This is a genomic window from Herbaspirillum sp. ST 5-3 (genome assembly GCF_004804275.1).
Taxonomy (GTDB): Bacteria; Pseudomonadota; Gammaproteobacteria; order Burkholderiales; family Burkholderiaceae_D; genus Noviherbaspirillum.
This window is the reverse complement of sequence record NZ_STGI01000009.1, coordinates 57,403-168,119: the sequence shown is the minus strand read 5'-3', so window position 1 is coordinate 168,119 and position 110,717 is coordinate 57,403. Positions and strand designations below refer to the sequence as shown.

The following is a 110,717-nucleotide window of genomic DNA, read 5'->3' as shown; positions in this document are numbered from 1 at the left end:
CATTTGAATGGGGACGCAAGGAGCGTTTGCAGGAACTGCTCGGCAACAGTTTTGATCTGCGCTTCGAATCAGGCACATCGGTTCTGTACGCGCAAAGCGGACAGGCGGTGTGGGATCTGTTTTCCACCGGATTCGGGCCGATCAAGATGCTGGCGACGACGCTCGATCCGGGGCAGGCGGAAAAACTGAAGCAGGACTTCATTGCTTTCCATGAACGCTTCAGAACCGAGATCGGCATCGCCATGCCTCGCGAATACCTGGTCACCATCGGCATTCGCAAGTAGGGCGGATGCGCCTGGATGCGCCTATTTGCCTTGCTGGCGCAGCAGTTCTTCGGTGACTTCGACGATCGTTCTCGGACGGGGATCGCGTCGCATCACACGCTGTTCGCTGGCCGGGACGACGGTCTGGTAGCCGGCGAGTTTTTTGATGAGGCGAATCACTGCGTTTGCCTCATTCATGTTGTTGCTGTCGTTATCTTGCATGTGGCCTCCAAAGACAGCTTAGTTTCCTCTTTTAAAGTTTGGTTCTCAAGAGCAATAAATAAATTTGGAGGTCACGCCGTTTGCATGCCGCAATGACATGCCGCGAAGGATCCGGCACCGTTCAAGCGGGGTGCGATTTTTGCCATGACACCGTCATGACGATGACGAGCGCCGCAATGAACACTGCGAGTGCAATCTTGATTGCAAGCGTGGTGGTGTCGATCCATCCATCCATGGGAGCGACGCTCAGGGTCCATGTTGCGTTCGGTACCTGGACCGTGCGTTCCACCGGTTTGCGTAGTTCTTCACTGGATGATGCGTCGATGATGTGCTTTTTCCCGGTATCGGGATGCACGCGCCAGATCTGGTAGTTGTAACCGCTCTCCACCAGCTCCGAGAGCCGCGCCGGCGCGAGCGTTTCCGGAAAGCGGATCAATACGACGACGAATCCCCAGAACTGCGTGCCGCCTTTCTCGTCAGGAAGGAAGACCGGCAGGCGCCCGGCGGCGCCCAGTCCACCCTGCAGAAGCTGGAACGGTCCTGCGAGGGTTAATTTGCGCGAAGTCCTTGCGAGGAAGGCTTCCTTTTCTCTTAGAGGGTCGGTCAACAAGTTGTGGCCGATGGCTTTTTCGTTTCCCGCAAGCGGGGCGATGCGCTGGATGACGCCGCCCGGCGCCAGTTCCAGCGCCGAAATGCCGGGATAAAACATGCGCAGCGTGTTCGCAAGCCGGTCGAATTCCTTCAGATCGCCCTTGGTCAGTTCCACCATGCTTCCAAGTGCATAGGCCGAGGACATTGCCTGTTCGATGTTGGATTGGATCGCGATGGCGCGTTCGCCGGCCAGATACGAGACGCGAGCGCGCTCATGCTCGATGCGTACCTTTTCGGAATACCAGATCAGTGCCGTCGCCAGTACGACATACAGCAGAAAGACAATTGTTACGCCGAGACGCGAGCGTCGTGTTGCCAGGTTCTTCTCATTTCCCATGAAAACTCGGTCGAAGTGCATTCTATTTAAATGCCATTATCTGAAATTTCCCTCATTGTAAATATGGTTATTAAGGCTTATTGCGATGAATGTCGTATTTTGGTAACACTGATCAACGTGCAGCCGTTGGGACGAGCACCTCAGAGGGGGGGCACCGGGCTACTTGATCAATATTTTACGAGTGCCGGCCATGCTCCTGGTCGCAATAGCAGAACTAAGTGCCTGCTCATGAAAAACTGTGAGATGGATGTGGTCCATGTCGGATGCGATGCAAGGCGCCTGACCCGACGCAGTGCGAGCACTGCCAGGGGCGGGCAACGCAGTAGCGCGCCGACTTGGGCCACAGACACTCACAGTTTTTCATGAGCAGGTACTTAGTACCATCGTAGGGAGGGAGAAATCCACGGCGCGGCCAAATCCGGTTACGTTTCTTTACAGCAATGTTGATGGAACTACGTTAATTTGGTGACTAATTGCAACTTTTCGTGCATATTTTCGATCGCAAGCGTCCATGTGGTGAGCGGCCATGTTATGCAAACGACCTATTCCTGCTTTCATCGCGGTATGCGTTCTCGGCGCGTGGCCGGGCGCCTTGCTTTTTGCCTCCGATCTGACGATCGCGCCGACCTCGCATCCGGTAATGACTCCGTCCAGACTCTCCGCCAAACCACAGCATCCGCCCAAGCCTGTCCCGGCCGCCAGGAAGCATGCGCTTGCAAAGAGTGACAAAGACAGGCGCAGCAAGAAGGAACGGCAGCGAAGGATTCTGACCTATAACCTGTTTCGCGACCCCGTTCTCAAGCTGGGCGGCGCCGTGAGCGACAAGCGTCATTTCGGACTGGGGGATGGCAGGAGCGTTTCGGGTGGCAGTTTCGGCACAGCGACCACGCTCGATCCAATCTTGCGCACACGTGATCGTGCCGCCTCCGATCCCGGTTCGCCACTCAAGATGGCTCCGGTGGATGGCGAAGGCATCGCATTTGATTGCCAGGACAAACCCTTCGCCGCCATACCAAGGCGGAGCAGCTTTACAGCCTGCTTCAAGCAAAAACTGGACAGGTCGTGGAAGACGCAAACCTATGTGTCGGGTGCGCGTGCCGACGGCAGCCTGAACTGGGGCGGCGGCATGGCATTCGGTTACGACTACTGATTCGCTTCCGGCAGATCGGGCGGCATGAGTTGCGGCAGCCGCGACGGTTCATAGGCCGCGAGCAGTTTCTGTTCTTCGGCACTGAAGCGCGCATCGCGCAGTTGCTGCAATGCCGCTTGCTGCGCGTCCCCGCCAAACAAGGCGTTTCTCTCCGCAAGATAGGCATCGACGCGCGCCTGCCACATCGACTCCGCACGTTCCATGTCGGCGAGGCGGGCAGCCGTTTCCGCTGACAGGGCTTCGGCGCGCATCCGGTAAATCTCGTCATCGCTGGCCCCCTTCGCACGCAATTCCCGCGCAGCCTGCTGCGCGTCGGCCAGCTGGCGCAAGCTTGACGGCTGCGCCTGTGCCTGGCCGGGCAGGTTGTCGCGCGGGGAATCGTGGCGCATCGTCTCGTGCGCGGTCGTGCCGCGGTTTTCATCGGGGCTGTCGGGGACCATGCCGTTGGTGGCTTTCAGAAAGGGGAAAAGGTCGGGCTCGACAGCGGCCTTCGGCGTCTCCGGCCGGTCACGCATCATCCATGACGCACCGGCAAGAAGGATGGCGGCGGCTGCCATCCACACAAGAGGTCTTCGCATTCCCATCATCATCTCTTCCCGAAGCTGTTGCAGGTTGCGGTTGAGGCGATGCGGAGCCGCCGCAGCGACCCCGCATCGTTTCGAACTTGCGGTATTACAGGCCGTACAGGATGCTCGTCAGATAGTGGTAGATCGGATAGACCTCACTGGTCGAACGCAGCCAGCCGATCACATCGAAGTGATCATACTGATTGTAGTACCCGAGGTAATTCCATGCGCCGCGCACCGGGGTGCCGTCGAAGTTGCGCAGGTTCTGTCCTTTCGGGCCGCGCATGCTGATGGTATTTACCACGCCGTCATTGGGGAACCAGCTGCTGTCGATCAGCACGCGGCTCGGATCGGTTTGCGTGTAGGAGCCCATGCCGCGCGTGAACAACGAGGGCACGACCCATTCGCCGGCGGTGTTCTTGGTGAAGAAGATCATGTCGTCGCGCGCATACTGGTAGCTGCTGCTCTGGAACGGTGCGATCAGCCGGTCGGTGCCGTTGCAGCAGAAGCTGCCTTGTTCGGTGGCCTTGCTGCCCACCGAGAAGTAATACACATTCGGCGAAGTTTTCACCCAGCTGTTGAGCTGCTTGGCGCCATCCGGACCGAGATCCCATTGCGCGGCATCGTGATTGCTCAACGACCAGAAGGGCGCACCTTTGGTGCGATCGATAAAATCACCCAGGCTCTCGGAAGGACCTTGCGCCAGGCCATACTGCTCCAGGTCGAAGCCATAGAGTGCGCTGCTGCCGCCCAGGCCGGCTACCTCGACGATCTTGCCCGCCCATTCCGCCACATGGGGCACGTAATCGATCACCACCTCGCGCAGCGTCGTGCCGTCATGCGGCGTGGAGATGGTGGTTGCGCTCTTGACCCAGCCGATCTTGCCGCCGGTGTACAGTGCGCCGCCGCCTTCATCGCCATTGGGCGACCCGTTCTCCAGCAACTGGATCAGCGTGCGTACCGTTTGACCGCCCTGGCTGTGTGCTACGAAATGGACAGGATGGGTTGCATCCCACCTCGGATACAAGGCGAGCGGATAGTGGTTCGGGTTGTTGTTCGGATCCGCCGCCCAGCATTTTCCCGCCGGCTTCTGGATCTTGCCGTAGGCGGCGAACTGCGCGGTGCGCTTGGCGCCGTAGTCGGCGCAACCGCCCTTGATCTGATAGTACAACTCGACTGCTCGGTCCCAGTTGGAACTGACCGGCCCGACCGAGGCGGTGTACACCTCGTGCGTGCCGTTGTAGCTCCTCATATGGCCCTGGATATCGTTGAAGCCGCCCCAGTATTTGAAATTGGTCCCCTGCAGTTCATTGGGGCCGAATCCCAAAAATCCGTGCACCAGTACGATCGGATCGTTATTGGCCGCAACCGCCGCACTGCCCGCGAGTAACGCGGACAACGCGACTGTCGCCCTTGCCAGGAATTGTGCTGTCTGCTTCCATGCCTTTCGTGCAAACGCCATCATGGTCTCCTTGGTTTGTATGAATATTCGCTGTTGCGTGATATGACAAAAGTCCTATCCCGTCAGGGACCGGGACGGTCGCGACATGGCGACGTCGCGCAAGGAGGCGCGACACAGGTTGGCGTCAGGGAAAGCGATGCGCGCGATCCCCGGCGGGATAGGCTCTTGCTGAATCTCAGCGCGCTTGCGCGCGTTCTGCCGGAGGGAAAGGCGGGGCTGGCAAAGGAATGCGAAGTCGAACGGGCAACATGGTTTGTCTCCAATATGGTTGAACTTGTGTTCTTTGTTTTTTATGTGCTCTCTTTGCGTGTGCCGTGCTGTGCAAAAGAGGCGGGATTGATTTCACCATAGTTGACGCGAATGCTCGGTCTAACCGGTTGTCCTGCGAAGCCAAGGCATTGACATCGGAAGCCAAATGAAGACATGGGACAACAAACGTGCAGAAAATTGTGCTACAAGAAAGAAAAACAGGGCTGTCGCGCAACCCCGCGCAATCGCGCCCCGACACCTTCCTGCCGCGGATGACGAAGAACAGTCGGCCGCGTCGATCGACCTCGCATTTCTCCCGTACGCACCTATCCTGAATGTGGGATGCAGCCATGCGCCCATCATGACGACACGCATCCCGATCAACACCAACAACATAAGGAGATCGCGATGCGTGCATCATTCATCTTGTGTGCCGTAGTTGTGTTGCTCACCGGTTGCGGCACCGCGCAGGAAAGAGCGGCTTACCGCGAAGATCCGGTGCTGGCGATGTCGCAGGAGTACGGACCGCCGTGCGTCGAACACGGTTTTGCGCAGGGAAGTGAATCATGGCGCCAATGCATCATCCGCTCCAGCACGCGGGCTGATCTGATGCAGCAGGGCTTGTATTTTGATCGATACATGCAGTGGTACTGGCTGCGTTGACCACGGATACCGGCGCATGCGCGTTCTCCCGTGCGCCAATTGCGCTATCGAAAAATCTGATCTTGCTGAATACCATGGATATGGTATGCGGGGCAGGCCGCTTTCCTGTCTAATTGCCCCCTGGAATTACAGGATTCCGAGGTGATTCGGCGCGCCACACCGCCGAACAGGGAGAAAAACAAGATGTTCATAACAAAGAAGGCCATCACGGGGATCGTGATTGCAGGTATGTCGATGCTGAGCGGATGCGCTTCCATCGTCAATGGTCAGAACCAGGTGTTGTCAGTGGAAACCCGCTACAAAGGGGAAGCGGTCGCCGGCGCCAACTGCCAGCTCGACAACGGCAAAGGCAAGTTCTATGTCACCACGCCGGGCACCATCACCGTGCATCGTGCCTATGACGACTTGAACGTGAAGTGCGAGAAGGAAGGTCTCAAGCCGGGCATGGCTGCCGTCAAGTCCAGCACCAAGCCCATGGCCTTCGGCAATATTCTTTTTGGTGGCGTGATCGGCGCCGCAGTCGATGCGGGATCGGGCGCGGCATATGACTATCCGACCTTGATTACCGTCATCATGGAAGAATCGGTCGTCCAGGCGGCACCGGTTGCCTCCGCCGAGGCCGCTCCGGCAACTTCAGCGGCAGGCACCGCCCCGGTCGCGCAGAAATAAGGGCACGCGCGTTCGCGCATTGCGCCCCAAGATGCTCCCCCCGGCGCGGGGGAGCATTTCTCATCAGCTGTTTTCCAGGAAGGTCTTCAAGCGGTCTGCGCGGGACGGATGACGCAGCTTGTTCATTGCCTTCGATTCGATCTGACGGATGCGTTCGCGGGTCACGTCGAATTGCTTGCCGACTTCTTCCAGCGTCAGATCATTGCCGGTATCGATGCCATAGCGCATGCGCAGCACCTTGGCCTCGCGCGGCGGCAGCGAGTCGAGCACATCCTTGATCACGTTGCGCATCGAAGCCAGCGCAGCGGCGTCGGCCGGCGCGAGGGTCATGCTGTCCTCGATGAAATCGCCGAGATGGGAATCGCCATCGTCGCCCATCGGCGTGTCCATCGACACCGGTTCCTTCGCGATCTTGAGGATTTCGCGGATTTTCTTTTCCGGCATGTCCATTTTCATCGCGAGCGTGGCCGGGTCGGGTTCCGAACCGGTTTCCATCAGGATCTGGCGGCTGATGCGGTTGATCTTGTTGATCGACTCGATCATGTGCACCGGCACCCGGATGGTGCGCGCCTGGTCGGCGATCGCGCGCGTGATCGCCTGGCGGATCCACCATGTCGCGTAGGTTGAAAACTTGTAGCCGCGACGGTATTCGAACTTGTCAACCGCCTTCAGCAAACCGATATTGCCTTCCTGGATCAGGTCGAGGAACTGCAGGCCGCGATTGACGTACTTCTTCGCAATCGAGATCACGAGACGCAGGTTTGCTTCGGTCATTTCACGCTTGGCCTGGCGCGTGCGCGACTCGCCGGTCGTCATCTGCTTGTTGATCTTGCGCAGCTCTGGCAGCGGCAGTCCGACGCGTGTCTGCAGGTCGATCAGCTTTTGCTGCAACTCGTGTATCGCGGGAATGTAGCGGCGCAATGCGGCGCCGTACGCCTGCCCGCTCTGCGACTCGGCATCGGCCCAGTCGAGGCGCGTTTCATTGCCCGGGAATGTGCGAATGAAATGCTCGCGCGGCATGCCGCACTTGTTCACCGCGATGTCGAGGATCTGCCGTTCGTTGGTGCGGACCTCGGCCATCTGGGCGCGCACGGTATCGCACAGTTTCTCCACCAGCTTGGCGGCAACCCGCACGCCGAGCAGCTCGGCGGAAATCGCCTGTTGCGCTACGCGATAGGCGCCGGAACCATGACCGTCGCTTTCGGCGGCGGTGCGCATCTTGTCGAACTGCGCGGCAATCACGGCAAATTTTTCCAGCGCCTTCTTCTGCAACTGGTCGAGTTGTTCATCCGCGATGCGCACCGCGCTGCCTTCCTCGGCGGCGTCTTCTTCATCCGCCAGGTCGTCGTCCAGGCCTTCCTCGTCGGCCTCGTCCGCGTCGGCGGCGACGATCACGCTGTCCTCCGCGGCATCCGCGTCCACCAGCCCGTCGACCACCTCGTCGATCTTGATCTCGTCTTTCCTGACGCGTTCAACCTGCACCAGCAGCTCTTCCACTGCAATCGGGCAGGCGGAAATCGCCTGCATCATGTCCTTGAAGCCGGCTTCAATGCGCCGCGCGATATCGATTTCGCCCTGACGCGTCAGCAAGGGAACGGTCGCCATTTCCCGCATGTACATGCGCACCGGATCGGTGGAGCGGCCGTAATCGCCATCCACGCTGGTGAGCGCGGTCACGACGGCGGCTTCCGTGTCATCGTCGTTGGTGACGGTGGTAACGTTTTCGGACAGCAGCAGCGTTTCCTCATCCGGCGCCTGCTCGTAGACCGCGATACCCATGTCGCCGAGGCTGAGGATCAGGCCCTCGATGGCCTCCTGGCCGGTGGAATCGTCGGGCAGGTGGTCGTGGATCTCCGCGTGCGTCAGGAAGCCGCGCTCCTTGCCGATACGGATCAGCGAGGCCATTTGCTTGCGGCGCTGTTCCAGCTCTTCCTCGCTCAGGGAGGCTTCGGCCGCAAATGCGCCGGGCCGCTTGCCTTGCTTGAGTGAACGTGCAGCGGCATTCAGCTCGGCGCGCTCGACCGCGTTCAGCGCCGCGATCTCATCGTTCTCCTGGCCGAATTCCGACGGCCGGCGTCCGCGCCGGCCCGGCGTTTTCTGTTCCGGCAAGACGTAGGCGCTGGTGTCGATTTCAGCCGGTGCCGGTGCGGCGACTCCGGCGGTCGGGTGCGTCGCCTTGATTTCCGGAGCCGGTTTGGCCTCTGCCTGAGCGGCCGGCGCGACAGAGATCGCGGCGGCGGGAGCGGGCACGGGTGTGACAACGGGTTGTTGCAGCTTGCTGACTGTCGGTTTGCCGAGAACCTTCGATACGACCTTGCGAACGACGACTGGCTCTTTCGGCGCCGCCGGCTCGGCCGCTGGCGGCGAGGGCGGGACGGCACCGGCATTGTGTTCCGCCGCGCCGATGGTGCCCGGCGCCAGGCGCCGCGGCTTCGTGACAACCGTCACCTTGTTCGCTTCCTGGAGCGGATCGACCGGATGGCTCACGGTGCGAACAGACGGTGCCGTTGTCGGGCGCGGTGCTTTGGAAGTCAATGTCAGAGTTTTAGTCGGTTTTGTCATTGCGTAAATAATGTTTACAAGACTAGGCGCGTTTAGACGTGGCGGAGGCCGCGAGGTTGCATGATTTCTGCGGCAAACGGCCGGCAGGCAAAATCTCGGCATGAGAGCGGCGAATCGTCGCCGCGAGGTCTCTCGCGCGCATGAGTGAATTCTTCGGGATAAAAATCTTGGTTAATTCGGAAAACTGTCAGCAGCGGCTGCGCGAGAAGGAAGGCTTGGGCTTTCACGTTCCCGGCGCAGCGAATAGAGCAGGGCGCCGTATTATAGGTGGGTTTGAAAAAAATATCATGCGCTTAGAGCAACTTGTGTGTTCATAGATACACTGGAATTGCGCGCCGATGTCACTGAAATAATTGACGCCGCGCCACAAAACGCTTTCATAAGCAATTATCATACGGGCTGCGTTGCTCCCGCCTTACCCAGGCGGAGTGCAGGCACGGCAGGCCCGGCCCATTCGGCTGCGCCTCTCATTCCACACCCAGAAGACATGAGGTCATTCATGCTTGCAGCACACGATCAGGCTCGCCTCGACGCGCTCTACGAGTCGATGCGGGACGCCACACGGGACTCCCTCGGTTACCCGGTGGCGCGGGATTTCGATTACGCGCCGCTCTACCGGTTCCTGCAATTCCCTTCCAATAACATCGGCGACCCGTTCCAGGCCAGCACGTATCGCGTCTGCACGCGCGAGATGGAGCGCGAGGTGATCGATTTTTTCGCTGCACTGTTCCAGGCGCCGAAAGACGATTACTGGGGTTATGTCACCAATGGCGGTACGGAAGGCAATCTCTACGGCCTCTATCTGGCGCGTGAACTGTATCCGAGCGGGATCGTGTATTTTTCCGAGGACACGCATTACAGTGTGGCCAAGAACGTGCACTTCCTCGGGCTGCGGCACATCATGATCCGCTCGCAGAAGAACGGCGAGATCGATTATGAAGACCTGAAGGAAAGCATTCGACTGCACCGTGACGTGCCTGCCATCATCTTTGCCAACATTGGCACGACGATGAAGGAGGCCAGGGACGACATCCGGCGGATACAGGACATCCTGAAGGATCTCGTCGTGCATGAGCATTACATCCACAGCGATGCGGCCTTCTGCGGCCCGTTCGCGCAATTCCTCGATCCCAAGCCGGCCTTCGATTTCGCCGATGGCGCGGATTCGATTGCGCTGAGCGGCCACAAGTTCATCGGCGCGCCGATGCCATGCGGCGTGGTCATCGCCAGGAAGCGCAATGTCGACCGCATCGGCCGCAGCATCGGCTACATCGGCAGCATGGACACCACCATCACCGGTTCGCGCAATGCATTCACGCCGCTCTTGCTGTGGTACGCGGTCAAGGTGATGGGCGAGCAGGGTTTGCGCAAACGCCTGGCGCGTTGCCAGGAACTTGCGCAGTATGCGGTGGACGAAATGAACCGCAGGGGCATTCCCGCCTGGCGCAATGCGAATGCGCTGACCGTGGTCTTCCCGAAAGTCAGCGAGACCATCAAGAACCGCTGGCAGCTGGCGACGCAGGACGTCAGCCACCTGATTGTCGCGCCCGGCACCGAGATGGCGCTGATCGATGCGCTGATCGCCGATATCGTGAAGGAACAAGCATGAAATCGATCAAACTGATTGTGGAAGACCGCCCCGGCGTGATGGCCGACATCGCCGACCTGCTGGCGCAAAAGCAGATCAACATCCAGAAGATCGAGGGCGAGACGGTGGACAGTTCCGCCGTGCTGGAACTCGTCGTCGATCGTCCCGACGATGCCATGCGCCTGCTGCATCAGCTGGGCCTGCATGCCGTCTCCGACGACCTGATCACGATCCGCATTGCCGACCAGCCGGGCGCGCTTGCGCGCGTGACGCGCGAGCTGAAGGATGCGAAGTTGTCGCTGCGCGGCATCAGCACGCTGCAGCGGCAGGACGGGTTTTGCTTTGTCGCGCTCAGCACCGACAACGATACGGTGGCGCGCAAGCTGTTGCAGGACGTATTGATCTGAGGCGCGTGAAGCGGAAGGCCTGTTTCTGCAGGGACGAGGCGCATTGCCTTTTCCCTTCGGAGCTGCCTTTCGTCGATTGAATAAGTGTTGCGCAAGGTCATGGACCGGGACAGGTCGATCACGTATTTTGTACCCGTTGTGCCTCGTCAACATTTCAGTTCGATCCATGGCGGCGTGTCCACTTATTGCACCAGGCAAAGGGCGCGTGGCGACGTGAATGTCTCGTCGGAGAATGCGCGAACCGCGCTGAACCAGTTGGGCGGTTTAAGGACTAATCCGATAAATGCGTCGTCATCGCCAGGATTGAATAGGAAAGGCAGGTTTCCCATGTCCCCCGAACAAGTTTCCATGCTGAATTCTCTGTCGCCCAGGCCCGGCCTGTTCGGCTCGCGGCCGGAGGATATGTCGAGACAGATTTCTGCTGCGCCACCAACGACACCGACGGCGAGTACGGAAAAGACGACGAGCCTGCTCGGCGAGCATGGCGGGAAACTGGCAGTCGGCGCTGCGGCGATGCTCGGGCTGGCGATCTTTTACAAGTGGCGCGAGAGCCAGCTTGCCAAGAACGACCCCGAGGAGTACGCGCGTCTGCAGCGTCTGAAGGCCGTTATCGCAAACGGCAAGGCCAGGTCGACGAAAAAGACACGGTCGCAGCAAGCCGCGCGCAATGAGTCGCAATGAGTCGCAATGAGTAAGCGGCTGAAAATCGATTTTGTTTCAGATGTTTCCTGTCCCTGGTGCGCAATCGGCCTGCAGTCGCTCGACCAAGCGCTGCAGCGTCTCGGCGAGGAAGTGAGCGCCGACCTGCACTTCCAGCCATTCGAACTCAATCCGGCCATGCCGCCCGAGGGCCAGGATGTGGTCGAGCACCTGACCGAAAAATACGGCGCTTCCCCCGAACAGATGGAAAGCAATCAGGAAGCGATCCGGGCGCGCGGGGAGTCGCTGGGCTTCACTTTCCGCATGGACAAGCGCCGGCGTATCTACAACACCTTCGATGCGCATCGGCTGCTTTACTGGGCGCAGCTCGAAGGGCGGCAATTGCCGCTTCAGCGTGCCTTGTTCAAAGCCTATTTTACGGATGGCGAAAATCCCGGCGACCATGAAGTGCTGGTGCGCCTGGCGGAAAAATCCGGGCTGGACCCGGAGCGGGCGCGCGCCATTCTCGCCGGCGGCGAGTACACCGACGAGACGCGGGAGCAGGAACAGTTCTATCTCGATCAAGGAATCCATTCCGTGCCCGCGGTCATCATCAATGACCGCTTCCTGATCCGCGGCGGGCAACCTGTCGAAGTATTCGAGCAGGGATTGCGACAGGCGGCCGACGCAGCCTGAACTGCCTGTATCGCCCTACACCTTCGCGCACATCAAGCGAAACCCGCCTCCGACGCGCAATCCATCCTTTCGTTCGGTGAAGTAGCGCGCATTCAGATCGTCGGGCCCGAGATCCTGCAGACTCTTGAACCCAAGGCCGCGTAGCGTTTCCTGCAGCGCCGCCGGATCGAATGAAGATTTCCATGGTTCGCCCTGCGCGCTGACATAGCGTGCAAGACGCTCGCCGATTGCGCGTTGCATGGGATCGAGCATCGATGGCTGGACGCGATAATCGAACACGATCGCGCTACCCGCCGGCAGGCCGCCGACAAATTTCAGCGTGTCGACAACCGCCTCGGGCAGCAAATAGACCGTCACACCCAGCCATGCAAAGAAGGCCGGCTGATCGGGACGGAAGCCGGCGTTCTGCAGGCGTGAGCTCAGGGCATCACGCTCGAAGTCGACGCCCACGAAACGCATCGACGCCGGCTGAGGGATGGCCGCTGCTTCCAGCATGGCGCGCTTCCAGCGCTGGGTGGATGGATGATCGACTTCGAACATCTGCAGTCCGTCGGCAGTGTCGGCATGGCGCAGTGTGGAGGTGTCCAGCCCGGCGCCCAGCACCACGTACTGCCTGACCCCGCCCTGGATCGCGCGCGAGAGCTCGTCTTCGGCCAGCCGGCTGCGCGCAACGAGGGAGGCACGCACGCCGAGTGAAAACGGGTCGTTGAACTGAAACGGGTTTTCGCGCAAGCGCGCCTCAGCCTCCGCGCCAAGAATGCTCAGCGACAGCCGGTCATCGAAGATAACCGGCTCGTCGAGCAATTGATGGGCGGCGCGCAGGGTGGCGACTCCCAGGGCCGTCTGGCTCGGCTGGCCGGAATGGATCAGGTTTTCTGGTGTCGTTTCCAATCGTGTTCTCCTTTTGCTGACGGTATGCAAAAGATAAAGCCTGACGTCACGTAAGAGTCAAGCCTTGTGCATCTTCTTCTGATATTCACAAGATCCATATTGGTTATGAAGAATATGAAGTGGATAAATGTTGCGGGAAGCGGGAAGATGATTTCCAGTGAAATTGCGCGTCAGTCGCAGCGAAGAAAGGACGGCATCGCATCATGTTCCGGCAAGCACAACAAGACATTCCACTGGCGGAGTGGCATTTCCGTCACGTCTTGTCCATCCGGATCGCGACCATCATTGTTGTCTTTTTCACGATCGCATGGTGCCTGCTTCAGTGGATGCTCCAGAGCGAGCAGCAATTCATGATGGAAGGACTGAAGCGCCAGTTCGTGCAGCTTGAGGCAGCACTGTGCGCGGTCATTGCCGCATGCGCGTTCCTGCATCTGATCGCAAGTGGCGTTGCCTGGCTGGCGACGCGCCTGCAAATGCGCCGTCATGACAGGCATGCGCCGCATTTCGGCCATGGCCTGCCTTCGCGTTAAACAGGATCGTCGCAACCGGCTTTTGCATTCCCGATACACCACCGCAGTATTCCCTCCCGCGTTTCCCCCGAGCGATCACAGGTTCATATAACACCTGCTTTCCGTGCTGCCAATGGCATGTTACTTGCAACTCTGCTTGTCTGTTTTTCATTTCTTCGTGGAGGAAACATGAAGGCTCTCGCATCGGCAACGCTTCTCGTTGCATTGCTGACAGCCGCCGGCGTCGTCTCATCCCAATCGTCTTCATCGCGTGATGCAGCGACAGGCACCGGCAGTGCCGGTAGCACGGCGGCACGGAATGCACCGCGCGCCGCAACCGGCAACTCTTCCGGAAGCAATCTTGGCAGTTCCTCGGCCGGCGTGCCGGATTCCACGGGCGGCTCGCGCACGCCCGGGACCTCGGCATCCGGCGAGAAGGCTGATTGCCCCTCGGCGATTGCACGCAGTGCGGACAGAAATCGGGGCAGCTCCGGCACCGGCAGCGGCTACGCCATATTCAAGTCACCGGATCGGTCCGTCGATGATTGCGCCTCCGTCAGTTCAGGCGCGTCATCGGGCAGCGGCTCGGGCGAGACCCCGCACGGCAGCAAGTAAAAGGCAGGTAAAAAAGACACGGGATTGTGAAGATTCCAATGTGCATTCGGGAGATGTGAAATCGACAATGTCGAAGCAATCCAGGCAATTGCGCCTGAAGCTTTCATGCCGGCATGTCCGGGCGGATCGACCGCGCGTGATGTGCATCGCGTCACAGGGTGGAGGGACTGAGAGTGAGCCTGAGCTGGATCGGTGGCAACAAGTTTTCTTTGCTGGAAAATGGCGAGCATTTCTTCCCGCGTGTCTTCGAGTCGATCGCTGCCGCCCGGCAGGAAGTGCTGATCGAAACCTTCATCCTGTATGAGGACAAGGTCGGCAAGGCCTTGCACGCGGCCTTGCTTGCCGCGGCATCACACGGCGTACAGGTCGACATCACCATCGATGGATTCGGCTCGCCCGCCTTGTCGGAGGAATTTGTTTCGACGCTGACGGCAGCCGGGGTGCGCTTGCATGTTTTCGATCCCGCGCCGCGTCCGTTTTTACGGGTCAATTATTTTCGCCGTCTGCACCGCAAGCTGGTGGTGGTGGACGGCAAGCGTGCATTTGCCGGCGGCATCAACTATTCCGCCGATCATCTCGCCGATTTCGGCCCCGAAGCCAAGCAGGACTACGCGGTCGAAATGGAAGGCCCGATCGTGGCCCACATTCATGCCTTCATGCTCGCTGCACTGGTGCAGGGCAAGGCGCGACGGCGCTGGTTCTGGCGTCGCCAGGTGCAACCCGCCGTCGCTGCACTGCCGGCCGCCGGTCATGCAGACGCGGTTTTTGTCTGGCGCGACAACGGCGAACACCGAAACGACATCGAACGCCAGTACCGGCTGGCGATCCGGCTGGCGCGACGGCGCGTCGTGATCGCCAACGCCTACTTTTTTCCCGGCTATGCCTTCCTCCGGGATCTGCGCAAGGCGGCGCGGCGCGGGGTCGAAGTATCGCTGATCCTGCAGGGCAAACCCGACATGCCCATCGTGCAGACCGCCGCCGCAATGTTGTACCGCCACCTGCTGCGTGGCGGCGTGCGGATCTACGAATACTGCGAACGGCCATTGCATGGCAAGGTGGCGCTGGTCGACGACGAATGGTCGACAGTCGGTTCCAGCAATCTCGATCCGTTCAGCCTGGCGCTCAATCTGGAGGCCAATGTCATGATCCGCGACCGCGACTTCAACAGCCAGCTCAACGGTGCGCTGGAACGCTTGATGGCGACCAGTTGCAAGCAGGTCAAAGCCGAGGACCTGCAGGAACCGAGCGCATGGACCAAGTTGCGCAGCTTCGTTCTGTTTCATCTGCTGCGCCGTTACCCAGCGTGGGCCGGACGTCTGCCCGCGCATGCGCCGAAACTGACTTCCTTGCCGCCCGCCAAGCTTCCCGACGGCGCCGAACACCTGAACGAGACTGCGCATCTATGAGCGGCCAGGCGCAAGCGGAGAATCGGTCGTTTGCGGCAAGGCCCTGGTGGCGCTGGCTGACCCGCGTGCTGACGCTGGCCTTCTTCTTGCTCGTCGGCTATCTGCTGCTGAACCAGGTCCGTTCCGTCGAATGGGACGAAGTCGTCGGCGCCATGCGCAGCCGTCCATCTTCGGAACTATGGCTCGCATTGCTGCTGTCCGCAGCCAGTTTCGCGCTTTACAGTTGCTTCGATCTGCTGGGCCGTCATGCCACCGGCCATGGCTTGCCGGTGCTCAAGGTGATGATGGTCAACTTCGTCAGCTACGCATTCAATCTGAATATCGGCTCGATCGTCGGCGGTGTTGCCTTTCGCTATCGACTCTATTCGCGCTTCGGCCTCGATGCCGACGTTATCACCCGCGTGGTAGTGATGAGCATGTTCACCAACTGGATCGGATATGTCCTCCTGTCCGGTGCGGTATTCGCACGGCCGCCATTCGCGCTGCCCGACGAATGGCGACTCGGCGCCGCAGGCTTGCAGGCGCTCGGCATCGTACTCCTTGCCGTCACGGCCTCGTATGTATTGTTGTGCACGTTCGCGCGGCGGCGAACCTGGGAGTTCTGGGGAAAAGAGCTGAACTTGCCATCGCTGCCGCTGGCGCTCTTGCAATTGTGCATGTCGTGCGTCAACTGGCTCCTGATCGCGGCGATATTGTTCTTCTTGCTGCGGCAGCAGATCGCCTTCCCCGTGGTGCTGGGCACCTTGCTGGTGGCTGCCATTGCAGGCGTGCTCGCCCATATTCCTGCCGGGCTGGGCGTGTTGGAGACCGTCTTCGTCGCGCTGCTGTCCGACCGCCATCCCAAGAGCGATCTGCTGGCGGCCTTGCTCACTTACCGCGCCGTCTACTATCTGCTTCCGCTGGCGATGGCGGCATTGATTTATCTGATTGTAGAACTGCGCGCAAAAAAAGATGGTCGAAGGATGACGAAGCAGACATGATCCATTGGAGGATGTGCGCAGGCGGTGTGCGAGATGCATCGCGCTTGATGTAGATCACAGTTTCTTCGGGCGGCAAAGCGATCTTGTTTGTGTCGTTGGTGTCCTTAAGTGATGCAGAGGACAAAGGCTGCAAAGCGAATGCCCGCCGCGGTATATCACACTGCGGCGGCTTGATGCGAACGACGCGCATCGAGGCTTGCCGTGAAGAGCAACGCACGAAGAAGTCGGCGGCCTGATCAGGAAGGGAGTATTTCAAACCCGGATGGCAAGGAGCAAATGATGGGAAAAGCACTCGAATCGAGGATCGGCGAGATGAGCATTATGGATGCGTCTGGCCATAAGGAACTGAAGTGGAAGATGGGCGATCCGAAAGAAATCGCGGCCGCGCAGGAGACATTCGACCGCTTGCTCGAAAAAGGTTATTCCGCTTTCGGCTCCGAACAGAAGGCGGAAACGAAACATGTGGTCAAGGAGTTTGATCCGACGCTGGAAGAGCTGGTCATGGTGCCGAGGACGGTAGGGGGCTGAGATGCCCGCACCGAACAGAGGATGGCAGATGCTCGGCAGCGTGGGGCGCGTCGTCGACCGCGTCATGTCCTGGATGCGAAAAGCGCAACGGGACAGCGACCGCACCCGTCGCGACGTGATACGGTGCGAGCGGCGCGCGAACCGCAGGTCGCTCACACTGTTGCTGAAGCAGTTGAATCCGGAGCAACGCCGGGAATTCCGGCATTACAAGCATTTTCATGTCATCGGCGGCAGTACCGGCGAACGTTACCGCATTCGCGTGGACCTGATCGGCAACATCGACGTGCTGCGCTATGACGGCAAGGTGAAGTATCGCTTGTGCGTGCGCCCGGCCGGCGAGATTCCGGTGTATGACGTAATGGCGGCGCAATTGCTGCACCTGCAGGACGCGGAAACCGAGCAGCGCTTTCTGCAACGCGGCAATGTCCTTTCCGCCCTGCCGGAAGATCATATCTGTCTCCGCTCGACCTGGGCTTCCTGAGGACAGCCACAGCGCTATCCGGGTAACGCTGCCGTTGCCTGAAACCTGAAGCCCGACGTGTTACCGGCTCCCGCACTCGGCAAGCGCCGTGCGGGTTTGCTCGACAACGGCCGTCTCCTTGCGGTGAGACGGCCGTTGTGCTGATCGGATCATTAGTTGTCGACTCCGCCGTCATACCGTGTTTAAATGATGCATGACGGCAACGCCGGCGCCGCCCCGGCGGTACAACACGACAACTTTTCGACCGCAATGATCGACTGGATCCGACGTCTCTTCTCCGATTCTGGCAAACAGGCTGCCGCGCCGCAAGCAGCGGCCATCGCTGTTCCGGCGGTGAAAAAACGGACCGTCCGTTTCGCCGCGGACGATGTGACGTCCATGCAGCGCTACCAGGTTGATTTCATGTTTTCGAGCTGGCTCTTCGAATCCGAAGACCAGACTGAAATCTTCACCAACCGCAATGAGGATACGATCCTCGCCGCACTCCAGGAGGTGGTGAATTCGAAGGATTCCGGCGCCCACATGGTGCATCGCATGCCGGGCGTGATTCCGCAATTGCTGCAAAGCCTGCGCAATCCCGAATTCGACGGTGTCGACCTGGCGCGCAGGATCTCGCACGATGTCGTCCTGGTCGCGGAAGTACTTCGCCTGGCCAACAGCGTCGCCTTCCGTCCCGGCACGCCGATCGACGGTATCGACCATGCGATCCTGGTGCTCGGCCAGAACGGGCTGCGCCAGCTGATCTCCGGCGTCGCGTTCCGGCCCATCATCAATCTCAATTCCGGCGCATTCACGAAAAATCTCGCGCCGCGCCTGTGGGCGCAATCCGAGCAGTGCGCATTCGCCTGCAACATGCTGGCGCAGGACGAGTCCGCCGATCCGCTTGACGCCTTCCTCGCCGGACTGGTGCAGAACGTCGGCCTGACCGTTTCGCTGCGCATCATCGACAAGATATCGGACCTCAGGCAGCCGATCGGATCGCCGACCTTCTGCAACGAGCTTGCCGCGCAGGGCCGCATACTCACCGGCAACATCGGGCGCGAATGGCATTTCCCCGACGCCGTCATGACCGCCATCCGAGAACAGGAGGCCGACGAAAAACTCGCAAGGCTGTCGCCGGTCGGGAAAATTCTCTGGATGGGCGATTACCTCAGCAAGATCGACATCCTGGCCCGGCGCGGCCGTCTCGACATCGAGGACCCCAAGGTGCTGGAAGGATTGTCGGACAAGGAAATCGATTGCCTCAGGAAGCTTGCGGAGGTGGATGAGCGCGACTGGTTGTCGGCGGCCGTGGCGGCGAAGTCACGCTAGGCTCAAAACAGATTCCGCTGGCTCGCGAAGGCAAGTAGTTGTCCTCCAGGGGCAGCCCGGCCGCCTCGTAGACGGCTTAACATGCGCATTCATGCCTGCACGGCATGCACTGACACACAGTCATGGGAATAATCCGATGGATGCATTGATCCGTACAACTTGCGACGCGCCCCCCGGCGCCATGCCGTTCTCGCGTCGAAGCGACTTTGTGACCGCTGAAGTGGTCGAGAAGGGCATCGCGCTGCAGGAAGTCCTCGGAACGAAAGCCGCAGCCGATTTCCTGCGCCGCAAGATGATTGACATGGAGGTCGCGAGCCGCGTCCTGTTGCGGCCAGCGGAACGTCGCGGCTAGCCGAACTGCCGCCGGAAGCGCCACACGCACATGCCAAACAAGGCACCGCCCAAACCGATCAGCGCCAGCACCGAAGGCCACAATACATCGAGCCCTGCGCCGCGAAAAATAATGCCGTAGGAGCATTCGATGAAGTGATGCAGCGGTGACCAGTTCACCAGCTCGGCCAGCCAGGGCGGCATCGATTCCGGCGCGGTCCAGGTACCCGACAGCATGGTCATCGGCGCCGAGATCAGGATGGTGAGCATGCCGACCTGCGCCTGGTTGCGCACGAAGGTGGCCATCAGCAAACCCAATCCGGAAATATTGAACACGTACAGCGCGTTGAGCGCAAAGAACAGCAGTGCGTCGCCGCGGAAGGGCACGCCGATCAGCGGTTGCATGATCGCGTACATGCTGGCGGCGGAACCGAGCAGGACCAGCAGCGTGGTTGCAATCACTTTCGACAGCATCACCTGGAACGGCGTCACCGGCGAGACCAGCAATTGCTCGATGGTGCCGCGTTCCTTCTCGCGGACGAAGGCCGCCGCCGGCAGCAATACCGCCACCACCGTCATCATGGTGAGCCATTGCCCGACTGCGTTGAACCAGTGGCCATTGAGATTGGTATTGAAGAAGACGCGCGTGCGGTTGTCGATCGACGCGATCGCCGGCGGTGGATCGCCCGAGGAGATCGGCGACATCCGCACGCGCTGCGCGTAGTCCTGCGAGAAATACCCGATGATGCGCTCGACATAGGACGGCGCCAGATAGCCGAGCGCCACATTGCTGGCATCGACCTGCAATTGCAGGCGCGCGGTTTCCTGGCCGCTGCGCAGTGTCTCGTCGAAGCGCGCCGGGATATCGAGCACCATCATGGTCTTGCCGCGGTCCAGCAAGTCCAGCCCATGCGCGGGACGCGCGACTTCACCTGCGAAATCGAAATACGGCAGCATGAAACGATAGCTCAGCTCCCGCGAAGACTGGCTGTGGTCGGCATCATGCACGGTCAGTTTTGCATTCAGCAGATCGCCGGTCATGCCGACGCCCGCGACGTAGATGTCGAGCGTGAACACATAGACGACAAAAATCAGCAGCGGGATATCGCGCAGCAACTGCTTCAGATCCTTTTGCGTCAGCACCGCCACGCGCCGTATCCACAGCGTGAGCGGGCGGCGGGCCGCGGCGCTTCGATCGCTCATGATGGCGTGCGCTTTCTGAAGACCGCGTAGGAGGCGATCAGCAAGCCGGCCGCGTAGGCCGCGAGGAACAGCACATCGGTCCACAGCATTGCCCAGCCGGTTCCCTTCAGGAAGGCGCCTTGCACAATGTTGTTGTAATACACCGGCGGGAAGAGGTGCGCCAGCACGCGCGAACTGGTGGGCAGGAAAGCCACCGGCGTAAACATGCCGGAGAACTGTACCGCCGGGACGATCGCGAGGATGACCGTGATCAGGAGCGCCGAGCCTTGCGTGCGCACCAGCGTCGATACCAGGAAGCCGATGCTGCAGGTGCAGGACACGTAGACCACCGAGGCGAGGAAGAAGAACAGGATGCTGCCCTTGAAGGGTGCGCCGAAATGCAGCGTCGCGATGAGCCAGAGCACTACGGCGTTCACGGTGGAAATCAGGATGTTCGGCAGCAGCTTGCCGAGCAGGTATTCCGCGCGGGTGACGGTGGATGCGTAGATGTTGTAAATCGAACCGGTTTCCTTTTCGCGCACGACCGACAGCGAGGTCAGTACCGCGGGTGCGACCATCATGGTGAACATGATCAGCGAGGGCGCAACCGACCAGATGCTGTGCAATGCCTGGTTGAACAGGTAGCGCACTTCGAGATGGACAGGTTGCACCATCACCTGCGCGCGCGCCGGCGGCATGCCGAAGCGATCGCTCAGTTGCTGTACCTGCAAGGCGTTGTTGGCGTCGCGGTTGATCGCATCCACATAGCCGGCGATGCCGCGCACGCGATAGGCAAAGGTGCCGTCGAGGATGGTCTGGATCGCCACTGATTTCCTGCCCTTCAGGTCTTGCTCGAAGCGCGGCGGGAGAACGATCACCACGCGCAGCTTGCCGGCCCTCAGCAAGCGGTCGCCTTCATGCAGATCGCGCAGATAGCCCTTGAACGAGAAATAGCGCGAGTCGATGAAGTGGTTCGCATATTCGCGGCTCATGGCGGATTGGTCCTGGTCGAGCACCGCGAAAGGCACATTCACCGTGTCCATGTTCATGCCGTAGCCGAACACGACCATCCATGCGACCGGCATGATGAAGGCGAGCAGGAAGAACACCTTGTCGCGCACGATCTCGCGCCACTCCTTGATGAACAGAGTGCTGACGCGCTGGACGTTCATGCCGTCTCCTCCGGCCGCGCGCCGTTGTCGCCTTGCTCCAGACGCGTGATGCGATGCACGAAGACATCCTCGATGGACAGGGGCTGCGCTTCGATTGCCGGATGTTCGTCCAGTGCGGCCAGCAGCGCGCGAATGCGCCCGCTGTCTTCTCCGGGATTGCGGGAGAACACATGGATGTACTTGCCATGCAGCGTCGCCCTGGCGAATCCGGCTTCGTTCAGCAGCGACAAGGCGCGCTGCAAAGGGCGGGCGGAAATTTCCAGCAGGACGCCTGCCTGCGCTTCCGTCTCGCGCTTCAATTCGGCGGGAGCGGCATCGGCGATCACGCGCCCGCCGTGCATCAATGCCAGCCGGTCACAGTATTCGGCCTCCGACATGTGATGTGTGGTGATAAGGATGGCCACGCCTTCCTGCCGCGCGAGATCGAACAGGATGTTCCAGAAACGCCGTCGCCCGATCGGATCGACGCCGGATGTCGGCTCGTCGAGAAACAGTACTTGCGGCCGATGCAGCAGCGCGCAGCCGAGCGCCAGCCGCTGCCGCAAGCCCATCGGCAGGCTGGCCGCCGGCGTATCGCGATTGCCGCCCAGCCCGGCCATCTCCATCACCCATTCCATGCGCGCGGCAGCCTGCTTTCGGTCGAGGCCGTAGATGCCGGCGTACAGGCGGATGTTCTCGACCACGCTCAGGTCGGTGTACAGAGAAAACGCCTGCGACATGTAGCCGATGCGTTCCTTGATGCCTTGCGACGCGGAACGCATGTTGACGCCGGCGACATAGCCGGTGCCGCTGGTCGGGCGCAGGATGCCGGTGAGCATTTTGATGACGGTGGTCTTGCCGGCGCCGTTGGCACCCAGCAGGCCGAAGATCTCGCCCGGCGCGACGGAAAAATTCGCGTGATCGACGGCGCGAAAGTCGCCGAAATCGCAGGTGAGATCGTTTGCTTCGATGGCTTTGATGCCGGCGGCTTCCTTTTGCGGCGCGGCGGCCGATGTGGTTGCCGGCAGGGTGGAATCTTTGCCTATCAGCGCAACGAACACCTCTTCCAGCGGCGCGTCGGGCGAGAGTCTTCCCTGCGGCAGTTGTTCGTGCAAGGCATCCGGTTCGCCAGTGGCGAGAATCCTGCCCTCATGCATCAACGCAACGCGATGGAAGCGGCTTGCTTCATCCATGTATGCCGTCGAGATCAAGGCCGTGATGCCTTGCTCCTGCACCAGCTTCGACAGGATCGTCCAGAAGTCGCGGCGCGACACCGGATCGACGCCGGTGGTGGGTTCGTCGAGAATGATCAGATCCGGCTCGTGCATCAGCGTGCATACCAGCCCGAGCTTTTGCTTCATGCCGCCCGAGAGGTTTTTCATCGGACGGTCCCGGAAGCGCGTCAGGCGCGTCATCGCGAGCAGGGTGGCCTTGCGCTCGGCCAGCACGCGTTCGTCGACCAGCCGCAGGCGTGCAAAGAAATCGATGTTCTCCTCGACGCTCAGCTCGCCGTACAGGTTCTGCCCCAGCCCCTGCGGCATCAGGCCGATGCGGTCCTTGATCTTCTCGCACGCGGCTTCGGATTCGAGGCTCACGCCCAGCACCGTGACCGTGCCGGCGTCGAAGGTCTGCACGCCGGCAATCGCCTTGATGAGGCTCGATTTGCCTGCGCCGTCCGAGCCGATCAGTCCGAACAATTCGCCGCGCCGCACATGCAGCCTGATGCCGTCGGCGGCCCTGGTCTTGCCGTAGGTCTTGGAAAAGCCTTCGACGTCGACGACGTCTACCAGCGCGGCCGGGTCCACTCCACACCTTCCTTCCATCGTATGACTGCATCGGCGGGCAGCCCCGGCGTGAGACGATGATCCGGATTCTTGTCGAGGTACAGTCTTACCGCGTAGGTGAGTTTGGTGCGTTCGTCCTGCGTCTGCACTTCCTTGGGCGTGAACTCGGCGCGCGACGAGATCGTCTTGACCGTTGCCGCGAAAGGCGTGTCGGGAAAGGTGTCGGTGTAGAGGCGTGCGGGCAGGTTCAGTCGCACTTTGCCGATCAGGGTTTCCGGCACGTAGACGTTGAGGTAGAGCTTGTCGAGGTCGACAATGTCGAAGATAGGGCTGCCCGCGCCGAGCACTTCCCCCTTGTCGCGAAAGCGGGTCAATACAACGCCGGCGGACGGCGCCTTGATCGCCAGATCGTCGAGTACGCTGTGCGCTTCTTCCAGCGCTGCCTGCGCCTGCGCCAGCTGTGCTTCCAGCGCGGCGATCTCGGCGGCTTTCGCCTGCAGCCTGTCCCATCCCAGCCGCGCATCCGCCAGTTGCTTGTCCGCTTGCCGGACCGCGTCCTGCGCCGAGTGCTCGTCCGACCGGGCTGCAGTCAGGGCGAGGTCGGCTTGCTCCGCGCGTTGCGCATCGATGAAGTGGCGCTCGACCAGCATGCGCACGCGCTCCGATTCGCGCGCCGCCTGCTGCGCCGAGGCTTGCGCCTTTGCCGCGCTATGGCGTGCGCGCGACAGGTTGGCTCCGGCAATATCGATCGCATTCGGCACTTCCTTCTTCAGCACGGCGTAGGCGCTTTTCGCCGCGTCCACCTGGGCGCGCGCGGCATGGACTGCCGATTCCAGTTGCTTCACCCGTGCATTCGCCTGCGAGTCGTCAAGCATGGCAAGTATCTGTCCTGCAACCACCGTGTCGCCTTCGCGTACGCGCAGATCGGCAATGCGGTTGGCAATTTTCGGGGAAACGATGACATGGTCGCCTTCGATGCGACCGTTGGCCTGGATCAGGCCGTCGGGAAGCGTGCGCTTGCTGGATTGCGCATAGAAAAAATAGGCCATTCCGGCGAGCACGGCTACTGCCAGAAAAATCGCGATAGATCGTTTGTTGGCCCACATGCTGGGATAGTAAGCACCGGCAGGCGCGGGTTTCGTTGACGCAAGTCAAAGCCGTTCGAATGGCCGGACTGAAGGGCTCGATAAACGTGAGCACAGACAATTTTTTGCCAAGAAGTAAGCCCTCGGCCACAAACCGCGCAGCCGGAACATCATCAACTGCTCAGCGCGTGCATCTCGCTGTAAAGGTTCGCCTTGCCCTCAAACCCGATGCCCACCAGCTCCGGCATCGTGACATAACCGTTCACCACCTCGACACCATCGGGAAAGCCGCCGAAGGGCTGGAACAGGTCGGGATAGGATTCATTGCCGCCCAGCCCGAGGCCGGCAGCGATGTTGAGCGACATCTGATGCCCGCCATGCGGAATGCAGCGCAGCGGCGACCAGCCGTGCTGGCGCAGCATCTCGAGCGTGCGCAGGTATTCGACCAGGCCATAGCTCAAGGCGCAATCGAATTGCAGCCAGTCGCGGTCCGGGCGCATGCCGCCGTAGCGGATCAGGTTGCGCGCATCCTGCATCGAGAACAGGTCTTCGCCGGTGGCCATCGGCTTGTCGTAGTAATTGCGCAGCACCGCCTGCAATTCGAAGTCGAGCGGATCGCCCGCTTCCTCGTACCAGAACAGGTCGTATTGCGACATCGCCTTCGCATAGGCGATCGCGGTATCCATGTCGAAGCGGCCGTTGGCATCGACGCACAGTTTCTGCCCGTCCTGCAGCACCGACAGCGCGGCGTCGATGCGACGCAGGTCTTCATCGAGCGAGGCGCCGCCGATTTTCATCTTCACTACGTTGTAACCGCGGTCGAGGTAGCTGCGCATCTCGTCCTTCAGCGCGTCGTCGTTCTTGCCCGGATAGTAGTAACCGCCCGCAGCATAGACAAAGATGTCCTTGTCCACCGTGCCGTCGCCGTAGCGCTCGGCCAGCAGGCGGAACAGCGGCTTGTTCTCGATCTTCGCGACCGCATCCCAGACCGCCATGTCGATGGTGCCGATCGCCACCGAGCGCTCGCCGTGGCCGCCGGGCTTCTCGTTCGTGAACATGCAATTCCAGATCTTGTGCGGATCAAGGTTGTTGCCCTGCTCGTTCAGCAGCGATTCCGGCTTTGCGGCGAGAATGCGCGGAATGAAGCGCTCGCGCATCAGGCTGCCCTGGCCGTAGCGGCCGTTCGAGTTGAAGCCGTAGCCGACCACCGGCTTGCCGTCGCGCAGCACGTCGGTGATGACGGCGACCAGGCTCAGCGTCATCTTGCTGAAGTCGATGTAGGCATTGCGGATGGGCGAACTGATGGGAATGGTCTTTTCGCGGATTTCAACGATTTTCACGGTCGTCTCCTTGCATGAGGAAAGATGGAGATCGTTACGATACGCCGCCGCGACGGCTCTATAATTCACTTCAATTCACACCATTATTGAATTGAAGTGAAAGCCGACACCGCTTCCGAACTCGTCTTCTTCGTGTTGCTTGCCAAAAAAGCCAGCCTGTCCGCCACTGCGCGCGAACTCGACATCACGCCGCCCGCCGCGACCAAGCGCCTGGCCCAGATGGAAAAGCGGCTCGGCGTGCGTCTGGTCAATCGCACGACGCGCACCCTGAGCCTGACTGCCGAAGGCGAGCTGTATCTGGCGCACGCAACGAAGATCCTCGGCGAGATTCGCGAGATGGAAGAGCAGGTGGCTGGCGGCCGCAGCGCGCCGAAGGGCTTGCTGCGCGTGAACGCCACCCTCGGCTTCGGCCGCACCACGGTTGCGCCCATCATCTCTGCCTTCGCGCAGCGCTTTCCCGATGTCGAGGTGCAACTGCAACTGACCGATCGCCCCATCAATCTGGTGGAGGAAGCCTTCGACCTCGGCATCCGTTTCGGCGAGCTGCCGGATGCACGGCTGGCCGCGCGCAAGCTCATGTCGAATCGCCGCTTCCTGTGCGCCGCGCCGTCCTACCTGAAGAAAAACGGCACGCCGCGCACGCCCGAAGAGCTTGCACGGCACCGCTGCATCATCCACCGACAGAACGATGAAGCGCACGGCATCTGGCGACTGACGCGCGGCCGCAAGACCGATTCCGTCAAGGTTGGCGGCACCCTGTCGAGCAATGACGGCGACGTGGTGCTGAACTGGGCGCTCGACGGGCACGGCATCCTGCTGCGTTCGGAATGGGATGCGGCCAAGTACCTGCAAAGCGGCCGTCTCCAGCTCGTCCTGGAGGAATACAAGCCGGCGCCGGCCGACCTGTTCGTGTTCTATCCGACCCAACGCAACCTGCCTGCGCGGGTACGCGCCTTCATCGATTTCTTCGTCACCGCCCTCAACAAGCCGTAAGCCTGATCGGCAGGTCCACAAATTCACCTTGCGCTTTCAGCCAGGCAATATCGATTCAGCATTCTTGCTTTTTTGGCATTAAAAAACACGTAAATCCGCGCTTGACAGGGTGACTCAAGCGCCTATACTCCATCCATATGGATGGTAAATGGATGGTAAATGGATGGTACAAGGATGGAATCGGAGAGAAAATGACCCGCGAAATAGCAACCCAGGATGTCCGGCAAAAGGTACCGGAGACAGAAAAGATCACGATCAATCTCGGTCCGATCGACCTGGGGCAAATCGACCTGCTGGTGCAGGAAGGCTTCTATTCCAACCGTACCGACCTGATCCGCACAGCCATCCGCAATCAGCTGCAGACACACGGCGACGTCATCAGGCAAACCGTCGCACGCAAGAGCCTGGTGCTCGGCCTGCAGCATTACTCGCGTGCGGATCTGGAGGCCGTGCGCGCCGCAGGACAGAAATTGCAAATACAGGTGTTGGGCCTGGCCAGCATCGGTGCGGATGTCCCGCCCGAACTGGCGCTGGCAACCATCGACTCTGTGACCGTGCTGGGTGCCTTGCATGCCAGCGCCGCCGTCAAGGCCGCTTTGGCCGGACGGATTTTTTAAGGAACGATTTCCATGAAACTCAATGAAGGCTTTCTCGCGCAAATGCGCGAAGCGACCGAACTATTACGAAGCTCCGGCCCGATGGCTGCAACCGCCGCCATCCAGCGCGCGCTGCATGGCGCTGCACCAGACGCCACCGCGCAGCAGGCGGACTGGACCGCTTTCCTGCCGCAGCAGCCGGAACTGCGCGACATCAATCCCGCGCCCGCCCAGCCGGATCCGGCCTCGAATCCGGCCGCAGACGTCCTGACACGCTTGCGCAAAATGGGGCAGGGCAAGTGGAAAGGCATGTCGGCCCTGCAACCTGTCCAGGACATCGATCCTGACATCGACCTCGCCGGCAAGGGACGCTACCTGTCCGGATCGTGCAGCAATCGCGCCGGCACGCGTGCCTACAAGCTCTATGTCCCCAGCAGCTACCGGGAACAGGGCGGCGAGGCCTTGCCGCTGATTGTCATGCTGCACGGCTGCAAACAGCATCCGGACGATTTTGCGGTCGGCACCGGAATGAATACGGTGGCTGAAGAGAACAACTGCTTCGTCGTCTATCCGGCGCAAATGCAGGGTGCCAACGGATCCAATTGCTGGAACTGGTTCAAACCGGAAGACCAGCGGCGCGACGGCGGCGAACCCTCCATCATTGCCGACATGACGCGCGAGATCATCCGCACCTACAACATCGATCCCGCTCGCGTTTATGTCGCCGGCCTGTCCGCGGGCGGTGCGATGGCCGCCATCATGGGCGCCACCTATCCGGAACTGTATGCCGCAGTCGGCGTTCACTCCGGTTTGCCTTACAGAGCGGCGCACGATCTGCCATCCGCGTTTGCAAGCATGCGAGGCGGCAAGGGCAAAGCGGGACCGCAAGGCATCAGCGCCACAGTCCCGCCACCGCTGGAACAGTCGATTCCCATCATCGTGTTCCATGGCGACCGTGATACGACGGTGCATCCCGGCAATGGCGACCAGGTGCTGGTGCAGTGCACCGCACCATCCTGCGCACCGCATCAGGCCGAACACAAGGTGGAAAAAGGTGCAGCGCCCAATGGACGCACGTACACAAGAAGCATACGCCTCGACCGCGAGGGCAGGGCAGTTGCTGAACATTGGGTCGTGCACGGAGCCGGACACGCGTGGTCAGGCGGAAGCAGCAAGGGTTCATACACTGACCCGAAGGGCCCGGATGCTTCGCGCGAAATGCTGCGCTTCTTCCGAAGCCATTCGCGAGGCGCGACGCGAGGCTGAAGCATTGTCGCTGTGGCGAGCAGCAGCGCGATGGTAACGTCGATGGAGCCCGGTGCCTGAAGCGGCATCGGGCGCAGGGCGTCAGCATCGAAGCAACTGATCCCTATCGTACGAAATAGCCAACACCCTTTGCCGGCGAATGCCCGGTGCTTGGCTGATAGTGGACGGGCTTGGCAATGTTCACGGCTTCTGCGTGCGGCCAATTTCGACCATACAGCTATCCCGTGAAATGGATATTGCTTTGATAATTCCTCCATGGCACGATAGGCCAATTAATGTCTGATATCGCCGGGCAGCCGACTGACGTATTCCACATTTATTTAGCACTGTGCTTATAAATAGTGTCCATGCAAACCAAGCGCTGGTGCGCCCTTCGGCGAAGCGACGTGATGTACTTATCAGCCCCGTACTGTGTTTATTGGACAGTCGTTACCGTATAACCAGTTAGCTCTCATGAGACCAGCCTGTCCAAAATGTCACGCAGTTGTAGAGTGTCTCGAACACGGCGGGTTGTTTTCGTTCCGATGCCGCGTATGCGGCTGGCATGAAGAGGGAACAGTCAATCGGCCACTATTTCCATCAATAGAGCCGAGCCCCGCTCTGGTCGCAAAGGCGGTTGAGCCAATCTCAGCTGCAGCGTTGAAGCCAATTCGGGAAGAATGCAAAGAAGCCGCTGCCATATCGCTGGAGACGCTGCGCAAGGATCTGACCTCTGATGCTGGCCTTTGGCTGGGAAATTTTCCAGAATATAGAATCAAAAATCTTAAAGAGAAGCTTTCATCTGTTGGCATTTCGGTGGAAGAGCCGCCGCATGAGGGGAGCTAACATGTCGCTGCACACTGTCACCTGCGGTGCAGGTGAGCTTACGCGTTAGAACTCAGGAGACCGCAGTGCTTATCCTGCAAGTTGCCTTTGGCATAGTCCTGGCAGTCATCATTCTCCGGCTCCTGCCCGCAATCGTCGCTGGTGCCCTGATAATCGGCCTAGCCGCACTTCTCGCAATTACGGCTGGTCTCGTGTGGCTTAACCTTAAGACAGTTGCCATTTACATTGCAGCATTTGGTGCCGTCGGCCTACTGTATGGCATTCCCTTCTGGCTTAAGGGGTTCGTTGTAAGGAAATATCCGGACTTTCACGTACTCATCAAAGGCGAGCCGCCATATGACGCCACGGCAAAGCAGCCACTTCGTATCGTCGTAATGGCTTGCTTCTCTGTTGCTGTCGCTTCGGTTGGCATAGGCGCATTGCTAGGGGCAGTGTATTCCGTCGATCTCATCAGCCAAGTAGTCGGCAAATGAGTTCTCACTCTGCGTTCGAGGCGGCCTGCGCGAAAAGCTGCGCAGACCGCCTCAACTCCACGTTATGCCGCTACGCCCCGAATGACGCCTAGAGTGCACGAGAAAGGGGAGCATCCATGCACCTGATTCGAACCCTACTGCTTTTTTTCGGCATTCTGTTTTCCTGGTCAGCGATCGCTCGCGATTTCAGCCCCATTCCCACCGCATCACGCATGACAGACGTCGACAAAGCGGAAGTCCCGTTCAATCTGACCACGCTCAAGCACAACTGGAAGCAGCGCATCGCGGCGATGCGAGCACAGGGTGTGATGCCGATCATCGATATCGAATCGAACCTGGGCGAAGACCTGGATATGCAGAGTTTCGCGCATCGCATGGATGATGAAGGCGTCGCGCTTATCGCATTTTCTGGCGTGGCCAAGGGGCGTGGCTGGAGCGATGCTGCCCGGTACGCGGTGGCAGCCGATCCGTGGCGCTATGTTCCGACGGGGGATGGCGGGTTGCCGCCGGACTGGAAGCGAGATCCCATGAGATTCGCGCAGACTACCAAGGAGCGCATCGCTATTGATGGCTATCCGCTGATGGGGGAATACGAGTTCCGCCACTATCCCTCGCCCGATCAGATTGAACGCGGCAATCTTGCGCGCGACGAGGATTTTCCAATCGATAGCCCAGCCGGGCATGCACTCTTCCGTTTTTCGGCGGAAAGCGGGATCCCATTCCAGATTCACCTTGAGATCGAGGACGCCTTGCTGCCGCCATTGGAGAAAATGCTCGCGCAGTATCCCAAGGCCAAGGTGATCTGGTGTCATCTTGCGCAAATGCGCTATCAGGATCGCAACACGATTTACGGGCCGGACTATGTCCGCAAGCTGATCAAACAATATCCCAATCTCTACTTTGACTTGTTCTCCGGCCCGCCGGACCACGTTTATCCATCAAGCAGGGAATACCCAGGGAAATACTGGGACCGTTCCACTCGCAAGCTCAAGCAGGAGTGGGCGAAGTTGATTGCCGATTATCCCTGGCGCTTCATGACCGCGCTCGATCTCAACCCGTTCATTATGAGGAGCTTCTCGAACAAGGTGGGCATGCAGCGCGCTGTGCTGGACAGCTTGCCCGAGTCAGTGAGGGAGATCGTCGCATACAGGGCTACGTGGAAGCTGTTGTTCAACGAAGACCTATGAGCTCAAGCGAGGCATGGGAAGGAGGCGCCTTGTCATCAACCGCCTTCGGGCTTTATTCATGCGGTAGCAGCGCGTGAGTTATTTTGCCTGCAGCGGCATGCTGTCGAACTTCACGCCGGCCCAGCCGGTTTTCATGAAATTGCGGATATTCTGGTGATCGGTCCCGGCCGGATTGTTCAGCACATCGTCGCGGTAGTAGGCGCCGAAACATGCAAGCGTCTGCGCTTCCGACAGGTGATGGAGCATGGCGAAAGCAAACAGCTTGCATGAACCGGAATTCTGCCCGGCTTCGTTCCTGAGTTCGCCGTTGGTGAATGTCGCCGGCGTGAAATCATAGGCCGCGTTGATCGCTGCCATCGTCTCGTCGAAGGTGACGGAAGATGGATCGTCCTGGAGTTTTCCGAGAAAGCTATCGAGGTTCATGGTGTGTATAGCGCAGGTGGAGAAACGCAGCATTCTAGCGCCAATTTCCTTGCCGGTTCGAAACGCACTCCCAGACATCAGTTCTTGCCCGCGTGAACCCGGCCGCGCCTGACGATGTCAACATTCACGGAGCCGCCAGAACGTCGCATCGATTTATGCCGATCCCGGAAATTGCCATCAAGACGATAGGAGATCTTTCGCGCGAAGTGCGAGCCCTCGCGCCTATCGAGAAATGGTTGTTCCGCGGACAGACCGATGCCTGCTGGGATCTTGCGCCGAGCGTGCATCGCGGCTACACAGCGCAACAGGAGCGCTACCTGACCAATGAATTCCGCGTGCGCGCACGCAGCCGGCATTTCTCCTGTCCGTCGAGCGACGATTATCCTGGATGGCTTGCGTTGATGCAGCATTACGGCTTGCCGACGCGTTTGCTGGACTGGACCTACTCTCCCCTGACCGCCGCCTTCTTTTCCGTGCATCCGGATTATGTCCCGCCGAGGCAGAGCATCGATCGCGATGCCTGCATATGGGCATTGGATGGACGCAAGCTGAATGAGTCGCAAGGTTTCGAGCCCTTGATCTTTCCCCTGGACGCGTCGTCGTACGAGCCGCTCGTCGTGCCGGCGTTCAAGAACCGTGACGAGCTCGATACCGTCGGCGTCGCAATGGCGATCGAACACGATCCTCGCATTCAACTACAGCAAGGCGCGTTCACTATCCATTCCAGCCGGACGCCTATCAACCTGATCAAGGGTGCCGATGAATGGCTGCGAAGATTGATTGTCAGAAGCGAAGATATCCAGTGCTTCTTTGAAGAACTGACTGCGCTTGGGATCAGGAAATTCACGCTGTTCCCCGATCTTTCGGCGCTGACCTCCGAACTGAGGTCCATGCATCGGCCGAGCGACGGATGCTATTAAGCCTTGGCTATCAGCCTCATCTGTCGCGCTCCGTTCGCGGCAGCAACTTGCAGCGGAGCAGCTTGACCAATCCCTTGTGCTGCGCGTGTTTTGTTTGCTATTGCGGCAAATCGCGTGCACTATCGACCAAGAAATTGTAAGGAGTCAAACTTATGTCCCATACCACAACAGAACCCATGCTCACCAGCGCCGGCGTTGCCTTCACCGTGTGCGTCGACTCGATCAAACGTGCCTGCGTGATCTCCAATGATGCACTTGCGAAGTTAAGCAAACTCAAGAGCATCGATAGTGATCCGATGACCACCTTCCGCGCCTTCGAGGCCACCATCACCGGCGTCGCGCGCCGCCTTGTCGCCGCCAACGTACCAGGCACGCCGCTCCTGATCCTGCCGCAGTTCTTCCGCTGATCGCTCGTCGCAAGCAAAAAGACAGACGCAAAAAAGCCCGCCGAAGCGGGCTTCCATTCAACACAAGGTTCAACTCGCCGAGCGCCCATGCTATCTGCATGGTGCCCGCGGCTTTAGAAGAATTTTCCTGCGATTACCGGGCGCTGCATGGCGGCGGCCCGATAACATGTGAATTCTGATGCTGCGTGATCTGAACTGATCAGACCGGGCGGATGTTGCTCGCCTTTTCGCCCTTGGGGCCGGTGCTGCGTTCGAACGACACGCGCTGGTTTTCGGCCAGGCTCTTGAAGCCGCTAGACTGGATGTCCTGGAAGTGTGCGAACAGATCCGCGCCACCGCCGTCCGGCGTAATGAAGCCGAAGCCCTTGGAATCGTTAAACCATTTTACTGTGCCAGTAAGAGTACTCATGTATTACCTCTAAAAAAATAAGGGACGAAGCCCATAAGGGCACGAAGCCCGATAAGCACTTGCGACCAAGAGATGCAACTGAGGTATTCAAACAGGAATGGCTCTGAGGCAGAGCAAGACGGGAAAGAGGACCAGAAGGAACGACAACTTGATGAAGTGCAGGACTCAATATACAGGGCTTGGCGCGATTCACCTAATCTTATTTTCGATTTCGCGAAAATAATTCAAAGCATCAGGACGGGTTCGTGTGCCGGGCCTGATGCCTGCGCAGTATTGCTGTGACAGCAAGGATGCAAAGCGATCAACGCGATGTCATCTTTGCCTTGCCGGATCAATACCGGCGATGTTGCGGGCGGGACGGGCCGCTGCCGCGATTCTCGATGTGACGGAAGGTGATGCGTCCCTTGCTCAGATCGTACGGAGACAATTCGAGCGAGACCTTGTCGCCCGCCAGGATGCGGATGTGATTCTTGCGCATCTTGCCGGAGGTATAGGCGACCAGCTGGTGCCCGTTATCCAGATTGACGCGAAAACGCGAATCCGGGAGGACTTCAACGACGCTTCCACTCATTTCAATCAGTTCTTCTTTAGCCATGTGTAATTCCCATTCAAAGTTGGTGCGGCGGCCGAATCATCAGTCGGCAGCGGGCTGAGTCTTGACCGTGCGCGTGCGCACAGCGCAGGAGAGAGCGGCCTGCGCGCAGATTCATGCGATTTCTCTCTTGCGGCGCGCCCGGACTGCGGGCGGGCTTGATGCGTGTCAGTGATGCGGTCTTTGCACAAGGGCGCGGCCGCAGACTTGAACGATTGTCGACATGCCTGAGTTGCCAGGCCAGATGCCAACGGTGGGTTGACGGGGTTCCGGGTACGAATGTGATCCCGGAAAGTAGTTTGTTGCGTTGAGATACCACATTGTACTCCACATGGGGGCCACGCGACGGGACATTTACCCAATCGACGCTGACGCGCGTGTGCAGATGCCATTCATGCATCAAAGAGACCGCATCGACTGCATCGGCTGGGGAATTCATTTGAGCGCTCTCAACAAGAGCGGATCTGGTGTGAATTCGACGGCCCGTGACGAACCCAAATTCCTGACCGCGTGCTCAAGAGGCGCGGCACGGTATCTCCTTGTCCCATTCATCCGGGTTTTTTGCGGGTCGCGGATGCCGGCATGTCGATGTATTCGGCAACCGCTCATTATTCAGAATGAGAGAAAACCATGCACTCGGAAAACACGAGCATCGCGCTGTACCAGAACCCCATTCCACCCCACGTCGAATCGGACATGGAGGAGCTGTATCAACACCGATATGCGTCCTACCTGCAACTCAGGGTTTATGGGCACATTACCGAAAACACAAGAACCTATGTGGCAAGCAGAAACGGCAAGACTTCGGTCGCGCTGATATTCCGCCTCGAGGCGGACAGGGCCTGCGTTCTCAACGAGCAGATGTGGATAGCCGAGGAGGAGATCGAACGCTTCGTGCGTCACATCTTTGATGCCTTTCCGAACGTGAACGTGGTCTCCTTTCCTGTCATCCGCACCGACATCCGGCGACTCTCGTTTCCCCATCAGCAGTTTCACTCCACGCAGGATATCGTCCTCGGCCTGCCGCAGTCGATCGAGGAATACATGGCGCGCCTGGGAAAATCGACGCGCAATTATCTCAAGCGGTATCTCAACAAGTTCAAGCGCGACTATCCGTCGTTCCGGTTCCAGGTCTTTGTCGGCGAGGAGATCCAGGAGGCTGATGTGCGCGCCATCATCGCCTTGAACAAGGCAAGGATGCACGGCAGGAACAAGACCTCGTACATCGACGACGAAGAAGAGCGCCGCATGCTTACACTGCTGAAACTGCGCGGCTTCGTCGGCGCCGTCACCGCCAACGGCCGGGTCTGTGCCGGCACCATCAATTATCGGTTCGGGAACAATTATTTCCTGCAGGTGCTGTCCCATGACCCTTGCTATGACGAGTACGGACTCGGCACCCTGTGCTGCTACCTGACGATCTGCGAATGCATCGCGCGCCAGGGCAACGAATACCATTTCCTCTGGGGCCAATACGAGTACAAGTACCGGCTGCTCGGCGTACAGCGCGACCTCGACCACCTCGCGGTTTATCGCACGCGCATGCAGATGCTTCGCCATCTGCCGATGGTGCTGCGGATTGCTCGCGAGGGATACAACTACTCGGCCAGAAGCTGGCTCCTGAACAAGGCGCGGCGCAAGGACGACACGAGCATCGCCTCCACCCTGGCATTCCATCTCGTGAACGGCATGCGGGATGCCAAGCATGCCGCAGCACGCGTGCTGCACCGCGAGCATGGGATCGGCGACAGCCTGCCACGGCAGTAGCGCAGTCCGCCGCATGCGGCGCTCGACGCAGGAATAGCCCCGCTTCAACCATCGTTGCCCGGGAAAGAGAGGTCGTCATTCATGAATACGCTCAGCAGTGCTCCATCCATCGGCAAGAAAACCGATGAACGTTTTCCGGGGCAGCAGGCACGGCCCGAGGAATTCAGCATCGCCTGTTACGACAAGGAAGTGCCGCCATTTGCCAGCGCCGAGATAGTGCGCCTGCATGGCCATCTCTACTGCCTGCCCTCGTACCTCGCAATGACAGGGCAGCTCGATGGCGCAAGTACCTATGTCGCCAGCAAGGATGGCGCACCAGTTACCGTTCTCCTGTTCCGGGTGGAGGGCAATGCAGTTACCGTCATCAGCGAATTCGTGCAACTCGATGAAGAGGAAATCCGGCGCTTTGCGGCATACATGTTCGGTACGTTCAGGTCGGTCAAACGGGTCACCTTCAACCGGGTGCGGACCGTGCTCCGAAGCCTGACTTATCCATGGCATGCGGTGAACCATACCGAGGACATGATCGTCAACTTGCCGTCCACGCCGCAGGACTACGATGCCCGCATCGGCAAGAACATGCGGCGCAACATCAAGCGCTACACCAGTGCCTTGCAACGCGATTTCCCGACCTATGCCTACCGCATTTGCGTTGCAGAAGACATCGGCGAACAGGACATCCGCGACGTCATCCGCCTGGGTTGCATCAGAATGGAGAGCAAGAACATCGAACCACGCTATACCGAAGAGGAAACGCGATGGATCGTGCAGCTGGCGAAACAGTGCGGCCTCATTGGCCTCGCTACCATCGAAGGGGAGGTGTGTGCCGGCGCAATCGGTTTTCGTATCGGTGAAAATTACTTCATGCACGTGATCGCGCACGATCCGCGGTACAACGATTACAGCCTCGGCATCCTCTGCTACTACCACACGATTTGCGAAGGCATTGCGCGGGGAGGCAAGCGCTTCCATTTACTGCAAGGCAGGTATGGCTACAAGTACCGGCTGCTGGCGGAGCGCCACGATATTCAACACCTCGACATCTACCGCAATCTGGTACACGCAATCGCCCATGGCAAGCGCATCGTCAGGAAGGCGATCGACGGACGCGTTCTCGCGATCAAGCAGTGGCTGCTGCATGATGCGGAGCGCTCCGACGCACCGGGTGCGCGCTTCATCGCGCAAGTCGTGAACCGGCTGCGGCAGCGCAAGAGATCGTCCGGCGATGTCGTTCGACCGCCTCAGGAATCCACCACCACCCATCCCTCCGGAAAGAAATCCTCCGGATGATTCAGGTGATCCAGCGCATTCATGCGCCGCGTCCTGACCACGATCTTGTCCGGATTCTTGTTGAGGTACGCGGCCCACCAGCTGAACGAGCTGAATCCGGCCGTCACATTGTGCTTGCACCGGCTCATCAGGTGCAGGTCCTCGTAGCCGCGCTCCGGGCCGTTATGGTCGACGTAGCTGACCTTGCCGCGTATCGGAAGATTCGCTTTAGCCCATTCGATTTCATCGGAAAAGACAAAGAAGTGGGGATGCGCCAGTTTTTCCTCGAAGTAGGCAATCGCATTCCGGTAATACTGATCGGTGACCACGCCCTCGTACCAGCTCCTGTATTCCGGGTTGGTGACCACGTCGCCGCGACGCACATGCAGGCTGACCGATTCGCACGCCAGAATGCGTTCTTCAACGATCCTGCTCTGCGACGACAAAGGCTCTTTCAGCTTCAATTCGTCCACAATCTGATCGCGCAGCGAATCGAAATATCGATATGAAAGAAAGCAGCCTCGCAGGATCGTCTCATCGGGCAATTCGAAAAAATGCGGCTTGTAATGCCAATCGCCGCGCGCTTCCATGAACATGCGCTTGTGAGTGCCGGATAGTCTCATTGCCAGCTTCGACAGGTCCACGCCCTGATCGCGCAGCAGTCTTACCGCGCTTTTGAGAATCTTGATGTCGCGCAGGCGGCTCTTGATGGCACTATAGGCGCCGATGCCCGACGCCTGTCCGGCTGGCACGGCTGCGGACATGTCCGGGTAATCGGCCTTGATATCGAATTTGTCGAGCTGAAATGAATGTCCGACATATTCGCCGAAGTTGCGTCCCTCCCTGCAATCGGTATCGACATCCAGGTAGAGGGAGGTATTGTGCTTGTGCGCCAGGGCGCGCGCTGCGGCGTACATGAACAACTGGTTGCCGAGGCCGCTGTGAATTTGTACGACGATCATCCGATTTTCCTCCTCGTTGCAAGCGGCTCAATCGAGAGGAGTGATTGCGCTCTGCGCGATCCGTTCAGTCCTTGCGACGATCCGTTGAGACGGCCCAAGGATGTGTCCTTGAGGCTCGTGTTCACGGCTTGAATTGCCCTCATCGCATTGCGCTTTGAGGGCGGCTCGCCATACTGGAGGGAACGTCTGGCCGGCCCGCATTTTTCACAGGAGCAGCTTATGAAATCCGTTTCGATTCTTGTCGCAACACTCGTGCTACCCGCATCCCTTGCACTTGCGCAGACGCCCGCACCGACCACCGGCAGTACCAGTTCGATTCCCTACATCCCCTTGATCGGATCGTCCGGTTCCTCGATTGCCTCCAACACACCCACGGCCACGGCATGGTTCATTGATACGGCGAGCAAGCTGGTTGTGTTCTGTGCACAGTCGAGCACGGCGACCACCAGTGGAGCGCCGAACTTCGCCTGCACCGCGCAGCCGGTGCCGACCACGGCAACCGGCGCAGCGCCGCCGGCTACAACGCAGTAAGCAGGAAAATCTTCCGCAGTCGGAAAGGCGGCCGAAAGAGATTCGCCGGTCAGACGCGGCCGCTGAACGATTTTGCAAGCATGGAATCACAATAGGGTGAACTTCTTCTGCTTGCGAAGACGATGCCTGCCATCCACCAGCCAGTCAGAAAACGCGTCCGGCGTGTACCGCCGCAAGACGCAACGCGCATAGCCCCCGATGCCGATACCTTGCAGGAAGTGCGTGAAGCCGCGAAGCACTGCAGGGACTGCCCCTTGTGGGCGAATGCAACCCAGACCGTATTCGGCGAAGGGCCGGCGCACGCGCCCATCATGCTGGTCGGCGAGCAGCCCGGCGATCAGGAAGACCGCATCGGCCATCCCTTTGTCGGACCGGCGGGAAAGTTGCTCGATCGTGCGCTGGAAGATGCAGGCATACGCCGCGATCAGGTGTACGTCACCAATGCAGTGAAACATTTCAAATGGGAACCCCGCGGCAAGCGACGCCTGCACAAAAAGCCGGGCGACAGCGAAATCGCCGCTTGCCATCAATGGCTGGAACGTGAACTTGAACTTGTCGCGCCGGCACTCGTGGTCGCCATGGGCGCCACCGCCGCCCGCGCCTTGCTGGGACGAGCCACGCCGATCGAAGTCAATCGCGGCAGGCTGAATGCGTTCAGCGGTGCAATGCACATCCTCATCACCGTGCACCCATCCTACCTGTTGCGCGTGCCGCCCGAGGCTCGGGATGGTGCGTATGCGCGCTTTGTGCAGGACCTGCGGCTCGCCATGCCCTTCGCGCAACATGCTTCCGGTCCGCCCGGCGAGGCATCATGAGGGCGAGCTGCGAAAAGGATTGACGCGAAGCATCGGCTTTTCAGGGTGAAAGAGCAAGGCCGTCACGACAAGATCAAAGCGATCTTCCGCAAGTTGCGAGATAATGCGCCCCCCGATACCTTTTTGCGCCCACGTCACGAATGGCGAGGCACATGCATATCAGTAACTTTTCTTGAGGCACATTACATTGGTCACATCACGAAGCAAACGCTGGAACGGCAACTTTGACACCCTTCCGGTCGAATATCTCAAAGGCGTCCTGGAGAAAATGGGCGAATACGGCGATCGCGTTCAGTTTTCGCTCATCAGCGGCGGTTCCGAGCCGAGCTATCAGGTCGTGAATACCTTTGACAAGACAATGGCCTTCGACCGCAACCATCACCTGTTCCGCGTCGAGGGCGATGAATTCACCGGCGTCAACGCCACGCCGATCTTCACCGTGGATCAGATCAAGGCTGCCATTTCCGGGATCGGTGCCAGTTCGCGCCCCGCGTCGCGCACGTCGCGCGTCGTTCGCGCCGGCAGCGGCGGGACGCGCACCAGTGCGGCCAAGCTGGAGGAACAATTCGCCGCGCAGCGCTATGAATACTTCAAGAATAACCGGCAATCGCTGCCGCCGAGAATCTCCGAATACACTGAAGAGATCACCCAGCTGATGAAGCAGGGCAAGTCCGTCGAAGATGCATTCGGCGAGGTCGTCAAGAAATACTTCTGAATTCCGGTGTGAATCCTGGAGCCGGCACGCACGCGTGGCCCGGTCAGGGTTCTAGCCGGGCGGCGAGGGAGGGGCTTGTGGCTCGTTCATCTCGCCCAAGCCCTTCAAACCAAGCCTGAGCTTCAAGGTCTCCTCGTCGATATTCATCAGCCTGGCGATCGCACGGAAATCATCCGGCAGCGCCGGATCGTCCCAGCCCTGGGACGAATGGCGCGCCAGGTCGACGGCGAGCTTGACGTTCTTGACCCGCGGCCGCTCGCTGTGCGCATCGTCCATCAGGCTCAACAACAGTTCAGGCAGTTCCCAGGCCCGGCAGAGCGATTCCTGCAAGCCATGCAGCGAAAACCGCAGCACGCTTTGCTGCGCGTCGGCGCTGCGCATTGCGGGATGTGTCCTGCGCAGCTCGGCAATCTCCATCGCCTGCTGCGGCGCGAAGCACCAGAGCAGCATCTCGGCCAGGTCGTGCAGCAGGGCGGCAACCGCCACTTCCTCGCTGTTCAGATCGCAGCGCCACATTGCCCAATCCGCAGCGTAACGCGCCGCCCGCTGCGCGCGTCGAATGACATGCAGCAGGCCGAGCAGTGCCTTCGGATGCTGCGCGAGACGTTCCTCGGCGATGTCGAATTGCGAGAAGTGGTGAAAGAAGGGTTCGACGCCCAGCATCATCACTGCGTGCTCGACGGTCGAGATGTCCTGCAGCTGGCGCCGCCCGCGATTGCGCGCGCTGAAGCGCAGCAGGCGCACTGTCATCAGCGGATCATGCAAAACGATGTCGGCAATTTCGCGGATATTGATGCGGTCGGCGCGCTCGTGTGCTTGCGCGATGGAATGCGCGGTCTGGCGCAGGACCGGGACTTCCTTGGCGCTCAGGAATTCCGTCCAGGGCGCGATGCCGGAGGGGAGTGTTGTCATGCCGACTACTGTGCGAAAGCAGCTTGAGGAATTTCATTGTACGTCGTGTCGCAGCACGCGTGGGCTGGTCGCGGAAAATCTTGTGCCGGCCGAGGCGGCAAGAGTGTTTGAGGAAAATGAGGCGCTGAGCGGCCCGGGGGAGGCCGGCAATGCCGGGCGAGGTGGCCGCCTGGCTGAAGTTCGCAGCCGCCCTGCAGGCGCAAGGCCGTCATCCGCGACGAGTTCGAGCTGTATCGAGGAAGCAGTACGTCTGACAGGGCGAAAAAGCACATCGCTTCTTCGCCATCAGTCTCGGACAAGCATCGCCTTGCGGTGCAAGCTTACTTGGCGCCCTTGGTCTTGGGAGGGATGTCCGCGCATTCCAGGTTCTTGTTGAGCTCGCCAGCCTTGGCTGCTTGCGCAGTTTCGGCCTTGACCTCGGCACGGGTCCTGGTGCCCTTGGTTCGAGGCACATCGGGGCACTCAATGTTCTTGTTCAGTTCGCCGGTCTTGGCGGCTTTTGCGGTTTCAGCCTTGACTTCGGCGCGCGTTTTTCCCGCGTCGCAGCGAGGAGAGTCCGTGCACTCGGTGTTCTTGTTCAGTTCACCGGCCTTGGCGGCTTTTGCGGTTTCCGCCTTGACCTCAGCGCGAGTCTTCGGCTTGGCGGTGTCTTGTGCGAGGACGGGATAGGAAATCAGTGCGCTGATGACGAGGGCGAGGATGGGTGTTCCCTGTTTCATGCTAGCTTCTCCTTATGTTATTCGTCGTATTGGATTGACCCGGAGGGCCCGGACCTGTGCAGAACGAAGAAGGCCGTTTTCAGAGTACCTCTAACGCAATTCATGCGACTGAGGAATATCAAACTGTTATTGGATTTCAACAGAATGGCACTCCGCCTTATCCGGGGAGTGCGCCCGGCTCAAGCTTGACGAAATCCGTCAACTATTCGCAAGAAGGCAGGGGCGATACGCGAGCGGCAAGGGAACGGAGATCACGGACCGATCGGGTCAGAGGGCATCAGTGATGGCGCTTGCGACGACTTGAACAGACAGGTGCAGTTGCGTCCCTTGTTTTTCGCTTCGTACATCGCAAGGTCCGCGTCGTGGATCAGTGACTCTTCTTCGGAAGCGCTGTCCGCTACAACCGAATTGACGCCGATGCTCACCGTGACAGCGATGATGTGCGCCTCGAACCTGACCTCGACGCGCGCGACTTCTTGCCGTATGCGTTCGGCCACGTGGAACGCCCCTTGGGGATCGGTCCCGGGCAGCAGTACGACGAATTCCTCGCCGCCGAGGCGGAACACGCCATCTGCCGGGCGCTGCAGCACGGCGCGTATGGCGTTCGCAACCTGTTTCAGGCACATGTCGCCGGCCAGATGGCCGTAGGTGTCGTTGACCTTCTTGAAGTGATCGATGTCGAGCAGGAGCAGGCTGACCGGCTCGCCGGCGCGTAGCGAACGCCGCCATTCATTGCACAGGACCTGGTTGAAGTAGGCGCGATTGCCGACGCCGGTGAGACCGTCGATATGGCTTAACTCGGTCAGCTTGCGGTTGGCGTCGGCCAGGTTGTTCAGTGCCTGATCAAGTTCGGATGTCCGTTCGCGGACACGTCGCTCGAGCGTTTCCGTGATGCCGCGCTGAATGCTCTCATTCTCCAGCCGCAGCAATCGCAAGCGGTGTGCCAGCGCATAGGACAGCAGGATGGTTTCCAGCGCTGCGCCGATCTGCAGTCCGTATTCCGTGATGAATACGTGCGGCAGTATGCCGAAGGTCTTCAGGGTGTAGACAAAGACAAACACCAGCAGGACCGTCCACGCCAGCATGAAGTATTTGGCGTGGAGTACGCCGTTCTTCAGGCACAGCGAACCGGTGAAAAAGAGGAGCACCGTGGCAATCATCGTCAGGAAGGTCGCCATCTTGATCGCCACGGTGTAGTTCAACGCAAAGGAGACCAGCATCACCATGACGAAGAGCCACAGGAAGACCTTGAACACCTTATCCATCCGCGGCAGGTTTTTTCGCAACTGAAGAAACTCGCGCGAAAACTGCATGATCGCGGTGTACACCAGGCCGATGGAAAAAGGCGTCGAGACATTTCCCCACCATGGATTGTCCGGCCACAGGTATTCGAACGCGAGGCCGTTGAGCGTGCTTTGGAACAGCAGGATGCTGGCGAGATAGCCGACATAGAACAGATAGTTGATGTCGCGTATCGACAGATAGATCATCAGGTTGAACAGCAGCATCGCGATCAGGATGCCGTAGTAGGCGCCTTGCACCAGATGCTCTTTCTGGTCTCGTTCGAGCAGGGCGTGCGGGCGCCACAAGGTCATCGGCACCTGCATCGAACTGTCGGTGCGCACGCGCATCAGCAGGCTCACCGCTTCGCCTGCCTTCATGGGCACCTTGAACACCATGTTGTGATGTTTTACCTGCCGTTGCGAGAACGGAAGCCTGTCGCCGCCGCGATACGACACGACGCGCTTGTCCGGCCCCGCGTAGATCAAATGGACGTCGACATAGTCGAGCAGGGGATACTGCAATTCCAGCAGCCATTCCGACGCGATGGTTTCGCGGTTGAGCAGGTCGATCCTGAACCAGTAGGAGGAATCGGTAAAACCGAAATTGGGCGAATCGCTCCGGTTATGCGCGAAGCCTTGATCGAATCTGCCCGACAAAAGATCCTGCAGGGTCAGGGCGCCCGAAGGGTCTTCCAGAAACTGGAGATGGCGGCCAAGCGGATATTCGTCGACCGATGCGGACAGCTCGGCCACGTCGCTCGCCAGGGCAGTGGGTGCGGCCCCCAGGATCAGCGCATGCAGCACGCACAAGGCCATTGCACGCGCCGCGGATCTCACCCAGCCGCCAGCCATCAATAAACAGCCCAAACGCGCCATGTCTCCGATTCCCTGTGCTCGCGTGCCCGTCTGCGGAAACTGCTGCGGGCGATTCACTTCTCGTGGTTTTTTCCCATGCCATTTCCGTCTGGAAAGCATGGTGTGACATTTTACCCACAGTCAGGGAGAATTGCCCGGCGCTGAAAACGCGTGTCCTTAGCGCTTATACGGCCGCACATCGACCGCATTGCCCTCCGCATCGTACTTCATGGCGAGCGACACCGACTTCACGCCGATCGTCGTCAGCGCATCGCAGGCATCCTCGACTTCGCTCATCCAGTCACCCGCCGTGCCGATCGCTTTTTCCGATGAAACGAGCAGCGCATCGTCCGCGTTCGCATGCAGGTTCACGCGCACGAACATTTCGCCATCGATGTCGGTCGGGCCGACGACCGCGTGGGCATGCTCCGGATCGATGCCGTGATCATCCAGGCCATGATGCAGCTCGGCCATCATTTGCAGCGTGTCGTATTCGGCGAATCCGCGCGCGGTCCCGCCATGGAAAAGATCCTGATAGAGGAAGTCGATCTCGACATCGCGTCCGTCGGTGACCAGGCAACGCTTGACCAGCGGCGCGACCTGCTGCGCCCATTGCTGGAAGCGTTTCGCGCGCGTCTCGAAATACGCATCGGCCGCTGCTTCTTTTTTGGGCACCTGGTAAAACGGATCATCCATCCGCTTCAACGTGAAGCCAAGCAGGAATCGCAGTTCGACCGCCACGTCGTCCGGCGCGAAATGACTTTCCGGCCAGCCGCTCATGCTTTGCTCGATGGCCGGCGCCGCAACCGCCTTCTTGCGCGTCATGGAGTCGTAGGCTTCCCGCACCATGGCATTGATCTGGCTGTAGGTAATCCCGCGAATCTCGTCGGGATGGTAGGCATGGCTGACCAGCACCACGCTGGCATCGCGGCTTTCAAGTTGCGCTTCCAGAAAACTCGTGCGCAGCAAATCGAATGCTTCCTCGTCCTGAAAGCATTGCTCCGCGCGCAGGCCGCCGCCGGAGCGCGCGAACAGCGGAACGACGAAGGCATTGACCTCCAGCTCGCGGCCATCCTCGCGCCGGAACACCACGTTTTCCGAGGCTTCCTCGATGTTCTCGCGCAGAAGCCGGCAGGCGTCTCGATCGCTTTCTTCCGCGATATCGATTGCTTCCTGCAAGGCTTCGTCCTTTTTTTGTTGCAGGCACTTCCGGATGAGCCGATGAAAATCGGCCTCGTCGTTTTTCGAGTTATCGGTTTTTGCAACGCGATCCTTGCGCGCGTCGAGTTCGATCGCCAGCGAGGCCAGCTTGTGCGCCAGCGCATCATCCTGATTTTCTTCAACGGTTTTTTTCAGGGCAGGGCGTTTGCTTTTGTGCATGATTTTCTATTGTCAGGTAAGGCTAGCTTGCTTGGTGTAGGCTAGAACTCATTTCATAAATAGGAGGGTTCGCGTTCGCACCAGAATCGGTGCTGGCAAGGCGTGCGACGCGTCGAATAGCGGTGCCTATTCGCAAGGAGCACAACGCAGTCCAACGCCGATTCTGGTGCGAACCCTCCGGGAAGGTGGTCTGGACGGCGCATTGCGGCGTAAGAGGGGACGCCGAGTCCGCTAGCGCAGGGGGCCACCCTGCGCGTCGCGCCGCGTCTTGCACTGCATCCGTCCAGACCGCCTTCGCGAGCCCTCCTATTTGTGAAACGAGTTCTAATATGGACAGTGAAAACCTCATTCAACTCAGCGGGCCATTCAGCGTCACCGATTCATCGGGCCGCGCCTGGGACCTCCATGGTATCCGGATCTTCGATGAAGGCTATGCAATTATCGACGTCTACGTCGATTTCGTCTCGTCAATGGAAGACGAACCTCTGTACGAGGACGCGCTTCTGATCAAGCAGATCATGTCACGGCTGCGCTTCCTCGGCTACGTCGGCCCGGACTTCGGCGCAGGCGATCTCGGCCTGCAGGACGACAAGCTGATCGTGCTCGAGGCGCCGGAAGAATTCGGCCGCTTTGCCGCCAGCAAAGGCTGGAAAAATCTTGCAGAAGCGTATGCCGACGACGATCCGGCCGCCGCGTCCGGCGACATCATAAGCGATTCCGTGTCGCGCACCGTCTTTTCCGACCTGATGCGAAGATTGAAGGTAAGGTGATCGCAGGTTTGTTGCAGAGCGAGGAGTCGATAGATGAAGAAAACCCTGGGATGGTTGTTTGCCGTCATCGTGCTTGGCGTGGCAGGATTTTCGGTTTACCTCTGGCGACAAGGACCGACCTATCAGCCGCCGCCCATCGCGCCCGCCGAACCGCCGGCTGCAGCGCCGGCCCCGCCCGTTGCAAGCGCTGCGCCCGCGATCAAGTATCCGGTTCCTGAAAAGGCCGAGAAGCCGCTTCCCGCGCTCGCGCAGAGCGACCCGGCGGCCTTGAACGCGCTCACCGAAGTATTCGGCAAGAAGGCGCGCCAGTTCTTCCAGCCTGAGGAAGTGATACGGCGCGTCGTGGTGACCATCGACAATCTTCCGCGCAAGGTGGTCTCCGCGCAGTTGATGCCGACCAAGCCGATCGGCGGCAAGCTGCGCACGGCGGGCGAGGGCGAAACGCTCACCATGTCCCCGGAGAATTTTGCGCGCTACATACCCTTCATTCGCCTCGCCGAGATGGTGGATGCCAGGACTTTCGTCGCCGCCTACACAAGGTTGTATCCGCTCTTTCAGCAAACCTATCGTGACCTCGGTTATCCCGACGGCTACTTTAACGATCGTCTCGTCGCCGTCATCGACCATCTGCTGGATGCGCCGCAAAGCGAAGGTCCGATCGCGCTGGTTCAGCCGCATGTTTTTTACAAGTTTGCAGATCCCGCACTGGAATCGCTGTCGGCGGGCCACAAGTTGATGCTGCGCATCGGCAATGACAACGCAGCGAGAATCAAAAAGAAGCTGCGCGAAATCCGCAAGGAACTGGTCAGCATCCCGCCCTCGGGTTGACTTGCGTGAGGGCGGGAATTCCGCTTACTCGCGATAGAAGTACAAGCCCGCGCACAAGGCAACGCCGACCAGATAAAGCATCCATGTCTGCGATACCGCATAGGGATAGAGCATCAGCCCGACGCCGATCCACTTGGTGGTGCCGCGCGAGGTTTTCTTGCCATAGCGATACGCGGCGAAACCGATGATGCCAAAAAGGATGGCACCGATCAGGTAGGCCGGCGAAGGAAGTGTCAGGCCCAGCGAGCCGAGTGTATCCAGGTTTTCCATGCAGGGTCAACAGTCTGTTGCTGAATAAGGGTTCCGGGAGGATGCCAGTGGAAGTATAACGAGCTCTGGCCGCCGCCTTGCTTCGTTCGTCATTCGCCGGCTTCCAGAAGTTGCGCCACCAGTTCCTCGACCAGGTAGCGGCGATGTGGTGGCAAGGCATGAATTTTTTGCGCGAGCAGGAGCGCATCGGGCGCGGGTTTTCCCGCGTTCTTCGCCGCCGTGGACGACTTGCCGGTCCGCGGCGCTTCATATTCCGCCGGGTCTTCCCTCACACTCAATGTTCCATCGCTTGGCGGCCCATAGTGCAGCCAGTGTTCGCTGACCTGCAGCCATGCGGCCAGGGTTGCCAGCTTTTCCTTGGTCGGTATCGCTCTTCCGGTCAGCCACTTGTGCGCGGTCTGCGCAGAGACTGCGCTTCCCAGGTGCCGTAGATTGAAGCGCAATGCAAGTTCGGTCGCGCCGCGCACGGCTTCCGGACTGCGGCGCAAAGCGAGCTTCAGCCGCTTGGAGAATGCTGTTTTTTCTTCACTGGTAGGCATGGCGCCCATTGTGCGACATGCTTTTTCAGGAGCATCAACCGCACGAGATAAGTTTAACCCATGTAGTTTAAAATGCACCTGTCCGGGATAAAATTTCAGCGATGCCAGCGGAAGTGCCGCACTGGCCGCTGTGACAGAGGAGAAAAAATGCAGCTGGATGAGACCTATGCCAATACGCTTGAACTGGCCGTTCGAATCGCCGATGACGCAGCACGCGCCGACATCGAAACAAGCTGTCCGAGCTTTACCGGCGACGGCCGCGAACCCATGACCGCCGAGGAAATCCGCTCGGCCTGGTATGACGTTGCAGGCGCGGGCACGGAATCCCGTGGCGTGGTCGAGATCGCGCTTCACTACCTCACCTTGCGCGGAAAGATCATTCATCACCCTTCACGGAACACCTGGGTGCGGCTGACATCCGGCTGTGCAGGCGATCCACTGGATGCTTCGCTCGCTTGTACATGCAAATTTGATATGCCAAGCAGCCAACTTCGGTAGCATCGTCACAACGAATCACCATCGGAAGTTGAAGCTTTCATATCGTATCGTGGTAATTGATTTCCCTCGGGCAAGCAAAGACGCTATGCTCGTACTGAACGCCTGCCTTGCATGCCCGGCTTCACGCGCACGCAAGACAACTCAGTAATCGTCCCGATATGGGCAAACCCGTTGAAAAGCGGGGACGCAAAGCTTCTGGTCTAAGGGTGCTGAACCTAAGACAGCAGGGCTGCCAGAACGAATGACACGGGGGATGCTTTCTTCCCGAGCGCGATCGCCGATCGCCGCCGTCTTCCTGCTGCACGCCGCTTTCCGCCCTCACCGCCGCTTCTCTCGCTTGCACATGGTCGGGATTCCATGCCGCGTCCGCGTGGCACAGCGGTGAGGGAAACATGTCTGCCAATCATCTACATCAACGACGGATCGCCAACGACGGTCGCTCGCTTGCGCGAAAGAAGGTATCCGCCGCCGCTGCATGCCATGTGAAAAGTGTTGTCCTTGCCGCATCCGCCGCACTCTTGCTCTGCGCCTGCGCAGGCACACCGGATTTCCTTGCCGCGCATACCGAACAACAAGCTGTCACACACACGGCGTATGTCAGTACCGCCCCGGCGAAACATCGCCGCATGCGCGTCACCAGTCGCGACATCCTGCTGGAATGGACCACCTTCGGCATTGACCCGCTGCCGCGCAAACACAAGCGCGTTGCCAGTGCATCGCCCTTGAACGATATGCTCGATGAACCGGATTACATCCTGACCATCGAGCAGATCATGGCGAACGCCGCGTGCAACGCCTGTGAAGAAAAGCCTTATCACCAGATGGTGCTGAACGCCTCCAGCCAGTACGGCGTACCGGCCAGCCTGATTCATGCGGTGATTCAAAAAGAGTCGGGATACAACCCGGGCGCGCGATCGGTCAAGCATGCGCGCGGACTGATGCAGATCACGCCGGAAACCGCGAGGTTCGTCGGGGTGCACAACAGCAAGCGTCTGTACGATCCGCAAACCAATATCAATGCGGGAACCGCCTACCTGAAATACCTGATCGCCAATCACGCGACCGTCGACGAAGCACTCGCCGCATACAACTCGGGGCCGGGCAATGTGCGCAAGTACAAGGGCGTGCCGCCGTTCAGGGAAACGCGGCGTTATGTGCGCGATGTGAAGAAGCTGTACAAGGTGACGGTGAAATAGAAGGAAGCCTTTCTACAGCTTCGCATCCTTCTTCAACTGCTTGAGCGCGGTCACCAGACCGACGAAGGCCTTGGCGCAGGGCGTGCCGCTGGCCAGCATGGCTTCGGCCTGCTCATACTCGCCAAGATTGATCTGCCGCACCACCTTTTCCACTTCCGCGTGAAAGGCGGCGTGCGCATCGACGCAAGGGCGATAGCTCTTCACGAACGGAAACTTGCGCTCCGCCTCGCCATGCAGCCAATTGCCGAGCATGCAGACGTCAAGCTTTGCGACGGCTTTGGCGTCGAGCTGATACTTGCCGGCGATCGCCGCAAGAAGCTTCGCACGCATCTCGCCGTCTTTGACCAGCGCTTCTTCGATATTCATGGCGTCCCTCTTGTCCTCATGAAAAACTCCGGTTTGGGCAGCGGCCGGAGTCCGTGATGAACCGCTCTTGCAGTGATGTTGCTCGCAAGAAATTCATCATATCAGGCCCAAATCGGGATGCCAAATCAAGATGTGAAGGCGTGGCGCGTTTGCCGCAGATGCTTTCAGTCTCTCAGCACGGTGACTACGACGCGGCGCATTTGCGCGCCGGTGCGATGTTCCCAAAGATAGATCCCTTGCCATGTCCCCAGCAGCAGACGGCCGGCGCCGACGGGAATCGTCAGGCCGGAATCGGTAAGCACGCTGCGCGCATGGGCAGCCATGTCGTCGTCGCCTTCGAGATCATGGCGATAGGCGGGATCGCCATCGGGCGCGAGACGCGCAAGAATGGTTTCAAGATCGCGCCGCACATCGGGATCGGCATTTTCCGTGATCGTCAGCGAGCAACTGGTGTGCTGCACGAAGACTTGTGCGAGGCCGGTCCGGATGCCGGACTCCGCCACCACTTTCGCCACGGCTTCCGTGATGTTGCGGGTGCCGCGGCCGGACATGGAGAACTGGAGAATGGATTGATGCGTCATCAGGTTTCCCCGACATGTTAGTGATGCAGTGCTGAAGAGGAAGGATGAAGGCAGGACGATCGCCTGCCTGCGTTGCAACCTCAAGTCTTGGGTTTGCGCCCCATCGCCTCGCCCATGCGAATTGCCCGGCCCGGTCCCCATTCGGGATTGAACTCCACCACGTCGCGCGGAAACAGCAGCACAACGGTGGAACCAAGCAGGAATCGGCCCATCTCCTCGCCTTTCTTCAACACGATTTCCTGATCCGTGTAATGCCACTCCCGCACCTTGCGCGAGCGTGGCGGATTCACCACGCCGTGCCACACGGTCGCCATGCTGCCCACAATGGTTGCGCCGACCAGCACCAGCACGAAGGGGCCGAAGGCCGAGTCGAACACGCACACCACGCGCTCGTTGCGCGCGAACAATCCGGGCACGCCGCGCGCGGTCGTCGGGTTCACCGAAAACAGCGATCCCGGCACATAAATCATGCGTGTCAGCCGGCCGTCGCAGGGCATGTGAATGCGGTGGTAATCGCGCGGGCTGAGGTAGAGCGTAGCGAAGCTGCCATGGTCGAACCGCTCGGCCAGCTTGCCGTCGCCGCCCACCAGCGCGGTGGTCGAATAGCGATGGCCTTTGGCCTGGATGATCTGGTCGTGCTCGATCGCGCCGCACTGGCTGATCGCGCCATCGACCGGACAGACGAAATCCGTATCGGCCAGAGGACGCGCACCGTCGCGCAGTGCGCGCGTGAAAAACGCATTGAAGCTCGTGTAGCTCGCCAGGTCCGGGTTGAGCGCTTCCGCCATGTTCACGTCGTAGCGTTTGGCGAACCAGCGAATCAGTTGCGGCGTGAAGCGCTCGTCTTGCGAACGCGCAACGCGCCCGGCGAGCGAGGTCAGCGCCTGCTTGGGCAGAAGATATTGGTGTAACACGGAAAAACGCTTGGGCACGGCCTACCTCGTGGAAAAGAGTTGGCCTGATTATAGCTTCATGCGTCAGTCCATTTACAGCACGCGCAAGCGCCGATTCCCGGCATCAAAGCGGAAATCCGGACTCGAGGGTGCCCGAGGCGCCGACGGCTGCCTCCAGCGCGCGGCGTCCGGCGGGGCTGACAATCGAAATCAGTGCCTGGCCGGGCTCGATACGCGCAGTCGGGCCGGGATTGAAGACCCACTTGTCGCCGGTACGGATCGCGACCAGCATCCAGTCCGGATTTGGTCCAAGCTCCGCAATCGTGCATGGCCGGAAGTCGTTCGGAACGACCACTTCCTCGACGCGAAGATTGTTCTCGGTACGCAGCATCATGTCCATGAAGCTCACCGCATGCGGTCGCAGCATGGCCGAGGCCAGGCGCATGCCGCCGGTAAAATCCGGCGACACGATTTCGTCTGCGCCTGCACGGCGCGTCTTGTCCGCATTGCGCGGATCATGCACGCGGGCCACGATGCGTACTGCCGGATTGAGCTGACGCGCGGACAGGCTGATCACCAGATTCTTGCTGTCATCGCCGGATACGGCAAACACGCCGCGGCAACGCTCCACGCCGGCACGCAACAGAACATCGTCATCCGAGGCGTCGCCGGTCAGATAGATCTGGTGTCCAGTCCGTTCGCAATGGGCCTCCACCGTCTTCTCGTTGACATCGACCACGACAAAACTGCGTTCGGTCTTGAGCAGTTCATCGGCAATATAGCTGCCAACGCGGCCCACGCCGCAGACGATGTAGTGTCCGCTCAGCGCGGCGATCGTGCGTTCCATGCGCAATCTCCTGTAGGCATGATTGATGTTGGTTTCGAGTACGAAGGCGGTAATCGCCGAAAAAAGATAGGTCAGCGTGCCGATACCGGTAAAACCGACGATCATCGTGAATACCCGGCCGGCGGGGCTGTTCGACATGTCGATCACTTCCGAGTACCCGATAGTCGCGACGGTGATGAAAACCATGTAGAGCGCATCGAGGACGGATGCCTTGCCGCCACTGATGGCGAGGTAGCCGATAGTTCCAAGGACGTGTACCGCGAACATCAGCAGAAGCGCGTTTCGCAGCCGCTGGTAGTAGAGGCTGTCGCGGAAAATCTTGTACACCGTGAACAAGTAAATGAGCATGCGGGTTACGCGGCCATTGTTGCGCTTGAAGCGGGGGGCGACGTGATTTTACCGTAGGGAAAGCTGCCTGCTAAGAGATACTCCATAACTTGTCGGATGTTTTTGTAATGTCCGTCTGCCTCACGCGACTCAGTTCTATCGTCAGCAATGCTTTGGAGGCGCCATGAAATCCCTGTTCCTCGCGGCCCTGTGCGCCGCGCCGCTGTCCGCTCTCGCCATCGCCCCCGGTTGCAGCAAGCAAAGCCCGCTCCACACCATCGCGCTGCTTGAACTCTATACCTCGGAGGGATGCAGCAGCTGCCCGCCGGCCGATCGCTTCGTGAGCGGATTGCGCAGCAGCATGACGCCCGAGCAGGTTGTGCCGCTTTCCCTGCACGTCGATTATTGGGACTATATCGGCTGGAAGGATGCCTTCGCGCGGAGCGCCTTCAGCGAGCGGCAGCGTTGGCTGTCGGCGCAAGCCGGTAGCCGCATCATCTACACGCCGGAGATTTTTGTCGCCGGCCACGAGAGCCGCGGTTGGCAGCGCGGCGTGCAGGATGCGGTGAGAGGAATCAACGCGCAGCGAGCGCAGGCCGATATCCACATTGCACTCGGCAGGCCGAGCCAAGGCAAGCTGCCGGTCGAAGTGCAGGCGAAATCCGGGCGGGCATCGACCCTCTTCGTTGCGCTGTACGAGAACGGATTGCAGACCCAGGTGAAGGCTGGCGAGAACGGCGGCGTGACGCTGCGACATGATTACGTCGTGCGTGAATGGCTCGGACCGGTGTCCGTGCCGCCGGCGGGCGAGGGCGTTGCACTTATGCGCACGATTGCCTTGCCCCTGAATGCCTCGCTGAAAAATCTTGGTGTTGCCGCCTTTGTGCAGGACGATCGCGGCGATGTGTTGCAGGCGTTGTCCCTGCCGCTGTGTGAATGAAGCGCGCGGAGCGTCCCTACGGCTTCCCGCTCTGCCTCGAATCGATATCCGCCAGCGACTCTCGCCCGCGTTCGGTCAGCGTGAACCCGTCCGCCGCATTCGGCGCGATCAATCCCTTCCTGCTCAGGAAAGTGGCGACATCCGCATCGAGCGTTGCCGGTGCGGCGGCCACCGCCGCGGCATTCGCTACGGAGCGAAGTCCATCGATGCAGCGCTTGACGAACAAGGTTTGCTGACCTTGTTCCGTGAGCGTATACGTGCCGTCCTTTCCGCCCGAGACATATTTCAAGCCGATGAGCCGTTTGGCATTTCTTGCCACGCAGGCGCTCACCCGTTCGCCCTTTTTTGCCCGTCGAATCTGCGCAAGCGCTTCAAATTCATCCTTCGTCAAACTGTCGTCCATGTCATGTTCCTGAGAAATCTCGTTTAGCGATACGCCCATGCGACAGGGGAAGGCTCGTTCGCTTCCTGCAAGCGGCGCAGCCGTTCCTCTTCCTCCTTGCGGGCAAGTGCGATCTCCCGCATCACGGCACCCACGTCCGCCGGCCGGTCGTCGGCCGCAACGCGACCGGTCAGCACGGCCTCCGGCGTCAGCAAGCCGGCGCCATAGAGGGCCCAGATTTCCTTGCCGTACTGCGTCGTCGCGAGCTGCGGCGCAAACCGGCTGAAATAGGTGGCGAGGTTGGCGACATCGCGCTCGAGCATGGGGCCGGCTTCGGTGTTGCCGGCCGCATCCACCGCCTGCGGCAGATCGATGATGACCGGACCGTCGGCGTCGACCAGGATGTTGTATTCGGACAGGTCGCCGTGAATGACGCCGGCGCACAGCATCAGGACCACTTGCCGCAGCAGGTACGCGTGGCAGGAGAGCGCGAGCTCTTCCGTCATTTCAACATCATTGAGACGCGGCGCCACATGGCCGCCGGCATCCGTCACCAGGTCCATCAACAGCACGCCTTCAAAGCAGATATGCGGCCTGGGAACCCGCACCCCGGCCGCGGCAAGGCGATACAAGGCGTCCACCTCGGCGTTCTGCCACACCTCTTCCTGCATCTTGCGTCCGTAGCGCGTGCCTTTCTCCATCGCACGTGCCTGCCGGCTGTTCCGCACCTTGCGGCCTTCCTGATAGGAGGCTGCCTGACGGAAGCTGCGCTGGCTGGCCTCCTTGTAGACCTTTGCACAACGGATCTCGTCGCCGCAGCGCACCACATACACGGTGGCTTCCTTGCCGCTCATGAGCTGACGGATGACCTCGTCGACCAGCCCCTCGTCAACGAGCGGCTGGAGTCTTTTCGGGGTTTTCATGGGATGGCGTGGCTCGGAGAAAGGAAGGGTGGGGCGAACAGGAAGCCTGCCGCGGTTCGTGTGGGTACCGGAGTGTATCAAGATCCCGTCCGGTCAGGGCGAAAGCAGGCCCGACAGGCGTCTGCATTGCGTGATTCGAGGTCATGCGGACAACATTATTTTCGCGCAGCGCTTGCGCAAGCTTCCCGGCGCGGCATGCAAGCCTATAATGAATTGCAGTTCTGAATGGCGAGACGGTTTTCGTTTTTTATCACCCGGGAGCAAACATCATGAGCAAGAGCCACGACACCAAGAAGACGACCAAGAAAGAACCCGCCAAGACGCCCAAGGAGAAAAAGGACGCCAAGAAGCTGAAGAAAGAGGCGTTGAAACGTCAGTGATTCGTCCCGCCGGGGCGTGAACCTTCTCTCCAGGCGCCCCGCCACCGTCTGTCATTTCCTGCGCTTGCCCGAATGCTTGGGCGGCGTATGGGGACGCGACTTGTTTTTTTGTTCGAAGATGGTTTTCGCATCCTGCACCGCGCGCTCCTGCGTGCGCATCTCCGGCAGGTCATCGTGGAGGGTAAAGAAATCCGCCGCCTGCGCGCGCATCACATGCTTGATCGCGTCTTCGTCGCTCATGTCGAACATCTCCGTCAGGAGCGTGGTGACTTCATCCAGATATTGTTCGTAGGTCATTGGCATGGTGTGCTGCGGCGTGCCGCTTGAAGAGGAAACAGCTTCGCAGTATATCCGCTGGCGCCAAAACAGCGCGCCCGGCGCCTGCTTGCGTTTCTGCTACGTCGAGGCCGCACCATGAAAGAGGTAAAATAATTCCCCTTCGGCAAGAGCGCATCCTGCCATTCACTGATCGCCAGATCGTAGGAAGAAGTTATTTTGGAAGCAGACATCACGCCGCGCGAACGCCTGTTGCGGCTCTCCACACGTATTGCGGGCTATTTCAAATCGGTCGTCGACCCCACGCTGAGCTGGCCCGCCAGAGTTGGCGCTTTGGCAAAATCGGCCATCGCGAGCGGCGCGATCGGCGTCGTTCTGCTGCTTATTTACACGATCATCCTGATTCCGTTCACGCCCGGCATTGCCGACCTGCGCAAGGCCAAGGCAGAAACGCCGAGCATCCTGATGTCCGCCGATGGCAAGGAACTGGCCGTGTTCAAGCGCATGAACCGCGAGTGGGTCGAACTGGATGAAATTTCCCCGCACGTGGTCGATGCACTGATCGCAACCGAAGACCACCGATTCTACGAACACCACGGCGTCGACCTGAAGCGCACCGCCGCCGGCATCCTGCGCACTCTGCAGGGACGGCCGGAAGGCGGTTCCACGCTCACGCAGCAGCTCGCGCGCAACCTCTATCCGGAAGAGATCGGACGCGAGCGCTCCATCACGCGCAAGCTCAAGGAGCTGATCACCGCGCTGAAAATCGAATACGCCTATTCGAAAAAGGAAATCCTGCTCACCTACCTGAACACGATGCCTTTCCTGTACAACGCCTTCGGTATCGAAATGGGTGCGCGCACCTACTTCGACAAGTCCGCCGCGGACCTGAACGTGCTCGAAAGCGCGACCCTGGTCGGCATGCTGAAGGGCACCAGCTACTACAACCCGGTGCTCCGGCCCGAACGTGCGCTTGAGCGCCGCAACGTCGTCCTGGCGCAGATGGCCCGGCGCGGCGCGTTGAGCCAGACCGAATTCGAAAAGCTGAAAAAGCGCCCGATCCGCCTCGACTTCGCGCGCCAGCCTGAGCCGGTCGGCGCCGCTCCCCATCTTGCCGCGCAGGTGCGCAAGTGGCTGATCGACTGGGCCGATCGCCATGACTACAACCTGTATTCCGACGGCCTGGTGGTGGTGTCGACGGTCGATTCGCGCATGCAGTCCTATGCGGAACAGGCAGTGGCTCGCCAGTTGCAAGTGCTGCAGTCGGTGTCCGATGCCGAATGGGGAGTGGGCCCTGCGCGCCAGGTGGCGACCGGTCCCGCAGGTGCGCCGCGCATGCGCCGGCAGGTCTACCCGTCCGGTTACCTCTGGCGAACAAGAAGCGATCTGCTGGATGCCTTCGTGCGTGAATCGAATGCCTATCGCAAGGCGGTCGAAGAGGGAACGGCGCCCGAACGCGCGCTGAAACAGCTCAAGGCCGATTCCGCTTTCATGGCCGAGCTGTGCGCGGACAAGATGCGGCTGGAAACCGGTTTCGTCGCGCTCGATCCGTCCAATGGCCATGTGAAGGCCTATGTCGGCAGCCGCGATTTCGCCATCGATCAGTACGACCACGTCGCGCAGGCCAAGCGCCAGCCGGGTTCGACCTTCAAGCCCTTCGTGTACGGTGCTGCACTCGAAGCAGGCATGACACCCGACACACGCTTTGCCGATACCGAGGTTGAAATCGACTTGGGCAAGGGCAGCGTATGGCGGCCCACCGACATGACCGGACCGAGCGGCCGGGAAATGACACTGCGCGAAGGTCTTGCCTACTCGAAGAACACCATCACCGCGCAGGTCATGCAGAAGGTCGGCCCCGCCCGCGTCGCCGGCTTTGCGCGCAGGCTGGGCGTCGATCAAAGTCCGCTCGATCCGGTGCCTGCGCTGGCGCTGGGCACCAGCCCGGTCAGCTTGCTCGAAATGGCAACCGCCTACGGCACCATCGCCAGCGGCGGAGAACTGCGCAAACCGATTCTGGTCAGCCGCATCGTCGACAAGGACGGCAAGGTGCTCGATACCTTCAGCAGCGACAGCAAGCGCGTCCTGTCGGGAAAGACGGCTCACGACCTGACCGATATGCTGCGCGCCGTGATCGACCAGGGCACCGGTCGCGCCATTCGATGGCAGCTCGGTTCGCGGCCCGACCTCGCCGGCAAGACCGGCACCACGCAAAACAATACGGACGGCTGGTTCATGCTGATGCACCCGCGCCTCGTGACCGGTGCATGGGTCGGCTTCAACGACGCCCGCGTCACCATCCGCAGCAACCGCTGGGGGCAGGGCGCGCATACGGCATTACCGATCGTCGGCGACTTCGCGCGGCATGCGCTGAGCGCGAAACTGATCGATTCCAGCGCACGCTTCCCGACGCCGCCGGACTCCTTCTTTGGCTCACTGAAGGAAAAAGTGTACGAGCTGTTCGGCTGGGAAAAGCCCCAGCCTGAACCTGCTCCGCCGAGGCATGCGCCACCACCGCGCACGTCGGCGCCGCAGGACGTGCCGAATACGTCGAATCCGCCAGACACGCCGGATATGCCCGACTCTCGATTGGATGAAATGGAGCGGATCACGGAGCAGGCAAGCGACGCGGCGCAAGGTAACGAGGACACCACCAGCACCGGTCAGGTCGCGCCGGAAGGGCAGGCGAAGCAAGTGGACGGAAGCAGCCAGGAAATCGCGCCGGTCGGCGGCGGCAAAGAAAGCGCCGGCACTCCTGGAAAATGACCTGTACGGCGCCTGGCCGCGCGGGTTCGGGCTTCAGCGCTCTTGAGGACGACAGGCGGCATCCGCCTGTTTTGGAGCGGCCGCCTTGTTCTTTTTGGCCGCATACATGGCATTGTCGGCGTGCTTCAGGAGTTCCTCTCCCCGATTGCCATGATCGGGATAGAGCGCGATTCCCACGCTCGGCACCATCCGCAGAACCTTTCCGGCGATGCTTGCCGGCTGACCGAGAACAGCACGTATCTTTTCCGCAATCGACTCTGCGTCTTCCGGCAACTGAATTTTCTCCAGCAGCACAACGAACTCGTCTCCGCCCAGACGCGTAACGGTATCTTCCTCGCGCACGCACTGTTTCAGCCGCCGTGCGACTTCCTGCAGCACCAGGTCGCCGGCCGCATGTCCGAGCGAGTCGTTGATCTGCTTGAAGTCATCCATGTCGAGATAGAGCACAGCCGCCCGGCCGCGCTCGCGCCGCTTCCGCGCGAGGACATGTTCCAGGCGATCGTAAAATACGCGCCGGTTGGGCAGGCCGGTCAGGTCATCGTACTGCGCCAATCTCAGCAATTCATCATGCAATTGCCTGCGTTCGATGGCTGTCACCACTTGCGTCGAGACAAACTGCAGTAGCTCCTTGTCTTTTTCCGTGTAGAACGTGCCCAGGTGGCTCTTGACGATCAAAACACCCATGACATTTTTCTGGGTGACAAGCGGTACCCCCAGCCAGGATTCGCCGTTGTCATGCGACGCGGCGTCGCTGGCACGGGAACCCGGCCTGGCTTCGGGCAGCAGCGCCGGTTGCCTGCCGTGAATGACGTCGGCACAAAGCCGGCGCGCGACAGGGTCCTGTACAAGCGCCGAGTCGCCTTGTATGTCCAGTTGGTAAGGGAAGCTGAGCCGGCCGGTCGCTTCATCCCACATCGCGACGGCAAAACTCGTCACGGGCACCAGCTTGGCGATGATCCGGTGAACTTCGCGGTACAGCCCGACGAGATCGCCGGCCGTGTGAGCCGCTTCGGAAATGGCATAGGTTGCCGTTTGCAGGGCTTCGGCGCGTTTTCTGTCGGTGACGTCGCGAGCGACGCCAATCCTCAATTGATCGTCCTTGGACCAACGGGCGGACCACATGATGCTGGCGATGCTGCCATCCTTGCGCACATAGCGGTTTTCAAAGCCTATCCTCGGGCGCCCGGCCATGACCAGCATTGCTTCTTCCCAGGTTCTCACACGGTCTTCCGGCAAGACGAAATCGATCAATGTCTTGCCGATCATCTCTGCCGGCGTGTAGCCGAAGATGCGTTCACACGCGGCATTGACATAGACAACGCGCCCACGGACATCCACCATGAATACGGCGTCGAGCAGAAGACCTGCAAAGTCTGGCAGTGTGTCGGGTGGTTTCATGTCCATGTCGAAAGCATCCAGTCGATCGTCAGAAATGCGGGAGTCTTGCCCTCGTTCACTCTTGACGAGTGACGCGTGGGCGTGCCGGGTTTTATCTGTGGAAATTACCTTCATGATGACATGGATTTGCGGGAGCTGTCTTGCGACGCTTCACTTTGCCCAGCGGCATTCATGAGTATAGTTGCGAACGGGAAAGATTTGCCTTCGCTGCCGGTGGCAACGTTCTTTCAAGGCGCGATCAAATATGTCTCGTGGAAAAAAGCTACATGCCAATTTTAAATTGTGTACAATTAAATTGTTATAAATCGAAAACGGATTTTTTGATTTTGGGTAGATTCGACAGACCTATTGACTAAGCGGAGAAGAACAATGAACGAAAATTGGGCAGGCAAGGGATCGATCATGCGGAGCCTATGCTGTGCGGCCATGGCGCTGGCGGCAATCGGCCCGGCGAATGCGCTTGACACCACAACAAACGCGATCAAGATCGACGACGGCAGTTTTAAGTGCATCCGGCAAATGACGCCGGTGCGGCATTTTTACGTGGACAATCTGCGCGGCAATATCGACGCCACGCTCGCTGCCGCCAACGCGCCCAAGGGCGCCATCTATCCGGAGGGATCGGTGATTCAGCTGGTGCCGACCGAGGCGATGGTGAAGCGGGAAAAGGGATTCAGCCCGGCGACCGGCGACTGGGAATTCTTTGAACTCGACGTGTCGAAGAACGGATCGCGCATTCACAAGCGCGGCTTTGCCGAGGTCAACAACCGCTTCGGCAAGAACTGCTTTGCCTGCCACGCGCCGGCGCGCCAGCCCTGGGATTTCGTCTGCGAGAGCGGCCATGGCTGTGCACCGATCCCGATCGACCACACCATGACCGGCGCCCTGCAGCGCTCCGACCCCCGCTGCGGTGCGGAAGCCTTGCAGCCTGGCGACACGACCGCGCTCTGGAAGCTGAAGGCCATGGTCGTGATCGGCAGTGTCGTCAACTGGGCCAAGAGCCTTTTTTGAGATGGCCTGAAGCGCGGGGTGCAGCGATCGGATGGGATGTGTGCTGCGCTGCACACATGAATCGCAAGGGCCGCATGCCTGAATTTTTTTCACATCTTCGACGTCCTTGACCATCTACCATCAGGGCTGGCTGTCAATCCTGATGGTTTTCTGCTGACGAAGGAGATGGGCATGTGGATAAAGCACTGCTGCGTGGCGCTGATGTGTCTGTTCGCTCAGGCGGTCCAGGCCTCGGAGATCGTCGTGGCACAGATCGCCGACTATTCCGCTTCGCGCGCGCCGCTCGGCGCGGCCCTCAAGGCGGGCGCGGAAATGGTGTTTGCAAAGGTGAACGCGGCCGGCGGTGTCGGCGGCCGCAAGATCCGTTTCGTGACCCGTGACGACCAGTACAAGCCGGAGGAAACGGTTCGCCTGCTGGAGAAGGTGCTTGCCGAGCAAAAGCCTGCCCTCATCCTTGGCGTGCTGGGAACGGCGAATACCGGCGCGGTGCTCAAGGCCGGCATCCTGGAACGCGCCCATGTGCCGTTGATCGCGCCATACACCGGCGCCGACTCCCTGCGTACGCCGGTGAACCCGTGGGTCTTCCATGTCCGCGCCAGCTATGCGGAGGAAGTCGAGCGCATCGTCAAGCACTATGCAACGCTGGGACTGACCAAGCTGGCCATCCTCCATGAAGACGACCCCTTCGGCCAGTTCATTTATTCCGCCTTTGACAAGGCCGCCGCGAAATATCCCTTCGCATCGACGACAAGGTTGACGATCGCGCGCGGAAGCACCGACATGACGGCGGCGATCGCCGAACTCAAGCAAGCCAACGTGCAAGGCATCGTCATCGGCACCGCAGGCCAGCCCACTGCGGCTTTTATCAGGCAACTCGGTCTCGCCAAGCTGAGTGCCTTCCGTTACGCGCTTTCCGTGAACGATACCGCGAGCATCATTGCGGCCGCCGGTCTCGCGCATGCGCACGGCTTCGGGCAGGTACAAGTGATGCCGGACCCGACCAGCGGCTGCAAGTTGCAGATTTGCAGGACTTTCCTGGCCGATTACCAGCACTATGGCGACAAGGCCGTGCCTCCTTCGCCCAGCATGATGGAAGGCTATGTCGCGGCGCGGCTGGCCGTGGCCGCACTCGAACGCACCGCGGGATCGCCGGACGGCCAGGCTGTGCAAGAGTCGATCTCGCGCACCGGCCGTTTTGAATTCGGCGGTTTCGAACTCGATTTTTCCAACGGCAAGCGGGCAGGATCGCAATACACGGACCTCGGCATGATCAGTCGCAGCGGACGGATGATGTATTAGGCGGGTTAGCGCCATGTACCGTGCGTCGTCAGCAAGCTTGTGCCATATCATCCCTGTCCTCTCGAATGGCCGCTACGCTAGTTCAGCTCAGCGTAGAGGGAGGACAGGAAAATGCCCTGGTCATCAGAATACTATCCAAAATCGATGTCCCGCCTTCCCGACAATGTGCGCATCAAGGCAGTCGAGATCGCCAACGCCCTGCTCGCGGCGGGCATGGACGAAGACAAGGCAATCCGGATCGCCATCGCGAAAGCAAAACAGTGGGCCAGCCATCATCATGATTGGCTGGCGGAATGACCCGACCGGGTGTGCCTTGTGCACCCTGACTTCACCCTGAATCCCCGCTGAACCTTTCCTACCGGCCGCGGCCTATCTGACTGCGGCCGCTTCCCATGCCGATTGCAGGCGGCCGCAACGAACAGGGCACCGACGTGCCAAACCCGCCGGCATGCGCCCTCCATCGTGCACGCGATCCAGTGAGGAAAGGAACAGGCTTATGGCGATGAACAAGATTTCCCAAGGTGCATCAGAAGACGTGCTTCAACTGCAACGAAAAATCCAGCGCGAGATCGACGACATCGACAGCAGGAATACTTCCAGCCAACAACGCAGTGCGGAAGGTGCCATCCAGGCCGGCGCGGTCAGGCAACCCGAGCCGCCTTTTCCCAGGCAACATCTGCAAAAGCCCGGCATGGAATCGGAACTCGATCCCGCACCGCGCTTCATGGCAGAACAATACAAGGGCAGCGGCAAGTTGCAGGACATGGTCGCTATCGTGACCGGCGCCGATTCCGGCATCGGCCGCGCAGTGGCAGTGCTCTTTGCACGCGAAGGCGCCGACGTCGCCGTGCTGTATCTGAACGAGCACGATGATGCGAAGGAAACCGAGCGCTGCATTGAAAATGAAGGGCGGCGTTGCCTCCGGATCGCCGGCGACGTGCGCGACTCGGGCTTTTGCAACGGCGCGGTCAGACACACCATCGACACTTTCGGCAAACTCGATGTCCTGGTCAACAACGCGGCCTTCCAGGAACACGCGAAGTCGCTCGAAGACATCACCGACGAGCATTTCGACATGACGATCCGCACCAACCTGTACGGCTATTTCCATATGGCGCGGGCAGCGCTGCCGCACCTGAAAAACGGCTCCGCGATCATCAACACCGGCTCCGAAACCGGGCTGTTCGGGCATGAGATGCTGCTCGATTATGCGGCCACCAAGGGCGCGATCCACGCTTTCACGAAATCACTGGCGAGCAATCTGGCCCCGCGCGGCATCCGCGTCAATGCGGTGGCGCCGGGGCCGGTGTGGACGCCGCTAAACCCGGCCGACCAGCCGCCGGAAAAGATCGCTCAGTTCGGCGCCAGCACCGACATGAAGCGTCCCGCGCAGCCGGAAGAAGTATCGCCCGCCTATGTATTCCTGGCATCGCCGGTATGCTCCGCGTACATTACCGGCATCGTACTGCCAGTAATGGGCGGGGTTACGGGCAGCATAGGCTGATCGCGCGTGCGGCAGGCTTCGCGATCTTACATCGCGCAGAGCCGACGCCCGAACGCTTCCACCGCGTCCCAGTCGGTAAACTCGACCACGGCATTCGGGTCGGTCGGGCCTTTCGTCATCCACATGATGAGCCGGATGATCTGCCGGTCCCGGAAGCCGTATTTCGGATAATCGATCTTGCCCGCGAAAACACCCAGTGCCGCGGGGCGCCACGATGATTTCTTGTGGAACTGCCTGATATAGGGATTGGTTTCCGGTGTGTTCTTCGCCGGCTTGCGTGCAACCACATTGACCGAAAAAAAGGCGCTGGGTCGGCTTTCCAGAATTGAACGGTTGCGATTGATGAAATCGTATACCTGCGGACGATGCTTGCCGTAGCGGATGCTCGCGCCGATCACGATCTTGTCGAATCGTTTCAGATCCGCATCCTGCGCCTCGTCGACGGAGACCAGCTTGGCGCAATGTGCCTGCTGTTCGACAAGATGCTGCAGCCGCTGGCAGATTTTCAGGGTCTGACCATCAACGGTCGAGTACAGGATAAGGACGCTTGCCATGCTTTGCTCTTGGGTTGCGTCACATGCGCTTGCGCCGTTCAGCAGGGCGCTGTCATGTGTACAGCATCAATAAAACCACGAAACGCAGCAAGCGCATAGAGCCGACGTGTCATCTCTGCTACGCAACATCGGAAAACCTTGACCAGGGTCAGGGGAGAGCGTGCAGCGGGCCTGCAGCAGCGAAGTGGGCGCTCGCAATTCGGCAAGGCAGAAGACTGCGCACATACCTTCGTATAGGTTCCATTCGGGAATCGCAGCGATAGTATTCACGTCAAGCATCAACAGGATCACCGTTTCTACCTCGCGCGATTGAGCCGCGCCGGATGGCGTGGAAGCAAGTCGCGCTCACATAAATAATATCGAACAGGGGGGACTATCATGCTTGACGCAATGTTGAATCTGTTTCGCGACAAGGACGGCGAATCGCCAAGGCATGGCACATCGCAACTCCTGCCGTCTTCCCCCGCAGCGCCGCCAGCCACGATCAGACCGATCATTGCGAACCCGCAGCAAAGCGCTCCTGCGCCATCGGACAAGTTCCAGATCCAGTACGATCCCATCCTGATTGCCAAGCTCGAGGAGGAGCACCAGCACATGCTGGCGATCTACGGACGAATCGACGGCGCCGTCGCGGCAGAGCAATGGGGCAGGATCCCCGAGCTTCTGTTGCAGTTCCGCAGTGCCTTGACGGACCATCTGCTCAAGGAGGGTGTGAAGCTCTACGCCTATCTGAACAAGGCGCTGCACAGCGAGGAAGAACTGGCGTTCGTGTTCCTGAGCTTCAAAAAGGAAATGGGCGGCATCGGCAAGGTCGTGTTCAGCTTCTTCGACAAATACGCCGCCGAGAAAGCGCTGCTTGAATTGGAACAGCGCGCCGCCTTCATCAAGGAACTCAAGGCCATCGGCCCCGTGCTCGTCTCGCGCATACAAAGGGAAGAAGAGCAGTTGTATGCGATATACAAGAACCTCGAATGAATCCCCGCGCCGGTATGCCGGCGCGCAATGATTGAACAGAGGGGGAGTGCTTTGCAGGGCGGAAGACGTTCAGGATTTCCGCCCTGCGCTTTCTGCAATCAATGCAGCGGAGCGGCTTCCTCACCCGCGCCGGCCGTCGAGGTCATGCCCGCCGGCATGTAGGCATCGCGGGTGGCTGCCGTGTCGAAGAATTGTTCGAACCTCGTCACTTTCCCGTCGCGGAGAGTAAAGAGATGCACCCACGGGTATTCGTAACTCTTCCCGGTGGCCCGCACATTCCATTTTGCATAACCGGTGACAACGACCCTGTCGCCTTCGGCAATCATTTCGCGCGGCTCGAAGCGCTGTGCTTCCTGTGCCTGGTTCAACTGCGCGAAGAACTGCGCCACGTCCTGCTTGCCGTGGTAGTCGCGCGAAAACGGCACATTATCGATATCGTTGCCCATCCATTCGATGTCGTCTGCAAACAGTTGCAGCAACTCCTCGATATTCCCGCTCTGGAACGCCTGATAACCGCGCGAAACCAATTCCTTGTTTTGTTGAATGTCCATCATCATCTCCATCCACCTGCTTGATGTTCTGCTCCCTTTGCCGATGCACTCTAGGTCAGCGTTGGCAAGACTGATTGAGACGTATCAAAGCGGATGTGCGCTGTCGCGCCTGATCAGATGACGATATGCCGGTTGTGATCTACGCGCACAGTGCCGCAAGTCAGGTTTCCTTCGCTGGCAAGCTTCGCGCCTCATGGGTTCCATAAAACCAAAGAGCGTGTTACACTTGCGCCCCTCGCGGCTGTAGCTCAGCTGGATAGAGTACTTGGCTACGAACCAAGGGGTCGTGGGTTCGATTCCTGCCAGCCGCACCAGACAAAAAAGGGACTGCGTTCCATGAACGCGGTCCCTTTTTCCTTTTCGCCGTCAGGGTTCAGGACGAGCAGCGATGCGAAAGTGGAGGCTTATGGTTTCTACCGCCTCACATCGTCACAAGCTCGGTGTGCCCGAAGCCCTTTTCATAATCGAGTACGGAAATCACCTTCGGCATGATCTCCAGCATCACCAGATCCGAAGTGTCGTTCGACTGCGCCCATTCAGCCATCTGCGGAAAACGCTTGAACATGCAATCCGTGGCGCGCTTGATGTCATCCGGCTTATCCAGAATGCGGGCAGTTGCGCCCATCGACAAACCCTTGATGTGATTCCAGTCCGGGTAATCGGCATTGATGGTCAGCGACACCTTTTCGCAATGACGGATGTTGTTGGCCTTCTGGCTTTCCTTGCCTATCGTCACGTAGATCGTCAAGCCATCGCTGGCGTAACTGACCGTGGTCGCCTGCGGGTAGCCATCCTGCCGGATTGTCGCCAGCGTCAAGTCCTTTCCGCTGTCGATGATGTTCTGGATGAATTTCCTGTTTTCCTGGTCCATGGTGAACCTCCATATTGCAGCCAGTGGTTGCGTCCGACATGCGTGTGCCTGGCACGGCATGAGATTCCCTTATTGTGGGACGGCGGCGGGAGACTGGCTTGATGCTGGTCTATGACAGCTTAAGTGGCTAGCGCCGCCGGCACATTCGCTACTGTGCAGCGGTTTTCGCAGCGTCGCTTCCGCCGCTGATCGGGCGCCCGCCATTGAACAGAGCCGGCGGCCACCAGGCGACACTGGCCTTGATCCTTGACTCGAATTGCAGCCGCGTCTCTGAAACCGGATAGGCTTTGTTCTTGTAGGAAAAGCCGCCGACTTCCAGCACGCTGCCGTCCAATGCCTCGCAGTCCGTGTCGAGCGCGTAAGTCACTTCCTGGATGCCTTCCTTGTTCAGGTTGCGACCGGATTGCCGTGCGTCGGATAGCGGCATCGCAGTCCCTTGCGGCGTGACAATGCGCGTTCGTGCAATCGCGCTTTCCGCACCCTCCGGCATCTTGATGTGGAGGTAAGAGACGTGTTTGTTGACAAATCCCACCGGAATGACGGGCGGCAAAGGAACGACGTAGGAAGTCATCATGGTGGCAAGCCTGGTCGGGCAGGCGAATTCGATCGACAGCGGCAGGTCATCGTAGGGCTTCAAGACCAGCTGAGTTTTCTCCGCAGATGCCTGCTTGCCTGAAAAAAGAACTGCTTCCTCGGTACCGGATGTCGTCATGGCGGCGCATCCCGAAAGCAGAAGCGATAACGCAGAAATAAGAGTGGTACGCATGCTTGCACCTCCTGAAATGCGAGTGGGCACATGAACGACCAGGGAATGCCTTCGGTATCCGCACATGCATGAATGCGTGCAGACGGACCCGGCAGGGCGCAGAGTGGTGCCCCCATCAATCACCTTACTTTCTCGGCGCGAAATGGCAACAAGAAAAGCGTCATGCGGCCTTGTCGCAGAATCGATGTTTTCTTGAGAGCACTCTTCATATTTTTCACTGCAACGAGTTGCTGTTGCGTAAAATTTCTACCTGCACGTAACAGAACAACCCGCCAAGAAGCTGAAGAAATGATTGACCCATCGGACGCGGTAACCAGACCCATCCCCCATCCTGTGCGCCTGGATTTCGCCTCAGAAAACCGCACCTATAGCATCGCCCTTGACCGCGACCTGTTCGATCATTGGAGCGTGATACGGTCCTGGGCGGGGAAAGACAACAACCTTCGCGGACGGAGGATCACGCATGTCGACTCGTTCGAAGCCGGATGGGACATGCTGCATGCGATTGCCCGGCGCCGGGAAAAGAACGGCTACCATCTCAGTGTTCCGCTAAGCAGCTAGTACTACGAGTTTGAGGTTCGCCGAACGAGGCGCAAAACGAAGCAAGGCCGGGTGTCTCGCGAGTATGTCGACGCGGCCTGCGAGGCGAAGGATGGCGTGCATTTCTCCGGTGTTATTCAACGAATGCAGTCCAGGAAACGAGTGCTCCTGTTTGCCAGTGATATGTCGGGCGCAGCCCGCCAGTGGCATGCGGTATGTCATGTCCGGAGCAACACCCAACGCACATCCTTCCCGCATCAATACAGACAGTCGTCTTGATATGGCCCCATGCGGAGCAGACGCGTGCCAGTTTCTCGCGCTGGCCTGAATTTGGCACATCCTATGCATGAAACCTTGCCAAGCGTAGCGCGAGGAAGGAAAGCGTCTTCCGCAGAGCGCCCGACGAGCGCTCCATGCGAGGGGAAGCGTCCCATATCTTCGTCCTGCGCGAACTCCACCCCCACATTCGAGGAGTCTGCAAAATGAAACAAGCTATTTCAACCTGGCGTCGCATGGCGACAAAGTCAGGTGCATTGCAATTCAAGAACTCACACGTGAGCCTAGGCCTTGTCCTTGGCGCGGCATTGACGTTCAGTCCTTGTCTTGCATGGGCTGATTCGGTAACGGTCTCGGATGACAATTCGAGCCTCAAATTCAACAGAGATGACCCGGTATTCAATCTTGGTGTCCCCAGCGACCCTGTGCAGCTTCCACGAACGCTTGAGTGGACCGTGGACGGGCGCCGGATACTGGTCTATCCGTCGGGGCCGTCGACTCTTCTCGACATTGGCCACCTTCATCCGGATTCTCACGTCGGCGCCAACCAGATGCATGCACAAGGCCCGATGCTCGGTTATGGAACGGGCGCGACTGCAGGAACGGTAACCGGAGGCGTGGTCTATGCCGTCGATGGCGGAGCGCCGGGGAGCGGCGAATCAACTATCCGGGAGAAGGCAGACATCATCAATAAAACCAGCGAACCTTTGCAGGTTTCATTGGCTGGGCTAGGGTTCAAGCCGACGCAGGAAAATCTTGAAGTCCCGGACTTGAAGGGGCTGAGCATCACCGGGACTACAACCGTCTTCTACCAGGGAAGCACTGCGGCGGGTACATCTATCACGGACCCACCGTTCGGGCCAGTCGCAGTCCTGCCCGTTGTCTCGTTTTCCGGCTTCAATCCATTGTTGAATCAGAATGTCAGCCTGCCTGCCGGGGCTACCTTGACCATGATTACCGAATTAAAAGTCAAGTCTCTTGGTTTGACGACGGGGGGCGCCGGCGGCGGGGCGAGTCCAGGTTCGGTAATGACTCTCGAAAGACTGCCAAAATAGCATGGGGCTGGACGCACCGTCCTTTACGCGAGAGACTTTACGGCGGCCGGCCGCGATCGGGAAGATTAATCGTGGCCTGTGTTAATCCGGGCAGGTTCAGCTTGCCCCAAGGACGTACGCACTGCCGCAATTTAGAGGGAAGTCTCGACGAAGCTTGAGGGCAAACCTGTCCATCTCCCTATATTATTTCCTCCTGGGTCATCAATCGTACAGCGCGTCACCGCTGTCCTTAATTTCAGGAGGAGTAATTCATGTCGTCTTTTTCCATCAACACAAGCCTCGGTGATTTGCTCGACAACGAGGCAAGCAAGACCATCCTCGAAAAGCATCTTCCCGGCATCTCCACCCACCCGCAAATCGCCATGGGTCGCGGCTTTCCGCTGAAGATGGTGGCCAATTTCTCCGGCGGCCTCATCACCAACGAAGCGCTCGAAAAGGTCGACGCCGACCTCGCGACGCTGGGCTGAACGGCTTAGATATTTTGGCCAGGCTCTGAATTGCGCCTGGCCTTATCGACCCGCGCTCCCCGCCGAACCGAAGAACAGCCTCAACCAAATTTCCTTGCTGCATCCAGTGCCAGCCCGGCGCCGATGCTTCCGAACAAGTCCCCTTCGACGCGGCGTGCCTGCGGCACCGCAGCAGCGATCCTTTGGCGCAGCAGCGGCACGCCGCTTGAACCGCCGGTGAAAAACACGGTATCGACCGCATGCGGCGTAATGCCGGCATCGCGCAACAACGCGGCCACCGTACTTTCCACCGTAGTCGTCAGGTGATCGATCGCCGTATCGAAACGTGCCCGGTCCAGCGCCAGCGTCTGCGGCGGTGACAGCCGTTCGAGCGCAAGCTCGGCTGTGCCGGACTCCGACAAGGCGATCTTCCCTTCTTCCACGCGCAATGCCAGCCAGTGTCCCGCCCGCTCTCTGATCAGGTCCAGCAGCCGGCCGATCTTGTCGCGCTCGACCGCATCCCGATGGATATCCTGCAATTCGCGCTCCGCCCGCTGCGTGTAAGCCAGGTTGATGGTGTGCCAGGTCGCGAGATTGAAGTAATAGCTCGACGGTACCTCGCTATTGCTTTTGAGCCGGCTGCCCAGGCCCAGCAAGGGCATCACGCAGGACAGGCTCAGATACTTGTCGAAATCGGTGCCGCCGATATGCACGCCGCCGTTGGCCAGGATGTCGTCGCGGCGCTCCGGTCGGCCGGCACGCTGCGGCCCCAGCCGTATCAATGAAAAATCCGAAGTGCCGCCGCCGATGTCGGCGATCAGCACCAGCTGTTCGCGATCGATGCGTGATTCGTAATCGAAGGCCGCGGCGATCGGCTCGTACTGGAACGCCACCTCCCGGTAGCCGGCCTCCAGTGCGATTTCCCTGAGTGTGTTTTCCGCAAGCCGGTCGGCGCCGGCATCGCCATCGATGAAATAGACAGGACGCCCGAATACCGCGCGCTCGAACCTGCGCTGCGCGGCCGATTCCGCGCGTCGTTTCAGCTCGGCGATGAACTGTGCCAGCAGCATGCGAAATGGCACCGCACGGCCCAGCACCTCCGTCTGGCCATCGATCAGGCTGGTGCCCAGCAGGCTTTTCAGAGAGCGCATCAGGCGTCCCTCGTATCCCGCCAGGTAATCCGCCAGCGCGGCGCGGCCAAAGCTGACCGCATCCTCTTCCGCATTGAAAAAAACCGCCGACGGCAAGGTTGCCTTGCCGTCCTCCAGCGCCAGCAGCGCGGACTGTCCGGGCCGGCTCCAGCCCACCGTGGAGTTGGACGTGCCGAAATCGACACCGCATGCGTTGCTCATCATCAAAATCTTCCGGACTCGAGAGGGGGCGTAATGATACGTGAATTGTGAAGGGCAGGTGCGCATCAGCGTGCAATAAGCGGCCTTTCATGCAGCACAGCTTATGCTAAGGTTGAGAGGCGACGATTTCTCAGAGGGATGTATATGGCAATAGATTATTTGACAGCATTGAAAATGATCCCGTGGGACGATGTCGTTCGTAACGCGCCTTCGATTATCGACGGCTCCAAAAAGCTGTGGAACGCGGTCACCAAGGGTGCGCAGCCAGCCGCAACGAGCATGGAGTCGCGCGTCGCGTCGCTCGAAGACGAGGTATCCGACCTCAAGCAGGAATTGATTTCGTCGGCCGATCTGATCAAGGCGCTGGCAGAACAAAACTCGCAGCTCGTTCAAGCAGTCAGTGCCCTGCAAGGACGCGTGCGCCTGCTGCTCGGTGGGCTTGCGGCGCTTGGAATTTGCACGGTCACACTCATCGTTCTGGTTCTTGCCCGCTGAAACCGGGGCAAATCATGGGGGAGGAGTAAGGTTGCGCGAAGGCTACCCTGTGCTTGCCTGCGCCCGGAGCTGCGCGCGATGCGCAGTCCGATGGTAAATTAGCGCTTTGCCAATTTCATAACACTCCATTCGATGATTACCGTTCACCACCTCGAAACATCCCGCTCGCAACGCATACTCTGGCTGCTGGAGGAATTGGGCGTCCCTTACGACATCGTTTTCTACAAGCGGGACAAGAAGACGCGCCTTGCTCCTGCCGCGCTCAAGGCAATCCATCCTTTGGGAAAATCGCCCGTGATCACCGATGGAGACATGACCGTCGCCGAGTCGGGCGCCATTCTCGAGTATCTGGTGGAGCGTTACGGCGCAAAGGCGAAAGGCGATCTCGTCAGCCTGCAGCCGAAGACCGGCACGCCTGAGCACTATCAGAGCCGCTTCTGGATGCACTATGCGGAGGGTTCACTGATGAACTGGCTCGTGATGAAGCTGGTCTTCATGTCGATCCCGACGCAGCCCATGCCGTTCTTCGTCCGCCCCATCGCCAGGCAGTTGTGCGCCCAGGTGCAGGCCAAGCTGATTGACCCGAACGTCAATACTTCCCTCGCATTCATGGAGGATCACTTGGCGAAGCATTCCTGGTTTGCCGGCGAGCAGATCACCATTGCCGACTTCCAGATGAGTTTTGCCGTGGAAGCCGCATTGGCACGCAGTGCGCGCGGCAAGGACTTGCCCAAACTGACTGCCTACCAGAAGAAACTGCAGGCAAGACCGGCTTATCAGCGCGCCGTGGAAAAGGGCGGGCCGGTCGTGATGTCCGCATGACGTCGCGTAACGCCGCAAGTCGTGTAATGCCGCAACTATCTACCCAAGAGACTTCAGGGAAATGCCTTGTTCCGGAGTCCCCTCCAGATAATCATGGCCGGCATTGGTTAATCGCCAGAAACCGCTCTCCGATTCCGTGACCCACCCCTTGTCGTGCAGCAGGTGCAGGTGGTGGCGAATGACTGACTGTTCCGCGTTCAAGCGCTGGGCGATCCCAACGACGTTGATCTGCGGTTCCGGAGCGTCCAGGAGTTTTCCTAGAATCGCTTCCATTAGCATTTGCTCTCGCTTCATGGCTTTGACAATGGCAAAAAGCGCCATGTTAGCGGAATTGGCTGGGCATGCGTGTGCCGCCCAGCGAATCACATCCTACGCATCAATTGTTCCCGTGATTATTCCTGTGATCATTGCGGCGTCTGTGCAGGTGAAGAATCACGCCGATTTGTATTGTGGATTTGACCGCGAACCTCCCCGGCCGGGAATTTCGTCGTGTGCACGTTTGCATACGTTGTGTGCGAGACGATCGCAGACACGAGCGCGTCGAAATCGCCTGCCGGGAAATTCTGCGGCTCGATTCCTGTGATCTGGCTGGCAGTGATGGTGCCGCTCACCGTTCCCTCGAATTGCGGACAAGCAGGGGTCCCTGCCGGGGCATTGCCGAGGTTTGAGCACAAGAAAACGAGATGGCCGCCCGCATTATGTTTTTTGCCGAAATGGATATGCGCTTCGGTCACCGGCGTCGTGAAGCCCGAATAGGAAAGCGTGTAACTGGCCGTGCCAGCATTGAGACTCAGTTCAAAGGTGCCCGTGCCAGGCGACAGGATGGCCAAGGGGACCTCATTGAACCCCGACAAGCGTGCAGCGAACTGGCTCGCTCCGTTCGTTGCATTCGCGGTGGTATAGCTGCCAAGACTGCTGAGCAGAGCAAGCGTGACTCCAAGAACTCTTGTGGATTTCATGACACACCTCTTCCTATTGCTGATTGAATCCGATGCCGGAATGGCACCGACCTGAGGGCGCGTGGATCAATGCGACCGCACTACATAGTGTGGGTCTGCGTGGGCGATACTTTGATCTAATTTAAGACGAGCGTCCTATCTTCTGACAGCAATATGTTTGTCGGACAAACGTGTTTTGAAGCAGCATGCGGCAGGGCACTGCCTCTCGGTATGCTCATCTGTTCAGAGAATGCTTTTTTGTGAGAGAGTGCGGCCGCGTCGGAAAAGAAAAGGGTGCGCGGAGCGCACCCTTTGGCTGCTGTTGTGCCGGTTCCTTACTTGTGTTTCATCCCGAGCACATTCTTGCCAGGCATCCCGGGATTGTTGCCACGGCCGACCTTGATGCCGTTCATGGCGTACACGGTAGTGCTGAGACGGAAGCGCATACAAACGGGGTGACCGCTTCCCAGAACGCGACTTCGAAGATCGAGTAACCATACCCCGAGCCGCGCTTGGTGCCGTTGATGCGCACGTACCTGCCGTTCGCGGCCAGTCCGCCGATCTCTTCAACGCCGCCAAGGCTGCCGGTCATGGTTTTCACGGTTGTCCATGCGGAAGCATCGTTCGACACCTGAATCTGATAATCCTTGCCGTACGCAGCTTCCCAGTTGATGCGCAGCCGCGAAATATTGATTGGCGCACCGAAATCGAAATAGATCCATTGCTGATCGCTGAACGTGCTCGACCATCTCGTGCCGGCGTTCTTGTCGATTGCTTTGTCGGGCCCCAGGGCGCCACTCTCTGATGAAGAAGCGACCGCCTGTCTCGGAATCAATCCTTTTTCTAGCACTGGAGACGATGACTGGGTTCCCCAGAAGGTGATTTCGTACATCGAGTACCCATACGGTGAGCCGCGCTTGACGCCCTTGATACGCAAGAACCTGCCTCTTGCGCTCAGCCCGCCGATTTCTTCGACGCCGCCCAAACCGCCGGTGACGGTTTTCACGGTAGTCCATGCAATCGTATCGTCCGACATCTGAATCTGATAATCCTTGCCGTATGCGGCTTCCCAGTTGATGCGCAGCCGTGAAATATTGACCGGCGCAACAAAATCGAAGTAGATCCATTGATCATCGGTGAAAGCGCTCGACCATCTCGTGCCGGGATTCTTGTCGATCGCTTTGTCGACCCCCAGGTTGCCGCTCTCGAATGATGAAGCGACTGCATTTCTGGGACTCAGCAATGTTTCGTATGCCGATACAAATGCCGGCGTTCCCCAGAATGCCACTTCGAACATGGAGTAGCCCCACGGCGTGCCACGCTTGGTGCCATTGATGCGCACGAACCTGCCATTCGCCGCCAGCCCGCCGATCTCTTCAACGCCGCCCGTACCGCCGGTGACGTTTCTCACGGTTGTCCATGCTTGTGCATCGTTCGACACCTGGATCTGGTAGTCCTTGCCGTATGCGGCTTCCCAGTTGATGCGCATGCGCGAGATATTGACCGGCGTGCCGAAATCGAAAAGGATCCATTGCTCATCGCTGAAAGCGCTCGACCATCTCGTCCCGCCATTCCTGTCGACCGCTTTGTCGGGTCCCAGGTCGTCACTCTCGGCCGATGAAGCAAAGGCGTATGCCGGACTCAGCAATGTTTCGGATACTGTTGACGCTGCCTGCTTTGCCCAGAAATTGATTTCCAATATCGAGTAACCATACCCTGTGCCGCGCCTGATACCGTTGATGCGCAGGTACCTGCCGTTGGCAGCGAGGCCGCCAATCTCATCGGCACCGCCCGTGCCGCCGGTCACGGTTTTCACGGTGGTCCACGCGGATGCATCATTCGACATCTGGATCTGATAATCCTTGCCGTATGCCAGTTCCCAGTTGATGCGCAAGCGCGAGATATTGACCGGCGTGCCAAAGTCGAAATAGATCCACTGCTGATCGCTGAAAGCGCTCGACCACCTCGTGTCGACATTCTTGTCGATCGCTTTTTCCGGCCCCAGGGCGTCACTCTCGGCAGTCGAGGCAATGGCGCGCATCGGCCTTATCTCGACCTCCGTTGAATCGGTTGACGCGGCACCGGCTGCACCGGGCAGCGACACATACAGCTGCCCGAGCTCCGTCAATTGTCCGTCTGCGCCCAGCAAATTGATATTGGGAATCTGCGGGTCCCTTCCGGAGAACCAGGAATACCGTGCGACCGCCGGCTCGCTCTCCAGATAATTGACCGCATCCGTCATGTATTTCTTCTGCACCGCCAGCGTAATCTGATCATGCGGCTTGTCGCCGCAGGAAAATTCCGTCAACCAGATCGGCTTGCCGTACTTCTTCATGCGCCCGATGTACCACTTGAGCGCCTCGACATCGCAGGCGTACCAGTGAACCGGAAGAAAATCGACCCGGCATCCCTGACAGGCCGCAAAAAAAGCGTCCAGATAAACAAAGGGATCGGTAAATGTCACACCGTTTTCGTAGACGCAATCCCCGCAAAAATTCACGGCCGGCGCACCGATTTGCAGACCCTTGATTTGCGCGACCTTTTCCACTGCCCACCACGCCGAAGCGGCCTGGGAGGGTGTTTTGTTGGCCTGCGCCTTGAAGTTGGGTTCGTTGAAACCCAGAAGGTATTTCGCGCCATCGGGAATGGCCGCCGCCAGCTGGTTCACATCCGGGTTCCCGCCCCAAATCATGGGGACAAATTCCACGCCGATGGACTTGTACGATCCGGCGACGCCGGCCTCCGGGCTGGGCGACCAGTTGTACCACCAGCTGACGCCCTTGGAGAGCGCCTTCATATCGGCGACGGAATGCCCGCCATACGCCACGCCTCTCTTGGCGGGAGCGCCGCCCGACAGGCCTGTAGCCGGGACCACCGTCGATTCCGCCGCGAATGTCGATGTATTCAATGTCGATGTATCGTCGCCCCGCGCGCTTTCTGCTCCTCCGCCACCACAGGCAACAAGACTCGATAGCAACAGGGCACTTCCTATTGCGGCGATATACTTTCTGAAGGTTCGAATAGACATTTTTTCTCCGCTAACTTGGAATGCGGGTCTGCTGAAGCGTGCAAACATGCAGCTGGAGTCTTCTCGCTTGTCAGGCGCGTGAGACCGATTGCGCTTCCATCGCCGCTGTGCCTTGTGTGGCACATGCCTGAAGAACGGTTCCGTCGCGCACTATTCTTCTCAGGCGCCTTCGCACAGGAAGAACAGACGGACAACTCTCACCGTTTCCGAACCAATAGATTGGATTTTTACCGCGGATCTACGTGATGCATTTGGCGAGGCTTGTTTCTTGAAAAGAGAAACCCCGTGGTGAATCGAAATCGCTGTTCAAAATGAACACCTGCCAAGCGATTGATTTGAAGAGCTGTACTGCGTGGAGTTGGGCGGTGTCAGGTCTTGCAATTAAAGCTGAATGTGAATTCAAGACTCGGCACTGTTCTTTCACAGTGCAAGGCCAGTGATCTACTACACCATTGACAAGGTTACACGGTAGAGCGTTACTGGCAATCGGTGGCGAGGTTCTGCAATCCGGCATATGCACGATTGCAGAGCCTGCCCCGCTTTTCTCAGCGCTCCGGTCAATGCAGGAATGCAGTGAGAAGGGATCTACCGCTGTCAACAGTAGCCCTTAAGTAGTACACTACAATACGTAAGGTGCGCTCTGCGCACCTGTTTAGTGATTGATTTTTTTACGCGAGAGTGCTGGACGTTGGGCGAGGAAATGGTGCGCGGAGCACATCCTGCGGCCGCTGTTGCGGCGATCCCTTACTTGTAGATGCCCGCGCCAACGATCAGGCCATCCACCTTCTCGACATAGCTCGATTTTGATTCGACTGCCTTGGTGATCGGATTGGGCCATTTGTAATCGACCCAGCCCTTGCCCTTGGCTTTCGAGACTTCGATGAAGCTTTTGATGATGTACCTTCCATCGTTGTCCTTCATCTCGAGCAGATTCTTGCCGACCATCTTGGGATTGTTGCCATGGGCGACGTTGTTGCCGTTCATGTCGTACACGAAAATGTAGAGGTCACGGTCATGGAATTGCGTGTTGGACGGATTGCCGAATTCAGCGAATGCCTTGTCCTTGCCGACTTCCTTCATGTAAGCCACGGCTTTTTTCACCATGGCCACCGCCTCGTCGGCGGATGCGCGCTCGGCTGCGGCTGTGACGCCGGCAGCGAGCATCAGCAGGGTGAATCCCAGTGCCTTGAATAGTTTCATGTCATCCCTCCTTGAATGTTGTGTTGATTGATATTCGCAGCAGGGGCCGCTGCGATCGCTGGAAGTATTGGGTATGCCGGTTTGGCGGGCAAGCGTGCAACTACGTAAAGCGTGGTACGTAGCAGCACGTACGTAGTGCAGAAGCCTTCGAAATATTCGCGGCTTGCTTTTACTGGAAATGAATAGTGCCGGACCAAGAATCGACTACGCCGCTGGCGACATTAGGCAATAGGACGGGACTGGTAGCTTGGTGCGAATTGCAGCCCAACCGTTCAGTCCCGTTGCCAACGCTCTCCCTTCGCTTGCTTCGCAATGATAGAAGGGTAGTGTGTGCCGCGCACATCGGTTCGGAGCGAGTGAAGCTTCAGCTTGGCGTGAAATAGCGCTCGGAGCGCATGCTTCGCTTGCTGACACCGTTCGCATATGTAGCGCAAATCTTTATCGAGTTTGCCCTATCTATATTGCGATATTGCCCTGATGTCAGACCAGGCGAGATGCGTCGATCATCGTTGCGAAAAACGCACCGTCAAATCGCCGAGCTCGCCATAGCGGATAGTTGCTTCCTGGCCGACAGGCAGATCGAAACTGCCAGCGTACGAGCCGGTAATCACCACCTGTCCCGCTTGCAAGCCAGACCCCTTACTGCGCAGGAATTCCGCCAGCCAGTACAGCGGCGCGCGCGGATCTGCGTTCGGATGACGACCGTCGAGCAATGCTTCATGCCCTGATTCAAGCGTCACGCGAATCGGCAACGTCGCAGCCGTCCGCGCCTTTTCTCCATCGACAGCCATGCCGATGAACAGTCCCTGATTGAGCAAGCCATCCGCAAGATTCTCCGCGAAAGACGCGCCGGCAGGATCGCGGTAACGGCTATCGATCAGCTCCAGTGCGAGACGCGTTTCTGCGATCGCCGCATCGACCTCCGCCGGTGTATAGGCGGCATCGCGCGCAGGCAGGTCCTTGCCGAGAATGAACGCCAGTTCCGGTTCGACACGGACATGCCTTGCGCGAACGATTGCCGGGCAATCCACTGCACCCTGGACGGTCACGGCGTAAATCGGCGCCATGACAATGCGATCCTCGGAAGGCGTGCCGCATTTCCATGCGCGCACCGCAACGCCGAGCTGCTCGGTGACGCCTGACTGGATCGCCAGCGCGGTGTCGACGTTCAGTGGCCGGCATGAGTCGGGCAGGCGAGGGCCCTGGTCGGCATTCCTGCGGCGTGCTGCAAGTATCGATGCCGCGCTGGAGACAGGCGAGGAGTTTTGGGACATGAATATCTTTGAATGAAAGCGACTGGCAGGTGGTGACGCGCTACCGAAGCGCGGCCCTCTACCGTTGACGACGTAGCTGACGGAGCTTCGATGATAACTCCGGTCGGGCTGCTTGCTCGCCCGCTCAAACAAGCCCGGCCTTGTCCAAGCCGAGTGCCTTGTCGCGTATGCCGGGCGGGGTGCGGAAGGCCACGTTAAGGCGGTTCCAGGCGTTGATGCCCATCACGCGGAAGGTCAGCGTTGAGAGTTCCTTCTCGCTGAATTGCTCGCGCAGTTCGGCATAGAGCTCGTCTGATATGCCGGTCGGCGCGATCTGGGTCAGCGCCTCGGTAAAGGCCAGCGCGGCGCGTTCCTTGGGCGTGAACAGCGGCGACTCGCGCCAGGTTGCCACGTGGTACAGACGCAGTTCGCGCTCGCCGTGCAGCTTGGCCTCCTTGACATGCATGTCAAGACAGAAGGCGCAGCCGTTCATTTGGGAGGCACGGATATCCACCAGATGGGACAGCCCCGGCTCAATGTGTCCGCTGTTGGTGATGGCCATGCTGAATTCCTGGAGCTTCTTGACCAGTTCGGGCGTCTGCTCGACGAAGTTCAGGCGGGGTTGGGCGTTGGTATGGCTCATGACGGTTCTCTTTCCTGTGAATGATGGAGATGTTGAGTTGATACGCTGGTTGTGGCTACATCCTCAAGACGATTCTGTTCCGCGCGGTGTGACATTGTCGCCGAAAAAAACTTCGCACGTCTCAACAGCACTGGAGACAACATGGACAAGCACTGCCTGACGCAAGCGGCGATTATTCACGCGTCGTCGCAGCAAATATGTAAACTGAGCAAGGCCTTGCAGTCATACAAATGTCGGATTGCAAGACCTTGCCGCGCGTGCCGGTTTGCAAGAAAAATTTGAGGAGGAGGCTCAGAATCTTCCCCCAAATATATTTACCCGAAGTTCCTCTTGGTGCATGCGGAAATAAAAAACGCTATCGGGAAAGTCAGGTTGCATGTTCCTCTATTTACGCTTCGATCCTTGATTCCCCGCAAACCGGCGAGGACTGCCACGGGCGTATAAATGGCATGTTCGATCGTCGTCGTTCAAGCCAAGGAGAACAAGATGAAGATGCATTCGGTAGCAGCATGGGTGTTGATGTCCATTGCCGGCGCAAGCGCTCCCGTTGTGTCGGCGGCAGACAAGATCGACCTCGGCAAGCGGGAGTACGAAAACAATTGCATCGGTTGTCATGGTGCCGACGGGAAAGGTGGTGCGTATGTCGACTTCCTCAAGAGCACACCGCCGGACCTGACACAGCTGTCAAAGAAAAATGGTGGTGTGTTTCCTGTGGAACGCGTGTACTCGATCATCGACGGCCGCCAGCCCGTCAAGAGCCATGGCACGGCGGACATGCCCATCTGGGGACGCGACTACCAGGCAAAAGCCGCGGAATATTTCTTCGATACGCCTTACGATCCCGAGCTGTTCGTGCGCCAGCGGATTCTTGCCCTCGTCGATTATCTGAATCGGATACAGGCGAAATAATCCGCATCGTCGGCGGCAATCCAGTGGTGGGTGCGCCCGCACACCGGTTCGGAGAAAGCCATTCCTGAGGAACGATAACGACGCACGAGGGAGAAATGGTGCGTGGAACGCACCCTGCGCTTGCTTGCGCAATCACGGCATTGGCACGGATTGACCACCGATTTCGTTCATGCGGTTCACCGTGCGACCGCCACGAGTGAACAAGCGCAATCCTGACCACCGGTTCTGCTCGCCTTAGGACGAGGCCTCGTCCTTGAAATGCCTGAAGACCTTCATCAAATCACTCATGTTTTCCTGCGTGAGCGCACGCCGATTCGAACTCGGCCTCATATACCAGTAGCAGTCTCTCAGTAAGTCATCGCCCCCGTCGTCCGGGTATACGCTTCCGGGCGATTCAAGCGGCCAAGCGCATCCATACGTCCTGTCCTCACACAAGGATCTTTTCCAGGTGCCGGAAGAGTTGAGGTTTGGAACTCTCAGGCAGGGTTTCGCCACTGATCGACGTCCCTTACCTGCCGAGGAATCGTTCCTCGGCCAGTGCGCATTGCCAGTGTTGCCATGGAGAGCAGATGGAAGAACTGATCAGATTCGCACGCCGCGTAGTACTGCGCTGGCAAATCCGGAGCCTTGTTCAACAGGCTGCATACATTGTTGAAGCACGCAGCCATGCGTTGATTCGGCTCAGGCAGATACGGCGCGAGCGGAGGATCAAACGAAAGGCCCTGATGATGTACAAGTCGCCCAACATGCGCAGAGCCGTGGACGAGGGGCGCGTTGTCGCCTTGCGTTGAATCTGTCGATATGTGGCGCGCAGCGGAAACGGTCTTGAAATCGTCCGCAAAAACAGAACTACCTGTCTTTGCGCCACTGATGTCTGCAAACGGAACACACGAGGCCGTGCCTGGCGGTGTTTCTCATAAAACCAATATCTTCGGAGTGGAAACATGAATCGGATAATCATTAAGGGCCTGATACTTGGATTGTCCATCAGCATATTGGCATCATGCGGTGGTGGCGGCAGTTCAGCCGACGTGCGAGCACCTTCCATGCAAACCGCGCTTTTGTCAGCAACAGACGTTTGCTTCGCGCCCTGGAAACAGACCAGCGTGTACGTCCATGGCCAGATCGTGTCGCAAAACGGCGTCAACTATGTTGCAAACTGGTGGAATCGCGGCCAGGACCCATCGACCAACAACGGTGGTCCGTATAGCGGAAAACCATGGACCGAAATCGGTTCCTGCAGCGGCACACAGGCGCCAACCACCCAGTGCCATGCCGCATGGGAGCACGATGCCATCTATCAGGATGGCGCGACCGTTGCCATCGATGGTGTGAACTACAAGGCAAATTGGTGGACCCAGGGACAGAATCCGTCAGATAACAGTGGTGGACCAGGCAGCGGTCAGCCTTGGACCGACCTCGGCTCCTGTTTCGCTGCGTCGTCACCGGCACCAATGCCGACGCCGACGCCGACGCCGACGCCGACGCCGACGCCGACGCCAACGCCAACGCCGACGCCGACGCCAACGCCGACACCAACACCAACGCCGACGCCGACGCCGACGCCAACACCAACACCACCACCGACACCGACACCGACACCGACACCGACACCGACGCCTGGAGATACACCAGTCGCGCAACATGGTCAGCTGCATGTCTGTGGCACGAAATTGTGCGACCAAAGCAATCAGACAATACAGTTACGGGGTATGAGCACACATGGTATCCAGTGGTATGGCTGGGGAGAAAACGGAAGCGGAAAATGCGTCAGCCCGGCATCGCTGGATGCCTTGGCCAATGACTTCAAGGCCGATCATTTGCGCATCTCGATGTACATCCAGGAAGGTGGCTATGAAACCGATCCCGCAGGCTTTACCGCGCAGGTCGACAAGATCATCGATGAAGTCACCAAACGGGGCATGTATGCGATCGTCGATTGGCATCAACTCAATCCCGGCAATCCCAACTACAACCTGGATCGCGCCAAGACCTTCTTCACACACATCGCGCAGAAGTATGGCAATCAGAAAAACATTATCTACGACATTGCGAACGAGCCGAACAGTGAAGGAGGCCCCGTAACCTGGGCAATGGTGCGTCAATATCACGAAGCCTTGATCCCCGTGATTCGCGCCTATGATCCGGATGCGGTGATTTTGGTCGGCACACCTGGCTGGGACACGTTCGGCTATTCGGACAACGGGAATGCGACGAGCTACATGGAGGTGGTCAACAATCCGGTACGTGCCGACAACATCATGTACACGTTCCACTTCTACGCCGCAAGCCATAAAGACAGCTATCGCAATGTGCTGTCGGCCGCGGCAGACGTGTTGCCGATATTCGTCACCGAGTTCGGGACCCAGCAAGCCAGCGGCGACGGCGCCAATGACTTCACAAGCTCCCAGCAATGGCTTGATCTGCTGGCACAGAAGCAGATCAGCTGGACGAACTGGAACTATTCCGATGACTTCCGTACCGGAGCGGCATGGAAATCAGGAGCGTGCGCCGGTGGCAATTTCGCGGCAAGCAACTTGAAAGAAGCAGGCGCCTGGGTGCGGAACAAGATTCGTACGCGATGATACGGCGGTCTTGAGCGGGTTTGGCAAAAGGGTGCGCGGGGCGCACCCTTGCTCGTCTCTTCGTCCGAGTGATGCTTAGCAGGCTGTTAGAACCATCACTTCCCCGTTGTTGTTCGATGATTCCTGCTTCGTCGCAGTTCCTTTCTATTGATTGAGCTTTGCAGCACGGCATGAGAGACTTCCTGTTCGCACTCTCTCAGTTTCCGAAATGTCATGACTGTAAAAACCGTCTTTCACCACGCCCTTGCACCCGGCAAGACGCTCGCCGTCATGGGCGGCGTGCACGGCAATGAATTCTGCGGGCCAGCCGCCATCACAAGACTGTTGTCCGATCTCGACAGCGGCATCGTTGCCCTGCAGCGCGGCACCCTGCAAGTGATGCCGGTTGCCAATCCGCGTGCCTACGCGCAAAAAACGCGTTTCGTCGAACGCAACCTGAACCGCTATCTCTACCCCAAGGAAGAGAAACGGCACTATGAGGATCATCTCGACCCCGTCGTCTGCGGCTTTCTTGATCGCGCCGACGTTCTGCTGGACCTGCATTCCTACGCCTCGCATGGCGGCCCCTTCGTTTTTCTCGGCGGGGCGCAATCAAGGCCGGAGGAGGTCGACTTTGCGCGCGCACTTGGGGTGCGTGATTTCGTCTGCGGCTGGGCCGCCGCGTTCGGCAGTGGCGGGAAGGGCGGCGACAAGGAATCGCAGGGCACGACCGAGTATGCGCGTGCCAACGGCGCGCTCGCGGTGACACTGGAATGCGGCCACCACCACAACGCCGATGCGGCCGACGTCGGGTATCGCGCCATTCTCCGCGCGCTGGCGCATTTGGACATGCTCGCTCCCGATTGCGAAGCGGCACGCTCGCTGGATGCAGGCGTGGCGCCCGAATCGCAACGTTGCGTCTGGATGAAAAGCGTCTTCTACAAGGAGGCGGAGGCCACCTTCGGCAAGCCATGGCAGCACTTCGATCGCGTGGCGCGCGGTGAAGCCATTGCAAGCGGCGCCAAAGGCGATCTCGTCGCGCCGGAGGACGGGCACATCATCCTGCCCAAGGCAAGCGCTGCAACGGGGGATGAATGGTTCTTTTTCGGCACTGCGGGTGCGTTTCCGTCAGCGGACGTGTGATTGCAGGACCCGACGCATAATCGCCGCATGAAACGCGTAAAACTTGAGCAGTTGCGGAAACAATTTCAGAGCGGCATCCTGATCGGCGCCGGTGTGCTGGTGTTCGGCGTTTTTGAAGGGAAGCCGGTGTTCTGGGTGCTTGGGCTGATTCTGCTGGGCGTATCGGCATTCCGGCTTAACAGGATTTCTCGCGTGCAGCCGGAAGACGACGAGGAAACGTGAAAGGGAAAACCAGGGCACACCGTTTGTCGCACGGATGGGCGGAGACACGCGAGGACTAATGCGACTCAATGGGTATGGCGTCACGTGGTATCCTCCCGCGTTGCGCCCTTTTCCGAACTCACGTGGCAATGAATACCGAATCTCCTGACATCACTTCCGGCACACCTTCGCTTCCGGCTGCGCGCCGCCTGCTTCGCGACATCGAAAAACGCTTTCCGGTGATTGGCGAATACAAGCCGCTTGCGATTGGCATCGACAAGCAGCTTTTTGCGGCGATGCCGGAACTTGAAAAAAAGCTGGCGCGGATCGCGTTAAGCCTGCATACGAACAGCACCCCATACCTGAAGGGTATGTTGAAAGGGATGAGTCGCTTCAATCTCGATGGCACGCCGGCCGGCGACCTGGAAGAGGCGCATCGCAAGCACGCCTCGGACACGCTGCGCGAGCGTTTCAAGGTGGCCGCGCAGAAGAAGCGCGCAAAAGAGGAAGAAGAAAAAGCGCAGCACGAGCGCGCGGAAAAGCTGCAGAAGCTGGCAGAAAAGTTCTCTCCGCGTCGCTGACCCTGCTGACCGCTTTCCGCCGGGAATATCCACGCAATGTGGAGCGCGTTACACCGGCAAGGACGAGCGTTCCTGCAGCACTTGATTCAATGTGTGCGCAAGCTCGTCCATATGGAACTTGGATACATAAGCATCCGCACCGACGCTTTTCGCATGCGCTTCCGTTGCCGTTCCGGTCAGCGAGGAATAGATCACTACAGGAAGCGACTGCAATTTCGCATGCGTCTTGATATTTCGCGTCAGGGTGAAACCATCCATTTCCGGCATCTCCAGATCGGTCAGTACCAGGGCCACCTTGTCACCGATCGCGCAATTCTCCGCTTCCGCCTGCCTGGTCAGCGCAAGGAGCTGTTCCCATGCTTCGCGTCCGGTTCTGGCTACGACAAGCGACGCGCCCAGTGAGGTCAGCTCTTCCTCGATCAGCGTGCGGGCAACCGCAGAATCGTCCGCGGCAAGAATCGCCGCACCGGGCTTGATCGGCAGCGCGGTCAGTTTTGTCCTGGATGAATCAGCAGAGCGCGGTGACATGCTACGCGTGATGGCTTCCACATCCAGCACCTGCACCAGCCTGGACGAGGTCTGTTCGCCATCCAGGCGGGCAATGCTGGTCACCATCCCATTGTTCCCCGCGTTTGCCTCGGCGGCCAGCACCTGGCTCCAGTCGAGATGTACGATGTCCTCCACAGCTTCCACGGCGAACGCCTGCGTATGACGGGCAAATTCCGTCACGAGGAGAATGTTCAAACCGGTTTTTGGCTTGCAGCCAACGACGGCCGGCAAGTCAATGACCGGAATGACCTGGCCTCGCAAATTGACCACGCCCATCATGTGCGGCATGGTACCGATCATCTCGGTGATCGGCATCATCGGCGCGATTTCGCGGATCTTGAATACGTTGATGCCGTAGAGGGCCGGCGGTGAATCCGCATCCGCACAGCCCAGGCGGAACAACAGCATTTCGAACTGGCTGGCGCCGGCGCTGCCTGCGCGGTCAGGCGCATCTTGATCGTGAGAGCGGAATTCAGTCATTGGATGGGGCGATGATGGTTGATGGACTTCAATCATCAGATGATCGCCCGGCCGGGAAAAATATGAAATAGCCAAACGAACAAGAGTGGGGATATCGACAATCAACGACTGGTTTAGCGCGGTTCGGCCAGGCGATATTTCCGCAATTTCAGAGCGGGATCTTGATCGGCACTGGTCTATTGGTGTTCGGCGTGTTTGAAGGGCAGCCGGTGTTCTGGGTGCTTGGGCTGATTCTGCTCGGCGTATCGGCATTCCGGCTTGACAGGATCTCTCGCGTGCAGCCGCAAGATGACAAGGAAACGTGAAAAGGAAAACCGGGGTCACGCCGCTTGTCGCATGGATGGGCGGCGACAAGGGAGGCCCAGATGGGAGCAGGTCTTGCAGGCCAGCGGATGTGTGATTGCAAGACCTGACCCCGTTCACGTACTAATATCACTGTGCCGATTCCCATGATCATGGGAGCCGCCTCTTTCCAGACGAAGGTATGATCTGGCGCGATGGCAACATCGACGGCCGTTCCTTGAGCGGCGTTTCCAACATCCTTCATCTGTGGAGAAGACCGTGTCCTTGAATTCAAATTCCCGATCCCGTTTCTGTTTCCTTCAGCGCCTCATGTCCGCATGTGTCGTGGCCGGCGCGGTCTTGCTGTCCGGATGCGCGAGCGTGTACGTCGACACGGCGACCAAGGCCGTTCCCCTTTCGGAGATGAAGAAGGTCGCGCAGCCCAAGCCAGTGCGGCTGGTGTTCGAATTCCAGAGCAAGGGTGCGCCGAATGCGCGCGCCACGGATTTCCTGAAGGAGACCGTAGCCGAACAGGTTAAGACGAGCGGCATGTTCTCCGCGATCGATTCGACCTCGCCCGACGACGCCATCCTTAACGTCACGCTCAATAACGTCCCGCTGACCGAAGATGCGGCTTCCAAGGGCTTCGTGACCGGCTTGACCTTCGGCCTGGCCGGCAGCGCGGTCACGGACGGCTACATCTGCACCGTCTCTTACCTCGCTCCCGGCAAGACTCAGCCCGTGACCAAAACGGCCCGCCATGCCATCCATACGGTCCTGGGCAACGCCAATGCGCCTGTGAACGCAGTGAAGTCAGAAAACCTCGAAGTGGCCGTGCGCACGATGACGAAGGATGTGCTGAGCAACGCGCTGCGCGACCTGTCGCACGATGCGGCGTTCAACTGAGGCGGGGTGTGACATGACACAGGTTTTCCGGCTTGTCCTCGCCGCGGCCGTCTGGACTGTAGCGGCGCAGCTTACCGGCTGCGCGCAGATGACGATGGGCCCGCCCAAGCCGACCATCGAGAACACGGTCAAGCTGCGGGGCAAGGAGCTGGCGCCGGCCGCCGTCGGCACCTTCGCTGCCGACCCGTCCAGGCCCGACATCGACAAGGGCCACAGCATCCGCGGCAACGGTCTCGGCTCACCGAGCAATGGCTCGTTCGCGCACTACCTAGGCGACACCCTGAAGGTAGAGCTCCAGTCGGCAGGCCTGTATGACCCGGACGCGAAGACGGTGATCTCGGGAACGCTGACGCAAAGCGACGTGGACGCTTCCATTGGCGCAGGCAAGGCTTCGCTCGCCGCGCGCATTGTCGTCTCGCGCGCCGGCACCGTGAAGTACGACCGCGAAGTGAGCGTCAGTTCTGCGTGGGACTCGCCCTTCGTCGGCGTCGTGGCCATCCCGCAGGCAGCGGGGCAATACGAGGGGCTTTACCGCAAGCTCGCCGGCGAGTTGTTTGACGACGCGTCCTTCCAGAAGGCGCTGGCAAAGGACCGGTAGATCGAGGTCTAGATGGGGCCACGAGGTCTAGATGGGGTCAGGTCTTGCAAGTCAGCGGATGTGTGATTGCAAGACCTGACCCCATTCCTCCACTGTTTCGTTAGCACGCACCGGTCCAGAGAGCGTCGGTCGTGTGAAAGCATCACGAGGTGCGAGGGGAAATGGTGCGTGGGACGCACCCTACGCTTGCTATTTTGAATTGTTTTGGCACACGAACTTTCGTGCCTTCCAAAGGGCAATGACGACGTTCATCTGATTGTTGTGCCTTTTATGGTCACCCTTTAGGACGCGTTGCCATAATTCATCTGGCTTATCCGCAAGAGCAGGATTAGCCTGTAGCAGGCGCAAGGCGTCTACGGCATAGCGCTTATTATCTACGGAAGTCGTGTACTTACCTGGCAGGATGCCGTCAATATGCCCGGCTTCCGCGAGCCCAAGAAATGCTGACTTTGGGCAGCCCTTCACTTGGTTCGCAAGACTGTCGGGGAAAATGCTGAGCGCAGCTGATCGCCACGCATCGGCCGGGGCAACTCCTCTCGATGCTAAATCGGCAGCCCTCAGTGCGGTTATCCCGAATTTCGTTTGCGGATAGGCGGTGTCCATCGATGTTCTCCTTTTTCTTGGCAATGGAGACGAGGCTATCAGAATGCACTACCTACCAATTTGAGTAGGATCCATAGGTGTCGCTGGTCGTCACATTGACGTTCGCCCTTCGGTAATTCGGTATCGGTAGGGGGGGAAGGGGCATCCCCGTCGACATATTGGGGCCAGGCTTGCAATCGTGCGTGTTGGATTGCAAGACCTGACTGGAGCAAGCTCTGCGCTTCGCGAAACTATTTTTGGTTGATGAGACTTAAACATCATTCTGCAAAAACTGTTTTGCTCTATGCATGGCGCTGCCTTACGTAATCGAGTCTGACCCCATATATAGGTAATTCGGCATTGACAGAATGGCAGGGTGCGCTACGCGCACCGGTCCGGAGAAAAATCAGTTGCGCAAAGTATTACGGCGGTGGAGGGGAGAATGATGCGCGAAGCGCACCCTACGCTTGCTATCGTTTTTTCTCGGAAACCGCTTTCAGGTAAGCGATGAGATCGGCGCGCTCCCGTGCATCCTTGATTCCCTGAAAAGCCATGCTGGTTCCGGGAATGAATCCTCGTGGATTGCTGAGCCACTTATCGAGGCTGCTCTCGTTCCATACGACGTCCGCGCCTTTCAGCGCCTCGGAGTAGCGGGGGAAGCCTTCAGCCGTTCCGGCTTTGCGGCTCCACAAATTGGCCAAGCTTGGCCCCGTCGAGTGCTCACCGAGATTGACGGAATGGCAGGCCATACACGGTCGGAAGTCCCGTGCACCACGCTCAGCATCTCCTGCAGCAACGGCTGTATCGGTGAGAAGTGCGAACAATACGGCTGCCATCTTAAAAGTGAAGGCGGTAGATGAATGGCCCATGACGACTCCTGACTTGTTATACGGGCTTCACCAGCGCGACCCCGATCCGGGGACTCCACAGCTCTGGATTTTTGATGAAAAGGGTCGATTTCATGTGCAATTTTTCCTACCAAGGCGGATTGTGTGAATGCGCATTGTGTTGCGCCCGAGGAGGCTATTGCACGGAGTGGGCCAGCCGGCCTGATTGGTTCAGGAAGACTGATAAGCCATTGAAAAAACGAGGGTATTTGAAGACGGCTGCCAGTTGATCAACGCACTTGGAAGCGAATTGCCGCAGCTTCTGTTTGGTATGAGCCAACACATTGCATAGGATGCGTCGCCAGGACCGAACAGATGAAGTGGGGCGCCTCAAAAAATTTTGCTCAGAATGTCGATTTCATCGCATGTCATTCGTCGTACTGTCAGGAGCGTGGAAAACCGCGCTTCCCGTCAACTCAATCAACAGGAGCGATAGAAATGCGAGTCATGATTCTGATCAAAGCCGACAAGAAATCCGAAGCCGGCGTGATGCCGGATGAAAAGCTGCTGGCCGAAATGGGCAAATTCAACGAAGAGCTGGTGAAGGCCGGGATCATGCTGGCAGGCGAGGGGCTGCACCCCAGTTCCAAGGGCAAGCGCGTCCGTTTCTCCGGCGACAAGCGCAGCGTGATCGACGGCCCCTTTGCCGAAACGAAGGAACTGATCGCCGGTTTCTGGCTGTGGCAGGTGAAATCGATGGAAGAGGCGGTCGAATGGGTCAGGCGCTGCCCCAATCCGATGATAGGCGGAGAGGCCGAAATCGAGATCCGCCCGGTGTTCGAGGCAGAAGATTTCGGCGCCGAATTTACGCCCGAACTCAGGGCGCAGGAAGAGCGCCTGCGCGCGCAAATCGCAACGCGCCAGTAGCCTGGGCGAGTGCGCGACAAGCCAGAACCCCAAAATCAACGATACCCCCACAAGGAGAACATCATGCAAGTCCAACCCTATCTGTTCTTTGACGGACGCTGCGAAGAAGCCCTCGAGTTTTACCGCAAGGCGCTCGGCGCCGAAGTCACGATGCTCATGCGTTTCAAGGACAACCCTGAACCGCAACCGGAGAGCACCTGCGGGCCGCAGGCCTCGTCGGAAAAGGTGATGCACGCGAGCTTTAATATCGGCGAAACGACGCTCATGGCATCCGACGGCTATTGCACGGGAAAACCAGTCTTCCAGGGATTTTCGCTGTCGCTGTCGGCGACCGATCCGGCGCACGCCGAGCGCCTGTTCGCGGCGCTGGCCGACGGCGGTAAGGTACAGATGCCGTTGACCAAAACCTTCTATTCACCGTGCTTCGGCATGGTCGCCGACCGTTTCGGCGTGGGCTGGATGATCATCGTCGAGCAATGAAAATTTGAGGTTCAGAATCGACTTAAATTTTTATCGAGTCTGACCCCATATATACGTTGAAGGAGTTTGTGCGCCGAGCGCACCCTACTTGCTATTCAGAAGGGGAAATTGTGCGCGGAGCGGACCCTACGCTTGCTTGCTGAGACTTTTTGACCTGTTCACCATTATCTACGTTGAAATTGTCAGGTTATCGGGGGGGCCTCGCATCCAAAAAATTGAGCGACGGACATGTATAGTTTTTGCAAAAGGGGGCCAGGTGCCGCAGAATGAACTTCTAGAAGCGCTTCGTGATGAACACGTGGCCTTCTTCTTTTGTAAGAAATTTGTCTCCCTAGTACTGCAAATAGCGATTTACCACGTACCAATTTCGCGTAGTCTTGCATGAGTGTGGTAACCAATTCCTCGGGGTACATCTCCCCTAGCTCCAATTGCGTGCGCACCGCGTACTGCTCTACATCGTCAAGAATAATTCCAGGATACAAATCGATGGATGAAGGTTGACCTGAAAGCAAGCGGCTAAGCGACAATGCATACCATCGAATGAACTGAGCAATTTCGTTGCGAAATTTCTCTTCTTCTTCCTTTGTGAGCAGTTTTTCTAACGAACCATCCCGATATATGTCGTTTTCAATGGAGTACCCATCGGTAATAAACATACACTCAGAAATGAACGAAGCGGGGACTCCGGTGTGCAACCACGTATCGCGATCCGCAATGAATGCAATCTTTTTATGGCTTTTGAAATCCCCGATTCTCTGGAATATTTTCAGAACGTTTTCTCTCCCGCCAACAGACATTACGGAAAGTTCAATGTCTGAGAAAACATCTTCCATTCTTCGGTAGACAATTACGTCGTCGCTTCCTTCGATTATGAGTGTTGGTAGTGAGCTGTGAACTAGTGTCGCAATGATCTCATCAATTGTCATTTCTACTTTAGAGCCTTGCTTCATCTATTCCTCCGTGTCTCCACGGTCGGAGTCGAGGCTCACTTCTTTGTCAGGATACTTGCTGTAGATGAAGGGGGAGTGCGTTGCTATGATGAATTGATTTGAAGACTGTTGCTTTTGAAGTATGGGGAACAACTGGCGTTGCCAATCAACGTGCAAGCTCAGCTCAGGCTCATCGATAAATATGACGCTGTTCTTGTAGAACGCGTTATAGCATATGAAGCTTAGCATTTGCTTCTCGCCGGCTGATAGGGCGTCAGAATTTACGGCATTCGCTGCGTCGCCAAAGCTGAGTCTGTTTCCGATTTTAATTCCGGTATGTTTAAAAAGGCGCTCAACCAGCTCCCGCACTGCTTCAATTGGTTGCATTATTCGCTCGCGCTCTCCCTCCATGCTTTCTATTCGATCGCGAATGTTGTCAAGCACGTTGTGGGCCGAGTCGATTTTGTCTGCATCTTCGCCGCTTCGTTTGTATTCTTTGATAGTCTGAATAATCGACTGAGAGGTATTTTGTTGGAGTGCGTTGTAAATCTCAGAAAGGTCGGAATGTTGGCGAAGAAGAAGTGTGACAATATCTACCGTCGAGATTGACGAGACAAAGACGTGTGGCTCGTTCGTCAATCTTCTGGAAAGTACAAGTAAGGCCTCTTCTACGTCGCTCTTTGCTCGTACGGCTCTTGCCAATGCATTTCCTGACCTTTGGCTGTCAAGGGAGAACCCGCCTTCGATTCTTCGAAATGTAGGAAAAAAAACCGAAGAGCCATTTTCGATAAGTAGCGGGTTTGCCTGATCTTCAGCATTGATCATTGAATCGTCGCCTTGGTCGTACTCGTCTTCGAAGAGATACGCCTGACCACTTGCGAGAGACAATTCAATCTTGCAAGTTGACGGCCCAGTGCGATGTATGATGCAAAGATATCTATCTGTGGTTAAGGCCGCTTTTTTGAAGGGGACTTCACGAAGTGCGAGGATGATGTTCCCGCTTACGATGTACCAGAGGAGCTTGAGTACACTCGTTTTGCCTGCACCATTTCTTCCAGTTAGGATATTTAAATCGTCGGAAAGGCTAACACTAATATTATTGTCTCGATTTAGGAGCCCCGTTACCTCAAATTTCAAGATTCGCATGGTAAGTCTTTCTGACTATGAAGCCGATCTACTGACAAAGTGATGTGGTGACCTGTATAGCTGCCGTCATTTATTACTTCCCCCAACTATCCTTCAACGTAACCACCCGATTAAACACTGGCCTCCCCGCCGAGTGCTCCACCCGATCCGCCACAAAATACCCATGCCGCTCAAACTGGAACTTCTCATCCGGCAGCGCATGCCGCATGCCCTGTTCCAGGTAAGCGGTAATCACTTCCTTCGCATTCGGATTCAAGGCTAGTTTGAAATCCTTGCCGCCCGCGTCCGGCTGCGGGTCGCTGAACAGGCGGTCGTACAAACGCACTTCCGCTTCCAGTGCATGCTGCACGCTGACCCAGGGGATGGTGCCCTTGACCTTGTAGTTGGCGCTGCCTTCGGTGCCGCTCTTGGAGTCGGCGAAGTAGTTGCAGTGCACGGCGATGACCTTGCCGTTGGCGTCCTTGTCGCAGCCGGTGCATTCGACCACGTAGCCGTACTTCAGGCGCACCTTGTTGCCGGGGAAGAAGCGGAAGTAGCCCTTGGTCGGCACTTCCATGAAGTCTTCTTCCTCGATCCACACTTCCTTGGTGAGCGGGAAAGTGCGGTGACCACGTTCCGGGTGATGCGGGTGGATCGGGGCCTTGCATTCGTCGACCAGGCTGTCCGGGAAGTTGTCGATGATGAGCTTGAGCGGCTTCAGGACTGCTACGGCGCGCGGGGCCTTGGCGTCGAGGTCGTCGCGCAGTGCGCCTTCGAGCGTGCTCATGTCGATCCAGCTGTCGGACTTGGCGACGCCGATGCGTTCGGCGAAGAGCTGGATGGATTCGGGCGTGTAGCCGCGGCGGCGGATGCCGACGATGGTGGGCATGCGCGGGTCGTCCCAGCCGTCGACGATTTTTTCCTCGACCAGTTGCAGGAGTTTTCTTTTGCTGGTGATGGCGTAGGTGAGGTTGAGGCGCGCGAATTCGGTTTGCTCGGGCAGCGGTTTCTTGAAGAAGCCGCCTTCGGCGAGGCGCTCCAGCACCCAGTCGTAGAACGGGCGGTGGTCCTGGAATTCGAGCGTGCAGAAGGAGTGCGTGACGTATTCGATGGCGTCTTCGATCGGGTGCGCGTAGTCGTACATCGGGTAGATGCACCACTTGTCGCCGGTGCGGTGATGATGCGCATGGCGGATGCGGTAGATCGCGGGGTCGCGCATGTTCATGTTGGGCGAGGCCATGTCGATCTTGGCGCGCAGGATGTGTTCGCCATCCTTGAATTCGCCGAGTTTCATGCGGCGGAACAGGTCGAGCGATTCGGCGGCGGGGCGGTCGCGGAAGGGCGAGTTCTTGCCGGGTTCGCCGAAGTTGCCGCGGTTCTTCGCCATGTCTTCGGCGCTCTGGCTGTCGACGTAGGCGTGGCCGGCGCTGATCAGGTATTCGGCCATCATGTACATCTGGTCGAAGTAGTCGCTGGCGAAGTAGAGGTGTTCGCCGCTGGCGTCCTTCCAGTCGAAGCCCAGCCATTTGACCGCGTCGAGGATGGTGTCGACGTATTCCTGCTCTTCCTTGGTCGGGTTGGTGTCGTCGAAGCGCATGGTGCAGCGCCCGCCGTAGTCGCGCGCGAGGCCGAAGTTGAGGCAGATCGACTTGGCGTGGCCGATGTGCAGGTAGCCGTTGGGCTCGGGCGGGAAGCGGGTCACGACCGTGGGCAGCAGATTGCCGTTGGGGTCGGTGCGGTTGGCGTGCTTGCCCGAGGCAAGGTCGGCTTCGATCAGGGCGCGCAGGAAATTGGAGGACGGCGCGTTGTTGTCGCTGGCAGCAGTGTTCTTGGAATTGGTGCTCATGGGGAATTCTGGAAAGGCTGTCTCGTTGAATGGCTTAACAGGACATTTTACCGTAGCGGGGCGGCGGCGCGGCGTTTGGCCGGCTTGATCCGGGGCATTGCTTCAGGCGCTTCTGTCCTTTGCACGGGTATAGCAGGCGAGGTCCTCGCGGCCGACGGTGCGCGCCCAGTCGTCCGCCCAGGCCGCCAGTGGACCGACGGCGGTCAGCAGGGAACGGCCGGATTCGGTCAGGCCGTAGCCGCCTTCACCCTCGAGATCGACGATGCCGGCGTGACGCAATTCCTTCAGCCGCGTGTTGAGCGCGTTGGGGGAGGAGATCTGGCAGCTTTCCTGCAGGGCGCGGAAAGAGAGGCGCTCACCGCTGCGCAGTTCCCACAGGATACGCAACGCCCAGCGCCGCCCAAGCAGATCGAGCAGCGCCATGATGGCTTGCCCCGATTTGGAATTGCGGACGGGTTTTCCCGGTTCAATGATTTTTTTCGTCGCCATGCCTTGCTTGACCTTTACCGTCTTTGTCGCTATCGTTTTGATAGCGCGCTATCTTTTTAATAGCATACACTCTCGGAGGATCTTGTGGACGAACTTTTGCAGCATGCGAAGCATTCCCTGAATTCCCAGCCGTTCTCCAAGCTGCTCGGCGCGGACATCGAGCACATCGACGGAACCAATGTGTCGATCGGCCTGCCGCTGCGCGACGATTTGAAGCAGCAGCATGGTTTTGCTCATGGCGGCGTGCTGAGCTATCTGGCCGACAATGCGCTGACCTTTGCCGGCGGCATGGCGCTCGGGCCGGCGGTGCTGACGGCGGAGTTCAAGATCAATTATGTGCGGCCTGCGGTCGGCGCTTCGCTGGTGGCGCGGGCCGGCGTGATCTACGCGGGCAAGAGCCAGGCGGTGTGCCGCTGCGACATCTTTGCACGCGATGCGGAATCCGAGAAACTGGTTGCCACTGCGCAGGGCACGATCAGCAAGGTGGAAAGCCTCAAGCGTAACTGATCGCCTGCGTATCGTTCGGCAAAGCTTCAGCTCATACTTCCGGAGGACTTGCGTTGCGTCACCGCATCGCATGAAATGGCGCTACATTAGCGAAACAACAAGCGCTGGAGAACCATGATGCTGAAACGCGAAGACCTGCAAGCCGCGGCGGACGCAGGCGTGCTCGATCCCAGGGAGATCGATGGCCTGCTGGCCTTTCTGTTGCAACGTCACCAGCAGGCGCAGAGCACCACGCCGCACTTCTCCGGATCGCATGTGCTTTACTACCTCGGTGGCATGCTGGCGATCAGCGCCGTTACCCTGTTCACCACGCTCGCGGTGGAAGCGCTTGGCATGGGTGCGCTGCTGGTGCTGTCGGTGCTGTACGCGCTTGTGGCGGTCGGTGCTGCGGTCGTGCTGGAAAAGCGCGGCCACGGCATTCCGGCGGGTATCTTCGCGACGCTGACGATTGCGCTCGTGCCGCTGGCCGTCTTTGCCTTGCAGCATGTGCTGGGCTTCTGGGCCGACGGGCCGACTGCGGAACATTATCGCGACTATCACACCTACATCGACTGGCGCTGGATATTGATGGAGCTTTCCACGCTGGCTGTCGGCGTCGTGCTGCTATGGCGCTTCCGCTATCCCTTCCTGACCATGCCGATCGCCGTGACCCTGTGGTACATGGGGATGGACATCGTGCCGGCCTTGTTGCTGCAGGGAGGCGGCGGCAGTGTCGAACTATTCGGCGGCCCGGCGTGGCAGTTGCGCAAGGTGATCTCGCTGGTGTACGGGCTGGTGATGCTGCTGATCGCCTTCTTTGTCGACCTGCGCTCGCGGCACGACAAGGATTACGCGTTCTGGCTTTACCTGTTCGGCCTGCTGACGTTCTGGGGCGCGCTGTCAATGATGGGTTCGGGGCGTCTGGCGGACAAGCTGGTGTACCTGGCCGTGAATTTCGGATTGGTGTTCGTCGGCGCGGTGCTCGGGCGGCGTGTGTTCGCGGAGTTCGGCGCTCTCGGCATTATCATCGTGCTGGGCGACTTGTCGCGGAACCTGTTCAAGGACAGCTTTGCATTCGTGGTCGTGCTGACGCTGCTGGGCTTTGCATTGATCGCAGCGGGCGTGTGGTGGAGCAAGCGCGAGGCGGCGATTTCCCAGCGCCTGCGTACTTTGCTGCCGGCGCAGTTGCGCGAGCTGCTGGAGGCACGTTCCTGAGAAAATGCCGCGAGGAACTTGTTCCCTGATTCAATTGATCGAATCCCTCTATTTGACATCGCATAAAGCTTGTGAAATTCGGTCGATAGCGCTTGATGTATATCTACGTGGCGCCATGCGAAAGCCTATTAAATAGGCAGCGTAGAAGATTTGGCAATACGCATGAGGGGCATCCCGAAAACATCGTTATTCCCGGCTTCGCCAATGCACACTCGGCACCACTCGGCGCACTCCGCGCTTTCCGGCTGAGGCGCGCATCGGCGAGCGATTCAATCCACCAATGCAAGCGTCATCACCATTGCATGCCGAGGGAACGGCAGTCCGGCGTTTTTTGGATAGTCCAGGCGGTTCGGCTCGCTAGCAACCTGTCGGCAAGACACCTGCAGGTGATCGACGCACTACGTCGCGCACGGCCCGCCGCTACATCGATCTGTAAGAACAATAATTGAGGAGCGATGCATGACGATTAGACGCGACGACCTGGTGGCTGCTGCCTCCGTGGGTCTTTTGCAGTACCGGCAGATTGATCCGCTGCTGGTATTTCTCCTGCAACGCGATGTGCGCCTGAAGCGCCAGGCGCTCATCGCGCAGGCGCAGGCAAAGCAGCGCAACGGATTTTATGTTTTCCTGTCGAACGTGGCGGCGCTGCTGGCGGTGATTACCGCGTCCCTGTTCGGTGTGTTGTTCACCACGCGATCCCTGCATTCGATGGGCTTTGGTGCATTGGCATTGTTTACGCTGCTGTATGGATTCGGCGCGCTGGCGCTCATATTCTGGTTCAAGCAGCGCGGCTACTGCGCGCGCTTCCGTGTACTGTCGGCACTCATTATGACCTCGGTGCCGCTGGCCGTGTTTGCGCTACAGCAGGTTGCCAACTGATTCCAAGAACCTGTTCAGGCTGCGATGCGCTTCACCGGTGCGGTATGTCCGATGCGACGATTGCCGGCCTGACTCGTTACGCGCTGCGTCGCAGGCGCATTCCCTTCCGCATGCGAAGGCAGGTCCGTGACATTGTGGACAACGTCGAACCGCGACTCGCTCAGGCGGAACATGCCAACCACCTGCGCCAGGCTGTGCGCCTGATCCCGTAACGCGTCCGCAGCCGCGGCGGCTTCTTCCACCAGTGCGGCATTCTGCTGCGTGGTCTGGTCCATTTGCACGATAGCTTCGTTAACGTGTTCAATGCCGGTGCTTTGCTCGTTGCTGGCGGCGGTGATTTCCGCAATGATGTCAGAAACATGCTTGATGCTGGTGACGATGTCATTCATCGTGTCGCCGGCCTGATTGACCAGGCGGGTGCCGATGCCGACCTGATCGACCGAGTCGTTGATCAGCACCTTGATTTCCTTCGCGGCGCTGGCGGAGCGTTGCGCGAGATTGCGGACTTCGGTGGCGACGACCGCGAAGCCGCGTCCCTGTTCACCGGCGCGCGCTGCCTCGACTGCGGCATTCAATGCGAGGATGTTGGTCTGGAAGGCGATGCTGTCGATGACGCCGATGATGTCGACGATCTTCTTTGAGGACGCGTTGATCGAGCCCATGGTCGCGACCACATCCGCCACCATGACGCCGCCCTTGCCGGCGATGTCCGAAGCGGACTGCGCCAGCTGGTTGGCCTGGCGCGCATTGTCGGCGTTCTGCTTGACGGTGCTGGTGAGCTCTTCCATCGACGACGCGGTTTCTTCCAGCGAGCTGGCCTGCTGCTCGGTGCGCGAGGACAGGTCGAGGTTGCCGGCGGCGATCTGGGATGACGCGGTGGCGATGGTGTCGGTGCCCGAACGTACCCGGGTGACGATGTTCGCCAGGCCGACGTTCATTTCCTTCAATGCCTGCAGCAGTTGTCCTGTTTCATTCCGCGACTTGACCTCGATGCGCGTGCTCAGGTCGCCCGATGCTACCCGCTTTGCGACGGCAACCGCTTCGCGTATCGGCAGGCTGATGGAGCGGATGATCAGGTAGCCGACGACGCCCGCCAGCAGGGCAATCGCGAGAATGGTACCGATCAGGGCGTAGGTCGTGAACGTGAGCCTTGACGCGCGGTGGTGCAGGATGTCGTCGAGCGCGGCGATCGCAACATCATAAAACTGCACTTGCTCATCGATGGCCGCGGTCATCTTCGTGTAGTAGTCCGAACCGGCGTAGGCAAACGCTTCCGGCTTCACGACCTGTTCGCTGGTCAGCTGCAATACCTCGCTGCCTTTGCTCGCGGCGCCTTGCAATGCCGTGGCCAGTTTTTCCTGAATCGAGCGGTTCGACGCGATCGATTTTTCCAGCGAACTCTTGATGCCATCCAAACGCTCATTGGCCTTGTCGATGAGCGCCGCCATTGCCGCGCGTTCCTCCAGTGTCGATGCCTTCGCGGTGAGCACAGCGGAGCCGCGGGCGCGCATGCGGCCCAGGGTTTCCATCAGTGCCGGCGACTGGACGAGCGCCACGTCGACCAGGTAGTGGCTGTCGGCATCCGCATCGAGGCTGAGCCCGAAGTGATCGACGATGCGTTCGTTGATCTTCAAGAGTTGGGCAATCAGGGCGGTGTGTTCGGCAAAACTGTCGCTGCCGCTGAGGCTGCGCTTGGCAACCTTTCCCGACAGTGTCGTCCAGCGCTCCCTGGCCTCATTCCACGCAGAGAGGACCGTGCTGTCGCCAAGCCTGCTCGCCGCCGCATCCATTTCCGCGAAGGCCTTGTCGGCTTCTTCCTGCTTCGCGCTGCGTTGCGCCTGCGCGCTGTCGTTGCCGTTCAATACCATCGCGGAAAGACCGCGGTGCTGCTGGACCAGCCGGACCACGCTCAGCATGCTGCGCACCGGACGGATACCGCGCGCTTCGGTCGATGCGACTGTCACGGCCTTGTTCGATTCATGGATGTATAGCGCGAGCGGCACGGATACCAGGATCACGCCAAACAGGGAAAGCAGCGCAAATTTCTGCCAGAGGAAAAGTCGGTTCAGGAGCGCGGTCATGCAATCATCTTTCTGTGGTCAAGTTGATTGCCCGACACGCTTTCTGCGACCGAGGGGAGGTTCTGTCTGGCTGCACGACAGGCTTGATCTGTCGAGGGAGTGAGACGAGGTTTCGATACCGCGAGCAATCGTTATGAAGCAAAAATTGCTTCATGGCAATATTAACGATAAAAACGTCGGCAATCCTTGATGCAAAGCAATTACATCTGCTTGAACAGGTGCGCGAAAACCCTGCTTACAGTGAGGCTTTCACTGCGTCCGCGCAGCTTGACTGACAGCTTGCCGCTGTCATCGCGAATCGCCGCCTGGATGTGATTGGCATTGACGATGGTGCCGCGATGGATTTGCCAGAACTGGTTGCCGTCGAGCTGCGGCAGCAATTCCTTCAGGCTGGTGCGGATCAGGGATTCGCTGTCGGCCGTCACGACATTCACGTATTTGTCGGTGGCCTCGAAATACACCACGTCGGCCACCGGAATCATGCGGATCTGGTTGCCGATCGCGGCGCGGATGATGCTCAGGCGTTCGGACTCGACCGGTGCGGAGGGCACCAGCGCGCGCAGCTGGCCGACGATGCGCTCCAGTTCGTGACTGCGCTCCTGGTGCTGCGCCAGCCGCGCTTTCAGACGTTCGACAGTCTTTTCCATGCGGGCATCGCTGATCGGTTTCAGCACATAGTCGGCCGCGGCCTGCTCGAATGCCTGCAAGGCATATTCATCGTAGGCGGTGACGAACACCACGAGCGGGAAGGGCCGGTCGTCGGGCCAGTCCTCGGCCAGTTCCTGCGCGGCTTCCAGGCCGGTCTTGCCGGGCATCTTGATGTCGAGGAAGAGCACATCGGGGCGCTGGGCCAGCGCTTCCTGCACCGCGGCGGCACCGTTTTCCACGACGCTGCCGATCTGCAGTTCCGGCCAGAGCCGTTGCAGCGTTTGCACAAGCGTGTAGGCAAGAATGGGTTCGTCTTCTGCGACGATGGCGCGGAGTGTCGTCATAGTGGAAGTGTGATGTTCGCAATGACGCCGGACGGCGTGTTGGGAGTCAATGAGAAAGCCGCCTGCTCGCCGTACAGCACTTGCAGGCGTTCGCGGATGTTGGCCACGCCCACGCGTGTGCCGGATGAATGGGCAGCGGCTTTAAGGCCCAGGCCGGTGTCGGCGACGGTCAGCGTCAGCCGTTCGCCATCCCGCACCGCTTTCACGTCGATATGGCCGCCATCCACTTTGGGTTCGAGTCCATGCTTGATCGCGTTTTCGACCAGCGGTTGCAGCAGCATCGGCGGCACCATCGTGTCGCGCAGATCCTCCGACAGATGGAGCGCATACGACAGCCGCGAACCCATGCGCACCTTCATCAGTCCGAGGTAGGCGTCCAGCAGGGAAAACTCCTGCGCCAGCGTGGTCTTTTCGGAACGCGATGCCGACAGCGTGGCGCGCAGATACTGAATCAGCTGGTCGAGCATGTGCTGCGCGCGCTGCGCATCGACCGCGATCAGTCCCTGCAGGTTGGCCAGCGTATTGAACAGCATGTGCGGTTCGATCTGCGCCTGCAGCATTTGCAGTTGCGCCTGCATCGCCTGTTTTTCGATAGCGGCGGCGCGCGCTTTTTCCGCTTCGCTTGCCGCCGTCAGGTAGGCGATGCGCTCGCGGCTCCAGAAAAACCAAATGATGAACATGAACGTTGCGCCGCCGCCGATCATCATCCCTGTGCCATGACGCATCCGTGCCGCTTCAAAGGCCGCCATCGGGATATCCAGCAGGAGCGACGCCATCCTGTAGCCCAGATACTGGGCTGCAAGATAGGACAGGATAATCAATACGATGAAGGGCAGTTTCGGCGGCCGGCCCTCGCTCCACAGGGCCAGGCGTACGCTGTCAATGAAGGTGACGGTCAATGTTCCAATGCATATCGACACCACCAGGTTGACGAAAAAGGAATCGCCGGCCTGCACGACATAGGTGATCAATACCGCGATCATGACATTGAATACCTGCGTGATCGCGAGGTCGGCCGCAAAGCGGCGCAAGCGCGGGTAGGGATGGCGGAGGGGCGGATTGGCCTGAAGCATATTTTCTATCGCGCGTGCTTTTTCAGTTCGTTTTCAATCATGCGTTGTTTCCAGCCGGCGTGCGATCCTTTGAGCAGGACCGCGCAAGCATGGAATAGTAACCCGATTCCCCAGCCGAACAGCGGCCAGACCACCCACAACCTGCCCGGCAGAAAGAACAGGTTCAGCAGGAACAGACCGGTATTGACGGCGACGAACACGGCGGCATGGATGGTCAAGCCGATCTTGCGTTCAACGGAGCGCTTGGCGTCTCGATAGGCGTTGGAATTTTGCACGATGATCTCCTCGAAAAATCTGTTTCAGGTCAGGCCAACGGCTTGCCAGAGCAGATGCCCGAGCCGGCGTTGCGGCAGAAAGGTGAATGCGCCCGCAACCAGCAGCGCGATGTAGGCATGCGTCATGCCGCGCCGATGCACATCGATGCGTCCCTTCACTGCGGCATAGACGGCTGCGCTGACCGACACCAGCGTAAATATGGAAAGCAGGTGGATCCAGGAAAAGTGCCCGCTGTTCTGGATGCCGAAGGACACCAGCGCCGCACTCAGCATCAGGCCCACCCACAGCCGGCCGAACAGGCGATGCAGGGGCGTGCCCTTTTTCAGCGTGAAGGTGAGGCCGCCGATCGCGATGGCGCCGGTGGCGGTCAGCACGTGGATGAGGATGACAGGCGTAAATTCCATGATGCACTCCTGAGAAATCGAACTGTTGGAGGCATTATGGGAAAGCGCCGGCGCAAACGATAGCGCGCTGCGACGAGGCGCCGCCTTGAAGGAGTGAAGCTCGGAATTTCAGGAGTAAACGGTGTTCAGAAGCCGACCGCCTGCCCGTCCCGTCGCGGATCGCTGGCGGCAATATAGCCATTTGCGGTTTTCCACACGAACTGGCCGGCGCCGAAATCCATATAACTGTCGGCAACGCTTTCGACGCGATGCCCGCGTGCCGCCAGCTCATTGATGACGTCGGCCGGCATCGTGTGCTCGATGTCAACCGACATACTGTTGGTCACCCGCCAGCGCGGGGCATCGCAGGCCGCCTGCGGCTGCTGGCCATACGCCAGCATGCGCACCAGGGTCTGCAGATGGCCTTGCGGCTGCATGTTGCCACCCATGACGCCGAAGCTCATTTGCGGCTCGCCGTCCCTGGTGACGAAACCGGGGATGATGGTATGGAAGGGGCGCTTGCCCGGCGCGACGCAGTTCGGATGCTTCGGGTCAAGACTGAAGCCATAGCCGCGGTTCTGCAGGCTGATGCCGGTTTCCGGAACCACCACGCCGGAGCCGAAACCCATGTAGTTGGACTGGATGAAACTCACCATCATGCCTTGCTCATCCGCCACGCTGAGGTAGACCGTGCCGCCCTTGGGCGGCGTGCCATGCTTGAAATCGGTCGCATGGCGCATGTCGATCATCTTCGCGCGTTCCCCGAGGTAGGCATCGTTCAGCATGTCTTCGGCGCTGACCTTGGTCATCGCGTGGCTGTCGGCCACCCAGCGGTAGGTGTCGGCGAAGGCCAGCTTCATCGCCTCGATCATCAGATGATGGCTGTCGGCGGAATCGACCGGATAACGCTTGATATCGAGCTTGTCGACGATGCCGAGCGCGATCAGTGCGGCGATCCCCTGGCCGTTGGGCGGGATTTCGTGCAAGGTGTAACCGGCAAAATCCTTCTGGATCGGCGTCACCCATTCCGGCCGGAAGCCGTCGAGATCGTCGAGCGTCATGGCGCCGCCATGCAGATGCGCGTGCTGTACCATGGCTTCGGCCAGTTCGCCGCGATAAAAGGCTTCGCCATGCGTCTCGCCGATGCGGGTAAGCGTGTGGGCGGCGTCCGCAAACACGAATTGTTCGCCGACTTTCGGCGCCCGCCGGTGCGGCATGAAGGCGCGCGCGAATCCGGGTTGGTCCTTCAGGAGCGGTATCGCCGCGGCCCATTTATGCTGGACAATGGGCGAGACCATGAAACCGCGCTCGGCCAGGTCGACGGCCGGTTCGAACAGGTCGAGGAAGGGCAGTTTGCCGAAGCGCTCCGACATCTCCACCCAGGCCGCCACCATGCCCGGCACAGTGACCGCATCCCAGCCGCGCTGCGGAATTTTGCCGCTGTGTTTTCTTGCAAAATAGGCGGGCGTCCACGCGGCGGGGGCCGGGCCGGAAGAATTCAAGCCGTGGAGCTGGCTGCCGTCCCACAGGATGGCGAAGGCATCGCCACCGAGTCCGCAGGAAACCGGCTCGACCACGGTGAGCGCGGCGGCGGCGGCGATGGCGGCGTCGACGGCATTGCCGCCTCGCAGCAGCATGCGCAATCCGGCCTGCGCCGCGAGCGGTTGGGAAGTTGCCACGACATTACGGGCAAACAAGGGAACACGCACGCTAGGATAGGGGTTGGTCCACTTGAATGTCGTCATGGCGTTTGGCTTTCATTGGAATTTGACCGGTGACGCAATGCAGCCGAGCCATTTTACGTGGCAATCCGGCCGCTGGTATTGATTTCTTTAATGAAAACGTCATCCCGTAAAGATGCCATTGATTGAATAACCGACAATGCTTTTGCTGCCTGCACGATAAAAAAATGCCGTCCGACAATGAACGATCTGCCGGAAATTCAGTCCTCATACTGTTCTTGATTGTCCCTGTTTTGAAGAGGTGAACCTTGCCGGATTCGATCCGAACCCTGTTCCAGCAACTCGCGCCCGCGGTGGATTTCTGCTCGCTGCGCCTGGTGGAAGAGAGCAGCGAACAAATGACGGTGCGCCAGGATGTCCTGCAGCCGCTCAGCACACGTATCGACCGCGGCGCGATGGTGACCGTGGTGCACGGCGGCGGCTACGGCTATGCCGCCACCAGCGATCTGAGCGCCGCCGGCCTGAAGGATGCGCTGGACCGCGCGCGCCGCTGGGCTGACGCGAGTGCCGGCCGCTCCGTCGTCGATTACGCGAAAATCCTCATGCCGAATCCGCGCGGCAGCTACGCCGGCACGGTCGCGCACGCTGAATCCCTGTCGCGCCGCGAGCTGATCGACCTGCTCATGCAGGAATCGAACGCCTGCCGCATCGACGCGCGCGTCGTCGACTGGTATGCCTCCTTGTGGCGCGTGACGACCTCGCAGCTCTATCTGACGGCCGATGGTGCCGAAGCGTCGCAGCAGTTCCAGTACCTGATTCCCAACCTCGCCGTGACCGCCCACGATGGCAGCGACACGCAGACGCGTAGCCTCGGCGGACAGTACAACGGCTATTGCCGGCAAGGCGGGCTGGAAGTACTGGAGCATGCCGCATTTCAGGGCGCCGGGCAGCGCGTGGCCGAACAGGCGCTGGCACTGCTGGCCGCGCCGAACTGCCCGGAAGGCACGATGGATCTGCTGCTGATGCCGGAGCAGATGATGCTGCAGATCCACGAGTCGATCGGCCATCCGCTCGAACTTGATCGCATCCTCGGCGACGAGCGCAATTTCGCCGGTACCAGTTTCGTCACGCTCGACATGTTCGGCCATTACCGCTACGGCTCCGAACTGTTGAATGTGACCTACGATCCGGAGCGCCCGGAGCAATTCGCCAGCTATCTCTGGGACGACGAAGGCAGCCCCGCCGAGCGCGCTCATCTGATCCGCAACGGCATTCTCGAACGGCCGCTCGGCGGCGCCATCTCGCAGTCGCGCGCCGGCATCGAGGGCGTGGCCAATGCGCGCGCCTGCAACTGGAACCGTCCGCCGATCGACCGCATGGCCAATCTCAACATCGAGCCGGGCGACACCAGCCTGCAGAGCATGATCAAGTCGGTCGAGTACGGCGTGCTGATGGACACCAACGTCTCCTGGTCGATCGACGATTCGCGCAACAAGTTCCAGTTCGGCTGCGAATTCGGCCAACTGATCGAAGACGGTGAACTCAAGGGCATCGTGAAGAATCCGAATTACCGCGGCATCTCGGCCACCTTCTGGCGCTCGCTCAAGGCCGTCGGCGACGGCAGCACCTTCAACGTGATGGGAACGCCGTTCTGCGGCAAGGGCGAACCCTCGCAGGTGATTCGCGTCGGCCATGCATCGCCAGCCTGCCTGTTCGGCGACATCGACGTGTTCGGAGGCGAATGATGCGACAGTATTTCCACGACATCGCCGCCTTCCTCGATACCTGCATCCGAGGTGGCGAGCAATACAAATGCTGGTTCTCCGCCGAGGCTTCTGACTTCGTGCGCTTCAACCGCAGCGCGATACGCCAGCCCGGCCATGTGCGCCAGATCTACCTGTCGCTCAACCTGATCGACGGCCTGCGGCACGCCGAGGTCACGTTGTCATTGGCCGGCGATCTCGCTGCCGACCGCGCACAGCTCGCCGACGTGGTCGACAAGCTGCGCGATCAATTGCCGGACCTGCCGGAAGATCCGCATCTCCTGATTGCCACCGAGGTGCATTCGACCGAACACATCGTCGCATCGCAACTGCCCGACAGCGCCGAAATGGTGGACGAAGTGCTTACCGCCGCGCGCGGACACGATCTGGTCGGCATACTCGCGGCCGGGCCGGTCTATCGCGGATTCGCCAATGCATTCGGCCAGCGCAACTGGCATGAAACCGCCAGCTTCAATCTCGACTGGAGCCTGTACCAGAGCCGCGACAAGGCGGTGAAGACGACCTGCGCAGGCTTCGCATGGGAAAGCGCCGCCTTCGAAGCGAAGTTCCGCAACGCGCTCGAACAGCTCGATATCCTGCAGCGTGAGCCGGTCACCATTCTGCCCGGCGAGTACCGCGCCTATCTCACGCCGACGGCGCTGAGCGAAATCATCGGCATGCTGAACTGGGGCGGCATCTCCGAGAAGGCGCTGCGTACGCGCCAAAGCCCCTTGCGCCGCATGCGCGATGAAGGTGTTGCGCTGAATGCCATGGTGAACCTGATGGAGGATACGGCGGGCGGCCTGGCCCCGGCGTTTCAGGGCGACGGCTTCATCAAGCCGGAGCAAGTGGCGCTGTTCGACCATGGCCGCCTGGCTGGCAGCCTGGTGTCTCCGCGCACTGCCAAGGAATACGGGATAGAGACCAATGGCGCGGATGGCAGCGAGTCCGCATCCTCGCTGCGGCTGGAGGGCGGCACATTGCCGGTGTCGCGCGTGCTCGATGAACTGAACACCGGCGTTTACATCAGCAATCTCTGGTATCTGAATTTTTCCGACCGCGCCAACTGCCGCCTGACCGGCATGACGCGCTTTGCGACCTTCTGGGTCGAAGGCGGGAAGATCAAGGCGCCGCTGAACGTCATGCGCTTTGACGACTCGCTGTTTCGCATCCTTGGCGACAAGCTGCTCGGCCTGACTTGCGAAACGGAATTGCTGATCGACAGCGATACCTACGGCCAGCGCAGCACGGGGAGTTCTGTGCTGCCGGGGGCATTGGTCAGGGACCTGAGCTTCGTTCTTTAGTCGGCGTCACCATTCCTCTCCCGCCTGCGGGAGAGGAAACCTGTCGCTCGTTGTTCAGATCACGCCCTTTTCCCGCAAGGCGGCGATCTGCTCCGTGCTCTGTCCGAGCATTTCACCCAATACTTCCTGTGTGTGCTGCCCCAGCATCGGCGGCGGCATGTCATAGCGCGGCGGCGTTTCCGACATCTTGATCGGGCTGCCGACCAGCATGACGTCGCCGCCGGTCGGATGCGGCAAATCGACGCGCATTGCGCGCGCCTGCACCTGCGGATTGTCGAACACTTCATCCAGATTGTTGATCGGTCCGCAGGGCACGCCGGCGGCTTCCAGTGCATCGATCCATTGCTGCTTGGTCCTGGTTTTCACCATCTCCGCCAGGATCGGCACCAGTGTGTCGCGGTGACGCACGCGCATCGGATTGGTGGCGAAGCGCTCGTCCACTGCCAGCTCGGGCCGTTCGCCGGCCTCGACAAAGCGGCGGTACTGGCCGTCGTTGCCGACCGCGACGATGATATGTCCGTCAGAGGTCGCGAAGGTCTGGTAGGGCACGATATTCGGATGCGCATTGCCCCAGCGTTTCGGCGGATTGCCGCTGGCCAGATAATTGGTGTTCATGTTGGCCAGCATCGCCACCTGCACATCGAGCAGCGCCATGTCGATGTACTGGCCTTCGCCGGTACGGTCGCGATGCGTCAGTGCGGCCATCACGCCGATCGTCGCATACATGCCCGTCATCAGGTCGGCAATCGCCACGCCGGCCTTCTGCGGACCGCCGCCGGGCAGGTCGTCGCGCTCGCCGGTAATCGACATGAAGCCGCCCATGCCCTGGATAATGAAGTCATAGCCGGCACGCTGCGCGTAAGGGCCGTTCTGGCCGAAACCGGTGATCGAGCAATAGATCAGGTCGGGCTTCTCGCGCTTCAGGGATTCGTAGTCGAGGCCGTACTTCTTCAATTGCCCGACCTTGTAGTTCTCCAGCACGACATCCGACTGGCGCGCCAGCTGGCGCACGATGTCCTGTCCTTCCGGACTGGCGATATCGAGCGTGATCGAGCGCTTGCCGCGGTTGGCCGCGAGATAGTAGGCGGCCTCGCTGGTGTCGTGGCCTTGCGCATCCTTCAGGTAGGGAGGACCCCAGTGGCGGGTATCGTCGCCGGCGCCCGGGCGTTCGACCTTGATCACGTCGGCGCCGAGGTCCGCCAGGTTTTGGGCGCACCACGGTCCCGCCAATACGCGGGTCAGGTCCAGTACGCGAATATGTCCAAGTGCTTTCTTCAGTGACGAACCAGCCATGTTTCGAATTGTTCTGCAGTTAAGGGTTGAGTATAGAAAAATCCCTGGGCGATGTCGCAGCCGTGCTCGCGCAGATACGCCAGCTGCTGCGGCGTCTCGACGCCCTCGGCCACCACGTCCAGCCCGAGCGGCTGCGCCATCGAAATGATGGCATCGGTAATGGCGCGTTCGTCCTCGTCGGCCGGCAGGCCCTGGACGAAGCTGCTATCGATTTTAACCTTATGCACCGGATAGCGTCGCAAGTACGCCATGTTCGAATATCCGGTACCGAAGTCGTCAATACTCAACCTGATCCGCAGATCGCTCATGCTATTCAACATCGATGCCGCCATCGTGTTGTGCTGCATGACGGTGCTTTCCTTGATTTCCCATTCCAGCCGATCGCTCGGCACCCCGGTTCGCTCGAGCGCGCTTTCCAGTTCGGACAGGAGCGCGCGGTCCATCAACTGGCTCGCGGAAAGATTGATCGCCAGGCTGAAGCCGTTCAGACCGTGCCGGCTCCATTCCTTCAGCTGATCGCAAGCGTCGTTCATCACCCATGCGCTGATCTGGTGGATCAAGCCGGCCTGCTCGGCCATCGGCAGGAAATGCGATGGCAGCAGGACGCCGTGCTGCGGATGCCGCCAGCGCAGCAAGGCTTCGACGCAACGCACCTCGCCGGTGCGCAAGTCGACCTGCGGGTGATAGTAATGCTGCAGCTCGCCTTCCTCGATCGCGCGCCGCAATTCGATCTCCAGCGTCGAACGGTTGACCAGCGCTTCGCCCAGACGCGGAGCGAACATCTGGTACTGGTCGCGCCCGGAAGATTTCGCGTGGTACATCGCGATGTCGGCTTTTTTCATCAGCGTTTCGATATCGGTGCCGTCGGAAGGGTAGAGCGCGATGCCGACGCTGGCCGAAATCTGCAGCTCGCGCCCTTGCAGGGAAAACGGGCTGCGCATGGTCTCGACGATCTGCATCGCGATGTCGTCGGCAATGCGCATGTCGTTCAGATTGCGCGCCAGCAGCATGAACTCGTCACCGCCCAGCCGCACTAGGATGTCATCCTTGCGTACCACGTTTTTCAAACGCATGGCGGCGGCCTTCAGTAGCTCGTCGCCCATGGCATGCCCAAGCGAATCGTTGATGTTCTTGAAGCCGTCGATGTCGATGAAGAACGCAGCCAGGGAATTCGCGTCGGCCGCGAGTTTCGGAAAGAAGTCCGCCGCCTGATCGAACAGGAAATGCCGGTTGGGCAAGCCGGTCAGGCTGTCGTGATGCGCGAGATGACGCAATTGCGCCTCCGCCTTGCCGCGTTCCACTTCATTGAAAATCAGCGTGATCAGGCCGGCGACGTTGTTGGCAAATTCGGCTTCATCCTTGCGCCACTGGCGTGGCTGCTCAAGCTGCGTGAATATCAACACGCCGCACACCGTGTCCCCGTGCCGCACCGGTGCCATCATCGTGGCCTTGATCGACACCGAATGAAAGTATTCGCAATGGATTGCCGCACGCGGATCCTGATCGACATCCGCGATCACCAACTGGCGCTCATTGCGCACCACACCCTGCAGCATGTCGTGAAAACTGTCGGCGAAACGCGCATCCGGCGCTTCATCGACCAGATTCTGCCGGATATCGTCATACGCCATCATGCAGCGCGTCGCAGCCGGATCGTCGCTGACTTCCCAATAGGCGCAGCGATGCGTGCCGAGTGCCTTGGCCGATGACTTCAGGATCACGTTCAATGCCGATGCCAGGTTGGCATGCGGCTGCTGGGCCATGCGGAACAGGCGATTCAGGTAATGCAACTGCCGCTTCTTGTCCGCCGCGATGCTGTCCTGTTGCTGCACCTCTTCCGTCACGTCGCGCGCATTGAGAAGCAGACCGGCGATTTCGGGGTGGGACAGCAGGCTGCGCGCATGCCCGGCGACGTGGCGCCATGATCCGTCGACATGCCTGATCCGGAATGCAAAGGGCGTCGACGTGTTTTCATCGGTGCCGGCCGCTTGTTCAAGTACCGCTTGCAGCTTCGGCGTATCGTCCGGATGCACCATGTCGCGCAGCAGCCTGGCGCGATCGCCGACGATTCTGTCGAACGCCGCATTGGCAAAGCTGAGCGTGCTGTCGCGATCGCAGACCAACACCAGGTCGGGCAGATGTTCGACGATGGCCTGCATATACCCGGCCGCGCTCACATCGGCTTCGTTTCTCGCCGGTTTGACCGGCTTCAATACCCAGATCGTGCAACGCGCATCCGTCAGGGTATCGATGCGGTTTTCGATCAGGTCAAAATCGATGGGTGCTCCGGCCTTGCTGTTGAGCTGGATGCGCGCGCTGCCGGCTGGAATGCGCCATTCCTCGCTGAGTCGGGATGCGTTCGTGCTCCTAGGGAAAAGCGCTTCAAGCGGTTGTCCGGCAAGCTCGCTTTCATCGAATCCGATCTGCTGCGCGAGCTGCGCATTCAGATGAAGAATGACGCCGTCGCGCAGAAACAGCAGCCCTGTATCGGCTCCGCCCAAGAGATCGGAAAGCGCATGCCATTCCTCGGGGAAAATGAAGGTCGCAGTGTCAAACGGGGCCGGATAGGAGCTGTCTGAGGACATGTGCGCGCATGGCGACGACTTCGGCCCGGAAGGCTCAGGCCAAACCCGTTTCGCCTTTGGATTAACGATTGGCATTAGACTACGTGTGGTTGAAGATCATTCCGAGATATAGATCAAGCCATGTGGTTTTTTCCGAAAATCATTGCGCATCGCGGCGGAGGAAAGCTCGCGCCCGAAAACACATTGGCAGCCATGCGCTGCGGACTTGCGCATGGTTTCCATGCCGTCGAGTTCGACGTGATGTTGTCGTCCGACAGCATTCCGGTCCTGATGCACGATCCGCAATTCGGCCGCACCGTGCCGGGCAAGGGCGCGGTCAATGAAGCGAGCGCCCGACAACTGGCGGCAATGGATGCCGGTTCCTGGTTCGGCCCGCAATTCGCCGGCGAGCCGGTGCCGAGCTTTGAGGACGTAGCGACTTTCTGCAAGTCAAATGGCATCTGGATGAATATTGAAATCAAGCCGGTTCCCGGTTTTGAGGTCGAGACCGGACGGCTTGTTGCGGAGTTGAC

The 110,717-nt window shown here is 59.3% G+C and carries 116 protein-coding genes, 1 tRNA gene and 1 riboswitch (2 of these 118 only partly in view); of the genes, 62 read left to right on the top strand and 55 right to left on the bottom strand.

Translation table 11 applies throughout. The features are described from left to right. Positions 1-284 carry the final stretch of a class I SAM-dependent methyltransferase gene (locus E6W33_RS17920; protein ID WP_136418680.1) on the top strand. The gene continues 529 nt to the left of window position 1, outside the view, so 284 of the gene's 813 nt are visible here — the last part of the coding sequence; its start codon lies off the left edge, out of view; its stop codon occupies positions 282-284. A gap of 21 nt (positions 285-305) precedes the next feature. Here the strand turns inward: E6W33_RS17920 and E6W33_RS17915 are convergent, their stop codons facing one another. After that, positions 306-485: a hypothetical protein gene (locus E6W33_RS17915; RefSeq protein ID WP_136418679.1), complete on the bottom strand. Its 180-nt coding sequence runs from the start codon at positions 483-485 to the stop codon at positions 306-308. 121 nt (positions 486-606) lie between these two features. After that, entirely contained in the window at positions 607-1,473 is an 867-nt protein-coding gene (locus tag E6W33_RS17910; RefSeq protein ID WP_168798685.1) for a CHASE domain-containing protein, read from the bottom strand. A 526-nt stretch (positions 1,474-1,999) separates the two neighbouring features. On the opposite strand from E6W33_RS17910, the gene E6W33_RS17905 reads away from it, so the two are divergent. Further along, the gene (locus E6W33_RS17905; protein WP_136418677.1) at positions 2,000-2,623 is read left to right on the top strand and encodes a hypothetical protein; all 624 of its coding nucleotides are present in this window, start codon (positions 2,000-2,002) and stop codon (positions 2,621-2,623) included. On the opposite strand, the gene E6W33_RS17900 is transcribed toward E6W33_RS17905, so the two are convergent. Both E6W33_RS17900 and E6W33_RS17895 read right to left on the bottom strand, forming a co-directional pair. Further along, positions 2,617-3,201, bottom strand: coding sequence for a lipase secretion chaperone (locus E6W33_RS17900; protein WP_168798684.1), 585 nt, complete (start codon positions 3,199-3,201; stop codon positions 2,617-2,619). The two genes, E6W33_RS17905 and E6W33_RS17900, sit on opposite strands and share 7 nt — an antisense overlap. Positions 3,202-3,295: 94 nt before the next feature. Continuing rightward, the gene (locus E6W33_RS17895; RefSeq protein ID WP_136418675.1) at positions 3,296-4,654 is read right to left on the bottom strand and encodes a hypothetical protein; all 1,359 of its coding nucleotides are present in this window, start codon (positions 4,652-4,654) and stop codon (positions 3,296-3,298) included. Between the two features lie 162 nt (positions 4,655-4,816). On the opposite strand from E6W33_RS17895, the gene E6W33_RS17890 reads away from it, so the two are divergent. The 3 genes from E6W33_RS17890 to E6W33_RS17880 all read left to right on the top strand — a co-directional run bounded on the left by E6W33_RS17890 (position 4,817) and on the right by E6W33_RS17880 (position 6,232). Further along, positions 4,817-5,002, top strand: a complete 186-nt coding sequence (locus E6W33_RS17890; protein ID WP_136418674.1) for a hypothetical protein — start codon at positions 4,817-4,819, stop codon at positions 5,000-5,002. Between the two features lie 306 nt (positions 5,003-5,308). Then, the gene (locus tag E6W33_RS17885; protein ID WP_136418673.1) at positions 5,309-5,563 is read left to right on the top strand and encodes a hypothetical protein; all 255 of its coding nucleotides are present in this window, start codon (positions 5,309-5,311) and stop codon (positions 5,561-5,563) included. A 183-nt stretch (positions 5,564-5,746) separates the two neighbouring features. Then, positions 5,747-6,232: a hypothetical protein gene (locus E6W33_RS17880; RefSeq protein ID WP_136418672.1), complete on the top strand. Its 486-nt coding sequence runs from the start codon at positions 5,747-5,749 to the stop codon at positions 6,230-6,232. Positions 6,233-6,295: 63 nt separating this feature from the next. Here E6W33_RS17880 and rpoD read toward each other — a convergent pair whose 3' ends face one another. Further along, positions 6,296-8,794, bottom strand: coding sequence for an RNA polymerase sigma factor RpoD (rpoD, locus tag E6W33_RS17875; RefSeq protein WP_211097370.1), 2,499 nt, complete (start codon positions 8,792-8,794; stop codon positions 6,296-6,298). Between the two features lie 499 nt (positions 8,795-9,293). On the opposite strand from rpoD, the gene E6W33_RS17870 reads away from it, so the two are divergent. The 4 genes from E6W33_RS17870 (at position 9,294) to E6W33_RS17855 (ending at position 12,124) form a co-directional block, all read left to right on the top strand. Beyond that, on the top strand, positions 9,294-10,403 hold the full coding sequence (locus E6W33_RS17870) for a histidine decarboxylase (protein WP_136418671.1): 1,110 nt from the start codon (positions 9,294-9,296) through the stop codon (positions 10,401-10,403). Then, a complete protein-coding gene (locus E6W33_RS17865) occupies positions 10,400-10,789 on the top strand; it encodes an ACT domain-containing protein (RefSeq protein ID WP_136418670.1) in 390 nt (129 codons plus the stop codon). Before E6W33_RS17870 ends, E6W33_RS17865 begins: the two co-directional genes overlap by 4 nt. Positions 10,790-11,137: 348 nt before the next feature. Continuing rightward, positions 11,138-11,470: a hypothetical protein gene (locus E6W33_RS17860; RefSeq protein WP_211097369.1), complete on the top strand. Its 333-nt coding sequence runs from the start codon at positions 11,138-11,140 to the stop codon at positions 11,468-11,470. Positions 11,471-11,476: 6 nt separating this feature from the next. After that, positions 11,477-12,124: a DsbA family oxidoreductase gene (locus E6W33_RS17855; RefSeq protein ID WP_136418668.1), complete on the top strand. Its 648-nt coding sequence runs from the start codon at positions 11,477-11,479 to the stop codon at positions 12,122-12,124. Positions 12,125-12,139: 15 nt separating this feature from the next. Here the strand turns inward: E6W33_RS17855 and E6W33_RS17850 are convergent, their stop codons facing one another. Then, on the bottom strand, positions 12,140-13,015 hold the full coding sequence (locus tag E6W33_RS17850) for a class I SAM-dependent methyltransferase (RefSeq protein ID WP_136418667.1): 876 nt from the start codon (positions 13,013-13,015) through the stop codon (positions 12,140-12,142). Positions 13,016-13,218: 203 nt separating this feature from the next. Between E6W33_RS17850 and E6W33_RS17845 the strand changes: the two genes are divergently transcribed. The 8 genes from E6W33_RS17845 (at position 13,219) to E6W33_RS17810 (ending at position 19,197) form a co-directional block, all read left to right on the top strand. Continuing rightward, entirely contained in the window at positions 13,219-13,545 is a 327-nt protein-coding gene (locus E6W33_RS17845) for a hypothetical protein (RefSeq protein WP_136418666.1), read from the top strand. A gap of 168 nt (positions 13,546-13,713) precedes the next feature. Next, the gene (locus tag E6W33_RS17840) at positions 13,714-14,139 is read left to right on the top strand and encodes a hypothetical protein (RefSeq protein ID WP_136418665.1); all 426 of its coding nucleotides are present in this window, start codon (positions 13,714-13,716) and stop codon (positions 14,137-14,139) included. Between the two features lie 173 nt (positions 14,140-14,312). After that, entirely contained in the window at positions 14,313-15,545 is a 1,233-nt protein-coding gene (gene clsB, locus E6W33_RS17835) for a cardiolipin synthase ClsB (protein ID WP_136418664.1), read from the top strand. Then, positions 15,542-16,525, top strand: coding sequence for a lysylphosphatidylglycerol synthase domain-containing protein (locus E6W33_RS17830; protein WP_136418663.1), 984 nt, complete (start codon positions 15,542-15,544; stop codon positions 16,523-16,525). Before clsB ends, E6W33_RS17830 begins: the two co-directional genes overlap by 4 nt. A gap of 276 nt (positions 16,526-16,801) precedes the next feature. Beyond that, entirely contained in the window at positions 16,802-17,053 is a 252-nt protein-coding gene (locus E6W33_RS17825; protein WP_136418662.1) for a hypothetical protein, read from the top strand. A gap of 1 nt (position 17,054) precedes the next feature. After that, positions 17,055-17,534 carry a hypothetical protein gene (locus E6W33_RS17820; RefSeq protein WP_136418661.1) on the top strand — a complete coding sequence of 160 codons (480 nt, stop codon included), beginning with the start codon at positions 17,055-17,057 and terminating at the stop codon, positions 17,532-17,534. A gap of 186 nt (positions 17,535-17,720) precedes the next feature. Continuing rightward, positions 17,721-18,845, top strand: a complete 1,125-nt coding sequence (locus E6W33_RS17815) for an HDOD domain-containing protein (RefSeq protein ID WP_136418660.1) — start codon at positions 17,721-17,723, stop codon at positions 18,843-18,845. A 136-nt stretch (positions 18,846-18,981) separates the two neighbouring features. Continuing rightward, a complete protein-coding gene (locus E6W33_RS17810) occupies positions 18,982-19,197 on the top strand; it encodes a hypothetical protein (RefSeq protein WP_136418659.1) in 216 nt (71 codons plus the stop codon). Here E6W33_RS17810 and E6W33_RS17805 read toward each other — a convergent pair. The 5 genes from E6W33_RS17805 to E6W33_RS17785 all read right to left on the bottom strand — a co-directional run bounded on the left by E6W33_RS17805 (position 19,194) and on the right by E6W33_RS17785 (position 25,717). Further along, positions 19,194-20,378, bottom strand: coding sequence for an ABC transporter permease (locus E6W33_RS17805; protein ID WP_136418658.1), 1,185 nt, complete (start codon positions 20,376-20,378; stop codon positions 19,194-19,196). The two genes, E6W33_RS17810 and E6W33_RS17805, sit on opposite strands and share 4 nt — an antisense overlap. Then, positions 20,375-21,529: an ABC transporter permease gene (locus tag E6W33_RS17800; RefSeq protein ID WP_136418657.1), complete on the bottom strand. Its 1,155-nt coding sequence runs from the start codon at positions 21,527-21,529 to the stop codon at positions 20,375-20,377. The genes E6W33_RS17805 and E6W33_RS17800 overlap by 4 nt, the downstream gene beginning before the upstream one ends. Then, the gene (locus E6W33_RS17795) at positions 21,526-23,313 is read right to left on the bottom strand and encodes an ATP-binding cassette domain-containing protein (RefSeq protein ID WP_211097368.1); all 1,788 of its coding nucleotides are present in this window, start codon (positions 23,311-23,313) and stop codon (positions 21,526-21,528) included. The genes E6W33_RS17800 and E6W33_RS17795 overlap by 4 nt, the downstream gene beginning before the upstream one ends. Next, a complete protein-coding gene (locus E6W33_RS17790; protein ID WP_168798683.1) occupies positions 23,292-24,353 on the bottom strand; it encodes an efflux RND transporter periplasmic adaptor subunit in 1,062 nt (353 codons plus the stop codon). Before E6W33_RS17790 ends, E6W33_RS17795 begins: the two co-directional genes overlap by 22 nt. A gap of 197 nt (positions 24,354-24,550) precedes the next feature. Further along, positions 24,551-25,717 (bottom strand): mandelate racemase/muconate lactonizing enzyme family protein, encoded by a 1,167-nt coding sequence (locus E6W33_RS17785; protein ID WP_136418654.1) that lies wholly within the window; start codon positions 25,715-25,717, stop codon positions 24,551-24,553. Positions 25,718-25,813: 96 nt separating this feature from the next. Here E6W33_RS17785 and E6W33_RS17780 point away from each other — a divergent pair, with 96 nt between their 5' ends. The 5 genes from E6W33_RS17780 (at position 25,814) to E6W33_RS17760 (ending at position 31,057) form a co-directional block, all read left to right on the top strand. Continuing rightward, on the top strand, positions 25,814-26,710 hold the full coding sequence (locus E6W33_RS17780; RefSeq protein ID WP_136418653.1) for a LysR substrate-binding domain-containing protein: 897 nt from the start codon (positions 25,814-25,816) through the stop codon (positions 26,708-26,710). Between the two features lie 191 nt (positions 26,711-26,901). After that, the gene (locus tag E6W33_RS17775; RefSeq protein ID WP_136418652.1) at positions 26,902-27,327 is read left to right on the top strand and encodes a CopG family transcriptional regulator; all 426 of its coding nucleotides are present in this window, start codon (positions 26,902-26,904) and stop codon (positions 27,325-27,327) included. Between the two features lie 12 nt (positions 27,328-27,339). Then, positions 27,340-28,572, top strand: coding sequence for a PHB depolymerase family esterase (locus tag E6W33_RS17770; RefSeq protein WP_136418651.1), 1,233 nt, complete (start codon positions 27,340-27,342; stop codon positions 28,570-28,572). Positions 28,573-29,462: 890 nt separating this feature from the next. Next, the gene (locus tag E6W33_RS17765; RefSeq protein WP_136418650.1) at positions 29,463-29,870 is read left to right on the top strand and encodes a hypothetical protein; all 408 of its coding nucleotides are present in this window, start codon (positions 29,463-29,465) and stop codon (positions 29,868-29,870) included. A 116-nt stretch (positions 29,871-29,986) separates the two neighbouring features. Continuing rightward, complete coding sequence (locus E6W33_RS17760; RefSeq protein WP_136418649.1) at positions 29,987-31,057, top strand: amidohydrolase; 1,071 nt, start codon at positions 29,987-29,989, stop codon at positions 31,055-31,057. A gap of 78 nt (positions 31,058-31,135) precedes the next feature. Here E6W33_RS17760 and E6W33_RS17755 read toward each other — a convergent pair whose 3' ends face one another. Further along, positions 31,136-31,513: a HopJ type III effector protein gene (locus E6W33_RS17755; protein ID WP_247869684.1), complete on the bottom strand. Its 378-nt coding sequence runs from the start codon at positions 31,511-31,513 to the stop codon at positions 31,136-31,138. A gap of 122 nt (positions 31,514-31,635) precedes the next feature. Between E6W33_RS17755 and E6W33_RS17750 the strand changes: the two genes are divergently transcribed. Together E6W33_RS17750 and E6W33_RS17745 are read left to right on the top strand one after the other, a co-directional pair. After that, complete coding sequence (locus tag E6W33_RS17750) at positions 31,636-32,400, top strand: FRG domain-containing protein (RefSeq protein WP_136418648.1); 765 nt, start codon at positions 31,636-31,638, stop codon at positions 32,398-32,400. Positions 32,401-32,552: 152 nt separating this feature from the next. Further along, positions 32,553-32,807: a DUF1488 family protein gene (locus tag E6W33_RS17745; RefSeq protein ID WP_136418647.1), complete on the top strand. Its 255-nt coding sequence runs from the start codon at positions 32,553-32,555 to the stop codon at positions 32,805-32,807. Positions 32,808-33,006: 199 nt separating this feature from the next. On the opposite strand, the gene E6W33_RS17740 is transcribed toward E6W33_RS17745, so the two are convergent. Together E6W33_RS17740 and infA are read right to left on the bottom strand one after the other, a co-directional pair. Beyond that, entirely contained in the window at positions 33,007-33,216 is a 210-nt protein-coding gene (locus E6W33_RS17740; RefSeq protein ID WP_136418646.1) for a cold-shock protein, read from the bottom strand. Between the two features lie 331 nt (positions 33,217-33,547). Beyond that, on the bottom strand, positions 33,548-33,811 hold the full coding sequence (infA, locus tag E6W33_RS17735; RefSeq protein ID WP_136418645.1) for a translation initiation factor IF-1: 264 nt from the start codon (positions 33,809-33,811) through the stop codon (positions 33,548-33,550). Positions 33,812-34,438: 627 nt separating this feature from the next. Here infA and E6W33_RS17730 point away from each other — a divergent pair. Both E6W33_RS17730 and E6W33_RS17725 read left to right on the top strand, forming a co-directional pair. After that, the gene (locus tag E6W33_RS17730) at positions 34,439-35,575 is read left to right on the top strand and encodes a GNAT family N-acetyltransferase (RefSeq protein ID WP_136418644.1); all 1,137 of its coding nucleotides are present in this window, start codon (positions 34,439-34,441) and stop codon (positions 35,573-35,575) included. Between the two features lie 81 nt (positions 35,576-35,656). After that, positions 35,657-36,865: a GNAT family N-acetyltransferase gene (locus tag E6W33_RS17725; RefSeq protein WP_136418643.1), complete on the top strand. Its 1,209-nt coding sequence runs from the start codon at positions 35,657-35,659 to the stop codon at positions 36,863-36,865. On the opposite strand, the gene E6W33_RS17720 is transcribed toward E6W33_RS17725, so the two are convergent. Next, a complete protein-coding gene (locus E6W33_RS17720; protein WP_136418642.1) occupies positions 36,817-37,806 on the bottom strand; it encodes an alpha-1,2-fucosyltransferase in 990 nt (329 codons plus the stop codon). The two genes, E6W33_RS17725 and E6W33_RS17720, sit on opposite strands and share 49 nt — an antisense overlap. Positions 37,807-38,025: 219 nt before the next feature. Here E6W33_RS17720 and E6W33_RS17715 point away from each other — a divergent pair, with 219 nt between their 5' ends. From E6W33_RS17715 to E6W33_RS17705, 3 genes are all read left to right on the top strand, one after another. After that, positions 38,026-38,337, top strand: a complete 312-nt coding sequence (locus E6W33_RS17715) for a hypothetical protein (protein WP_136418641.1) — start codon at positions 38,026-38,028, stop codon at positions 38,335-38,337. 122 nt (positions 38,338-38,459) lie between these two features. Continuing rightward, entirely contained in the window at positions 38,460-39,152 is a 693-nt protein-coding gene (locus E6W33_RS17710; RefSeq protein ID WP_136418640.1) for a UdgX family uracil-DNA binding protein, read from the top strand. A 187-nt stretch (positions 39,153-39,339) separates the two neighbouring features. Beyond that, positions 39,340-39,867, top strand: a complete 528-nt coding sequence (locus E6W33_RS17705; RefSeq protein WP_136418639.1) for a hypothetical protein — start codon at positions 39,340-39,342, stop codon at positions 39,865-39,867. 51 nt (positions 39,868-39,918) lie between these two features. Here E6W33_RS17705 and E6W33_RS17700 read toward each other — a convergent pair whose 3' ends face one another. The 4 genes from E6W33_RS17700 to E6W33_RS17685 form a co-directional block, all read right to left on the bottom strand. After that, positions 39,919-40,779 (bottom strand): HDOD domain-containing protein, encoded by an 861-nt coding sequence (locus tag E6W33_RS17700; protein ID WP_136418638.1) that lies wholly within the window; start codon positions 40,777-40,779, stop codon positions 39,919-39,921. Positions 40,780-41,099: 320 nt separating this feature from the next. Further along, entirely contained in the window at positions 41,100-41,498 is a 399-nt protein-coding gene (locus E6W33_RS17695) for a DUF4148 domain-containing protein (RefSeq protein ID WP_136418637.1), read from the bottom strand. Between the two features lie 251 nt (positions 41,499-41,749). Continuing rightward, entirely contained in the window at positions 41,750-43,657 is a 1,908-nt protein-coding gene (locus E6W33_RS17690; protein ID WP_168798682.1) for a diguanylate cyclase, read from the bottom strand. Positions 43,658-43,813: 156 nt separating this feature from the next. Beyond that, positions 43,814-45,016, bottom strand: a complete 1,203-nt coding sequence (locus E6W33_RS17685) for a DUF2863 family protein (RefSeq protein ID WP_136418635.1) — start codon at positions 45,014-45,016, stop codon at positions 43,814-43,816. Positions 45,017-45,345: 329 nt separating this feature from the next. Here E6W33_RS17685 and E6W33_RS17680 point away from each other — a divergent pair, with 329 nt between their 5' ends. Both E6W33_RS17680 and E6W33_RS17675 read left to right on the top strand, forming a co-directional pair. Next, a complete protein-coding gene (locus tag E6W33_RS17680) occupies positions 45,346-45,786 on the top strand; it encodes a DUF4861 domain-containing protein (RefSeq protein WP_247869683.1) in 441 nt (146 codons plus the stop codon). Positions 45,787-45,819: 33 nt separating this feature from the next. After that, complete coding sequence (locus tag E6W33_RS17675) at positions 45,820-46,614, top strand: DUF3014 domain-containing protein (protein WP_136418634.1); 795 nt, start codon at positions 45,820-45,822, stop codon at positions 46,612-46,614. 24 nt (positions 46,615-46,638) lie between these two features. Here the strand turns inward: E6W33_RS17675 and E6W33_RS17670 are convergent, their stop codons facing one another. Then, a complete protein-coding gene (locus E6W33_RS17670; protein ID WP_136418633.1) occupies positions 46,639-46,884 on the bottom strand; it encodes a hypothetical protein in 246 nt (81 codons plus the stop codon). An 89-nt stretch (positions 46,885-46,973) separates the two neighbouring features. Beyond that, positions 46,974-47,423, bottom strand: a complete 450-nt coding sequence (locus tag E6W33_RS17665; RefSeq protein WP_136418752.1) for a transcriptional regulator — start codon at positions 47,421-47,423, stop codon at positions 46,974-46,976. A 649-nt stretch (positions 47,424-48,072) separates the two neighbouring features. Then, positions 48,073-48,158, top strand: a riboswitch (cyclic di-GMP riboswitch). A gap of 155 nt (positions 48,159-48,313) precedes the next feature. On the opposite strand from E6W33_RS17665, the gene E6W33_RS17660 reads away from it, so the two are divergent. Next, a complete protein-coding gene (locus E6W33_RS17660; RefSeq protein WP_136418632.1) occupies positions 48,314-49,117 on the top strand; it encodes a lytic transglycosylase domain-containing protein in 804 nt (267 codons plus the stop codon). A 12-nt stretch (positions 49,118-49,129) separates the two neighbouring features. Here the strand turns inward: E6W33_RS17660 and E6W33_RS17655 are convergent, their stop codons facing one another. The 4 genes from E6W33_RS17655 to E6W33_RS17640 form a co-directional block, all read right to left on the bottom strand. Beyond that, positions 49,130-49,483 (bottom strand): CZB domain-containing protein, encoded by a 354-nt coding sequence (locus E6W33_RS17655; protein WP_136418631.1) that lies wholly within the window; start codon positions 49,481-49,483, stop codon positions 49,130-49,132. A 164-nt stretch (positions 49,484-49,647) separates the two neighbouring features. Continuing rightward, complete coding sequence (locus tag E6W33_RS17650) at positions 49,648-50,064, bottom strand: secondary thiamine-phosphate synthase enzyme YjbQ (protein ID WP_136418630.1); 417 nt, start codon at positions 50,062-50,064, stop codon at positions 49,648-49,650. 80 nt (positions 50,065-50,144) lie between these two features. Beyond that, complete coding sequence (asd, locus tag E6W33_RS17645) at positions 50,145-50,996, bottom strand: archaetidylserine decarboxylase (protein ID WP_136418629.1); 852 nt, start codon at positions 50,994-50,996, stop codon at positions 50,145-50,147. An 85-nt stretch (positions 50,997-51,081) separates the two neighbouring features. Continuing rightward, positions 51,082-52,152, bottom strand: a complete 1,071-nt coding sequence (locus E6W33_RS17640) for a potassium channel family protein (RefSeq protein ID WP_136418628.1) — start codon at positions 52,150-52,152, stop codon at positions 51,082-51,084. A gap of 163 nt (positions 52,153-52,315) precedes the next feature. Between E6W33_RS17640 and E6W33_RS17635 the strand changes: the two genes are divergently transcribed. Continuing rightward, the gene (locus E6W33_RS17635) at positions 52,316-53,071 is read left to right on the top strand and encodes a DUF1223 domain-containing protein (RefSeq protein ID WP_136418627.1); all 756 of its coding nucleotides are present in this window, start codon (positions 52,316-52,318) and stop codon (positions 53,069-53,071) included. Between the two features lie 16 nt (positions 53,072-53,087). Here the strand turns inward: E6W33_RS17635 and E6W33_RS17630 are convergent, their stop codons facing one another. The 3 genes from E6W33_RS17630 to E6W33_RS17620 all read right to left on the bottom strand — a co-directional run bounded on the left by E6W33_RS17630 (position 53,088) and on the right by E6W33_RS17620 (position 55,053). Continuing rightward, complete coding sequence (locus E6W33_RS17630) at positions 53,088-53,474, bottom strand: hypothetical protein (protein WP_136418626.1); 387 nt, start codon at positions 53,472-53,474, stop codon at positions 53,088-53,090. Positions 53,475-53,497: 23 nt separating this feature from the next. Continuing rightward, positions 53,498-54,376, bottom strand: coding sequence for a PA4780 family RIO1-like protein kinase (locus E6W33_RS17625; RefSeq protein ID WP_136418625.1), 879 nt, complete (start codon positions 54,374-54,376; stop codon positions 53,498-53,500). Between the two features lie 431 nt (positions 54,377-54,807). Further along, positions 54,808-55,053 carry a hypothetical protein gene (locus E6W33_RS17620; RefSeq protein WP_136418624.1) on the bottom strand — a complete coding sequence of 82 codons (246 nt, stop codon included), beginning with the start codon at positions 55,051-55,053 and terminating at the stop codon, positions 54,808-54,810. 312 nt (positions 55,054-55,365) lie between these two features. Here E6W33_RS17620 and E6W33_RS17615 point away from each other — a divergent pair, with 312 nt between their 5' ends. Further along, positions 55,366-57,798: a transglycosylase domain-containing protein gene (locus E6W33_RS17615; RefSeq protein ID WP_247869690.1), complete on the top strand. Its 2,433-nt coding sequence runs from the start codon at positions 55,366-55,368 to the stop codon at positions 57,796-57,798. 33 nt (positions 57,799-57,831) lie between these two features. On the opposite strand, the gene E6W33_RS17610 is transcribed toward E6W33_RS17615, so the two are convergent. Beyond that, positions 57,832-59,202 carry a sensor domain-containing diguanylate cyclase gene (locus E6W33_RS17610; protein WP_136418622.1) on the bottom strand — a complete coding sequence of 457 codons (1,371 nt, stop codon included), beginning with the start codon at positions 59,200-59,202 and terminating at the stop codon, positions 57,832-57,834. A 363-nt stretch (positions 59,203-59,565) separates the two neighbouring features. Here E6W33_RS17610 and E6W33_RS17605 point away from each other — a divergent pair, with 363 nt between their 5' ends. The 4 genes from E6W33_RS17605 (at position 59,566) to E6W33_RS17590 (ending at position 63,010) form a co-directional block, all read left to right on the top strand. Further along, complete coding sequence (locus tag E6W33_RS17605) at positions 59,566-60,207, top strand: hypothetical protein (protein WP_211097367.1); 642 nt, start codon at positions 59,566-59,568, stop codon at positions 60,205-60,207. 171 nt (positions 60,208-60,378) lie between these two features. Then, the gene (locus tag E6W33_RS17600) at positions 60,379-61,506 is read left to right on the top strand and encodes an ABC transporter substrate-binding protein (protein ID WP_168798681.1); all 1,128 of its coding nucleotides are present in this window, start codon (positions 60,379-60,381) and stop codon (positions 61,504-61,506) included. A 111-nt stretch (positions 61,507-61,617) separates the two neighbouring features. Then, entirely contained in the window at positions 61,618-61,803 is a 186-nt protein-coding gene (locus tag E6W33_RS17595; RefSeq protein WP_136418620.1) for a hypothetical protein, read from the top strand. Positions 61,804-62,008: 205 nt separating this feature from the next. After that, positions 62,009-63,010 (top strand): SDR family oxidoreductase, encoded by a 1,002-nt coding sequence (locus E6W33_RS17590; RefSeq protein WP_247869682.1) that lies wholly within the window; start codon positions 62,009-62,011, stop codon positions 63,008-63,010. Between the two features lie 26 nt (positions 63,011-63,036). Here the strand turns inward: E6W33_RS17590 and hemG are convergent, their stop codons facing one another. Next, positions 63,037-63,564 (bottom strand): menaquinone-dependent protoporphyrinogen IX dehydrogenase, encoded by a 528-nt coding sequence (gene hemG, locus E6W33_RS17585; protein ID WP_136418618.1) that lies wholly within the window; start codon positions 63,562-63,564, stop codon positions 63,037-63,039. Between the two features lie 378 nt (positions 63,565-63,942). Here hemG and E6W33_RS17580 point away from each other — a divergent pair, with 378 nt between their 5' ends. Next, the gene (locus E6W33_RS17580; protein ID WP_136418617.1) at positions 63,943-64,539 is read left to right on the top strand and encodes a hemerythrin domain-containing protein; all 597 of its coding nucleotides are present in this window, start codon (positions 63,943-63,945) and stop codon (positions 64,537-64,539) included. Positions 64,540-64,637: 98 nt separating this feature from the next. Here the strand turns inward: E6W33_RS17580 and E6W33_RS17575 are convergent, their stop codons facing one another. Then, positions 64,638-65,090, bottom strand: coding sequence for a nuclear transport factor 2 family protein (locus tag E6W33_RS17575; RefSeq protein WP_168798680.1), 453 nt, complete (start codon positions 65,088-65,090; stop codon positions 64,638-64,640). A gap of 237 nt (positions 65,091-65,327) precedes the next feature. On the opposite strand from E6W33_RS17575, the gene E6W33_RS17570 reads away from it, so the two are divergent. Beyond that, a tRNA-Arg gene (locus E6W33_RS17570) sits at positions 65,328-65,404 on the top strand. Between the two features lie 107 nt (positions 65,405-65,511). Here E6W33_RS17570 and E6W33_RS17565 read toward each other — a convergent pair. Both E6W33_RS17565 and E6W33_RS17560 read right to left on the bottom strand, forming a co-directional pair. Continuing rightward, entirely contained in the window at positions 65,512-65,961 is a 450-nt protein-coding gene (locus E6W33_RS17565; RefSeq protein ID WP_136418615.1) for a pyridoxamine 5'-phosphate oxidase family protein, read from the bottom strand. A gap of 148 nt (positions 65,962-66,109) precedes the next feature. Next, a complete protein-coding gene (locus tag E6W33_RS17560; protein WP_136418614.1) occupies positions 66,110-66,727 on the bottom strand; it encodes a hypothetical protein in 618 nt (205 codons plus the stop codon). Between the two features lie 288 nt (positions 66,728-67,015). Here E6W33_RS17560 and E6W33_RS17555 point away from each other — a divergent pair, with 288 nt between their 5' ends. The 3 genes from E6W33_RS17555 to E6W33_RS17545 all read left to right on the top strand — a co-directional run bounded on the left by E6W33_RS17555 (position 67,016) and on the right by E6W33_RS17545 (position 69,065). Continuing rightward, positions 67,016-67,288 carry a WGR domain-containing protein gene (locus tag E6W33_RS17555; protein ID WP_136418613.1) on the top strand — a complete coding sequence of 91 codons (273 nt, stop codon included), beginning with the start codon at positions 67,016-67,018 and terminating at the stop codon, positions 67,286-67,288. A 461-nt stretch (positions 67,289-67,749) separates the two neighbouring features. Further along, positions 67,750-68,598: a hypothetical protein gene (locus tag E6W33_RS17550; protein ID WP_136418612.1), complete on the top strand. Its 849-nt coding sequence runs from the start codon at positions 67,750-67,752 to the stop codon at positions 68,596-68,598. A gap of 251 nt (positions 68,599-68,849) precedes the next feature. Beyond that, positions 68,850-69,065 (top strand): hypothetical protein, encoded by a 216-nt coding sequence (locus E6W33_RS17545; RefSeq protein WP_136418611.1) that lies wholly within the window; start codon positions 68,850-68,852, stop codon positions 69,063-69,065. Positions 69,066-69,145: 80 nt separating this feature from the next. Here the strand turns inward: E6W33_RS17545 and E6W33_RS17540 are convergent, their stop codons facing one another. Further along, on the bottom strand, positions 69,146-70,396 hold the full coding sequence (locus E6W33_RS17540) for an Hsp70 family protein (protein ID WP_136418751.1): 1,251 nt from the start codon (positions 70,394-70,396) through the stop codon (positions 69,146-69,148). 144 nt (positions 70,397-70,540) lie between these two features. On the opposite strand from E6W33_RS17540, the gene E6W33_RS17535 reads away from it, so the two are divergent. Both E6W33_RS17535 and E6W33_RS17530 read left to right on the top strand, forming a co-directional pair. Next, positions 70,541-70,891, top strand: a complete 351-nt coding sequence (locus E6W33_RS17535) for a hypothetical protein (RefSeq protein ID WP_136418610.1) — start codon at positions 70,541-70,543, stop codon at positions 70,889-70,891. A 132-nt stretch (positions 70,892-71,023) separates the two neighbouring features. Beyond that, positions 71,024-71,713, top strand: coding sequence for a glutathione S-transferase (locus E6W33_RS17530; RefSeq protein ID WP_136418609.1), 690 nt, complete (start codon positions 71,024-71,026; stop codon positions 71,711-71,713). A gap of 39 nt (positions 71,714-71,752) precedes the next feature. On the opposite strand, the gene E6W33_RS17525 is transcribed toward E6W33_RS17530, so the two are convergent. The 6 genes from E6W33_RS17525 to E6W33_RS17500 all read right to left on the bottom strand — a co-directional run bounded on the left by E6W33_RS17525 (position 71,753) and on the right by E6W33_RS17500 (position 78,775). Beyond that, positions 71,753-71,986, bottom strand: coding sequence for a hypothetical protein (locus E6W33_RS17525; RefSeq protein WP_136418608.1), 234 nt, complete (start codon positions 71,984-71,986; stop codon positions 71,753-71,755). Positions 71,987-72,117: 131 nt separating this feature from the next. Beyond that, positions 72,118-72,672, bottom strand: a complete 555-nt coding sequence (locus E6W33_RS17520) for a CHRD domain-containing protein (RefSeq protein WP_136418607.1) — start codon at positions 72,670-72,672, stop codon at positions 72,118-72,120. Positions 72,673-73,060: 388 nt separating this feature from the next. Beyond that, entirely contained in the window at positions 73,061-75,559 is a 2,499-nt protein-coding gene (locus tag E6W33_RS17515; RefSeq protein ID WP_211097366.1) for a discoidin domain-containing protein, read from the bottom strand. Between the two features lie 864 nt (positions 75,560-76,423). Then, positions 76,424-76,879: a cache domain-containing protein gene (locus E6W33_RS17510; protein WP_136418605.1), complete on the bottom strand. Its 456-nt coding sequence runs from the start codon at positions 76,877-76,879 to the stop codon at positions 76,424-76,426. A gap of 503 nt (positions 76,880-77,382) precedes the next feature. After that, positions 77,383-78,153, bottom strand: coding sequence for a fumarylacetoacetate hydrolase family protein (locus E6W33_RS17505; RefSeq protein ID WP_136418604.1), 771 nt, complete (start codon positions 78,151-78,153; stop codon positions 77,383-77,385). Between the two features lie 124 nt (positions 78,154-78,277). Continuing rightward, positions 78,278-78,775 carry a carboxymuconolactone decarboxylase family protein gene (locus E6W33_RS17500; protein WP_136418603.1) on the bottom strand — a complete coding sequence of 166 codons (498 nt, stop codon included), beginning with the start codon at positions 78,773-78,775 and terminating at the stop codon, positions 78,278-78,280. A gap of 486 nt (positions 78,776-79,261) precedes the next feature. Here E6W33_RS17500 and E6W33_RS17495 point away from each other — a divergent pair, with 486 nt between their 5' ends. From E6W33_RS17495 to E6W33_RS17470, 6 genes are all read left to right on the top strand, one after another. After that, positions 79,262-79,684 carry a c-type cytochrome gene (locus E6W33_RS17495; RefSeq protein WP_211097365.1) on the top strand — a complete coding sequence of 141 codons (423 nt, stop codon included), beginning with the start codon at positions 79,262-79,264 and terminating at the stop codon, positions 79,682-79,684. 569 nt (positions 79,685-80,253) lie between these two features. Beyond that, complete coding sequence (locus tag E6W33_RS17490) at positions 80,254-80,475, top strand: hypothetical protein (RefSeq protein WP_136418602.1); 222 nt, start codon at positions 80,254-80,256, stop codon at positions 80,473-80,475. A 255-nt stretch (positions 80,476-80,730) separates the two neighbouring features. Beyond that, entirely contained in the window at positions 80,731-82,269 is a 1,539-nt protein-coding gene (locus tag E6W33_RS17485) for a cellulase family glycosylhydrolase (protein WP_168798679.1), read from the top strand. A 213-nt stretch (positions 82,270-82,482) separates the two neighbouring features. Then, complete coding sequence (locus tag E6W33_RS17480) at positions 82,483-83,391, top strand: succinylglutamate desuccinylase/aspartoacylase family protein (protein ID WP_136418600.1); 909 nt, start codon at positions 82,483-82,485, stop codon at positions 83,389-83,391. 27 nt (positions 83,392-83,418) lie between these two features. After that, positions 83,419-83,613, top strand: a complete 195-nt coding sequence (locus E6W33_RS17475) for a hypothetical protein (protein WP_136418599.1) — start codon at positions 83,419-83,421, stop codon at positions 83,611-83,613. A gap of 128 nt (positions 83,614-83,741) precedes the next feature. Further along, the gene (locus tag E6W33_RS17470; RefSeq protein ID WP_136418598.1) at positions 83,742-84,173 is read left to right on the top strand and encodes a ProQ/FINO family protein; all 432 of its coding nucleotides are present in this window, start codon (positions 83,742-83,744) and stop codon (positions 84,171-84,173) included. A 48-nt stretch (positions 84,174-84,221) separates the two neighbouring features. Here the strand turns inward: E6W33_RS17470 and E6W33_RS17465 are convergent, their stop codons facing one another. Continuing rightward, positions 84,222-85,202, bottom strand: coding sequence for a chemotaxis protein (locus E6W33_RS17465; protein ID WP_136418597.1), 981 nt, complete (start codon positions 85,200-85,202; stop codon positions 84,222-84,224). Between the two features lie 161 nt (positions 85,203-85,363). On the opposite strand from E6W33_RS17465, the gene E6W33_RS27095 reads away from it, so the two are divergent. From E6W33_RS27095 to E6W33_RS17455, 3 genes are all read left to right on the top strand, one after another. Continuing rightward, positions 85,364-85,507, top strand: a complete 144-nt coding sequence (locus tag E6W33_RS27095) for a hypothetical protein (RefSeq protein WP_168798678.1) — start codon at positions 85,364-85,366, stop codon at positions 85,505-85,507. 307 nt (positions 85,508-85,814) lie between these two features. Continuing rightward, the gene (locus tag E6W33_RS17460; protein WP_136418596.1) at positions 85,815-86,390 is read left to right on the top strand and encodes a hypothetical protein; all 576 of its coding nucleotides are present in this window, start codon (positions 85,815-85,817) and stop codon (positions 86,388-86,390) included. A 13-nt stretch (positions 86,391-86,403) separates the two neighbouring features. After that, positions 86,404-86,988, top strand: coding sequence for a hypothetical protein (locus tag E6W33_RS17455; protein WP_136418595.1), 585 nt, complete (start codon positions 86,404-86,406; stop codon positions 86,986-86,988). A gap of 189 nt (positions 86,989-87,177) precedes the next feature. On the opposite strand, the gene E6W33_RS17450 is transcribed toward E6W33_RS17455, so the two are convergent. Both E6W33_RS17450 and E6W33_RS17445 read right to left on the bottom strand, forming a co-directional pair. Continuing rightward, positions 87,178-87,591 carry a hypothetical protein gene (locus E6W33_RS17450; protein WP_136418594.1) on the bottom strand — a complete coding sequence of 138 codons (414 nt, stop codon included), beginning with the start codon at positions 87,589-87,591 and terminating at the stop codon, positions 87,178-87,180. 449 nt (positions 87,592-88,040) lie between these two features. After that, positions 88,041-88,439 carry a cytochrome c family protein gene (locus E6W33_RS17445; RefSeq protein ID WP_211097364.1) on the bottom strand — a complete coding sequence of 133 codons (399 nt, stop codon included), beginning with the start codon at positions 88,437-88,439 and terminating at the stop codon, positions 88,041-88,043. Positions 88,440-88,895: 456 nt separating this feature from the next. On the opposite strand from E6W33_RS17445, the gene E6W33_RS17440 reads away from it, so the two are divergent. Then, the gene (locus E6W33_RS17440) at positions 88,896-89,324 is read left to right on the top strand and encodes a YciI family protein (RefSeq protein ID WP_136418593.1); all 429 of its coding nucleotides are present in this window, start codon (positions 88,896-88,898) and stop codon (positions 89,322-89,324) included. A 63-nt stretch (positions 89,325-89,387) separates the two neighbouring features. Further along, positions 89,388-89,804 carry a VOC family protein gene (locus tag E6W33_RS17435; protein WP_136418592.1) on the top strand — a complete coding sequence of 139 codons (417 nt, stop codon included), beginning with the start codon at positions 89,388-89,390 and terminating at the stop codon, positions 89,802-89,804. A gap of 182 nt (positions 89,805-89,986) precedes the next feature. Here the strand turns inward: E6W33_RS17435 and E6W33_RS17430 are convergent, their stop codons facing one another. The 4 genes from E6W33_RS17430 to E6W33_RS17415 all read right to left on the bottom strand — a co-directional run bounded on the left by E6W33_RS17430 (position 89,987) and on the right by E6W33_RS17415 (position 94,193). Then, entirely contained in the window at positions 89,987-90,754 is a 768-nt protein-coding gene (locus tag E6W33_RS17430) for a DUF4435 domain-containing protein (RefSeq protein ID WP_136418591.1), read from the bottom strand. Further along, on the bottom strand, positions 90,755-91,879 hold the full coding sequence (locus E6W33_RS17425) for an ATP-binding protein (protein ID WP_136418590.1): 1,125 nt from the start codon (positions 91,877-91,879) through the stop codon (positions 90,755-90,757). It abuts the gene before it with no gap. 73 nt (positions 91,880-91,952) lie between these two features. Next, positions 91,953-93,704, bottom strand: coding sequence for a glutamine--tRNA ligase/YqeY domain fusion protein (locus E6W33_RS17420; RefSeq protein ID WP_136418589.1), 1,752 nt, complete (start codon positions 93,702-93,704; stop codon positions 91,953-91,955). Between the two features lie 102 nt (positions 93,705-93,806). Then, the gene (locus tag E6W33_RS17415) at positions 93,807-94,193 is read right to left on the bottom strand and encodes a helix-turn-helix domain-containing protein (protein ID WP_136418588.1); all 387 of its coding nucleotides are present in this window, start codon (positions 94,191-94,193) and stop codon (positions 93,807-93,809) included. 84 nt (positions 94,194-94,277) lie between these two features. On the opposite strand from E6W33_RS17415, the gene E6W33_RS17410 reads away from it, so the two are divergent. The 3 genes from E6W33_RS17410 (at position 94,278) to E6W33_RS17400 (ending at position 96,773) form a co-directional block, all read left to right on the top strand. After that, positions 94,278-94,700, top strand: a complete 423-nt coding sequence (locus E6W33_RS17410) for a PaaI family thioesterase (RefSeq protein WP_136418587.1) — start codon at positions 94,278-94,280, stop codon at positions 94,698-94,700. A 114-nt stretch (positions 94,701-94,814) separates the two neighbouring features. Then, positions 94,815-95,894 (top strand): DUF2157 domain-containing protein, encoded by a 1,080-nt coding sequence (locus E6W33_RS17405; RefSeq protein ID WP_136418586.1) that lies wholly within the window; start codon positions 94,815-94,817, stop codon positions 95,892-95,894. 459 nt (positions 95,895-96,353) lie between these two features. Beyond that, complete coding sequence (locus tag E6W33_RS17400) at positions 96,354-96,773, top strand: hypothetical protein (protein ID WP_136418585.1); 420 nt, start codon at positions 96,354-96,356, stop codon at positions 96,771-96,773. Between the two features lie 14 nt (positions 96,774-96,787). On the opposite strand, the gene E6W33_RS27875 is transcribed toward E6W33_RS17400, so the two are convergent. The 6 genes from E6W33_RS27875 to ggt form a co-directional block, all read right to left on the bottom strand. After that, entirely contained in the window at positions 96,788-98,854 is a 2,067-nt protein-coding gene (locus tag E6W33_RS27875; protein ID WP_282183704.1) for a methyl-accepting chemotaxis protein, read from the bottom strand. Between the two features lie 200 nt (positions 98,855-99,054). After that, positions 99,055-99,846, bottom strand: coding sequence for a LytTR family DNA-binding domain-containing protein (locus E6W33_RS17390; RefSeq protein ID WP_136418584.1), 792 nt, complete (start codon positions 99,844-99,846; stop codon positions 99,055-99,057). Further along, entirely contained in the window at positions 99,843-100,919 is a 1,077-nt protein-coding gene (locus tag E6W33_RS17385) for a histidine kinase (RefSeq protein ID WP_136418583.1), read from the bottom strand. Before E6W33_RS17385 ends, E6W33_RS17390 begins: the two co-directional genes overlap by 4 nt. 5 nt (positions 100,920-100,924) lie before the next feature. Next, positions 100,925-101,194 carry a 2TM domain-containing protein gene (locus tag E6W33_RS17380; protein ID WP_168798677.1) on the bottom strand — a complete coding sequence of 90 codons (270 nt, stop codon included), beginning with the start codon at positions 101,192-101,194 and terminating at the stop codon, positions 100,925-100,927. 24 nt (positions 101,195-101,218) lie between these two features. After that, the gene (locus tag E6W33_RS17375; protein WP_136418581.1) at positions 101,219-101,599 is read right to left on the bottom strand and encodes a DUF2306 domain-containing protein; all 381 of its coding nucleotides are present in this window, start codon (positions 101,597-101,599) and stop codon (positions 101,219-101,221) included. A 125-nt stretch (positions 101,600-101,724) separates the two neighbouring features. Next, positions 101,725-103,323, bottom strand: coding sequence for a gamma-glutamyltransferase (gene ggt / locus E6W33_RS17370; protein WP_136418580.1), 1,599 nt, complete (start codon positions 103,321-103,323; stop codon positions 101,725-101,727). A 245-nt stretch (positions 103,324-103,568) separates the two neighbouring features. Here ggt and E6W33_RS17365 point away from each other — a divergent pair, with 245 nt between their 5' ends. After that, a complete protein-coding gene (locus E6W33_RS17365) occupies positions 103,569-105,005 on the top strand; it encodes a TldD/PmbA family protein (protein ID WP_136418579.1) in 1,437 nt (478 codons plus the stop codon). Further along, entirely contained in the window at positions 105,002-106,327 is a 1,326-nt protein-coding gene (locus E6W33_RS17360; protein WP_247869681.1) for a metallopeptidase TldD-related protein, read from the top strand. Before E6W33_RS17365 ends, E6W33_RS17360 begins: the two co-directional genes overlap by 4 nt. Positions 106,328-106,381: 54 nt before the next feature. Here E6W33_RS17360 and E6W33_RS17355 read toward each other — a convergent pair whose 3' ends face one another. After that, on the bottom strand, positions 106,382-107,620 hold the full coding sequence (locus E6W33_RS17355) for a CaiB/BaiF CoA-transferase family protein (RefSeq protein ID WP_136418578.1): 1,239 nt from the start codon (positions 107,618-107,620) through the stop codon (positions 106,382-106,384). After that, complete coding sequence (locus tag E6W33_RS17350; protein ID WP_168798676.1) at positions 107,602-110,205, bottom strand: EAL domain-containing protein; 2,604 nt, start codon at positions 110,203-110,205, stop codon at positions 107,602-107,604. The genes E6W33_RS17355 and E6W33_RS17350 overlap by 19 nt, the downstream gene beginning before the upstream one ends. Before the next feature lie 120 nt (positions 110,206-110,325). Between E6W33_RS17350 and ugpQ the strand changes: the two genes are divergently transcribed. Beyond that, a protein-coding gene (gene ugpQ, locus E6W33_RS17345; RefSeq protein ID WP_136418576.1) for a glycerophosphodiester phosphodiesterase crosses the window boundary here: on the top strand, positions 110,326-110,717 show its 5' portion. Its footprint extends 379 nt past the window's final position; only the first 392 of its 771 coding nucleotides appear in the window; it begins with the start codon at positions 110,326-110,328; the stop codon falls past the right edge of the window.

What these genes read in the sequence shown, in the direction of transcription:
- E6W33_RS17360 (WP_247869681.1), top strand. Translation starts at nt 105,002, where the DNA reads ATGATGCGACAGTATTTCCACGACATCGCCGCCTTCCTCGATACCTGC.
- E6W33_RS17640 (WP_136418628.1), bottom strand. Translation starts at nt 52,152, where the DNA reads ATGCTCATTTACTTGTTCACGGTGTACAAGATTTTCCGCGACAGCCTC.
- E6W33_RS17550 (WP_136418612.1), top strand. Translation starts at nt 67,750, where the DNA reads ATGAAACAAGCTATTTCAACCTGGCGTCGCATGGCGACAAAGTCAGGT.
- E6W33_RS17715 (WP_136418641.1), top strand. Translation starts at nt 38,026, where the DNA reads ATGAAATCCGTTTCGATTCTTGTCGCAACACTCGTGCTACCCGCATCC.
- E6W33_RS17525 (WP_136418608.1), bottom strand. Translation starts at nt 71,986, where the DNA reads ATGGAAGCGATTCTAGGAAAACTCCTGGACGCTCCGGAACCGCAGATC.
- E6W33_RS17605 (WP_211097367.1), top strand. Translation starts at nt 59,566, where the DNA reads ATGAACGAAAATTGGGCAGGCAAGGGATCGATCATGCGGAGCCTATGC.
- E6W33_RS17510 (WP_136418605.1), bottom strand. Translation starts at nt 76,879, where the DNA reads ATGAAACTATTCAAGGCACTGGGATTCACCCTGCTGATGCTCGCTGCC.
- E6W33_RS17490 (WP_136418602.1), top strand. Translation starts at nt 80,254, where the DNA reads ATGGAAGAACTGATCAGATTCGCACGCCGCGTAGTACTGCGCTGGCAA.
- E6W33_RS17840 (WP_136418665.1), top strand. Translation starts at nt 13,714, where the DNA reads ATGAAGGCTCTCGCATCGGCAACGCTTCTCGTTGCATTGCTGACAGCC.
- E6W33_RS17745 (WP_136418647.1), top strand. Translation starts at nt 32,553, where the DNA reads ATGTCCCATACCACAACAGAACCCATGCTCACCAGCGCCGGCGTTGCC.
- E6W33_RS17865 (WP_136418670.1), top strand. Translation starts at nt 10,400, where the DNA reads ATGAAATCGATCAAACTGATTGTGGAAGACCGCCCCGGCGTGATGGCC.
- E6W33_RS17620 (WP_136418624.1), bottom strand. Translation starts at nt 55,053, where the DNA reads ATGACCTACGAACAATATCTGGATGAAGTCACCACGCTCCTGACGGAG.
- E6W33_RS17545 (WP_136418611.1), top strand. Translation starts at nt 68,850, where the DNA reads ATGTCGTCTTTTTCCATCAACACAAGCCTCGGTGATTTGCTCGACAAC.
- E6W33_RS17730 (WP_136418644.1), top strand. Translation starts at nt 34,439, where the DNA reads ATGCACTCGGAAAACACGAGCATCGCGCTGTACCAGAACCCCATTCCA.
- E6W33_RS17870 (WP_136418671.1), top strand. Translation starts at nt 9,294, where the DNA reads ATGCTTGCAGCACACGATCAGGCTCGCCTCGACGCGCTCTACGAGTCG.
- E6W33_RS17905 (WP_136418677.1), top strand. Translation starts at nt 2,000, where the DNA reads ATGTTATGCAAACGACCTATTCCTGCTTTCATCGCGGTATGCGTTCTC.
- E6W33_RS17435 (WP_136418592.1), top strand. Translation starts at nt 89,388, where the DNA reads ATGCAAGTCCAACCCTATCTGTTCTTTGACGGACGCTGCGAAGAAGCC.
- E6W33_RS17910 (WP_168798685.1), bottom strand. Translation starts at nt 1,473, where the DNA reads ATGGGAAATGAGAAGAACCTGGCAACACGACGCTCGCGTCTCGGCGTA.
- ggt (WP_136418580.1), bottom strand. Translation starts at nt 103,323, where the DNA reads ATGACGACATTCAAGTGGACCAACCCCTATCCTAGCGTGCGTGTTCCC.
- E6W33_RS17710 (WP_136418640.1), top strand. Translation starts at nt 38,460, where the DNA reads ATGCCTGCCATCCACCAGCCAGTCAGAAAACGCGTCCGGCGTGTACCG.
- E6W33_RS17430 (WP_136418591.1), bottom strand. Translation starts at nt 90,754, where the DNA reads ATGAAGCAAGGCTCTAAAGTAGAAATGACAATTGATGAGATCATTGCG.
- E6W33_RS17445 (WP_211097364.1), bottom strand. Translation starts at nt 88,439, where the DNA reads ATGGGCCATTCATCTACCGCCTTCACTTTTAAGATGGCAGCCGTATTG.
- E6W33_RS17440 (WP_136418593.1), top strand. Translation starts at nt 88,896, where the DNA reads ATGCGAGTCATGATTCTGATCAAAGCCGACAAGAAATCCGAAGCCGGC.
- E6W33_RS17695 (WP_136418637.1), bottom strand. Translation starts at nt 41,498, where the DNA reads ATGAAACAGGGAACACCCATCCTCGCCCTCGTCATCAGCGCACTGATT.
- E6W33_RS17625 (WP_136418625.1), bottom strand. Translation starts at nt 54,376, where the DNA reads ATGAAAACCCCGAAAAGACTCCAGCCGCTCGTTGACGAGGGGCTGGTC.
- E6W33_RS17665 (WP_136418752.1), bottom strand. Translation starts at nt 47,423, where the DNA reads ATGCCTACCAGTGAAGAAAAAACAGCATTCTCCAAGCGGCTGAAGCTC.
- E6W33_RS17685 (WP_136418635.1), bottom strand. Translation starts at nt 45,016, where the DNA reads ATGCACAAAAGCAAACGCCCTGCCCTGAAAAAAACCGTTGAAGAAAAT.
- E6W33_RS17495 (WP_211097365.1), top strand. Translation starts at nt 79,262, where the DNA reads ATGAAGATGCATTCGGTAGCAGCATGGGTGTTGATGTCCATTGCCGGC.
- E6W33_RS17740 (WP_136418646.1), bottom strand. Translation starts at nt 33,216, where the DNA reads ATGAGTACTCTTACTGGCACAGTAAAATGGTTTAACGATTCCAAGGGC.
- E6W33_RS17755 (WP_247869684.1), bottom strand. Translation starts at nt 31,513, where the DNA reads ATGCTGCGTTTCTCCACCTGCGCTATACACACCATGAACCTCGATAGC.
- E6W33_RS17425 (WP_136418590.1), bottom strand. Translation starts at nt 91,879, where the DNA reads ATGCGAATCTTGAAATTTGAGGTAACGGGGCTCCTAAATCGAGACAAT.
- E6W33_RS17405 (WP_136418586.1), top strand. Translation starts at nt 94,815, where the DNA reads ATGATGCTGAAACGCGAAGACCTGCAAGCCGCGGCGGACGCAGGCGTG.
- E6W33_RS17670 (WP_136418633.1), bottom strand. Translation starts at nt 46,884, where the DNA reads ATGGAAAACCTGGATACACTCGGCTCGCTGGGCCTGACACTTCCTTCG.
- E6W33_RS17680 (WP_247869683.1), top strand. Translation starts at nt 45,346, where the DNA reads ATGGACAGTGAAAACCTCATTCAACTCAGCGGGCCATTCAGCGTCACC.
- E6W33_RS17845 (WP_136418666.1), top strand. Translation starts at nt 13,219, where the DNA reads ATGTTCCGGCAAGCACAACAAGACATTCCACTGGCGGAGTGGCATTTC.
- E6W33_RS17555 (WP_136418613.1), top strand. Translation starts at nt 67,016, where the DNA reads ATGATTGACCCATCGGACGCGGTAACCAGACCCATCCCCCATCCTGTG.
- E6W33_RS17880 (WP_136418672.1), top strand. Translation starts at nt 5,747, where the DNA reads ATGTTCATAACAAAGAAGGCCATCACGGGGATCGTGATTGCAGGTATG.
- E6W33_RS17580 (WP_136418617.1), top strand. Translation starts at nt 63,943, where the DNA reads ATGCTTGACGCAATGTTGAATCTGTTTCGCGACAAGGACGGCGAATCG.
- E6W33_RS17480 (WP_136418600.1), top strand. Translation starts at nt 82,483, where the DNA reads ATGACTGTAAAAACCGTCTTTCACCACGCCCTTGCACCCGGCAAGACG.
- E6W33_RS17455 (WP_136418595.1), top strand. Translation starts at nt 86,404, where the DNA reads ATGACACAGGTTTTCCGGCTTGTCCTCGCCGCGGCCGTCTGGACTGTA.
- E6W33_RS17500 (WP_136418603.1), bottom strand. Translation starts at nt 78,775, where the DNA reads ATGAGCCATACCAACGCCCAACCCCGCCTGAACTTCGTCGAGCAGACG.
- E6W33_RS17560 (WP_136418614.1), bottom strand. Translation starts at nt 66,727, where the DNA reads ATGCGTACCACTCTTATTTCTGCGTTATCGCTTCTGCTTTCGGGATGC.
- E6W33_RS17540 (WP_136418751.1), bottom strand. Translation starts at nt 70,396, where the DNA reads ATGAGCAACGCATGCGGTGTCGATTTCGGCACGTCCAACTCCACGGTG.
- E6W33_RS17450 (WP_136418594.1), bottom strand. Translation starts at nt 87,591, where the DNA reads ATGGACACCGCCTATCCGCAAACGAAATTCGGGATAACCGCACTGAGG.
- hemG (WP_136418618.1), bottom strand. Translation starts at nt 63,564, where the DNA reads ATGGCAAGCGTCCTTATCCTGTACTCGACCGTTGATGGTCAGACCCTG.
- E6W33_RS17655 (WP_136418631.1), bottom strand. Translation starts at nt 49,483, where the DNA reads ATGAATATCGAAGAAGCGCTGGTCAAAGACGGCGAGATGCGTGCGAAG.
- E6W33_RS17860 (WP_211097369.1), top strand. Translation starts at nt 11,138, where the DNA reads ATGCTGAATTCTCTGTCGCCCAGGCCCGGCCTGTTCGGCTCGCGGCCG.
- E6W33_RS17700 (WP_136418638.1), bottom strand. Translation starts at nt 40,779, where the DNA reads ATGACAACACTCCCCTCCGGCATCGCGCCCTGGACGGAATTCCTGAGC.
- E6W33_RS17690 (WP_168798682.1), bottom strand. Translation starts at nt 43,657, where the DNA reads ATGGCGCGTTTGGGCTGTTTATTGATGGCTGGCGGCTGGGTGAGATCC.
- E6W33_RS17855 (WP_136418668.1), top strand. Translation starts at nt 11,477, where the DNA reads ATGAGTAAGCGGCTGAAAATCGATTTTGTTTCAGATGTTTCCTGTCCC.
- E6W33_RS17535 (WP_136418610.1), top strand. Translation starts at nt 70,541, where the DNA reads ATGGCAATAGATTATTTGACAGCATTGAAAATGATCCCGTGGGACGAT.
- E6W33_RS17565 (WP_136418615.1), bottom strand. Translation starts at nt 65,961, where the DNA reads ATGGACCAGGAAAACAGGAAATTCATCCAGAACATCATCGACAGCGGA.
- E6W33_RS17485 (WP_168798679.1), top strand. Translation starts at nt 80,731, where the DNA reads ATGCAAACCGCGCTTTTGTCAGCAACAGACGTTTGCTTCGCGCCCTGG.
- E6W33_RS17530 (WP_136418609.1), top strand. Translation starts at nt 71,024, where the DNA reads ATGATTACCGTTCACCACCTCGAAACATCCCGCTCGCAACGCATACTC.
- rpoD (WP_211097370.1), bottom strand. Translation starts at nt 8,794, where the DNA reads ATGACAAAACCGACTAAAACTCTGACATTGACTTCCAAAGCACCGCGC.
- E6W33_RS17475 (WP_136418599.1), top strand. Translation starts at nt 83,419, where the DNA reads ATGAAACGCGTAAAACTTGAGCAGTTGCGGAAACAATTTCAGAGCGGC.
- E6W33_RS17460 (WP_136418596.1), top strand. Translation starts at nt 85,815, where the DNA reads ATGTCCGCATGTGTCGTGGCCGGCGCGGTCTTGCTGTCCGGATGCGCG.
- E6W33_RS17770 (WP_136418651.1), top strand. Translation starts at nt 27,340, where the DNA reads ATGAAACTCAATGAAGGCTTTCTCGCGCAAATGCGCGAAGCGACCGAA.
- E6W33_RS17385 (WP_136418583.1), bottom strand. Translation starts at nt 100,919, where the DNA reads ATGCTTCAGGCCAATCCGCCCCTCCGCCATCCCTACCCGCGCTTGCGC.
- E6W33_RS17660 (WP_136418632.1), top strand. Translation starts at nt 48,314, where the DNA reads ATGTCTGCCAATCATCTACATCAACGACGGATCGCCAACGACGGTCGC.
- E6W33_RS17675 (WP_136418634.1), top strand. Translation starts at nt 45,820, where the DNA reads ATGAAGAAAACCCTGGGATGGTTGTTTGCCGTCATCGTGCTTGGCGTG.
- E6W33_RS17760 (WP_136418649.1), top strand. Translation starts at nt 29,987, where the DNA reads ATGCACCTGATTCGAACCCTACTGCTTTTTTTCGGCATTCTGTTTTCC.
- E6W33_RS17635 (WP_136418627.1), top strand. Translation starts at nt 52,316, where the DNA reads ATGAAATCCCTGTTCCTCGCGGCCCTGTGCGCCGCGCCGCTGTCCGCT.
- E6W33_RS17355 (WP_136418578.1), bottom strand. Translation starts at nt 107,620, where the DNA reads ATGGCTGGTTCGTCACTGAAGAAAGCACTTGGACATATTCGCGTACTG.
- E6W33_RS17810 (WP_136418659.1), top strand. Translation starts at nt 18,982, where the DNA reads ATGGATGCATTGATCCGTACAACTTGCGACGCGCCCCCCGGCGCCATG.
- E6W33_RS17520 (WP_136418607.1), bottom strand. Translation starts at nt 72,672, where the DNA reads ATGAAATCCACAAGAGTTCTTGGAGTCACGCTTGCTCTGCTCAGCAGT.
- E6W33_RS17830 (WP_136418663.1), top strand. Translation starts at nt 15,542, where the DNA reads ATGAGCGGCCAGGCGCAAGCGGAGAATCGGTCGTTTGCGGCAAGGCCC.
- E6W33_RS17805 (WP_136418658.1), bottom strand. Translation starts at nt 20,378, where the DNA reads ATGAGCGATCGAAGCGCCGCGGCCCGCCGCCCGCTCACGCTGTGGATA.
- E6W33_RS17720 (WP_136418642.1), bottom strand. Translation starts at nt 37,806, where the DNA reads ATGATCGTCGTACAAATTCACAGCGGCCTCGGCAACCAGTTGTTCATG.
- E6W33_RS17505 (WP_136418604.1), bottom strand. Translation starts at nt 78,153, where the DNA reads ATGTCCCAAAACTCCTCGCCTGTCTCCAGCGCGGCATCGATACTTGCA.
- E6W33_RS17820 (WP_136418661.1), top strand. Translation starts at nt 17,055, where the DNA reads ATGCCCGCACCGAACAGAGGATGGCAGATGCTCGGCAGCGTGGGGCGC.
- E6W33_RS17390 (WP_136418584.1), bottom strand. Translation starts at nt 99,846, where the DNA reads ATGACGACACTCCGCGCCATCGTCGCAGAAGACGAACCCATTCTTGCC.
- E6W33_RS17630 (WP_136418626.1), bottom strand. Translation starts at nt 53,474, where the DNA reads ATGGACGACAGTTTGACGAAGGATGAATTTGAAGCGCTTGCGCAGATT.
- E6W33_RS17465 (WP_136418597.1), bottom strand. Translation starts at nt 85,202, where the DNA reads ATGACTGAATTCCGCTCTCACGATCAAGATGCGCCTGACCGCGCAGGC.
- E6W33_RS17420 (WP_136418589.1), bottom strand. Translation starts at nt 93,704, where the DNA reads ATGAGCACCAATTCCAAGAACACTGCTGCCAGCGACAACAACGCGCCG.
- E6W33_RS17415 (WP_136418588.1), bottom strand. Translation starts at nt 94,193, where the DNA reads ATGGCGACGAAAAAAATCATTGAACCGGGAAAACCCGTCCGCAATTCC.
- E6W33_RS17725 (WP_136418643.1), top strand. Translation starts at nt 35,657, where the DNA reads ATGAATACGCTCAGCAGTGCTCCATCCATCGGCAAGAAAACCGATGAA.
- E6W33_RS17800 (WP_136418657.1), bottom strand. Translation starts at nt 21,529, where the DNA reads ATGAACGTCCAGCGCGTCAGCACTCTGTTCATCAAGGAGTGGCGCGAG.
- E6W33_RS17895 (WP_136418675.1), bottom strand. Translation starts at nt 4,654, where the DNA reads ATGATGGCGTTTGCACGAAAGGCATGGAAGCAGACAGCACAATTCCTG.
- E6W33_RS17470 (WP_136418598.1), top strand. Translation starts at nt 83,742, where the DNA reads ATGAATACCGAATCTCCTGACATCACTTCCGGCACACCTTCGCTTCCG.
- E6W33_RS17885 (WP_136418673.1), top strand. Translation starts at nt 5,309, where the DNA reads ATGCGTGCATCATTCATCTTGTGTGCCGTAGTTGTGTTGCTCACCGGT.
- E6W33_RS17600 (WP_168798681.1), top strand. Translation starts at nt 60,379, where the DNA reads ATGTGGATAAAGCACTGCTGCGTGGCGCTGATGTGTCTGTTCGCTCAG.
- E6W33_RS17610 (WP_136418622.1), bottom strand. Translation starts at nt 59,202, where the DNA reads ATGGACATGAAACCACCCGACACACTGCCAGACTTTGCAGGTCTTCTG.
- E6W33_RS17375 (WP_136418581.1), bottom strand. Translation starts at nt 101,599, where the DNA reads ATGGAATTTACGCCTGTCATCCTCATCCACGTGCTGACCGCCACCGGC.
- E6W33_RS17650 (WP_136418630.1), bottom strand. Translation starts at nt 50,064, where the DNA reads ATGACGCATCAATCCATTCTCCAGTTCTCCATGTCCGGCCGCGGCACC.
- E6W33_RS17825 (WP_136418662.1), top strand. Translation starts at nt 16,802, where the DNA reads ATGATGGGAAAAGCACTCGAATCGAGGATCGGCGAGATGAGCATTATG.
- infA (WP_136418645.1), bottom strand. Translation starts at nt 33,811, where the DNA reads ATGGCTAAAGAAGAACTGATTGAAATGAGTGGAAGCGTCGTTGAAGTC.
- E6W33_RS17900 (WP_168798684.1), bottom strand. Translation starts at nt 3,201, where the DNA reads ATGCGAAGACCTCTTGTGTGGATGGCAGCCGCCGCCATCCTTCTTGCC.
- E6W33_RS17575 (WP_168798680.1), bottom strand. Translation starts at nt 65,090, where the DNA reads ATGGACATTCAACAAAACAAGGAATTGGTTTCGCGCGGTTATCAGGCG.
- E6W33_RS17775 (WP_136418652.1), top strand. Translation starts at nt 26,902, where the DNA reads ATGACCCGCGAAATAGCAACCCAGGATGTCCGGCAAAAGGTACCGGAG.
- E6W33_RS17590 (WP_247869682.1), top strand. Translation starts at nt 62,009, where the DNA reads ATGAACAAGATTTCCCAAGGTGCATCAGAAGACGTGCTTCAACTGCAA.
- E6W33_RS17750 (WP_136418648.1), top strand. Translation starts at nt 31,636, where the DNA reads ATGCCGATCCCGGAAATTGCCATCAAGACGATAGGAGATCTTTCGCGC.
- E6W33_RS17595 (WP_136418620.1), top strand. Translation starts at nt 61,618, where the DNA reads ATGCCCTGGTCATCAGAATACTATCCAAAATCGATGTCCCGCCTTCCC.
- E6W33_RS17815 (WP_136418660.1), top strand. Translation starts at nt 17,721, where the DNA reads ATGATGCATGACGGCAACGCCGGCGCCGCCCCGGCGGTACAACACGAC.
- E6W33_RS17915 (WP_136418679.1), bottom strand. Translation starts at nt 485, where the DNA reads ATGCAAGATAACGACAGCAACAACATGAATGAGGCAAACGCAGTGATT.
- E6W33_RS17350 (WP_168798676.1), bottom strand. Translation starts at nt 110,205, where the DNA reads ATGTCCTCAGACAGCTCCTATCCGGCCCCGTTTGACACTGCGACCTTC.
- E6W33_RS17400 (WP_136418585.1), top strand. Translation starts at nt 96,354, where the DNA reads ATGACGATTAGACGCGACGACCTGGTGGCTGCTGCCTCCGTGGGTCTT.
- E6W33_RS27875 (WP_282183704.1), bottom strand. Translation starts at nt 98,854, where the DNA reads ATGACCGCGCTCCTGAACCGACTTTTCCTCTGGCAGAAATTTGCGCTG.